Consider the following 114231-nt stretch of genomic DNA (forward strand, 5'->3'; position numbering starts at 1 on the left):
ACCGGCCATGACGATCGGGAGGCTTTCAGCGCGCCGCCACAAGCACTGTACGGCTTCGCGTCTGCGCGCACGCACGATCTTGACGTAGTGCGTGGCCGTATTCCGCGACACATGCCCGGCGACGACCCGTCGGATTCCCCGGCTTGAACATCACCAGAATGAAAGGTGTCATCCATTGGTCCGCAAAAATGCAGACAGCCACCCGCAAGGTGTTAACAATTGGTCCGCAAAAAGCAGAAAGCCACGACCACAAGGTGTTAACAATTGGTCCGCAAAAAACGAACCGAGACCACGCGCTTAAAGTGTAATGAATTGGTCCGCAGAATCCGCGCCGCTTTAACGTTAAGTCGCTAGCGGCCCCAACCCGTCCGTACCGCTCATCTGGAGGCGTGACCAATGGATAACGTGCGTCCCGCACTGCCCGTCAGACAGGCTGGGCGGCCCAGAACTGGGCCATGGCCGCCTGGCGCGCGGCTGCCTCGGTGCGCACATACCGTGTGGTGGTGGCCAGGGATCGATGCCCCAGGTTCTGCTGCACGACCTGGACGGGGACGCCAGCGGCGAGCGCATGGGACGCGTGCGTGTGGCGCAGCCAGTGGGTGCTGGCGCGCCGCAAGGACCGCGCCGCCGGCGGATCCATGGCGGCGACGGTCTCGGCGCACTGCCGGAAGAACGCCTTGAGTTGGCGATGGAAGGTGCTGGGTCCGATCGGCGCGGCTGGATCGACAGTCAGCCGATTGGCCCACGGGGAGCGTACAGGCTGGTCGGTCGCCCCGCCCAGCAACGCGGCGCCTCCGGCCTGCCGGGGATCGCCGGGTAATCCTCGCGCCTTCAGGTAGATACTCAATTGCCGCATCAGGGTTTCCGGCAGCGGCACCTCGCGCAGGCGGCCGCCCTTACCCACCACCTGCAGCCACCAGCCGTCCGGCCCGAGGGCTCCCCCTTGCCCCGGTGGCCCCTCCTGCCGCAAATCGTCGGTGGTTGCCGCCACGAGTTCGGACAGGCGCAGGCCGGTGTCGTACAGCAATGGCAGCGCAAACTGCAGCCGCTGGTTGGCCGAGGTAGGCGGCAGCGCCGCAAGCTCGCGCACCAGGAGGGCCCACTGGTCGGCCGTGAAGCCACGCCCGGGATCGAGCCCCGGGGTCACCGCGCGGGGTGCCCGTACCGCGCGCCACGGATTGCCGCTCAGATAGCCCTGCTCGCCCAAGAAGGCAAACAGGTTGCCGAGCACCCCGAGCGCATAGGCGCACGAGGCCGGTGACAGGGGCCCGGCCAACGGCCGCCAGCGCGCGCTCCAGCGTGGCTGCGTATGCACACTGCACCAGTCGGCCGGCGGCGCCAGCAGGAAGTCGCGGTAGGTGACCGCATCCTCGATCGTGATCGAGGACAGCGCGCAGCGCCGGGCGAGCACCGCCCACAGCAGAAAGCGTTCGGCCTCCTTGCGGTACGCCCGCTGTGTCGCGCCCACCGCGCTTCCCGCCCCCTGCGCACCCACCCCACCGTCGCCCTTGCTGGCCAGCCACGCGAGGATCGCGTCGCGGTCGTTGTCCGCCGCCAGGCGACACTGGGCCCGTGGGCAGCGGTAAGTGCCGGCGCTGCCGTCGAGCGCCGCAGGCGGCATAAAGCGCTCGAGCGGCTCGCAGGGACTACAAGTGTCCGCCACCGACAGCGTCGCGGCGCCACCGGTCTCGGGTTCGACAGCAAGGTCAGGGACCTCGCCCAGCGTGTCAGCGTGCCCACGTAGGAACACGGTGATCGCGTGCGCCTTGCGCGCCCCGACACCGCGCAAGGGATGCCACCAGGGCGGCCCTAGTGCCTGTATGTGCGCCATCAGTTCGCCCAGCGTCAGGAGACCGGCACGCCGCAGCCGATCGGCCACCGCGTCGACCAGCCACGCCTCGCACCCGTCCGTCCGCGACACCGGGCGGGCGACCTGCGCCTCAAGCGTGTGGATCGCGTCGAGCTGGCGGTGGAGCAACGCCGTGCGGCGGCGCTGGCGGGTCAGCGCCGGGTCAAAGGTGGTCTCGTAGGCGCTCATTTGCTCGATTTCGCTGAATCCTTCCAGGCCTTCGGCCCGCGCAAAGTCCGCGAGGGCCGGCAGCGGCGAGGCCGCCGGTGGCGCGAGATCCAGCCGCAACAGCCGGGCGCGCGCGAAGTCGCCGCCGCGCGCGGCGGCCGCCCCGAGTTCGGCCCGGATCCAGCCGGTCATGCGGTGCACGCGCGGGCCGTCATCGAAGGCGCCCGCGTCGGCGAGGTAGCGGTCCCACATCGCGCGGGCGGACAGGCCTTGCGCTACGGCGCGCAGGAAGGCGAAGTGGCCGCGGTGCAGGCGCGGGCGCACCACGCTGTAGCGGCCCCGGGGGGCCCGTGGCGGCGAGTTCGACGCGTTGGGCAACGCAGGCGTGGCGCCAGAGGAAGCCGGAAAGGTGGCCATGGCAGCTCCAGGTATCGGAGAGCGCACGGCACAGGCGGGGCAAGGTACGCGGGCCGCAGGTGTCGGCCGATTTACGATAGCAGATAAGACGAATTATCCTGTAGTGAACATAGCCTTTCTGCCCCCGCTTTGAACGCCGCTACTTTCCGCTACGTCGAATCGTCAAGAAAATGTCCCATACGCCTTTGCTACTCGCCTCGGCGGAAAGCGGCCCCGCCCGCCGCCATGCGCAGCAAACTCGAGGCGCTTCAGGCACGTTGATAGCCGCGGGAGGACGCGGATGGCACGCTACGCGCCTCCACACTTCCACGCGCCCAAGACTCTGCACGGCGGCGATACCAGAATCACCGCGCGAAGTGCAAACTGCGACGCAAACGAGCCTTAAAGGCAGCCATCTGCGATTACATCTTCACCCTGGTGCGTAGCGGCAACGAGGGAGATCGCTATCGCAACCTCTCGATTGTCTTGATCCCGCCCGACGCACCGGGCGTGACGATTACCGCGATTGACACCATGGGAATGAAGGGGCCGGGGACGACTGGCCGCCCAATGTAGCCTGTGTTGATTTGCACTGAATCCTGACCCACCGGGGGTGCGGACGAAAACTTGGACTACCTGGAGGTAGTTCATGTACTCGTACGAAGACCGTCTTCGAGCGGTTCGGCTCTATGTGAAGCTGGGTAAGCGCCTCAACGCGACCATTCGGCAACTGGGGTATCCAACCAAGAACTCGCTTGAATCCTGGCATCGTGAATACGAACAGTGCCATGAATTGCGGTCTGGCTATGTTCGTTCGCAGCCTAGGTATTCGTTGGACCAGAAGCAGGCGGCCGTCGATCATTATCTGAGCCATGGTCGTTGCTTTGCTGCAACCTTGAGGGCGTTGGGATACCCGTGTCGGGCGACGCTTGCAGCCTGGATCGAAGAACTGCACCCTAAGCTCGGTAAGCGCATAGTCGGCAGAGTAGCTGGCAGCGTCCCGAAATCGCGGGAATTGAAACAGGTGGCAGTCATCGAGCTGTGCATCAGAGAGGAAAGTGCTCGCGCGCTTGCGCAGAAAGCCGGCGTGAGCAGGCCGACGCTGTATAACTGGAAGAACCAGCTACTCGGGCCAGAGGCTCCCGCATCCATGAAACGCCAAAGCAAGCCCGCGCCGGACCATGAGCGGGCGGAACTGGAGCAACAGGTCGAATCACTTCGACGCGACATCCGGAAACTGCAGCTCGAACACGACATCCTCAAGAAGGCGAATGAACTGATAAAAAAAGAAGTGGGCGTCGACCCGCAACTCCTGAGCAACCGGGAGAAGACGATGCTGGTTGACGCCCTGCACCAAACCTATTCGTTGCTAGAGCTGTTGGCGGCGTTGGGACTTGCTCGCAGCTCCAACTTCTATCACCGTGCGCGCCTGCTCGTCTCCGACAAGTACGCTAGCGCACGTTGCGCCATCGCGAACATCTTTGAGCTCAACTACCGCTGCTATGGCTATCGTCGGATACGCGCGGCACTGGCGAGACAGCAAGTCTTCCTCTCGGAGAGGGTCGTGCGGCGCTTGATGAAACAGGAAGGCCTTGCTCTTGCTGTCACCAAGCGCCGTCGGTACGGCTCCTATTTAGGGGAGATTAGTCCTGCACCTGAGAACCTCGTCAACCGCGATTTGCAGGCTGCTGCGCCAAATGAGAAGTGGCTCACCGACATTACCGAATTCCAGATTCCGGCAGGCAAGGTGTATCTGTCGCCTGTGATCGACTGCTTCGACGGTCTTGTCGTAAGCTGGGCTATCGGCACGCGGCCGGACGCTGAACTCGTAAATACCATGCTGGATGCGGCCATCGAATCAGTGGCCAGCAGCGATGAAAGGCCTGTGGTCCACTCCGATCGCGGCGCTCACTATCGCTGGCCCGGATGGCTCTCGCGGATGCGCGATGCCAAGCTCATTCGTTCGATGTCACGCAAAGGATGCTCGCCGGATAACGCCGCCTGTGAAGGTTTCTTCGGACGGCTAAAGACGGAATTGTTCTATCCTCGCGACTGGCGTGCTACAAGCATTGAGCAGTTCATCGAGGTAGTTGACTCTTACATCCGCTGGTACAACGCAAAACGGATCAAGGTCTGTCTGGGCTCCCTCAGCCCGATGGAATACCGGGAGAGTCTCGGAATAGCGGCATAAAACAGTCCAAGATTCTTGCCGCACCCCCAGCTGACCCGGCCGGGTCCGTTTTCCGTGCAAATTAACACAAGGAATCACATATCAAGCCGGCCGTGACGCCTGAAGACCTCCGTGCGCGGTCTTAGCGCGAGCAAAGGAGTTCTCAGCATAGCGCCGCCCGACGGAAACATTATGCGGGGGACGGGGTTTTGACCGCCGCTTCCTTGAGACAGGAGGGTGCACGCAGAACGCCGCTTCGCTACTCTTTCAAGGGACCGTCGTGCCGTCCAACCCGAGCGCGGAAATGGGTCGATCAGAAGCTACCGGCCATAACGGCGGCCAACGGGTCGGCCGAGGTCAGCCAATCTCGGTCATCCATCGCCACCCGATCCTATGGCCGCTATGGCTGGGACAATGAACCTCCCGACAAATGCATTGCTCCGCCCCTGCAGAACGGAGGTCTCGGCAACGTTCGCGCGCAGCGATGTATCAACCCGAGCGAGCGCCTCCGGCAGTAGCCGGCTGAAACGCCCTTCGCAACAGCCGTCTCGTTCTGCCCCCCCTGCACAACAACTCCGATCTGCAACCCGGCGATGTCATCTCATTCGGAAGCCGTTAGCAACGCATGCAGCATGCGTCCAATCAGCATCTGCGTGTCTTCGTCGTTCAGGTACTCTGTTCGCATGAGCGCCATCGCACGCGGCAATGCCAGGATGGTATGAAACGCCATGAAACGCGCCTTTCCGCGGTCCTGGACCCGGACCTCATCTGGAAATCGCTCCATCAGCGCATCCGTCGCCATGGACGTCCAGTATTGCTCCGGCTTTACCATGTCGAGCCGCACCAGTTCATCGTAGTGCGACGACTTCACGAACAGTTCGCGGTCGAGCTGGACCCACTTGTACAGCATGGGTATGCCGATGCCCAGCAACAGCATGATGCCGTCGAACAGCTTCATCGACGGTGGCAGCGCCTGAAGCTCATCCAGCAGCCGGCGCCGCGCCTCGGCACGGAAATCGTCAAAGATTGCGACGACGAGCGACTCCATCGTCGGGAAGTACTCGTAGATCGAACTCACAGCCACGCCGGCGCGCACCGACAGCCGCTCCAGCGACAGGGCATGGCGCCCTTCCCTCTCCAGGATCTCCCATCCCGTCCTCTTGAGCGCGTCAACCAGCATGACCGATCGCCCCTGCCGGGGGCGCTTGCGCGGCCTGGCCGGAAGCTCGATCTGCAATGTCTCGGCGGGTACGGGATTCCTGCGGGATGTCATGGTGGGCCTTGGGCGGATGGAAACACGCTGCGTCGATGCCCGATCGCGCAGGCACGCTAACTAGCGTGCCGGGTATTCGCCGGTGTATCCCCTCTCCTGTCGGACGCCATTGACGGGGCAATCCGCATTCACCACCCGCCTCCCCGAACACAGAGTTGAGGAGCCAGTTTCCGCGCATTCTCCTTTCGATTCAGTGACTTGACACCTCCTTTCCGTGCCATGAATCCGGAGATAAAAGCGCCTTTCCCGCTCCTATACTGACCTGCCGACAACCAGCGGGCACCTTCAACTCAAGGCCGCCTCGCACCCACTGTCGGCCTCCCAACTCAGCCAGCGAGCCATGTCCATGTCCCTACCGGAAGTGCCCCTACAGAAGAAAGTCGAGCTGCTGCTGAACGATCCCGCAGCGCTCGCCAACCACGATCTGCAGACGTGGCAGAGCCTGCCACGCGCTGACATCGACGCGATCCAGCGCGAAGCGCTGAAGCAACGTTTCGCTTCGCTGCGCGACCGCGTGCCGCTGCTGAAAAAGCTGGCCGACACGGAGGGCGTCACGCGGATCGACGAGCTCGACGACGTCGTGCCGCTGCTGTTCGAGCACACGGTTTTCAAGTCCTATCCGCCCTCGCTCCTCGAAAAGAGGAACTTCACGCAGATCACCAGATGGCTGGGCAAGCTGATGACGCCCGAGATGGCCGCACGCTACGCGGCCGTGGACGTGAGCCACTGCCATGGCCTTGACGATTGGTTCGCCACCCTGGACGCAGCCGTCCCGGAGATGCGGATCAGCCATACCTCCGGTACGTCGGGCACCGTCTCGTTTCTGCCTCAGGGCGCCCGCGAATGGGAAAAGGCCATCGCCATCCGCAAGCTCTACATCCTGCGCATGACGGGCCCGGATATGCCGATGCCCGAGATGCACATCCCGTATCCGTACTATCGCAACGGCTACCTGAGCCACGTGCGCGCCAACGACTTCCTGATCCGCGCCTTGCTACCGGGCGAAGGCCACTTTCACGCCGCCTACCCGGCCACGATATCGAGTGACATGCTCCATCTCGGCGCCAGGTTGCGCGCCGCGCACGCCAAGGGCACGCTGGACCGTCTGGAAATCAGCCCCGAACTGCTGGCCAGGAAGAAAGCGTTCGACACCCAGCAGGCCGAAATGCCCGCCCACCTCGCCCGCTTCTTCCAGCAGATGTCGAAGGACCTGCGCGGCAAGCGGGTCTACATCGGCGCGACCTGGAACCTGCTGCACAACATGGCGAAGGCCGGGTTGGAACAGGGCATCGAAGGCGTGTTCCATCCGGATTCCTTTATCACCACCACCGGCGGCGCCAAGGGCGTGGTGCAGCCCGAGGGCTGGCGCGAGGACGTCATGCGCTTCACGGGCGTCAGCTACCTGAACGAGACCTACGCCATGTCCGAACTCGTCAGCGGCTCCAATCCGCGCTGCGAACACGACAACTTCCACTTCACGCATACCGTGATCCCGTTTGTCCTCGATCCGGAAACGAGCCAGCCACTGCCCCGCAAGGGCCGCGTCACCGGCCGCGCCGCCTTCTTCGATCTTGGCGCCGAAGCCAAATGGGGCGGCTTCATTACCGGCGACGAAGTCACCGTCGAATGGGACAAGCCCTGCCCCTGCGGTCGTTCGAGCCGCTACGTCACCGGCACCATCCAGCGCTACAGCGACAAGAACGGTGGCGATGACAAGATCACCTGTGCCGCGACCGAAGCATCGCATCGCGAAGCCATGGACTTCCTCAACACCCTTGAACAATGAATGCGAGGACCCACAGCATGACCCACCCCATCGCGCCCATGGTCATCCGCGGCAACATCATTACCGGCAACCTGATCGAAGTCGGCGGCCGTGGCGGCGACCTGACCTTTCTGACGCCGGACGCCCACAAGTACCTCGACAAGCTGCCGCTGGGCAATCCGGCCCGCCTGGCCGATTTGTACAAACTGACGTTCGACGACATCCTCGACTACGCGGAAGCGCTCGGCGAACGACTGGACCTTGCCACCAATCCGTACCTCCAGGAAGCCTGCGAGCTGTCCTACCACACGGCCCCGGTGACGCCGACGATGATCAAAGGCACTTATATGGGCCTGCGCAACATGCTGTCGCGCGCAGCGATCACCGAGTCGGTCGAGAGCACGGTCGGCATCAAGTACCTCGAAGGCTGGGTGAAGCAGAAGCTGATCGATGGCAGCGATCTGGAAGTGCGCTGCTTCGGCGCACGCGCGCTGCATATCGTCGCAGGCAATGCGGCCGGCCTGTCGCTCCTGACCATCATCCGCAATATGGTGATGCGCAGCGACGCGATCATCAAGGCGCCGTCCAACGACCCGTTCACCGCGCTGGCAATCGCCCGCACGATGATCGACATGGCTCCCGAGCATCCACTCACGCGCCACCTGAGCGTGGCGTACTGGAAAGGCGGCGACAAGGCGTTCGAAGAGCGCCTGTACCTGCCGCAGAACCTGGAGAAGATCGTCGCGTGGGGCGGTTACGCCTCCATGAAGCACGTGACCCAGTACATCCAGCCGGGCCTGGAACTGATCTCGCTGGACCCGAAGCGCAGCGCCAGCATCATCGGGCGCGACACCTTCGGTAGCGAAGACGCCATGCGCGAAGCCGCGCTGCGGCTGGCTAGCGACATCGGCGCGCTGAACCAGAAGGGCTGCGTCTGCGCGCGCGTGGTCTATGTCCAGAGTGGCACCGACAAAGCCGGCCTGCGCAAGCTGAATACCTTCGGGCGCTACGTCTACGATGCGATGCTGCGCCTGCCCAATACGCTTTCGACCACGCCCAAACGCTACGACGCGGGGCTCAAGGCCGAGGTCGATGCGCTGCGGCTCGACGACGAGTGGTGCCAGGTCATCGGCGGCAAGGACGGCGAAGGCGCGATCATCTGCTCGCAGATCCCGGAGCCGGTCTCCTTTGCCACGCTGCTGGATGACCGCACGGCCAATCTCGTGCCAGTCGACTCGCTCGATGAAGTGATGGCGGCCGTGGACGCATACACGCAGACCGTCGGCATCTACCCGGAGAGCATCAAGGACGAGCTGAAGGACAAGCTGCCGCTGTACGGCGCGCAACGTATCGTCTCGCTGGGCTACGCGGCTGCGATGAAGTGGGCCGCGCCGCAGGACGCGATCGAGCCACTGCGCCGCATGGGCAAGTGGATCTCGAACCAGATCGCCTCGCCCGAGACGACGCCAGCGCCGTGGACGCGGCCGAACATCGAGGCATAAGCACCGCACGGGTCCTTCCGGCACGCTGCCGGCAGGACCCTTCTTCCCTTCCTTCGCTATTGATCCCGCCCCCATGACGACCTGCAAAGCCTATGGCGCCTGCGAAGCGCACGCCGCCCTCACTCCCCTGCACATCGAACGCCGCGCGCTGCGTGCCGACGACGTAGCGATCGCCATCGACTATTGCGGCATCTGCCACTCGGACGCGCACGCCGTCAACAATGACTGGGGCAGCACCGTCTATCCCTGCGTGCCCGGGCACGAGATTGTCGGCCATGTCACCGCCGTGGGCGCACAAGTCTCCCGATACAGGATCGGTGACCGCGTCGCAGTAGGCTGCATGGTCGACAGCTGCCAGGACTGCCCGCCCTGCGACGACGGCCACGAACAGCATTGCAGCAAGGGACTGACCGCCACCTACAACGGCAAGGACCGCCATACCGGGGCCATCACCCATGGCGGGTACTCGGAGAGCATTGTCGTGCGCGAGAAGTTCGTGCTGCGCGTGCCGGACGCGCTCGACATGGAATTTGCCGGCCCGCTGCTGTGCGCCGGCATCACCGTCTGGACGCCGCTGCGCCGTCACGGCGTGGGCAAGGGATCGAAAGTGGCGGTGGTCGGCCTGGGCGGCCTTGGACACATGGCCGTCAAGCTGGCCGTGGCGCTCGGCGCGGAAGTCACGATCATCACGACCTCCGCCGGCAAAGCGGACGACGCCCGCGCGCTCGGCGCCACCGATGTGCTGCTGTCGAAGGAGCCGAAGGCCATGCAGGCCGCGGCGAACCGCTTCGACTTCATCCTGGACACCATCCCGACGAAGCACAACGTCAACCCTTACCTGATGCTGCTGGGGCGTGATGGCGTGCTCGTGCTGGTGGGTGCGTTGGAACCGCTGGAGCCGATCCATGGCGCGCTGTTGGTATTGAACAACCGATCGATCTCGGGCTCGCTGATCGGCGGCCTGCCGGCGACGCAAGAGCTGCTGGACTTCTGCGCCGAACACAACGTGTTGCCGAGCTGCGAGATGGTCGATGTGCGTGACATCAATACGGCCTTCCAGCGCATGCAGGCCAACGACGTGAAGTACCGGTTCGTGATCGACATGGCGTCGTTGCGCGAGGTTGCCGTCGGCTAAGTCCGGACGCGATCCGCCGGCATCAAACAATCGCGGCGCCCCCGGGCGCCGCAATGCTTTCCGGGGCCCGAGGGCGCCGATCACTCAGGACACGTGGCGCCCCTTGCCCAGCCAGTACTTGTCGCGCACCTGGCGGCGCAGCACCTTGCCCACCACGCTGACGGGCAACGCCTCGACGAACGTGATCGACTTCGGCCCCTTGAATCGGCCGAGCTGCTCCTTGACGAACTCGATCAGGTCATGCTCGCTGACGTGCGCGCCGCTGCGCAATTGCACTTCGGCATGAACGGCCTCGCCCCACTCCTCGTTCGGCACCCCCACGGCGGCCGACATCGACACCGCCGGATGGGCGTTCAGCGCCGCCTCTACCTCGATCGCGTAGACGTTGAAGCCGCCTGTGATGATCATGTCCTTCTTGCGGTCGACCAGGTAGACATAGCCTGCCTCGTCGATATAGCCGAGGTCGCCCGACTTCCAGAAGCCGTCCTCGAACTCGGCGGCCGTCGCCTCGGGGTTCTTGTAGTAGCCGGAAATCACGCCACGGCTGCGCGCCCAGATCTCGCCGACGGTGCCCGGGGCCGCGTCGTTGCCGTCGTTGTCGACGATCCTGACCTCGACATGCGGCTGGAGCCGGCCGGCAGAGCCAAGCTGTGTTTCCGTCGCGGTAAGGTGGTCGGCCTTGCCGAGGATGGCGACGGACTGGAGGCTTTCGGTCGCGCCGTAGTACTGGACGAAGATATTGCCGAAGCGCTCCTGCGCGCGCCGCAGCTTCGCCGGGCTCATCGGCGCCCCGCCATAGGCAATGGTCTGCAGCGAGGACAGGTCATGGTTCGTAGCTTCGGGCATGTCGAGCAGACGGTAGACCAGCGTCGGCAGCAGCAGCGTCATCGTGATCTTCTCGGCCTCGATGTTCTTGCACATCAGCGCCAGGTCCGGCAGGTTCTGCGTGACGGTGCAGGCGCCGCGAAACAGCGTCGCGAGCACCCCGAAACCCGAGCCATGGCTGATCGGTGCCATGTGGAGCATGCGCGTGTCCGGGAGTTGAACCTGGTCAGCCTCCATGAACATGGTGTCGCGGCAGGCCAGCCAGTTGTCCATCGTGTAGGCGGCGCATTTGCCGGCGCCCGTCGTGCCACCCGTGAAGCGGTAGACCAGGATGTCCTTCTCCGCGTCGCTCTCGACGCCTGGATTATGGTCCGGTACGCCTTCCATCAGGTCCCAGAAATAGTGCAGGCCTTCGCGCCGTTCGGCTGGTGGATCCATGCAGACCACCGTGGCGCCCAGTTCGCGCAGCATGCCGTAGTAGCGGTCGAGCAGCGCGGTCTCGATGAACACGACCTTGGGCCGGATGTACTCGGCCTGGCGGCGATGTTCGTCGAACGAATCGCGGAAATTCGTATAGGCCGCCGCCGCGTCACCCTTGAGCGCCGTCCAGAAATGCAGCAGCGACATGTTGTCGTTCTCGAGCACGCACAGATAGATGTCGCCGCGGCGCAGTTGCAGGCGGTCGCGCATCATGTTCACGATGCGGTTGGTCACCGCATGGAACTCGCGGTAGTTGTAGCGGCGGTTGCGTTCGATATTGACCAGCGCCTCCCTGTCGCCGAAGCGCAGGACCAGGTTGCCGAACAGGCGCGCAAAGTTCGTTTTCATGCTCTGTCTCCACCATTCTTTTAAGCCCGCACCGTAAGCGATGCGCTTCGATGCGGATCGGGCATTCGCATGCAAAAAAAGGAACCCCCGCCGCGGGCCGGGATTCCCTTGCTCAGTACAACGCGTCTGGCCCAGCAAGGTCAGGCGGCCTTGGCATGCTGCATCATGGTCGTCACGAATGCATGCACCTGATGGTTAGCGTCATCGCGATGGACGGAGGTACTCCAGTCGGTGATCTGCGCGAAATGCGCCGCCACCGCATCCGGCGACAGGTCCTTGCGCGCAATGTACACCGGAGTGGTCTCTTCCATCCGGACGGCCGAGAACACGCCGCCGCTGGCGCCGAGGATGATCTTGTTCGGCGCGTCTTCGCTCACCAGGTACAGTGCACCAGGCGTCACCTGCTCCGGACCGGTCGCCTTGAGGATATCTTCCGGCAGCACATCTTCGGTCATGCGCGTGGCCGCCATCGGCGCCAGCGTATTGATGCGGATGTCGTTCTTCTTGCCTTCGAGCACCAGCATGTTCATCAGGCCGACCACAGCCATCTTGGCGGCGCCGTAGTTGGTCTGGCCGAAGTTGCCGAAAAGACCGGCGGCCGACGTGGTCATGAGTACACGACCGTAGTTCTGCTCGCGCATGGTCTCCCACACAGCCTTGGTGCAGTAGACCGAGCCCATCAGGTGCACGTCGACCACAGCGCGGAAGTCGGCCATCTCCATCTTCGAGAACGTCTTGTCGCGCAGGATGCCGGCGTTGTTGATCAGGATGTCGATGCGGCCGAACTCGGCCTTGGCCTGCTCGACCATGGCGGTGGCCTGCTCGAAGTCGGCCACGTTGGCGCCGTTGGCAATGGCCTGGCCGCCGGCCTTGCGGATCTCGTCGACCACGGCCAGCGCGGCGTCGGACGAACCGCCCTTGCCATCGCGGCTGCCGCCGAAATCATTGATCACGACCTTGGCGCCGAGGCGAGCCAGTTCCAGCGCGTGCACGCGGCCCAGGCCGTTGCCGGCACCCGTCACAATGGCCACACGGCCGTCAAAGCGAATCGTCATGGTAGTTCCCCAAAATGCTCTGAAGATAAAAGGTTTTGCGCAGTCGAAGCCGGCCACGCACGTTGTTTGCTCCCCTGCACCTCGCTGCCGGGAGAGAGGAGAAGCCACCGGTCGTTCGATAGCGGTGTTGCCACGGTACGCCCGCCCTGCCAGCCCGTTCACCTCCCCTTGTGGACGGGCGGACGGCGCAGCGGGCTTGGTGGTCAGAACAGCCGTTCCGCGCCCGGGTACAGCGGTGCTTCTTTGGCAAAGAACCGGCGCACCGCCTCGGCGTTGTAACTGCTGGCCGCGCACAATCCCTGCACCGCGGTTTCCAGTTGCGTCAGAGCATGCCGGTCGGTCTCGAACGTCCGGTTCATGATGCCCTTGGCCATGCCGAGGACGTGCGTCGGGGCATTGTCAAAGCGCCGGGCATATTCGACGGCTGCTTCACGCAGGCGGTCGGCTGGTACCACGGCCTGCACCAGGCCGATCTGCAACGCCTCATCGGCCAGGATCTCGCGCGCGGAGAACACGATTTCCTTCGCGCGCACCAGGCCGACCAGCCGGGGCAGGATGTACATCAGGCCCAGGTCGGGCGCAAAGCCGATGCGCGGAAAGTTGGACACCAGCCGCACCCTGTCGCTGGCGAAGATGAAGTCCGCCCCGAGCGCCAGCGAAAGCCCCGCACCGACGGCGAAGCCATCCACGGCGGAGATGACCGGCTTCTCCAGGTCCATCAGCTCCGAATGCCACCGGTGGGCACCGAGTAGCGCGTCGCGCACCAGAAAGGGCATCTCCCCTTCTTCCCCCCCACCATTGAGATCGGCACCAGAACAGAAATGGCCGCCCGCGCCGGTCAGCACCACGGAGCTGACTGAACGATCCTCCCGAGCCCTGCGGATGGCGGCGGCCAGCAGTTGCTTGGACTCGTCGTCGAGCGCGTTCCTGCGCTGGGGCCGGTTCAGGGTAATGACCGCCGTCTTGCCGTCCTTCTCGAACAGGATCTTGTCGTCACTCATTTCTCTCTCCTTGCGCGGGCATGCCCCGCTGGTGGCATCGGTACTGGCGGTCAGGCGGCGCTGCACCAGTCCCTGAGTACGGATTCTGTGTGTTCGCCGCGCTGCGGAACGCGCCCCGGCCGTGCTGCCGGCGTGCCGGAAAAGCGCGGCGCCGGGTTGGCCTGCAGGACACCGTCGATCTCGGTATAAATGCCACGCGCCACCATGTGCGGATGCGCCGCGGCCTCGTCAGGGTTCAGCACCGGTGCAAAGCACACATCGGTACCCTCGAGTAGCGCGCACCATGCGTCGCGCGTCTTCGTGGCGAACAGCGCGGCAAGGCGCTCATGTTGTCGTGGCCAGAGTGTTTTGTCGTGCTGGCTGGCGAACGCCGGGTCGTCGGTCAGGTCGAGCTTCTGCAGCAGCAGCTTGTGGAATCGCGGCTCGGCAGATGCGATCGTGATGAAGTTGCCGTCGGCGCAGCGGTAGGTGCGATACCAGTGAGGACCATCAAGCAGGCTGCTGCCCCGCTCATTGACGAACACCCCGGCCGATTTCAGCCCGAGGATCAGGTTCATCATGTGCGCGCTGCCGTCGACGATGGCGGCATCGATCACCTGGCCCTTGCCGGTCTCGCGCGCGCTCATGATGCCAGCCAGCAGGCCCACCATCAGATACATCATGCCGCCGCCAATGTCGCCCACGAGGCTTGGCGGTGACATCGGTGCGTCGCCAGGCTGGCCAGACCACCAGAGGGCGCCCGACAGCGCGACGTAGTTCAGGTCGTGGCCCGCGGCGTGCGCCAGCGGTCCGTCCTGACCCCAGCCGGTCATGCGGCCGTACACGAGCTTCGGGTTGCGTGCCAGGCACACATCCGGGCCCAGGCCCAGCCGCTCCATGACGCGTGGACGCATGCCCTCGATCATCGCGTCGCATCGCTCCACGAGCCGCAGTACGGTGTCGACCCCCTCCCTGGTCTTGAGGTCGACGGCAATCGAGCGCTTGCCGCGGTTCTGGATCGCGTGGCGGCCGACATCGAGATCCTCCGCGGCGGGTTGGAGCCGGTCCACAAGGACGACGTCGGCACCAAGGTCTGCCAGCATCATGCCGGTGACTGGGGCCGGCCCGAGACCGGCGATTTCGAGAATGCGCAAGTCCTTGAGCGGGCCGCTCGCTGTTGAAGCCATGCTTGTCTCCTGTTCTTGTTGTACCCGTCAGGGCTGTTAAGGCCGCGAATGCGGTCAGAGCCGGAACATCATCTTGGCGATGATTCCGCGCTGCACCTCGCTCGTGCCACCATAGATCGTCGCGGCGCGGCGCACGAACATGTCGTTGGCGACGCCGCGCGCGAGATCCTGCAGCGGATACGGTTGCGCCGGTGCCGGCTCATGCCAGTGCGCATAGGCCACGGCGCCGTAGTCGCCCAACGCCTCGACCTGCGCTTCGGTGATGCGCTGCTGCAGGTCCGTGGCCCGCAGCTTGAGCATCGAACCCAGCACGTGCGATGCGGGGTTGTGCGTCATCTCCAGCCGCGCCACGCGCTGCACCATCATGCCGATCGCCTGCAGCTCCGCATCGAGACGCGTCAGCTTCAGCGCGAACGCCGGCTGGTCGATCAGCTTGCCGTCGCCGACGTCGAGCGTCGCCGCGCAATGTCGCAGTTCGCGCATGTATCGATTGAGGTCGGGCAGGTCGGCCGTGGTCGCATGCTCGTTGTTGAGCAGGAACTTGGTGATGTTCCAGCCCGCGCCCTCTTCGCCGACCAGGTTCTCCACGGGCACGCGCACGTTGTCGAAGAACGTCTCGTTCAGGTGATGCGCGTCGTCGATGCTGCGGATCGGCCGCACGGTGATGCCGGGCGTCTTCATGTCCACCAGCAGGAAACTGATCCCCGCCTGTTTCTTGCCAGTCGTGTCCGTACGCACCAGCAGGAAGATCCAGTCCGCGTGGTGCGCGTAGCTGGTCCAGATCTTCTGGCCATTGACGACATAGTGATCACCGTCGCGGACCGCGCGCGTCTTGAGCGAGGCGAGATCGGAGCCCGCGCCCGGCTCGGAGAAGCCCTGGCACCAGAGCCGCTCGCCGTCCAGCGCCGCACGCAGGTGCTCCGCCTTCTGTGCGGGCGTCGCGAACGCGTTCAGCACCGGCCCGAGCATCTTCTGCACGAAGCCGTCCTGCGTCGGCGTGCCGGCTGCCGTGCATTCGTCGTCGAACACCAGCATCTGCTCCACCGACCAGCCGGTGCCCGCGTGCTCGACCGGCCAGTAAGGCGCGCCCCAGCCATGCGCACGAAGCAACTTCTGCCAGCGCAGGATCTGCTCGCGCGGCGAGCGCGTGCAGCGTGGCAGCCCCTTCAGGTCCGCGGGCACCTTGTCGCGCAGGAACTGGCGGACTTCCTGGCGGAACGATGCCAGTCCCGGATCTGCTTGAAAGTCCATGCTGTCTCCGTCAGTCCTTGCGGTACATGGTGACGACCGCTGCGCCGCCGATGCCGACGTTGTGCTGCAGGGCTACGCGCGCGTTCTCGACCTGGCGCTTCTCTGCCTGGCCGCGCAGCTGCTGGACCAGTTCGGTGCATTGGGCAAGGCCGGTGGCGCCGATCGGGTGCCCCTTGCACAGCAGGCCGCCCGACGGATTGACCACGTACTTGCCGCCGTAGGTGTTGTCGCCGTCGTCGATGAACTTCGCGGCGCCGCCTTCCGGGCACAGGCCGAGCGCTTCGTAGGTCAGCAGTTCGTTCTGCGCGAAGCAGTCATGCAGTTCCACCACGTTGACGTCTTCGGCGCCGATGCCGGCCATCTCGTACACCTTGTTGGCCGCTGCACGCGACATGCCGAAGCCAGCGAGGTGGCGCAGGTCGCCCGAATCAAAGGTCTCGGCACTGTCGGTGGTGAGCGCCTGGCCGGCGATCCACACGCGCGTGTCCAGGCCATGCTTCTTCGCATAGGTTTCGCTGCACAGCACCACGGCAGCGGCGCCGCAGGTCGGCGGGCACGCCATCGAGCGTGTCATGACGCCAGGCCACATCACCTTTTCGGCCATCACTTCTTCGGGAGTGACCACCGTGCGGAACACCGCCATCGGGTTGTTGAACGCATGGCGGCTGGCCTTGGCGCGAATGCTGGCGAAGGCCTCCACCGGCGTGCCAAAGCGCTTCATGTGGTCAAGGCCGGCGGCGCCGAACAGTTGCAGAGCGGGCGCCACGCCGTCGGGCACCACACTCTCGCACGCACGGTTAAACAGCTCCAGCGGGGCGGGACGGTCGGTGTAGATCGTGCCCAGCGCGCCTGGGTTCATCTGCTCGAAGCCGAAGGCCAGCACGATATCGACCATGCCGCTGGCGATGGCCTGGTTCGCCAGGAACAGGGCCGTCGAGCCGCTCGCGCAATTGTTGTGGACATTGATGACGGGAATGCCGGTCATGCCGATGTCGTACAGCACGCGCTGGCCACCGGTGGAGTCGCCGAATATGTAGCTCGCATAGGCCTGCTGCACCGATTCATAGCCCACGCCTGCGTCCGCCAGCGCCAGCCGCACGGCCTGCGCGCCCATCACCGTGTACGGATCGCTCTGGCCAGGCTTCTTGAACGGAATCATGCCCACGCCGGCAACCACGACTTTCTGCGTCATGTCCTTCTCCTTGAATGTCTTGATGTTTGAAACGAATAAAAACAGGCGGAAATCGGCGGATTTCCGTCAGAACAGGCGTTGGGTGCCCGGGAACAGCGGCGCTTCCTTCGAGAAGAAGCGCCGCACCGCCTCGGCGTTGTACTGGCTGGCCGCGCACAAGCCCTGCACGGCGGCTTCGAGCTGGAGCAGCGCGTGCCGGTCGGTCTCGAACGTGCGATTCATGATGCGTTTGGCCATGCCCAGCACGTGGGTCGGGGCGTTTGCGAAACGCTGCGCGAAATCGATGGCCGCATCGCGCAGGCGATCAGCCGGCACCACGGCCTCGGCCAGGCCGATGGCCACCGCTTCCTCGGCCAGGATCTCGCGCGCGGAGAAGACGATCTCCTTCGCACGTGTCAGGCCGACCCGGCGCGGCAGGACATACATCAGCGACAGGTCAGGGACAAACCCCACGCGGGCGAAACTCGACACGAAACGCGCGCGATCGCTGGCGATGATGAAGTCGGCGGCCAGTGCCACCGACAGGCCGGCGCCCGTCGCAACGCCGTCGACCGCGGAGATCACCGGCTTTTCCAGATCCGTCAGCTCGGCAAACCAGCCGTGGTGGTCCAGCAGCAGGTCACGCACATAGAAGCCGCGCTCGGCGTCGCCCCCGCCGTCGCCCAGATCCGCGCCGGCGCAAAAATGCCCACCGGCGCCCGTCAGCACGACCGCGGTCACCGACCGGTCTTCGCGGACATCCCTGACGATGCCGCCCATCGCCACCTTGATGGAATCGTCAAGCGCATTGCGCCTGTGTGGCCGATTCAGCGTGATGACGGCCGTCCCGCCGATCCGCTCCAGTGTCACCGTGTTCTCAGACATGCAGAATCCTCTCTCCAGCGAAGTGTCCTGACTTGCACTTGCCTGGCCATATTAGGAAGGGAGGCGGGACCTTCGCCCCTCCCTTTTTTGCCGTCGGGAGCAAGGCGCACGGGAACGCGCGCGCCATTGGACAGTGTCGGCCGGGACCCTGCATAGGGCCCCCGCCATTCAGAGAGGGGACGTCCCGTAAACGGGCTGGCTATCGTCGCTGGGCAGCTTCATCAACATCAACATGGAGGAGACGCCATGAATTTTGCCGACTACGAGCACATCGCCTTCGCACGCCGCGGGCGCGTGCTGGAAATCACCCTCAACCGCCCCGAGCAGCTCAACGCCTTCAACGGCGGCCTGCACGCCGAAATGGCGCGGGTCTTCGTCGACGCGAACAATGACCCCGAGTCCGAGGTCATCGTGCTGACCGGTGCCGGCCGTGCCTTCTCCGCCGGCGGCGACCTGCAGGCCGTGAAGGCCATCTTTGACGACCCGGACGCCTTCCGTGCGACGGCGCGCGAGGGCAAGCAGATCATCTTCACCCTGCTCGACTGCGAGAAGCCGATCATCGCCAAGATCAACGGCCCGGCGATCGGCCTAGGCTGCAGCATCGCCCTGTTCTGCGACGTGATCTTCGCTGCCGACACCGCGAAGTTCGCCGATCCTCACGTCAACGTCGGCCTGGTGGCCGGCGACGGCGGCGCCATCATCTGGCCGCAGCTGATCGGCTACGCGCGCGCCAAGGAATACCTGCTGACCGGCGATGCGCTGACCGCGACCGAAGCGGCGCGCATCGGCCTGATCAACCACGCCGTACCCGCCGCCGAACTGGACGAGCGCGTCAACCAGCTCGCCGACAGGCTGGCCAACGGCGCCTCGCAGGCGATCCGCTGGACCAAGGTCTCCGCCAATATCGGCCTCAAGCAGCTCGCGCATTCGATTATGGACACCTGCATGGGCTACGAATGGCTCGCAAGCAAGACGGGCGACCACCGCGAAGCGGTCAACGCCCTGCTGGAAAAGCGCACGCCGGCATTTACCGGCAAGTGACCGGAGCCGCGCAATGGGGAACACCATGAACAACGGAGCCGGCCAGAGCCCGCGCATCGACTTCAGCGGCAAGCGGGTGCTTGTGACCGGCGGCGCCAGCGGGATCGGCGCAGCCGTGGCGGAATTCTTTGCGGAACAAGGCGCGGTGGTCTGCGCGTCCGACCTTAATCCGGCCGTCGACATGCCCAGACGCAAGATGCTGCGCGGCGACGTATCGTCCGAGGCGGACGTGCAGCGCATCACGGCCGAGGCGGTTGCGCATATGGGCGGCATCGACGTGCTCGTCAACAACGCGGGCATCCTGGAGGCTGCCAGCCGCACCGACCGACAGCCGGCGGCGACGTGGCAGCGGACCATCGACGTCAACCTCACCGGCACTTGGCTGATGTGCAAGGCGGTCGGCGTGCAGATGCTCGACCAGGGCGGCGGAGCGATCGTCAATATCGCTTCGATCTACGGCCTCGGCGGTGGCCCCGGCATTGCTGCTTATACGGCGTCCAAGGCCGGTGTGGTGATGCTGACGCGCTCGCTGGCCTGCGAGTGGGCGCAGAAAGGTATCCGTGTCAACGGCGTGGCGCCGGCCATCATCCGCACGCCGCCGCTCGATGCCATGACCCGCGCCGGCCGACTCGACACCACCTCGCTGGAGCGCCGCACGCCGATGGGCCGACTGGGATATCCCGTCGAAGTCGCGCAGGCAGTGGCGTTCCTGGCGTCGGACTGGGCGTCTTACGTGACAGGCGTCACGCTGCCCGTTGACGGCGGCTGGACATCGTTCGGCGCGGACGGCAACGCTTCAAGGGGGTAAGGCCTGCAAACGGCTCAGGCGTCAGCACGGCCCTGAGCCGTTCCCGATGGCAGGCTACGTCGTCAGGCCACCGTCGACAAGATAGTGCGCCCCCGTCACGAACGACGCCTTGTCCGAGCAGAGCCACAGCACGAGTTCCGCAACCTCCTCAGGCTCCGCGAGTCGACGCAGCGCGGTAGCCGCTACCAGTACATCCGCGGCGCCAGCCGCGGAGCCGGCCGCAATCTCGTCCGCCATGGCGGTTCGGATGTAGCCTGGACAGACGGCATTGATGCGGATCCCGTACTTGCCATACTCCTTTGCCGCCGAACGAGTCAGGCCGATCACGCCGTGCTTGGAGGCGGAATACGCGGCACTGTAAGGGGCACCCTTCACCCCGGCCACCGATGCGGTATTGACGATCACGCCACCATGCGCCTTCATCGCCCTCAGTTCGTGCACCATGCAGTGAAACACGCCTGTGAGGTTGACGCCGAGGACCGCATGCCAGTTGTCCAGGCCCTGGTCTTCGGTCCGGGCAATGCGGCCTGAGATACTCGCGTTGTTGAACGCCATGTCGAGCCTCCCGAAGCGATGCAGGGCGGCGTGGACCATCGCCGCGCAGTCCGCTTCCCGGCTGACATCCACGTGCTGGAAGATGGCCTGCCCACCCGACTTGCCGATCTCGGCGACAACCTCCTGCCCCGCGGCTTCCGACCAGTCCGCGACAACAACATGCGCACCGGCCGCGGCAAGCCGCCGCGCGGCCGCACGGCCGATCCCGGCCGCGGCTCCGGTCACGATTGCGACCTTGCCCCGAAATTCAGACATATGAGAATCCCGAAATGAAACTGCCCACCCCCGCGACACGTGGCGCGGAAAGCGGGCAGCGCTCCACCACAGCCGTCAAGCCGATTCCGTCCGCAACGCACTGCCCGCGGCACGCCTTGCCGCTGCGCCCTTGATCATCAGCGCCACGGCGGACACCAGCACGAATCCCATCACCACGGTAAAGACCGCGCCGAGGCTGAAGCCATCACGCAGCATCAGAGCGCCGGCCATCGGACCGGCGATGCCGCCGAACCGGCCAACGCCGTGCATCCACGCGATCCCCGTCGAGCGGCCGCTCGCCGGGTAGAACGCCGCCGCGACGGCACCCATCGACATCAGCGCGCCACTCAGGCCGACGCCGCCGATAAAGACGCATGTGGCCACCCAGGTCAGGTCGCCCTTCTGTTGCCCGACGAGCCACATGCCCAGCCCGCCCAGCACGAAGGCACCGGCGACGACCTTGTTCCTGTCGATACGATCCATCAGCCAGCCGAACAGGAAGGTGCCGAAAATGCCGCCAACGGTCATCAGCACGGTGATCAGCGTCGAATGCTGCAACGAGGCGCCCATGTCCTGCACCAGCGTCGGCAGCCAGCCCAGCAGCAGGTAGTACGCAAAGGTGCCGAAGAAATAGGCGGCCCACAGCATGGTCGTACCCATACGCAGTGGCCGGGAAAGCACCACGGCCACGCCTGCCTTGCCGGCTTCCGGCGTTGCCGTCAGCACGAAGCGGACGTCGTCGGCGATCTTCGCCTCAGGCGCAATGCGTCGCAGCACCGCGGCGATCGCCGGGGCCGGATAGGCTTGCTGGACCATGAACTGCAGCGGTTGCGGCATGGTGACCAACATGAACAGCGCCAGGACGACCGGCACCACGCCACCGATCAGGAAGACGGCGGTCCAGCCATACGTCGGCACGACGGCCGCGGCGGCGATTCCGCACGATGACGCCCCGATCAGCGCACCGCAGGCGATCGTGTTGACCAGGAAAGCACTCATGCGCGAGGGCGCATATTCGTAGATCAGTGTGACCGCCCCTGGTACCGCCGCGCCCACGCCGACGCCCGTGAAGAAGCGCCAGGCCCCCAGCGATACGAGCGAGTCGGCCGTCATGGTGCCGAGGCTGCACAGCCCGAACAGCAGCATCGAGCCGACCATGACCGTCTTCGGGCTGGTGCGGTTGAACAATGGCCCGGCGATCAGCGCACCGAGCGCCAGCCCCAGCACCCCCACGCTCAGCACAGGCCCGAATGCCGCGCGGGTGGTACCCCATTCGCGCAGCAGCACCGGCACGACAAAGCCGATGGCCACGCTGTCATAGGCATCGATGGCGATGAGGAGGAAACAGGTGACCAGAATCAGCCACTGGTATCGCGAGAACCTGTGCTCATTGACGAACTGCTGCACGTCGAGCGTGCGTGAAGGACTTGTCATTGTGTCTCCATAGGTTTTTGTCATGCGTTTCGTGCGCCGAAGCTGGCGCCGACCCATGGCACAGCAGTCGCGTGCCCGGGTCTGTGCCCTGGATGCAATGGACGATACGCACTGGTTCCGTGACCCTCACCCCTATTTTTGGGGGGGCATGACGAGGTGGGAGAGCGCAGAGGGTGATGCGTTCCCGAAGCGCCCCCTCACGCTCACGACGCGGGCCTGGGCGCCGGCAGTTTCCAGGTGCCCTGCAGGATCTCGGCCTGCGGCAGGTAGTAGCGGACCATATAGTTCCAGCCGGGCACGGTCGGCAGGCAGTTGACCGTGTCCGCGCCGCACCCGCCAAAGCGGATCGAGACGGAGCCATCGGCGGCCGGCTTCGCCGTCAGGCTGTTGATCGAATAGGCGTTCTGCGGATTGCGCTGGAAATAGCCGGCCGCGTTGTACACGCTGATCGACCAGAACGCGCCGACCGGCACGGCGGGAAGATCGAGACGATAGGCTGTCGTGCCGTCATTGCGCTCCGGGCTGACGATCTGGTAGAAGGCATCCTTTTCCGGAATGCCACCCCAGGCGATGGCACTGCCGACCAGATGGCGGACCGGATCGACCTGATCGTGCTTGCCGAACATCCTGTGGGAATCCGGGATGTTGGTGCCCAGCGCGATCAGCGCGGTGCGAATCGCATCCTGGCTCGTCTTGTCCCAGTTGGGCACCTCGAAGCGCCCGGGTCCGCCGGCCTGGCCGACCCGAATGGCGTCCTGCAACACCCACGCCTGCTTCGCATCGTCGGGCTTGCCGGGATCGATCAACGTCCGTACGCCGAGCATCACGTATCGGGTGCCGATGGCCTGCCTGGTGAAGGTGTAGCTGCCGGCACGATAGTGCACGCCGATGACGTGGCTCTCCTCGTCCAGCACCGCGAGCGACATGTAGCGGGAGCCGGCATCGGGCATGGTCACGGTGACTGGTCCGGCGTCGAGGTCGAACACGGCCGTCGAATACAGCGTGTCGCGATTGGGACGGACCACGGTCTGGCTGTCGACCGGAACCAGATCGCGCCAGTGCGAGAACTTCCCGAACCCGCCGCGTTTGACCGTGAACCCGAAGTAGCGGTCCGATTCGGCACGCGGGAAGTTGTCGACCGTCACGAGAACGGGGGCACCGGCCACAGCCTGAGCATGTGCCGTGGACAGGGTGGCGGCCAGCATGGCAAAGGCCGCGTTGCGCAGGATCTTGACTGTCATGGTTGTCTCCTCATCTGTTTTCAGTCGGTCAATGGGCAATGCAAAGCGGCCCGCAGGGGCCGCATGAATCTGGCGAACTACGACAGCCGGATGATCGGTGGCGGCACGTACTTGCCGGCAGCCTCGGGGTCCTTCGGCCCGTAGAAGCGCAGCATCAACCGGTACGACTGACCGGCCGGCGTCGGCAGCCAGTTGCCGTCGGGCGCGTTCTCGGGCTTCTTCGGCCCGAAGTACAGCGTGAGTGAACCGTCCTTGCCGTATTGCAGCCGCGACTGGTTGTTGAGCAGGAAGCGGTTCATGGGGTTCGGCAGCACGCGGAAGTACCGCGAGTCCACAGCCAGGACGGACCAGAAGTAGCGCGCCTCTGCCGCGGGAAGCTGGTCTTTCGGAAATGTCAGCGAATACGTATGGCTGCTATCGAGCGGCGCGCCTGCGCCGTCAACCGCGCCCCGGTAGTAGTTGGCCTCGTCAAACGTGTTGACCCAGATGCCGCCGTAGTTGAACAGCGTGCGGCTGAGATAGTCGCTACCGTAGGTGCCCGACACGGCGGCACGCGCCCAGCCGTTGCGCACCGTGCCCAGGCCGATGGTCCGGTTGGCGCGCCCCAGGTCGGCGAATGCGCGCTGGCGGATCACGGCGTCGACACGGCTGCGCTCGGCCGGATCGCCGATCGCAGCGGCAATGGCACGCACCTTCGCCTGCAAGGCCTCCATGCCGGGATTCAGATCTGGTTCGCTGTCCATGGCCGCGGTGGCAGCCTCGAATGCCTCCGCGCCAGGAAGCTGCTGCAGGTCGAACACTGGCGTCTGTGGCATCCGGGGCAAGCGGGGGGAGCCGGTCGTGCGCATCGTGAACCGGTGCTGGAGCGCCTGCGCCTGAGTCCAGTCGGCGCCCAGCTCCACGCGCGACAGCATCCGCGTGTAGCGTGCCGGCAAGTCCACGCGCGTTACGTTCGCGGGCAGCGCGACCGTGGCGCCGCGCAGGCACATGGCGAAGTCGCCATCGGGCCGCCGTGGAAAGGTCCGCTCATTGATATTGGCCAGCGTCTCGCCCCAGCCGTTCAGGAACTGCACCGTGTAGTAGCGGCCGGTGATCTTCGGCACGGAGACAATGGTGCAACTGCTTTCGTCCACGGCCACCCACGCCTCCGAATAGGCGACATCGAGGTTCGGATTCGGCCAGTCCACCGCGCCCGGCTTGCGATGCACGAGCTGGTTCCATTGCATGCCCGCGCGAAAATCCAGTTGCTGCTGGCGCAGCACCAGCAGGCGACTGAGGAGGTAGATGTAGGCGTCACTGATGTCCTGGTCGGACGTCGATGCCGGTTGGACTGCGACTGGCGTGCCAGGCGTGTTCGGAAGCTGGTGCTGGCAGGCGCCAATCAGCAGCGACGCCGCAACGGCGCCGAACGTCAGTGGCAAGCGGGGCAAGGGCATGCTTTACTCCTTTCGGTTCTCGCACTTGTATCGTCGCCACCGGCATCGGCGTCAGGGTGTCGATGCGGAGGCAACGCGGCCATTCCCTCGGCAAGTCCCGAGAGTTTTCTATTTAGGCCTCGATCGGCGCACGCCTGCCCCTCTCTCATTGGGAGGGGAACCGGACACCGAGCGGTTACGACTTACGACACGCGGCGCTCGTTGTCCTTCCAGTACTTCTCCCGTACATGCCGGCGCAGCACCTTGCCAACCACGCTGACCGGAAGCGCCTCGACGAAGACGATGGACTTGGGCACCTTGAAGCGGCCCACCCTGCCCTTGACGTGTTCGATCAGTTCTCCGGCCGTCACCTGCGCGTCGGCCTTGAGCACTACCTCCGCGTGCAGCGCCTCGCCCCATTCTGCGTGCGGGACCCCGATCACCGCCGAGTTGGACACCGCCGGATGCGAATTCAGCGCGGCTTCCACTTCAATCGCGTAGACGTTGAAGCCGCCTGTGATGATCATGTCCTTCTTGCGGTCGACCAGGTACAGGAAGCCTTCGTCGTCGATATAGCCGAGGTCGCCCGACTTCCAGAAGTCGTTCGTGAACTCCGCGGCCGTGCCTTCTGGATCGTTGTAGTAGCCCGAGATGGTGCCGCGGCAGCGCAACCAGATTTCGCCAGTCTGGCCCTGCCGCAGTTCGTTGCCCTCGTCGTCGACGATCATGATCTCGACGCCAGGCACGATGCGGCCTGCGGAACCGAGTTGCTTGTCCGTGGCGCTCAGGTGATCCGCCTTGCTCAGGACACCCACGGCGTGTAGGATTTCGGTTGCGCCGTAGATCTGCATGAAGATATTGCCGAAGCGCTCCTGCGCCTGTCGAAGCTTGGCCGGGCTCATCGGCGAGGCGCCGTAGGCCAGTGTGCGCAGCGACGACAGGTCAGCCTGCATGGCCTCGGGCATTTCCAGCATGCGATAGATCATCGTCGGCACGAGCAGCGTGTTGGTGATTTTCTCGGCCTCGACGTTGCGGCAAAGCTGCGCCAGGTCTGGAATGTTCTGCGTCACGGTACAACCGCCGCGGAACAGCGTGGGCAGCAAGGCCAGACCGGAGCCGTGGCTGATCGGCGCCATGTGCAGGAAGCGCGTGTCGGCCTCATAGACCTGCTCGCTTTCCATGTACATGGAGTCGCGCATGGCCAGCCAGTTGTCCATCGTGTACGCGGCGCATTTGCCTTTGCCGGTGGTGCCGCCCGTGAAGCGGTACGACAGGACGTCATTGCGCATATCGCTCTCGACGTCCGGATTTGCTTCGGACACGCCTTCCAGAAGGTCCCAGAAGTACAGCAGCCCGTCGCGCGGGGCCGCCGGCGGGTCCATGCAGACCACCGTCACACCCTGTCCGCGCAGCATGTCGAAGTAGCGGTCGAGCAGTGCGTTCTCGATGAAGACGACTTTGAGACCAATGAACTCGACCTGCCAGCGATGCTCGTCGAGCGCGTCGCGGTAGTTGGTATAGGCGATGGCTGCCTCGCCCTTCAGCGCCGTCCAGGCATGCAGCAGCGCAATATTGTCGTTCTCCAGGATGCACAGGCCCACGTCGCCGCGACGCAGCGCCAGTCGCTCGCGCATCATGTTGGCGATGCGGCTGGTCAGCGCATGCAGTTCGCGAAACGTATAGCGACGCTGGCGTTCGATATTGACCAGCGCCTCGCGGTCGCCGAAACGCACGGCAAGGTTGCCCATCGTGCGCGCGAAATTCATTCTCATCTGTTGCCTCATGCCCGATATACAGGGTCCACGTCTGCCCTTCATGGCGTGCGCCCGCGCGCATGGCAGGCGAATCGACTGTGCTGGTGTGACGACTAACGAAACGGGGGATGCTGTCATGCCGCATCCCCCGCTTCGCTTGCTTCTGCTCTGATGCAGCTTCCAGGCACTATCCGGATGTTGTCGCCGGCGCTCGTGCCCAAGGCATCATATTCTCCGTGCCGTGATTGGCGTGCGCTCAGGCCAGGCCGAAGATTCCAACGTGCTCGGTCGATTCCTCGACACGCCACAGCCCGCCACCGTTGCCCTGCAGCGCAATGCGGGCCCCTTCGACCTGGCGCTTGCCGCAGTTGCCACGCAGTTGCTCGACCAGCTCGAAGATCTGGCCAATGCCGGTCGCGCCGATCGGATGGCCTTTCGACTCCAGGCCGCCCGACGGGTTGACCGGCAGCTTGCCGCCGATGGTCGTTTCGCCGCGCTCGGCCATCTCGCCGCTTGCGCCCGGCTCGCACAGGCCCAGCGATTCCATCGCCAGCAGCTCGCCAATCGCCGTTGCATCATGGATTTCCGCTACGTTGACATCCTTCGGCGAGATACCGGCCTGCTCGAAAGCCGCCTTGCCGGCCAGGTGCGTGCAGCCGCGATCGAATTCGTCGGCAGCGCGCGCCGACGCCGAGCGCACCACGCTTGCCAGCACCTTGACGGCACGCTTGCGGTCGAAGCCGTATTTCTTCAGTGCCGATTCCGTGCAGACGATCGTGGCCGCCGCACCATCGGAGATGGGCGAGCACATCGGCAGCGTGATCGGATAGGTGATCGGCGGCGCGGCCAGCACCTCTTCGATGCTGATCGCGTTGCGATATTGCGAGCGCTCGTTGTGCACCGAATGGCCATGATTCTTTGACGACACGGCCGCCAGCTGACGCTGCGTGATGCCGAAGCGCTCCATCAGGCCACCGCGGCCCAGGGCCGCATACACGTCCATGAACGGGCTGTAGGGCTTCTCGGACTGCGAACCCTGCGGCGGCACGATGCTCTTGCCCATTGCGGCCAGGTAGCTCTTGTTCTCTTCAAAGGTCTCGATGTCCCAGGCCGACTCGAAGGCCGAGAACATCTTGGCCTTGTCGCTGTAGAACATCTTTTCGGCGCCCACCGCGATGGCCACGTCAGCGGCACCGGCGCGCAGTTGCGTAACGGCCAGGTTGAACGCGTGGCTCGACGACGCGCAGGCACCTTCGAGGTTGAAGATCGGAATGCTGTCGAAGCCCAGCGGCAGCAACGCCACCTGGCCACGAATCATGTGCTGGCCATCGAAATGGCCCTGCGTGCAATTGCCATAGAACGCGGCCTGCACCCATTTGCGGTCGCAGGCGGCGTCCTTCAACGCGTCCTCGACGGCCCAGGCCGTGAGTTGCTTGACAGTCTTGTCGGTGTGGCGGCCGAACGGCGTCATGCCGACGCCAACGATGTAGATGTTTTCCATGTGTTCCTGCTCCAGTGCAATCGTCGATCAGTAGCCCTTGAACTCCGGCGTGCGCTTCTCGGCGAACGCGCGCAGGCCTTCCGAAATGTCATATGAACGCTGGTGATTGCGCAGTTCCAGCAGCTCGTGGCGCAACGCGTCGGCCTGCGGCTTGTCGGCGGCCTCGTCGGCCACCTTCTTCATCTTGCGCAGCACCAGCGGGCTCTTGGTGGACAGCTTGTCGCCGATGGCCTGCACGCGGTCCACCAGTTCTTCGTCGGCCACCACTTCGGCCACAAGGCCGTACTGCTTCATGTCGGCGGCCGGCAGCGACTCGCCCGTGTAGAGCAGGTACTTGGCGATGTTCAGCGGAATCCTGCGCGGCAGCACGGCTGCGCCGCCGCCGCCGGGGAACACGCCGAAATTGGAGTGGGCATCGCCAAAGCGTGCGCTCTGCGCGGCGATCACGACATCACAGGCCAGCACGGTTTCCAGGCCGCCGGCAATCGCCAGACCGTTCACGGCAGCGATGGTCGGCTTGGGGAAGGCGCGCAGCGTGTCGAAGAAGGCGACGAGCGTGTCGAGCAGGTCCGGCTCGCCGGGCCCCGGCGTACCGGAGGCCTTCAGGTCGGCGCCGGCGCAGAAGGCCGGGCCCGTGGCAGTTACCGCCACCACGCGCACCGCGTCGTCCTGCCGCCAGGCACGCAGTTGCGCGGCCATGGACAGTGCCATGTCCTGGCTGATGGCGTTGCGGGCCTGCGGGCGCATCAGGGTGATCCAGCCGACCCGGCCCTTCACTTCAAACGAAACGGCTTCGCTCATGTCTTCTCCTTGATCCAGTATCCAAATGCCAACAGCGTGTCTGGCTGGATGCCAAGGTACGTCAGGGCGAAATCGGCCTGCCCCTCCCCTTGCGGACGTGGACCACGCGCGCGTGTCATCGACGCGCGCTTTGTGCCGGATATCGCACGTCGCCTCGGCACGCGGCCGGTAGTACCGCTACTTTTCAAACAGGGAGATGCAACGCCATAATGTGCAGGCACGCCGCCCCCTCGGCCGGCACATCCGTGCCAGCGCCAAGGCAAATCCATCCACGCAAGCATCCGCGATGAATCCCGACAACCTCCTGGTGGCGACAAAGTTTTCTCCGCCGCGCATCAGCCCGCGCCACATTCCGCGTGAGCATCTGCTGGCCCGCCTGCGCGACACGAAGTACTGTGCGGCCACGCTCATCACCGGTGGCGCCGGCTTCGGCAAGACCATCCTGCTGGCGCAATGGCGGCAGGAACTGATGAAGACGGGCATCGACGTCGCGTGGCTGTCGCTGAGCCATGACGACAGGCAGTTTCCAAGCTTCTGCACCTACCTGCTCGGGGCGTTCCAGCGCCTGGGCATGCACGCGGATGACGTCGTACCGGACCCTGCCGGCAGCGAGCAGTCGATGGAGGCGCTGGTGGCCGTTGCGACAAGCGCGATGGAGGAGATCGACCGCGAGCTCTACCTGCTCATCGACGACTACCAGCACGTGGAAGCGCCGGCCGCGCACCGGCTGATGCAGAAGCTGCTGGACCATTGCCCGGCCAACCTGCATATCGTGCTCGCGTCGCGCACCATGCCGCCGCTCAGCCTCGGCCGCCTGCGCATGCGGGGCCAGATCTCGGAGATCGACTTCGCCGAACTTCCGTTCGACCTGGAAGAGACCCGTGCCTTCTTCGACCAGAACCTCAGCACACTGAAGCTGACCGCCGACGAAGTGCGCCTGATCCACGACCTCACCAGCGGCTGGCCGGCGAGCCTGCAGCCGGTCGCGACCATGCTGCGCATCCGGCCCGCCAAGCGCGCCAACCTGCGCTCGCTGCTGTGGAAGTCGGCCGACCTGCAGTCCTACCTGGCCGAAGACGTGGTGGCCTACCTGCCGCCTGACCTGACGTCGTTCATGGAAAAGCTGTCGGTGTTCCGGCGTTTCAATGCCGGACTCGCGCAAGCGGTCACCGACAATCCCGACGCCGCCGACCTGATCAAGCGCGCCGAGGACGAGAACCTGCTGATCTATCGCGTGGAGACCGACGACCCCGCGCCGTGGTACCGCTTCCATCCGCTGTTCGGCGAGTTCCTCGCCCAGCGCCTGGCCCAGCCAGGCCAGGACGCCGTGGCCGACGTCCATCGCCGCGCCAGCCGCTGGTTTGCCGCGAATGAACTGCTGGTCGAGTCGGTGCGGCACGCCAGCCTCGGCGGCGACCTCGAATTCGCGGCCGACGCCATGGAGCAGGCCGCCACCAAATCGACCTGGAGCATGTCCTATATCGGACCGCTGCTGCACATGCTCGATCGCCTGCCGCCGGAGACACTGTTCTCGCATCCGCGCCTGTTCTTCCTCGGCTGCCTGGCCCATGCGTTCACCGGGCGCGCGGACAAGGCCGAACGCTGGCTCGAACAGATACGCCGTACCGACGCCGCGAAAATCCCGGCTCTGTCGTCCAAGTTCCCCATCATCGATTCATCCGTCGCCGTGCAGCGCGACGACATGCAGCGCGTCATCGAAGTGCTGGAGCCCCTTTGCAATGCGCCGATGGAGAACGCGTCGCTGCGCTATGTGTGCCTGGCGGGGCTGGTGGTCGCCTATCTCGCCGTCGGCCGACTCGACGACGCGCGCACGCTGTTCGACCAGAATCCGATTCCCCCCGAAGACCGCGAGAACGACATGGCCATGGTCTTCGAGAACCAGCGCGCGCAGACCTGCCTCGTCGAAGGCGACATGCGGGAAGCGGAGCGCCTGGGCGCGGGCATCCTGGCCCGCGCGGAGGCCACGTTCGGCCGTGCCTCGCTGCCCGCGAACCTGTGCGCCGCGACGGTCGCCTTTGCCTGCTACGAGCTGGACCGCATCGACGAAGCGCGCGACGTGTTGGCGAACCGCGCCGGTATCTCGCAATCGTCGTGGCCGGACGTGATGATGCAATCCTCGCTCTGCCGCGCGCGCCTCGATTTCCTGCAGGACGCGCCGGAAACCGCCCTCGCCTTCCTGGAGGCGCAGGCATCCCACTTCCATCTTCTCGGCTTGGACCGAGCCCTCGCCTACATGCTCGCCGAGCAGGTCAATATCCTGCTGATCATCGGCGAACACCGCCGCGCGGCAGAGCTGGCCGTGCGGCTGGAAGCGCTGCGCAAGGTCCATGCGCAGGCGACCGGTGCGCTCGCCCAGATCCCCGCGATCGCGGCACTGGTGCGCGCGCAACTGGCGCTGGCGGACTCCAACCCGCGGGTGGCGCTGGACGCCCTGGCCGAAGTGCGCGAGTTTTGCGAGAAGCACGGGCGCGCCCGGCACGTGGTCCGTCTCGAACTGCTGGCCGCCGTAGCGCATGACCGCCTGCAACAGGACGCCGAGGCGGTACGTAGCCTGACGTCGGCGGTGACCCGCGCCGCGAAGCTCGGGCTCGTGCGCACACTGCTCGACATGAAGGACCAGATAGCCGGCCCGCTGGCCCGCATGCAGAAAGATGACAGCCTGCCGCCGCCCGTGTCGCGCTACCTCGCCGACATCCTGGCGAGGATGACGCCGGGCACCGCCAGGCCGGACACGGCGCCCGCCAGCCCGGCTGCAAGCGCCGGCGCCCGCATCGCCCCGGACGCCGAGCGCGGCCCCCTGACGCCGCGCGAGCTGGAGATCCTCTCGCTGATCGCGGAAGCCATGTCGAACAAGCGGATCGCGCTGACGCTCAACATCACCTTCGGCACGGTGAAGTGGAACGTGAAGAACATCCTGGCCAAGCTGGGTGTGTCCAGCCGCTATGACGCGATTGCGCTGGCGCGGCAGCGGGGGTTGCTGAAGTAGTCTGGCAGAACCGAAAAAAGGCCAGCTCTTGGCTGGCTCCAGGCTGCTGACAAAGTCAGCGAGCCGCATGATGTCCCCCTCTCCCCCGACCCCTCTCCCATGTATGGGAGAGGGGAGAAACCGCTGCGGTAGAGGAAGGTTTGTCAGCAATCTTCCTTTCGTCTGCGATGTTTCGCGCTCAGCGCGCCGCGAGACTGCGCGAGATGATCACCTTCTGGATATGGCTGGTGCCCTCGTAGATCTTGGTCACGCGAGCATCGCGGTAGTAGCGTTCGACCGGGAAGTCGGTCAGGTAGCCATAGCCGCCGTGGATCTGGATCGCATCCGAGCACACCTTCTCGGCGATCTCGCTGGCGTACAGCTTGGCGATCGATGCTTCCTTTGCGCACGGCACCCCGGCGGCTTGAAGGCGGGCGGCGTGCAGCGTGTACTGGGTTGCCACGTCCACCCTGGTAGCCATGTCGGCCAGGTCAAAGGCCACGCCCTGCAGGTTGATGATCGGCGCGCCATACGCCTCGCGCTCCTTGGCGTATTGCACGGCCGCTTCCAGTGCGGCACGCGCCACGCCGCAGGCCACGGCGGCGATGCCGATGCGGCCTTCGGACAGCATGCTCATCACGCGCTTGTAGCCGGCGCCCTCTTCGCCGATCAGGTCTTCCGCCGCCACGCGATGGTCGTCAAGCTGGATCGCGGCGACCTGCGCCGAGCGCTGGCCCAGCTTCTCCTCGACACGGGTGACGGTATAGCCGGGCGCGCGTGGATCGACGATAAACAGGCTCGGCCCCTTCTTGCCTTCGGGGGTTTCGGTGATGGCCGCAATGCAAATGCCGGCGCCGGCTTCATTGCCGTTCGAGATGAATTGCTTGCTGCCGTTCAGCACATAGTGGTCGCCTTCGCGGCGCGCCGTGGTGCGGAAGGCGCCGGTATCCGAGCCCGCCTGCGGCTCGGTCAGCAGGCCGGCCACGATGGTCTCGCCCGATGCCATGCCGGGCAGGTACTTGCGTTTCTGTGCGTCGGAGCCCGCATGGGCCACCACGCCGGCCAACCCGTTGTGGACGTGCATGATGGTCGCAAAGCCTGCATCGGCGGCCGCGAATTCGATGACCGCGAGGCAGTACTCCACGAAGGTCGCGCCAGAGCCGCCGTATTCCTCGGGCACGTGCATGCCGAGGAAGCCCAGCTCGCCAACCGCCTTCAGTTCGCTGCGCGGCCACGCGCCCGTTCGGTCGCGCTCGGCGGCGGTGGCGGCCACCACCTCCTGGGCAACCTTGCGGGCGGCGTCGCGGATCATGACTTCCTGCTCGCTCAGGAGCACGGACGATGTATCGCTCATTTTCTCTACCTCTTCTCGGATTCGTTCAGGCAATCGGCCAATCAGACCAATCAGGCCATTCAGGCAAACACGCGTACGATGGACTCCGCCACGCAGGCGGGCTTGTCGGCGCCTTCCATCTCGACGCTCATTTCATAGGTCAGCTGCGCACCGTTGTTGTCGAGCTGCTCGAAGCTTGCCAGCCGGAAGTGCGCGCGCAGGCGGCCGTTGACCGGCACGGGGCTGAGGAAGCGCACCTTGTTCAGGCCGTAGTTGACGCCCATCCTGACGTTCTGGATCGCGAACGCCTTCTGCGAAAAAATCGGCAACAGGCTAAGCGTCAGGAAGCCGTGCGCGATGGGCGCGCCAAAGGGGCCCTCGGCCGCGCGCTCCGGATCAACGTGGATCCATTGGTGGTCACCGGTCGCGTCGGCGAAAGTATTGATGCGCTGCTGGTCGATCAGGACCCAGTCGCTGGTGCCGACTACCTCTCCCACCAGGGATTGCAGTTGGGCGATGGTTTCGTAGGTCTTCATGTTGTCTCGCTCGTCATGAGTGGGGGAAAGGTGGTGGCGTGGCACTTCGCCGCTTCGTATCAGGCCGCGCCGGCGCGAAGCTGCGCTTGCAGGGCCGTCGCACAGGCCGCTTCGTGGCTGTCACTGCTGCCCAGTAGCAGGTCCGCCACCACGGCGCGCTTGTAGTAATGGCCGACCGCGTACTCCTCGGTCATGCCGATGCCGCCATGCAGCTGGATGCCCTGGCCGCAGACGAACTTCGCGGCCCGGCCGATCAGCATCTTGGTGGCCGACAGCGTCTTGTGCCGTGCCGCGGCATCGTCATTGGCCAGCGATGCCAGCGCCGCATGCAGCATGGAGCGCGCCACCTCCAGCTCGGCGGCCATCTCGGCCATGCGGTGCTGCAGGGCCTGGAAGGACCCGATCGGCACGCCGAACTGCTGGCGGGTCCTGAGGTAGTCGGCGGTGAGCTCGATGGTCTTTTCCATCACGCCGATCAGTTCCGCGCACAGAACGACGGTGCCGCTTGCCAGGCCGGCACGCAGCGCAGGGAGTCCCTGCCCCGGCTCGCCCAGCACGGCTTGCGCCGATACCCGCACGCCATCGAACGCCAGTTCCTCGACCCAGCTGCCGTCGTGCAGCGGCAAAGCCCGCCGGTTCAGGCCCGGCGTGTCGGCCTCGACCTGCAACAGCGTGATGCCCTGCGTGCCCGGCACGACGGCGGAAACGATGAATGCGTGCGCGTCGACAGCACCCAGCACGAGCGACTTCGTGCCGTGCAGCACATAGCCGTCACCATCGCGCGCGGCGCGCAGCGACACCGGCTCCGGCATGCCGCGCGATGCCGGTTCGCTGTAGGCCAGCGCGATGCGCAGCGAGCCGGCGGCGAGCTGCGGCAGCTGGGCCGCCTTTTGCGCCTCCGTGCCGCCGGCCAGCAGGGTCTGCGCCGCCATGACGGCACAGCCGAGATAGGGCTCGACAACCAGTCCTCGCCCCATTTCCTGGGCGATGATCGCGGTATCGAGCAGCGTGCCGCCCAGGCCGCCATACGTCTCCGGCAGCGCGGCCATCAGCCAGCCGTTCTCCGCGAACAGGCGCCAGTTGCCGTCGCTGCCGCTACCGCCCGCCTTTAGCAGCGCGGTGCGCGCCTCGAAGGTGTACGCCTTGTCGATGAAGCGGCGCACGCTGTCCTGCAGCAGTTGTTGTTCCGAAGTCAGATCGAAGTTCATGCCATGTCCTTTGCGACGGACCCAGCGTCATCATCGCTGTCCTGCCAGTCGCTTAAATTTCGCTGCTGTCGCTCGCGCCGGGTTCTTCCGGAGGCCTCCGCGTACAGGCTTGCACGACCATCTTAGGGAGACAGGCCGGCTTTCCTCCCCTCCCTTTTTTGCGGGGGGGGGCGGTGCATCGGCGGCTACCCGCCAGGCACAGGGCGACGGCGACGCAGCCGCAAGCGCCCCAGCGCATCCAGTTCGCCTTGGTCCCGCGTCTTGAAGAAGCCGTCCGGCGTGAGGCTGTCGGCAGTCTTCTCGCTTGCCTTGTAGTAGCCCATCATCTGGCCCGGGCTCTTGACCAGGACCTCCCCATTCCCGGCAATCCGGCATTCCACGCCCGGGTTGCACAAGCCGACATAGCCCTCGCAACCCTGCCCAGGAAGCGTCAGGTGCGAATAGCCGAAGTTCTCCGGCAGGCCGTAGCCGACGATCAGCGTCAGCCCGGCCGCGCGGTACCACGCCTGCACTTCGCGCGGCACCGGCTCGCCGGCCACGAAGGCAACCCTGGCCTGGTCTAGCCCGATGCGGCGGCGCTGCAGCCGCCGCAGGCCACGCGACAAGCCGGGCACGGCGAGCAGCCAGCGATGCAGGCGCGGCGGCACGTAGCGGCTGAACGGCAGCCCGCACAACGCCCAGGCGCGCGGTATGACATGGAAGAGGGTCGGCCTGGCGCGGCTCAGGTCCTGCAGGATGGTGTCGGGCCGGTCGTAGAAGAACACGCGGTAGCCGAAGCACAGCGACGCGCATTCCACGACCAGCCTGCCGGCGCACTGCGACAGCGGCAGGTAGGCGAGCAAGCGGTCGGCGGACGTGCGCCGATGCTGCTGCGGCAGCAGGTCGTTGAGGGCGCGCGGCACCTCGCACAGGGTGCGGAAGCGGTGCATCACCCCTTTCAGGCGACCGGTGCTGCCCGGTACGTAGACGATCGTGGCGAGTGCGGCCGGGTCCGGCAACTTGACGGTCCGCAGCCGCGGCGTGGCCGCGACGATCGTGTACCACGTCTTGCCCCGCCCCGGACCCGCCTGGGGCAAGCGGATGACCGGTATGTCCTGCGGCACCGCCGCTTCGGCTTCACGCCAGCGCGCGGCGTTCCCTGAAGGCCGGCCGACGAACACCAGGCGCGCCTCGCTGTGGCCCAGAACGTAGGCCACGCCGCTCCGGTCGGTGTCCGCGGACACGGTCACGCTGACATGGCCGGCGATCCAGATCGCCAGGTCCGCGATGATCCAGTGGGCGCTGTTCTCCCCGAGGATGGCGATCGCCGACCGGGGCGGCAGGTCCAGCGCCAGCAGGTGCGAGGCCATGCGCCTGGCCTCGTCCGCGACCTCGCACCAGCGGTAGTCGAGTACCGTGCCGTCCGGCTGGGGCTGTGTCAGGTACACCGCGAACGGTGACTCTTGCTCGCGTCGCAGCAGGCAATGCACGGGTGTCGGCAGGGATTGCGGATCAGGCATGGCGGCGGTTCTTTTTCGACGGTCGATGGCGCAATGGCGGCGCGGCCCACGCGGGCCTGCATGCCGCAGGGTTTCGCTGACCCGAGGTTAGCGACGGCGGCGGGGACCGCGCCCCTCTCACGTCGGGAGGGATGCCGTGGCCCCCGCGCTCACCCGCTACCCCTGGCAGCCCCTTCCCCTCTCCTCAGGAGAGGGGAAGGGCAAAAAAACGAGGCCCTACACTGCTCCGGCCAGATCACAGAAAGAAGATCACGGAGACAGCGATGAAAATGGACTTCGCCCGCGTCATGGGGCAGATAGCCGTGCAGTTTGCCGACCAGGAGGCCTTGGTCAATATCGAGCGCGGACGGCGCTACACCTTCCGCGAACTTCACCGGTTGACCAACCGCATCGCCAACATGATGCATACCCGCCTTGGCCTGCGCCGCGGCGATGTCGCCCTGTGCATCCTCGAGAACGACAATCTCTCGCTGATGCACGCGTGGACGGCCTTCAAGAGTGATGTCGCGTTCGCCCACACCAACATCCGCGACGCTTTCGACGAACACCGCTGGCAGGTCGAGTTCATCCGACCCAGGGTTGCCTTTATCGAGACCGCGCTGCTGGACCGCTATGGCGACATGCTGCGCGAGCGAGGCGTGGTCGTGGTGTGCATGGATGCGCCACAGGTGCTGCGCGAAGGTATGCACCACTTCTGGGACCTGCTCGACGGTGTCGGCGACGTCGAGCCCGGCATCCAGTCCGATACCGGCACGGACCTGTTGATCTACCGTTTCACCGGCGGCACCACGGGACGGAGCAAGTGCGCGCAGTACACCATCGACAACTGGCTCGCGGCACGCGACACCATGTACGCGGACCCCGAGCAGAGCGTGGCGCTGAACCACCGCACGCGCTATCTGCACATCGCGCCGGTCAGCCATGGCTCGGGCCTGTCCTTTCTGCCGACGCTGTTTCGCGGCGGTTGCACCCTGACGCAGAACGCCGCCGATCTGAAGGCCTGGTGCCGCAACGTCGAAGCGGAGAAGGTGACCACCACGCTGATGGTCCCGACGCTGGTGAACGTCCTGCTCGAACTGCCCGAAGCCACGCAGCATGACCTGAGCAGTCTTCGTACGCTCTACTATGGCGCCGCGCCCATGAGTCCCGCCAAGCTGGGACAGGCGCAACAGCGCTTTGGCAATATCTTCTTCCAGCTCTATGGCGCAACCGAATGCGCGCAGGCGGTCTGCACCCTGACGCAGTCCGATCACCTGACCGCCGTCGAGACGGGCCGGCTCGCTTCGGCTGGCCGACCGACCATCGGCATCGAGATGCGCATCGTGGACGAAGCGGGCAACGACGTCCCGCCCGGCGCCACCGGCGAGATCTGGCTGCGCGGCCGCGGCACGATCAGCGGCTACCACGGCAACCTGGAAGGCACGGCATCGGAGTTCACCGACGGCTTTTGGAAGTCAGGCGACCTGGGGTATATCGACGACGCCGGCTACGTGTTCATCGTCGACCGCAAGAAGGACATGATTATCAGCGGCGGGTTCAACGTGTACGCCGTGGAGGTGGAGGCATCACTGAACGCCCATCCCGCCGTTTCCATGTCGGCCGTCGTCGGGATTCCGCACGATAAATGGGGCGAGGCGGTGCATGCGGAAGTCGTGCTGAAGCCCGGCTCCACGGTCAACGCCGACGCGTTGATCGAACACGTCAAGGACCGGCTCGGGCGTTTCAAGGCGCCCAAGACCATCGCCATGGTCGAGGCGCTGCCGGTCAGCGCGGTCGGCAAGGTGCTGCGCCGGCGCGTGCGGGAGAAATACTGGACGGACCAGCCCCGGCGGGTGTCCTGACAAGCCACTGGCATCTGGCGGCACCCGCTTCGGGGGAGGTGCCGTGCCCGCCGGCCAGCCAGCCAGCGAAGACCGTCTTCGCGCTTGATCTCCGCGTTGCTTGACGCTCCGGCTTCTTGCCGGAGTCTTTTTTGCCTATCTTTCCAGGCCCGTGCCACCCGGTTCCCGCAGCACCCACGTCACTCGTCTGAACTACTTCCACTACCAGCCCGTCACCACGCGCTGGCTGGACAGCGACGCCAATGGCCAGGTCAACAGCGTGGTGCACTACGGCTACGTCTCCTGCACGCCGGTCAGCCCAGGCTGCGCGCAATGATCAGCTTCTGGATATGACTCGTACCCTCGTAGATGCGGGTCACGCGCACGTCGCGCAGGTAGCGCTCCACCGGGAAATCCGTGAGGTAGCCATAGCCGCCATGGATCTGCAATGCGTCCGAGCAGACGTCTTCGGCCATATCGCTCGCGTACATCTTGGCCATCGCCGCCTCACGCGTGCAATCGACGCCGGCATCGGCCAGACGCGCAGCGTGCAGGCAGTACTGGAATGCGGTCTCGACGCGGGTCGCCATATCGGCCAGGTCGAATGCCACACCTTGCAGCTGGTTGATCGGCGCACCGTAGGCCTCGCGCTCGGCGGCATAGGTAGTCGCGGCCTCCAGTGCTCCGCGCGCTGCGCCGGCGGCAATGAAGGCAATGCCGATGCGGCCGTCGGACAACGAACTCATCACCGTGCGATAGCCCTGCCCTTCCGCGCCCAAAAGGTCGCCCACTGGAGCGCGGTAGTTTTCCAGCGCGATCTGCGCGGTATGCGCGGTGTGCTGGCCAAGCTTTTCCTCGATGCGGGTCACCACGTACCCGGGCTGCTTCGGATCGACAAGGATCGTGCTCGCGCCCTTCTTGCCGGCCGTCTTGTCCGTCAGTACGAATGCGATGCCGACACCGGCTTCGTTGCCGTTCGAGATGAACTGCTTCGCGCCATTTAGCACATAGTGATCACCATCGCGCACGGCGGCGGCCCGCAGTGCAGCCGTGTCGGACCCCGCATGCGGCTCGCTCAGCAGGAAGGCGCCGATCGACTCCCCGCTCGCCATAGCGGGCAGGTAGCGCTGCTTCTGCGCCTCGGTAGCGTGTGCGGCGATGGTCGCGGCGACGAAGTTGTGCACGTGCACGATGGTGGCCAGTCCGGCATCCACCGAGGCGAACTGATGCTGCGCCAGGCAAAATTCCAGCAGGCCAGCACCGGTGCCGCCATAAGCCTCGGGCACCAGCATTCCCATGAAGCCGAGTTCGCCAAGGACTTTCAGTTCGTCGCGCGGCCACGCGGATGCGCGGTCACGGGCCGCGGCCGTGGGGGCGATCAGTTCGGCGGCCAGCCGGCGCGCCGAATCGTTGATCAGGATCTGTTGCTCGGTAAGAAGTGCGGTATTGATGTCTGCCATGGCGGTGATGGTTTGAAGTCCAGTCGTACAGTGGCGGTGCGCGGTGATACGGCCGCGCATTCCGCAGGAAATACAGGGTCCGGCGGGCTCGGTGCGGGACGCTTGCCCGGCGCGGCATAGAGCGCCGGAAGCGCCCTTTCCCCTCCTGTGAATGGAGGGGGGTGGCATACACGCGCCCACGGCACGGCGGCCGCCTCGCGAAGGTCCAGCGCACAGCGGGCGAGTTCCAGCAGCAGGCCGTGCCGGTCATGGATCAAGGCGTGCGCCGCGTGCCGTTTGACCCGCTCTAGCCGTTCGAGCCGCTCCAGCAGCAGGTCGCGCCATTGCCGCAACGCCAGAAGCGCCGGCGATGCGCCATCGGCGTCGGCCTCCGCGGCCAGGTACTCAGCGATGCCGGCGTCCTGCGTCATGCCACCCTCCGTGCTGTTGCTGTTGCTGTTGCTGTTGCTGTCGCTGTTGCTGTTGCCGCACACGGCTCAGGCGGACATTACGGGGCGCCTGGCGCGGTACCACGCCACACTGTCCGCATCGACCTGAACCTCGAGCTCGCCGAGCGCATCCAGGTAGTTCAGGTGGGCCATGGCTTCGCCTGTGGCGAGTGCGTACTGCAGCGCGTCGCAGCCCTTCACGGGAGTGGCGAACAGCACGGCGAACAGGTCGACAACGCGCCGTGGTTCGCGCAGTGCCTCGCGCAACCGCGCGACGCCCCGCCACAGGGCCTGTTCCAGACGGTCGATGCGCGCGTGGAGCCCCTCGAACGGTTCATTGTGTGCTGGCAGCACCAGCGCCTCAGCCGGCACCCTGCCCCGGATGCGCGCGAGCGATGCCTGCCAGCCCGCAAGCGGATTGGCATCCGGCTCCATCGGGTGCACCGATACATTGGACGAGATGCGCGGCAGGACCTGGTCGCCGGCAATCATCACACGCAGGTCGCGTGAATACAGGCACGCATGCTCGGGCGTATGACCCTCCCCGATCACCACCTGCCAGTCGTGAGTGCCGATGCGCAAGATTGCGCCATCTTCTATCCGGCGAAAGCTGCCCGGCAGACGCGAGACCACCTTGCCCGCACGGCCAAAGCGGTTCCGGTAGCCGGCAAGCGCCGCTTCGCCCCAGCCGGCGCGCCGATAGAACGCAAGGCCTTCAGGCGGCGCTTCCTGTCCGACTTCCGCGACCATGGCGAGGCTGTGCAGGTATTCCAGCCGTGTCATCCACAGGCGGCACCCGAACCGCTCGGCAAGCCAACCGGCCATGCCGACGTGGTCCGGATGCTGGTGCGTGACAAACACGCGCGTGACCGGTCGCCCGCCGAGGGGGCCGGCCAGCAGCGTTTCCCACGCTTGTGCGGTTTCCGGCGACAGCATGCCGGTATCGACGATCGCCCAGCCGTCGCCGTCCTCGATGGCCCAGACATTGATGTGCTTCAGCACATTGGGCAGTGACAGGCGCATCCACAGCACGCCGGGCGCGATCTCGATGGCCTGGCCGGGCCCCGGTGCGTCGCCGCATGGATAGTGCAGCCTGGTGACCGGCTGACCGAAGTGCTCGGAATCAGGGCGATACATGTGGGGACTTCCGCAGTAGAACCATCTCGGCGACCAGCGGGGCCGAATGGGTTCGGGGTGAACATTGCCGGTGGCCTTCACGTAGTGCGCAGCCACCCTCCTTCTGTGCTTACGATGAAAGGTAGCCGGCGGGCCGGTCGCCATGCCCCTCCCTTTCAGACAGGGGTGGAAGTCTCGTGCCTGATCATGCCCGCCGCATTCGGGGCGTCTGTTGTTGTGTTCCGCTAACACACTGGTGAAATCCCTCAGCCCTGCGCACTTGGGACGCGCCATTCTGTGGGCATCGCGGTGCATGGCGACATCGGGGCGACACACCTGGCCTCGCGTCCGCCGCCACCCACCCCTCCCCCCCCTTTTTGATAGGCGAAGGGCAACCGCGCCGTCTCTACTGTCAAAGCGCGCCGGTGGCCTGACTGACGGGCAGCGCCAATTGGCGTATCGCACGGCCGGCCCTAGACAGGCACAAGCCTGCGTCGACAAGACAGAGACCAAAGGAAAAAAGGAGACTTCCGAGCATGAAGACATCGCTTATCGCCCTGGCAGCGCTCAGCGCAGCGGCAGGGGCGGCGAATGCCCAGACGAGCGTGACGCTGTATGGGGTGATTGACACGGGTATCGAGTACATCAACCGGGTCGCCTCCGCGCCGAGCGCCCTGTCGCCGACGAACGCCCTAAGCGGCGTTGCTCCCGTTGGCTCGCGGGTCGCCATGAATGGCAACGGCGGCCTGTCGGCCTCACGCTGGGGCCTGCGCGGCGTGGAGAACCTCGGCGGCGGCCTGACGGCATCTTTCGTGCTGGAAAGCCAGTTCACGCCCGATACGGGCGCATTCGCAGGCAATACCGGTATCTTTAACCGGCAGGCGTTCGTCGCACTGGCCAACCAGTACGGCAAGATCGGCTTCGGCAAGCAGTACTCGAGCCTCGCTGAGGGCATGCTGAACTTTTCCCCGACCCGCGCCGCGCCGGCCTACGAGCCGGGCGTGTGGTGGCTGGGCGTGAACTACCGGCCTGCCAACACCATCAAGTACACGGGCAGCTTCGGGGCGCTTTCCGTCGCAGCCCACTACTCTTTCGGGACGGGGACCGCGCTGACGTCGCTCAGCGGCGGCGGCCTTCTTTACGGCGGCGGCCTCGGTGAAACGCCGGGGGCCTGGAAAGACAACACGGCCTGGGGCGCTTCGGCGATGTATCTGGGCGAGAACATCGGGGTTGGTGTCGGCTACGACGAGTGGCACCCCGCTGTCTCCATGGGCAGCCCCGGCAAGGTACGCAAGCTTGCCGCGGCCGGCAGCTATACCACGGGTCCGCTGAAGTTCACCGCCGGCTATCGCTGGGGCGACCAGACCTACGCGAACGGCAACACCGGCATGCGCGACGATTACTGGTTCGGCGGCGTGACCTACCGCTTCACTCCGGCGTTCGACGTCCAGCTCGCCTACTTCTACACGAACATCAAGCAGCTGGCCCTGACCAACACTTCCGCCCCCACCAACCCGGCGAACCCACAGCAAGTGAGCCTGGTGGCGGACTACGCTTTCAGCAAGCGGACCGACATCTACCTCACCACAGCTTGGGCGCACAATGGCAGCCTTGCCAACGACGGCCCGTTCACCGGCTACCTGTTCAACTATGCCTCGGCGCCAGGCCAGAAGAACATGATCGGCGTGATGGCTGGTGTCCGTCATATCTTCTGAGTCCCACGACATGACACGGTCGCCGCCGGTATGCTGCGGCGACAGTGTTCCGATAGCATTTCAGATCTCAATGATCCTGCAAAAAGCCATGGTACTCAACCGTATGTCACGTACTGCACAGCCTTCGGTCCGCAACCGGCGCACCTTCCCCTCGAACTCCACGCGCCTGGCCGTCGAGTGCGGCTTCGGCGCCAGCATTATCGCGGTAGTCCATTTGTAGATCGTGGACATCACGGTATCTGTTGGACAGACCGCTTTGGTGAAGACTTCGGCCTTTCGGAACCGAGGCTAGAACGGCGGCTAAGGGTCGGTCAGCGACCGCTGGCCGACGCGCACACTGGATCTCCCTCCAACTGGAAGGAGATCGTCATGAAGACGTCGAATGGTCACGCCGGCGGCCGCACGCCGTGGAACAAAGGCAAGCTTACCGGACAGAAGCCACCGTTGAAGCTTCCTGAAATCTGGGCAATCCGTACTAGGTTGCAAATGGCATCGAACATTCGCGAGCTTGCTATGTTCAATCTCGCGATTGATAGCAAACTGCGCGCTTGCGACCTAACCCGGTTGCTCGTTCGAGACATCTGTCAGGGTAGCCACGTCGGGTCGAGAGCGGTGGTCACGCAACAGAAGACGCAACGGCCGGTGCGATTCGAAATCACGGAGCAGACTCGTCAGAGTGTAGAAGCCTGGATCAAGGCCCGCGAACTGACTCTCGCCGACTATCTGTTCCCAAGTCGACTGCATGCGTCGCCGCATATTTCTACGCGCCAATATGCGCGCATGGTCCACAGATGGATCGCCTCCATCGGACTCGACGATACGGCGTACGGCACCCACACGCTGCGCCGCACAAAGGCTTCATTGATTTATCGTCGAACGAAAAACCTTCGGGCAGTGCAATTGTTGCTCGGCCATACCAAACTCGAGAGCACTGTTCGCTACCTCGGCATAGAGGTAGATGACGTCCTCGAAATGGCAGAACAAACGGAGGTGTAAGGGCGATTAGCCGGCGAGCCGATGGCCAATGATTTCGGCGTCTCCACGCCGACGACCTTTGCCGCATTCAGCGTCGCCCTGGTGGTGTCGGCATTGCTGGGACCCGCCCCCCGCATGAGCTATGGTTCGATTGCTTTCGAACGACCGCACTGAGACGGTTCCCTGCCACTCGAAGCGAAGTCGCTGACTGGCGGAGATGGGTCGGCTACGGAAGTCCGGCCCGGCAGTGACGCCTGGTGGCCGCCAGACTTCCGGATTCGGCCAATCAAAGCCGCTGGCTCCTCCTGCCGTAGGCGGCCGAGCCACAAACGAGAGCGGACTTCGGCGACGGCGTCGACAAGTAAGTGTTGCGCTTCTATATGCGTCCCCATGATCGCACTAATTCCGCTGCAGCCTCGAAACAAGAAACTAGATCTGGATCGAACTGCCCCCCAGACTCGTCACGAATTCGCCGCATTGCCTCTCGCCCGTCGAGGCCATCTTTGTAGGGACGTGCACTGACCAGTGCATCGTAGGTGTCGGCTAACGTGACCAAGCGCGCTACAAGTGGGATCTCGCTGCCCTTGATGCCTAGAGGGTAGCCGCCGCCGTCCCAACGTTCATGGTGGTGAAGAACGGCCATTCTAATCATGCTCAGATGCGCCGAAAGCGGCTCATTTTCACGTTCCGCGCATCGCACAATCGCGCTGCCTATTGCCGAGTGAAGTTTGACTACCTCATATTCTGCAAGGTCAAGTCTTTCGCACTTATGAAGAATTTCCGGCGGAATGCAAAATTTACCGATATCGTGATATCTGGCACCTGCCACAATCGATATTGAATCCGGCCCAGTACATATCGCTGCATGAACGCCAGCGTGCTCCATACAATGCAGCATGGCCTTGACGAGTCGCGCGGTTCGACAGCCATGGCGGACGATCTCAATATCGTCCATACGGTATGTCTTGATGTCGAGGTCTTCACCAAGATTCCTGTGAAGGCTGGCCGAGAAAGACCTGGTTTGATTGAAGAGGATTCGATGAGCGGCATCCACGACCTACCTCCCTTATCAAGCCAACAAGGATGCACCCGATCCGCTTACGCTGTTGTTGTGGAAGCGGATCCGACACACTGCTATTGCTGATAGTAGGAGAGCGAGGTGATCGCGCATTCGCAGCGGAGTGGCTGATCTGGCATGTCTTCACGAAAAGCATATGAAAATTTCGAAGACGAGAATGTTAGAAAACTTACTTCGCTATCCCATAGATCTTTGATTGAATGATCTTCAGTCCTCAAGAGTTCATATGCCAGCACGTCCAACGCCCTGGCTAGAAACAAAAATTCCGAGGAGGCTGCCATGTCAGCAAAGGGCGTTCAAGGCGCGCTATTCGCCTTCTGCTCGATCGTCGTCGCGACGACGGCAGCGCTCGGCGCGGAGCGCGCCGAAGATCGCCCACCGCGAGGCGCCTACATGGCCAGTCAATGCAAGGATGCTCGTGCATGCCCGTTATTCGATGATGTATATGCCACTACTCCGCCTTTCCGGCATGCCCTCTCCTTAAGCCTGCGGCATGGAAGATTGCAAGTGCCAGATTGGGTGAAAGCTAAGCTGGAGCACAATCGCAATGGCCCTGCGGATGACGTCGCTGGCAGTCTAATGGATACCGCGTCGCCAATGCTGCCTCTGCGGATCGATGGACGCTCGTATCTGCTCGGCAGGATGATGGACCCTGCCAATGCCCAGCATCGCATCGTCGCGCTGTACGACACAACGCGCGGTTCAATTACCGTCCGCTACTTCGATGAGAAAGGGAAGACCGCACTGTTTGGGGACACCACCGAGATCCTGGTCAAGGTAATCACCGACTACGTCAATCCGGATTCTCCGTTTTCCCGGTCCGCTAACCGCACCGATGTCTCCTTGCCCATCCCCGTAAGCAGCAAGCAGTAACGCGTTGGAGTTACACCGAAGCGGATTGCGATTGAGCTTCCCGTTTTCGCGGTGCGATGAAGCTGTTGCTAGCGCGTCAAAAGGGAGGAGAAGCGCGATGACGACTGTTCGCGAAAGAGCGGTAAAGAACACCAGGCGCTCGTCTGGGGCCGGGCGGCTTCCAAGACCCTGCTGTCTGGTGCTCGGTGTTGCCGTCGCGGGCTTGACCGCGGAAGCGGAAGCACAGACATGCGCGACGATCGGTACGGGCCAGGTTTCCGCCACGAATGTTTGCACTGTGGGCGCGCCGTCCATCACCAGTACTGTGGCAAATCCGGTTGACGTGACCGCCAGCGGCGCCGGTGCCAATGTCACTGCCAACAGCGTCACGCTGGGTCTGTCAGTGGCCAACGCCATTGGCGCAAACGCCGACTCCGGCGCCCGAATCAACTTCAATGGCGGCGCGATCAACACCACATCGAATACAGCCGCGCTTGCAAATGGTCAGATCGGACTACGCGCAAGCGGAAGCGGAAGCTCGATCTTCGCGGATGCCGTAGTGATCAACATGCGCCCTGCTGCGGGGGTCTCCTTGACCGCCGTCCGGGCAGAGGCTGGTGGCGCGATCACGCTGACGAATAGCACTGTCAATATCGGGGGCGTTGGCAGTGGCAGAAACTTTAATCATGGATTGATGGCAAGCGGAGCCGGCAGCAGCATCTTTGCCACCGGTGTGAATGTTACCGCTGCATCGACGTTCTCCGACGCAGCACGCGCTGAACTGGGCGGCACGGTGACACTGATAAGCAGTACGCTTGCTGCAACGGGCGCAGGAAATGCCACAAACGGACCATCGGCCGCTGCCGCCGCGGTGTCGGGAGGAACGTTGGCGATCAGTGGGGCAAGCACCAGTCTGAGCGGGGGCGTCAACAATCAGTCTCACGGACTCTACGTCTCCGATGCCGGCTCATCGGCGACTGTATCGGACGCGATCATCACGGCAATAGGCGGCAGTGGCTCGACCGGTGTTTTCGTGGAGAACGCGGGCAGCGCCACCATCTCGGATAGCTCGATTAGTTCTGCGACTTACCGCGGCGTTTGGGCAAACGGCAGAGCGACCGTCAGTCTGACGAATTCCACGGTCACTACGCTCATCGCCAATGCAGTCGCCGCCGGCGATGGCGCCAGCGTGACCATCAACGGCGGCACCTTGGTAGGCAGCGGCCAGGTACCCACGCTCGCGGTCAGCGGCGTGAACTCGACGGTGACCACCAACAATGTCGCGATCCGCAGCAACGGCAACGCGAACGCGCCTGGGGTATATGTCGGGGGCGACGGCCTGGCGACAATCAATGGCGGCACGGTCGAGACGTTCGGCACGACCGAGCGCGCCCAGCGGGTCAAAGGCATCGCGGCCAATACCCCGAATGCGCGACTGGTCACCAACGATCTCATTATCCACACGCATGGGGGCGAAGCCATTGGTGTGGCTGCAGATGATGGAGGAAGTGTCTTCATAAATCGAACGTCGGTGGTGACCGATGGACGCAACGCTATCGGTGTCTATGCCGGTGTGGACCCCACCAAACCAGGCCAGGCCATCGTCGTCGCCAATGCATCAAGAATTGAGACCTTCGGTGAAATTGCTCACGGTGCCCAGGCACAAGCCCAAACATCGCTTGCCATCCCCGCAACGGTCACGCTAGGCGAAAACACGACTGTGCTCACCCATGACACTGGCGCGGTTGGCTTGCGTGCCATCCTTAAGGGGAAAGTCGAAGCCCTGCAAGGCAGCACGGTGACGACGGAAGGCGCGGCAGCGCATGGCATGTTCGCACTCGGCGAGCAGAGCTTAGTTCTGCTGAATAACGCTACCGTGACCACCGGGGGAATCTCGGCGCATGGTGGCCTCGCTCAGGATGGCGGACGGATCAGCGGAACGAGTGCTACTGTTACCGCGACAAACGCCAATGCCGCCGCCCTTTTCGTCGCCGGCGATCTCGCTCCTACGGCGGCAGATTTCACATCGTCTACGCTGACCAATCGCAGTGGGCCCACCATCGCGTTGGCTGGTTCGGCGACGGTCACGCTGGCCAACTCAAGGGTATCAGGCAGTGGTGAATGGCTAAGGGTTGGCACGGCCGCTGATTTCCCGAGCCTGCCGGGAGCGGAGGACCCCGTTGGCAGGCCAGAGTCCGTGGCGCCCGGAGATGATCCCTCGACACCTCCAGCCCTGCTGTCGATTTCGGCAACGGGTACATCGTCGCTTGTCAAGAAGCCGCTTGCTTTACCCGGACTCGCTACCGTCGATGCGTCTGGCTCCACGTTGAGCGGCTCCGCCTTAACAGTCTCAGGCAGCACATCGAATGTCACCTTGCGCAATGGCTCCGAGTGGGACATGACAGGAAGTTCGAACCTCACGAACCTTACCAATGATGCGAGTCGAATTCTTTTCTCCTCACCGCTTGCCGGCGCGTTCAAGACGCTTACGGTGAGCAACTACACCGGTACCAATGGCGCATTGATCGGACTCAACACCGTGCTTGCGGCAGACAATTCACCTTCGGACAAGCTCGTCATGGATGGTGGAGTGGCCAGTGGCCTGACGGGCCTACGAATCACCAATGCGGGGGGCGCGGGAGCGGTGACGCAGGCAAACGGCATCATGGTGGTGGACGCCGTGAACGGTGCAACGACTACAGCAGGCTCTTTTGCGCTATCGGGCCGGGCCGTGGCCGGCCCATATGAGTATCGGCTATTCCGCGGCAGCGTAGATGGTTCGAATTCTGATGCGTGGTACTTGCGTTCGGAGCAAGCCGCACCGCCCACGCCTCCGGTTCCGCCAGCCCCGAATCCCAATGTCATCGTTCCGCTGTTTCGGCCAGAGGTAGGTGCATACCTAGCCAACCTGCGGCTCGCCGCCGGTTTCCTTGTGCACAGCCTTCATGATCGACTCGGCGAGCCACAATGGACGGAACAGCAGACGTTCGAGAACGACGATCAGCGCCGCGGCTCCGGCTGGGTACGCCTAGTGGGCAAGGACATCGGCTCCCGCACGAGTAGTGGCACCTTCGACGTGCAAAGCACGGCATGGATGCTGCAGTTGGGCACCGACGTGGCGCAGTGGTCAGTCTTTCGCGGAGACGACCGACTGCACGTGGGCGGCATGCTCGGCTATAACTGGGGATCGAGCACTGGCCGAGCCACCGGAAATCCCTTCAAAGCGGACAGCGACGTGCAAGGCGTGAACATCGGCGTCTATGGGACATGGTTTCAGAACGATAAATCGCGCCTCGGCTGGTACGCCGACCTGTGGGCGCAGTTCGGCTGGTTCACGAATCACGTCAATGGAGAGCTTCTGCCCTCCGCCAGCTATAGCTCGAAGGTTCTTGCGCTATCGGCGGAGGCAGGCTACGCATGGCTACCCAGTTTCACACGTGACTGGGTGATAGAACCGCAGGGGCAGATCATTTATGTTCACGGGTACCAGGGGACGTTCAACGAACCGACCGGCACGCAAGTGGGCGGTGCCGATTCGGATGGCGTCATCACCCGCCTGGGTGTGCGAATGCATCGCACCTGGATCGATGGCAAGGGCTACCGCTACCAGCCATACGTCACCTTGAACTGGTGGCATGACTCCGTGAATAACCAAATCGCGCTCAACAGCGTTGCCATGGGCGACCTGTATCCGAGCAACCGATACGAAGTGAAACTCGGCTTCGATTTGCAGGGAGGTCGCGGCTGGACAGGATGGAGCAACGTTGGCTGGCAATGGGGCTCCCAGTCCTATCACGCGCTTATTGGGCGGGTCGGTGTCAAGTACACATGGTGACGAAATTTTCCTCCGGTCGAAATGGCAATCGAGTTCTAGACGACGTCGCTCCCCCCGAGGCGAGCATCGGATCGCTGATAAAGACGCATCGAGAAATAGAGTGGCCAGCGATGGTGACTTGCAGCGAGGGCTATTCTTCGTTGGCCGCTTTACCTCCAAGAGAAGTCATAACTTTGAAGGGCCGCGAATGGCTGAGTAGGGTCGGTTCCTGCCCGCTGACCTCGGCAGGGCGGATCTCCGGATCGCCATACGCGCAGGCGCCTGATGCCAATCGAGCGTCCGCCAAGTCCGCGCATGTTTCTCCGCCTGAAGCGCTGCAGCCTCTGCATTTCTCGTGGGTAGGCCTCGTCGTTGCAGCAAACGGGCCATGCGCTTGCCGATATGGTTCTCAAGGCGACCAAGCAGTGTAGCGCGGCCGCACTTTCTTCAAACTGCTCTGCCAGAACAAGGAAGAAGCGCTGGCCTGCGACCTCGCCTAGGTAGGCCGCTTGAAGGGCTTCATTGTTCAGGCTCATTTTTCGCCGAGCTTGTCACTTTTGATGATTCTTGCCGCTGCTTTCGTGTCGGCGCTACAGCCTTTCTCCAGCACCGGCCGGGTTTCGGCCGCCTCGACCAACTCGTGTCTTGCAGCCTGCAAATCAGCTTGAAATGTGGCATCCGCATGGAGGCGTGCGACCACGCCTGCGGCGATCGATTGTCCTGCCTGGATATCGCTTTGCCAATGCACGCCGCAAACCGACCGACTCTGTGCAAAATCCCGGCCTCGATCGAGGAGCAAGTCCGTACGGGCGGGAGCCAGTTCGACCAACAGGAGAGCCCATGTCCACCCAATGGCCGCGTGGCCGGACGGATAGGAGCCTTCCTTGGCCAAGGCGCCCTCTTCATCTGGCGTGCAGCTCGCCTCCTTGTTCGCGACGAAGGGCCGGACACGCCCCCAGTGGTTTTTAGCAGCATAAGTGGCAAGACCAGCGTCAATCATGCTCCTTCGCAGCAGCAGATATAGCCGCGGCGTGGCCTTCTCACTGACTGAAGCGCCCAGGGCGCACACAAACGCCCCCGCTGCGGCCGGAAAGCGCAAGTTGCTGTCAGCGATCGCCTGGTCCCAACGCGGTGCGCCTTTGAAGTTCCGGCCCGACCGGTACGCCTCCTCGTCTGCCGCTAGTGCTACCGATCCTGAGGCAGGCGGCGGGGGCAAGAGCGCGAGGCTGTCAGGCAATGCGTCACGAGACAAATAGCCGGCCGGGATACCCGGACGAAATTCCGGAACAGGACTAGCACTATGCGTGGCCGCTGGGCCCGAACAGGCCACAAGCACAATGGCGGGCAAAACAGAAATCAGGCGAATGCAATTCATGAATGTCAGCCGATACAGATGTCGAGTCGGACCGCTCCAATGCCTGGAGTCGGCTCTCCCCCGCTTGTATATCGGATCGCCCTGCATTGAATCCCCTCTCTTTTCGAGAGGGTTCCCTGCCACGATCGGAGAGCTCCAATTCGTGAAATGCATGCTACTCTTTCGACTCGGACGAGTGAGACGGCACAGTGCAAACAAGCGGGTGACTGCGCCGCGAGTTGGCGCAGTCGCCGCAAATAATTTGATATTCCTAGCGAGGAATTTTTCATGAGACGAATGCTTGCCGCGATCATTGCCGCCTTGACGCTGGTGCCTGTAGCGCAGGCTCAGCCTGCACGGCTCGGCGATCAGGAAATCACGGACACGTATATCTATCTGCTTTCCCGTCTGTTGGTCCTGCGGCAACAGCAACTCGACTTTAAGGGTGGTTTTCAGTGGAACAAGTTGATCCACCGGGAGCCCGGCGATGTCCAGTGGCCGAATCCCAATCTCGATGTCGCCTATTCCGAGGCCTGGGTTGCCGTAGATGAAAAGAGTTGCCTGCTTGTCTCTGTGCCGAAGATCACGGGCCGCTACTACACGGTGCAGTTCCTCAACGGCTGGGGTGAAACCGCGGCCAACATCAATGAGCGCGTATTCCCGCGACATCCGAGCGGGGATTTCGCTGTCTGCCTGAAAGGAAGCGCAGTGAAGCTCCCACGCGGAACGCAGCGCGTGGATGTGCCGGTAAAGACCATGCGCGTGTTATCGCGCGTTGAGCTTGGTGCCGACTGGAAAAAGGCCGTGGCGCTGCAAAGGCAGTTCAAGCTCCGCCCCACGGGTAAGCCGGTGCTCCCCACGGTGCCGGAAATCCCGATGTTCGATATGGATAATTTGCCTGGCGCCGAGGCCTTCGATTCCGCCGAACTCGCGCTCGAAAGCGAGGCCGACATCAATCCGGGCATGCAAGCATTGCAGAAGAATGCGCGCGCTATTGCCATGGCGGTCAAGGAACCGGCCGAGCGCCAGCGCGTTGACCAGGTGATCCGCACCAAGGCATTTGCCGATATCAAGAAAGCGCTGCCCAATCTCGGTCACGGCACCGTGAGGAATAACTGGGCGCTGCCTTCGACCTCCGGCGTCTATGGCGATGACTGGCTGGTACGTACGCTGATCAACTATGGCGGCATCTGGGCCAACACGCCCGAAGAGGTCATCTATTTTAAAGCCTTTGTTGACGCCGTCGGCGCGCCGCTGTCGGGGGACCATGCCTATACGCTGCATTTCACCAAGGACCAGTTGCCCGCGCGGTACGCGACCTACTTCTGGTCGGTAATCGCGGTCGATTCGGTTAACAGGCAGGTGCTACCCAATCCGCTGAAACGCTACCTGATCAACAAGGAATCGAAGCTGCAGTACGGCTCGGATGGCTCGCTGACCTTGTATTTTGCCGATGCGTTGCCGAAGGATGCACCAGAAGGCAACTGGCTGCCGACGCCCAAGGGACAACGCTACAGTCTGACCTTCCGTTACTATCGCCCGCAGGGTGCGGTCGCAGAGAAGGCGTACTTTCCGCCGCCGCTCATGAAAAACTAGGACGCCGCACCGCTGTCCGGATGGGAAATGCCCGCAGACTTCAACGTTCACCCGGGAGGCATGACGTATGAAATCCAGGAAGTCCTTCTCGACCTGCCATCTGGCCCTGATGACTGTCCTTGCTATCGGAAGTACAGCCTATGCGCAGATTCCGGAAAGCAAGCCGACTCCATCCTCTGGCATTGCGGGTACGCCTGCGGGTACCGTGATGAGTAAGGAGTACGTGGCAACGGTTGGACGGATGGCCTACATCTGGGGCTGGCCACTGGTCAACAACCTGAATCGCTCCCTCGCCATGAAGGACTTGCCCGAGCCGGGCCGTATCGGGGGCATCGTCCCGGTGTCGCCGCCGGGCTATGTGTCCATGCTCACCGACTACATCGACGCCGCAGAGAGATTCGTCACTTGCCCGAACCAGGACACTGTATATGGCGCGGGCTTCCAGCGACTGAACAGCAAGCCAGTCATCGTGCAGGTGCCCGACTTCGGCAAGCGCTTTTGGGTCTACCAACTCTCGGACGCGCGAACAAATTCCTTTGGCAAGCTGGGTAGGCAGTACGGCACCAAGCCAGGCCTCTACCTGCTGGTGGGGCCCGACTGGAAGGGAGAGGTGCCCAAAGGTGTACAGGCAGTTATTCGTTCGCCCACCGATCTGGCGACGGTATTGCCGCGCATCTTTCAAGACGACACGCCGCAGGACAAACACGCGATTCAGGCGGCCCTGAGCCAGGTAATGGTCTATCCGTTATTGGAGTACACCGGCAAGATGAAGACGAAAGACTGGAGCACCACGCCATCCTTTCCTGCGCCACCGGGCCAAGGCGCGGGAGAGACCAAGTGGGTCGTGCCAGAGAAGTTCTGGGACGAACTGCCCGTCGTAATGAGTGAGGTACCACCGCTGCCAGGTGAGGAGGCCGTGTACTCGACCATCCGGTCGGTATTGGATGCGGCCGCTAGGAATCCGGACCTTAAGACAGTGCTCGTGGAGACGGCCGTGGCCGCTGAAGAAGGGCTCATCAAGCCGCTCTTCGAGTTCCGCAACAACGGGCGGCCCATTGGCAACGGCTGGAACTCACCATCGAATGGCGCGCGTTGGGGGTACGACTACCTTTCACGCGCCGCCACGGCGCGCTCCAACATGTATGACAACGCGCCGGAGGAAACCCGCTACATCTACACCGACGTTGACAAGACAGGCCAGCGACTTCATGGCAGCAAGCGCTACAGCGTGACCTTCGCCGCCGGGCAAACGCCACCGGTCAACGGCTTCTGGTCACTCACGGTCTACAACAAGGAGCACCTGTTCGAGCCCAATGCCCTCAACCGCTTCTCTTTAGGCACCAAGAGCAAGGATTTGAAGAAAAATGCCGATGGATCATTGACGCTGTACTTCCAGCACCAGTCGCCAGGCAAGGACAAGGAGAGCAACTGGGTTCCGACGCCGGTCGACGAGTTCTCTTTGTATATCCGCGCTTATTGGCCCAAGGCGAACATCCTGGAAGGGCGCTGGGTGCCGCCGCCGGCAGAACAGATGAACTAGCGCAGCCGTTGCACCGGAGCGGGAGCAGGCTCGGGGGCGATCTCCTGGACGGTCACAGGTAAGATCGCTGCCCGACTGAAGCGATTCTGTGCAATGGCTTCACGGGTGTCCGGCTCCCCTCGATTTATTGTTGGCATCAAGGCATAGCTGCCGGCAGTTCTCGGTAGTTCGGTGTGGGCAACCCAAGGCCGACAAAGATCTGCGGATACTTTCACGTATCAACACTCTTTCAGTGGCTAGCCGACGAATGACTGCTTGTTCTTGGGTACAGCCAAAGAGCATCCCGCGATTAAATGGCAGTTCAGGGTCGGTAACGGTCTAAGGGAGAACTGAAGTACGGGCTGCACTTCATACCGTGAAGCCTGTGGAATGTGCAACCATAGGCTGAAGAGTTATCAGCCCAAGACCTCCATTGCCGCACAACTCATGCGCTGTACGTTGTTGGAACGATAGTTCAATCTCGCGTATTACTTTCAAACTCCCGTAGTTCCCGGAGTTGCGATTCAACGTTCGCAAGGATGCTCTGCTGCTCAGTCTGCGAACGAGTTCTCAAATAGGCAAGCGCTACCAACGTAAGCGGATGTACGTTAAGAGCATCGGCAATGGAGTCGATCTTGTCGAGTGTCGGGCTTTTCAGTCCCCGCTCCAGGCTGCTGACATACGTCCGACTGGAGACCACATCTAGCGCCTCTTGCGGAACTTTACGAAATCGCCTCACAGTGCGCAGCGCACTACCAAAATTCTGTCTCAGCGTCATGGGAAGAGCAGCGCAAATCCCACAATCTCGCTTCGATGAACACTATAGGGCTACAATCTATAGTGTTCAATACGTGATGGTCACCGGATGACGGCTACTTTGGCGAGGGTGCTCTAGGAAGCCCCCTTAAAAAAGTGGCCTATTCGTTTTAAGGCATATGTTTCTGATTCAGGATGAAAATCGGTTGCCGCTTCCGTCGGCGTTGGCCGGCGACGGTGCAGGTGTGTGGGCAGTAATGGAGCAATGGACCCCCGGCGACTTACTGGTTCTCCGAGTGTCGAAGAAACGAGCTCGGGGCTTACCACGAATCGTTTGGATGGATCTCAACCGCGGCGCCGTCTCCTTACAACAGTTCCTTGATGGCACAGAGGTGTTGCGCGGCGCCGCAGTGGTAAGCACCGGTGGCGCCCGTCAGTGTGAGAACTGGTATTTGGATCCGTTGCGGGAGATACGAGTCGGCGTAAGTGAATACAGCGAAGCCCACGAGGCATTCTTAACCGCCACCTATTTCACGACAACGGCCGGCCGAGAATTTTCAGTACCGCACGGCTTTGCAACGCGCTATGCGCGGGGTCGGCGCGTCTGGCAGGCCCCGCAAACCTAGTGCGCGAATGCGATGACTGATACGCGATTTCATGATGCGATGAACTGGTCAATGTCGCCCGAGAGCCACTATGGGTGGGGCAACCGCTACTTTATTGACACAGAATTCAGCGACTTTCAGGACCCTGAATTGCTCAGCATCGCTCTCGTTGGGGAGAGCGGGATTGAGTTCTACGGTGAGCGCACGGATTTTAATCCGGAGTGCTGTAGTGACTTCGTTCGAGCGATTGTGCTCCCGCAATTCGGTCAAATCGACGGCAGGGCGATGGCTGTAAGCAGCCTAAGACAGGAACTGCGTGAGTGGGTTGCAGCCATCCCGCCCAAATTCAAGCCTGTGATCTGCTACGACCATGCCGTGGACCTCGTCATGCTGCAATTTCTACTCGATGGTCAGTTGCCCCATCATTGGGCGTTCGAGAGTATCCGCGGGCGGCTCAACGCAGCACGCCGGGCGGCATACTTTCGAAAAAACGGCGGCGAACATCACGCGCTGCATGACGCCCGGGCAAATGCCTACGCCTGCGCTTTCTAGTATCTTTGAGGATACTTATACGGTGCAGCCCAAGTCTCAGCTACCCGAAACGCAAAGTAATGCGTGTAGTGACAAAAAAGTCTGAGAACCAAGCCAGACAAAGCAAACCAAGCTTTCCAGGCCAAGGTTCTCAGATTTTAATGTCACGATTTCTCGGACTTTTTTGTTCAGTCACAGCGGCATTCCCATGCCGCCTCACTGCAATCAAAGGAACCTGAACAGGTTCATTTGCTGGATCTGCATGAACGATTGCTGCGCGCCCTGCAGTGCAGTCTGGCGCTGGTAGTACTCGGTGATGGCCGAGGCGTAGTCCAGTTCGGTCAGGTCGGACAGCGACTTGGCGCTGCTCAGGTCGCGGTTCTCGCCGATGGTGTCCAGCGCGTCGAGTTCGTTCATGCGCGAACCGACCGACGAACGCACGGTCAGCACGTTGTCCAGCGAGTTGTTGTTCTGGCGCAGGCCCGTGGCGATCACGTTCTGCAGGTTGGCCTGGGCCGCGGCCTGCGACGTGCCCGAGTTGATCGGCTGGCGCAGCGCGGTGATCACGTCCTTCAGGTTGGCGAACATGTCGGCGCCCGCCTGCTGGGCCGGTTGCACGGTGAACGAATCGGCGTCGGCCGGGGTGCCCTTGATCGAGAACGACACGCCTGCCACGTTGATGGCGCCGCCGTCGACGTAGTCCGTCGCGGTGCCCACCGGGTTGCCGGTGGTCTGGTCGTTGATCACGTACTGCTTGTTGCCGGAAACCGCGTCGGTCTGGAACGTCACCTTCAGCGAATGGCCGTACAGCGGGTTGGTCGGGTCAGTTACCGAGATCGCGCTGAACACGCCCGTGCCAGCGTTGGCGGTGTTGCCCTTGATCACGTAGCCGGCGTTGGCGGTCACCGACTGGAAGACCTCGGCGCCGTTGTTGCCCGCTTCCATCTGGCGGGCCACGTCCACCTGCAGCAGCTGGTGTCCGGTGTCGCCCAGGTAGGTGATGTTGCCCGCGGCGTTGGCCGCGAACGGTGCCGAGCCGGACTTCAGGCCCGCGAACAGGTAGTTGCCGTTGCCGTCGTCGGCGTTTGCCAGGCCCACGAGCTGGTCGTACTGGCCTTGCAGGGCCGTTGCCAGCGATGCGCGGTCGTTGTCGCTCAGCGTGCCGTTACCGGCGTTCACCAGCAGCGTCTTGATGTTCTGCAGCGTGGTAGTCACCGTCGACAGCGTGTTTTCGGTCAGGCCCAGCGATGCGTTGGCCTGCTCGCGCGACTTGGTGTACTGGCCGTTCACGGCGAGCGACTGCGACACGCCCAGCGCGCGCGTGGCGGCGACGGGGTCGTCCGACGGCGTCAGCACGCGACGGCCCGTGGCGAGCTGCTGCTGCACGTGCAGCAGGCTCGACTGCTGGTTGTTCATCGAGTTCAGGCCCTGGTGATACAGGGTGGAGGTTGCTACGCGCATGGCGTGATTCCTTCTTGTCCGGTGGTATCAGGGGGTCTGCAATCAGGCGATGCTGACCAGCGTGTCGAAGATCGTGCTGGCCGCCTGGATGACCTTGGCATTGGCCTGGTACAACTGCTGGAACTTCAGCAGGTTCACGGTTTCCTCGTCCATGTTCACGCCCGACACCGATTGCTGGGCCGTGTAGATCTGGTTCGTGATGCTGTCCTGCGACGTCGATGCGATATCGGTCGACTTGGCCTTGCTGCCCACGTCGTTGACCAGCTGCGCGTACGCGTCGTTGAAGCTCGACGTGCCGTTGATGGTCTTGGCGGTCTGCAGCTTGGCCAGCTTGAGCATGTTGCCGTTGTCCGACACCGCGCCCGTGTTGTTCGACAGCGTGAACGTATCGCCATTCTGCGGCGTCCCGTTGAAGCTGAACGTCATGCCGCCGATCGTGAAGTCCACGCCGTTGGCCGTGGTCGTCGGGGCCGGCTGCGGTGCCAGCGGCGTGCCGGCTGCGTCCGAGAACACATACGCCGACGTTGCCGAGTTGTACTTCACCGTCAGCGGGCCGGTCAGCAGCGTGAACGGCGACGACACGTTGGACATCGAAGCCTTGACCGTACCGGTGTTCTGCGTGCTGGCATCGGCGCGAGCCGGCGACGATGCCGCGATCTTGGCAGGGTCGGTGATCAGCGAGTTGAAGCCGGCGGCGGCATTGCGCGTGGGCTGGATCTCGAACGAATCGTTGGCGTTCATCGCCACGTTGACGCTGACCGTGAAGCCATCGGCCGTCAGCGACATCGGGAACGTGGCCGAACCGGCCGCCTGGGAACCCACAACCTTGTTGTCCGACTGGCGAATCAGGTTGTAGTTGGTGCCGTCGAACTTCAGCGTGTAGTCGCTGGTGGTCAGGCTGCCGGCGTTGTCGATGGTTGCGGTGGCAATGGCGGCCGAGGTGTTCTTGTCGTTCTTGAACACGGTAGCCGTACCCAGCGCGAATACGTCGCCGCCGATTGCGCCGTTCAGGTCGATACCGAGCTTGTGCTGGGCGTTGACGGTCTGGCCGATGGCCAGCGACAGGCGGCCAATGGCGTTCTGCGCCGTATCGAGGGATTCCGAGCGGAAGCGCAGCAGGCCACCGATCGAACCGCCGGTCAGCGTGCTTTCCTCGGCTTCGATCGAGTTGCCGTTCGGCAGCGTGTAGGCGATGGTGGTACGGCTCGGATCGGCCGACGATGGCACGGCCTTGATGTCGTACGAATCGGAGCCCATCACCAGCGGCTGGCCGTTGCCGACGAACACGTTGTACGTGCCGCCGTCCTGCACCACCACCTTGGCGCCAACCAGTTCGGTCAGCTTGCTCACTGCCTGGTCGCGCTGGTCCAGCAGGTCGTTCGGCGCGTGGCCGCCCGACGCGGCGGTCATGCGCGAGATTTCCTTGTTCAGGCTGGCGATCTGCTTGGTGTAGTCGTTGACTTGCGTCACCGTCGACGTCAGCTGCGTGTTGATGCCGTCCTGCAGTTGCTTGAAGTAGTCGCTCGACGACTTGATCTGGCCCGCCAGCGCCTGCGTGGCGGAGATCATGCCCTGGCGCGTGGCCGGGTCAGCCGGCGTATCGGACACAGCCTGCACGGCCGCGAAGAACTTCTGCATCAACGGTGCCAGGCCGCCCTTCTCGTCGGCCAGCAGGTTGTCGACCTGGCGAATCTGGTCCGCGTACGTCGACAGGTCGAAGCTTGCCGACGTGGCACCGCGCAACTGGCCGGTCAGGAAGCCGTCGTACACGCGCTGCACGGTGATGGTGTTCGAGCCCTGGCCGTAGAAGCCTGCGCCGGTAGCCTGGCCGCCAGCCGACGCGATGATCGTGTTCTGGCGCGTATAGCCAACGGTGGCCGCGTTGCTGAAGTTGTGGCCGACCGTGGTAAGCCCGTTCTGGGCAACGTTCAGGCCCGAAAGACCAATATTAAACAGAGACATGTTCGTCTGACTCCGGATCGAATGGCTGGCCAGCGGCAAACGGCCGACGGCGGTGGATGTGTTGGTTATCGGCGTGAAGGGGGCACGACTTTAGCGCCGCAATGGCCACGAATGCATCCAGATTGTGAGCATGCACTTTCATGAAAAGCCTCATCACAAAGCCGAACAGCGCGACGGTTGGCGGTCGCGCGTGGGGTGAAATCTGTAGGGTGTTCTCCCCTCTCCCGCGACGCGGCAGAGGGGAGAACACCAAATCAAACGGCAAAAACTATGCCGACACCTTCTTCATGATCCGTACCAGCTTCTCGCCATACGCCGGATCCGTGGCATACCCTGCCCGCTGCAGCCCGTGGGCGGCTTCCTCGGCGTTCGAGGCGCTCACCACGCCGGCGTAGCGCGGGTTGTTGGTGATCAGGTTGGCGTAGTCACGGCAGGCTTCGTCATACGAGCCATAGGCCCGGAACTTCGCGCGTACCTTCTGCGGCTGGCCGTCCACGTATTCGGTGGTCAGGATCTCGGTGGTCGGGCCCTTCCAGTTGGCGCCGGCCTTGATGCCGAACACGTTGAAGGACGTCGTGCCATCGGGATTGCGGATCTCGCGGCGACCCCAGCCCGACTCCAGCGCGGCCTGGCCCACGATCAGCTTGGCAGGCACGCCCGAAGCGCGCGATGCGGCCATGGCGGGTTCGGCCAGGCGGTTGACGAAGTTGCTGATGTGCTCGGGCGAATCGTCCGGCAACTGGCCCAGCTGGTTCTGGCCATTGCCTTGCCAGTCGGCCTGATTCTGGTACTGGCGTACGCCTGCGGTCGGGTTCCATGCGCCGCCCGGCAGCGTCGTGCCCACGGGAGGTGGGCCATCGGCATCGGTAGCACCGCGGCTGTCCAGCATCTGCGCCATCTGCGCGTCACGTGCGCTGGCGCCAGTGATGCCACCGGCCGCGTTCATGCCGGCCGGCAGTTGCGTGCCCGTGGCGCGCGCCAGCTGGCGGATCATCACATCGGCCAGGCCGATGCCGCGCGACGACAGCTGCTGCGACATCTGCTGGTCCATCATCGACATGTAGAGCTTGGTCTGCTCGTTGTCGAAGAGTCCGTCCGATGGCGTGGCGTCGCGCATGCTCTTGAGCACCATCTGCGTGAACACCGCCTCGAACTGCTTGGCGGCTGCCTGCAGCGTCGTGGAGTTGTTGCCCGCGCGGGCCTGGTTCTTCAGCGCTTCGAACCCCTGGGTGTCCAGGGCGAAACGCTGCGATACATCGGCCTGCGCGCCAAGCGTGGTACCCGCCGCCATCAGATGATCTCCAGTTCGGCGCGCAGCGCGCCAGCGGCACGCATGGCTTCCAGGATGGTCTGCAGGTCGGCCGGCGTGGCGCCGAGCGCGTTCAGGCCTTTGACCACGGCGGCCAGCGATGCGCCTGCCTTCACGATCTGCAGTGATCCACCGTCGCGCTTCAGGTCGATCTGCGACACCGGCGCCACCACGGTCTGGCCCTGGCTGAACGGCGCCGGCTGGCTGATCACCGGCTGGGTGTTGATCACCACCGACAGGTTGCCGTGCGCAATCGCGCAGTCTTCCACGGTCACGGTCTGGTTCATCACGATCGACCCGGTACGGGCGTTCAGGATGACCTTGGCAGCGGCCTTGGCCGGCGTGACGTCGATGTTCTCCACGCGGGCCATGAAGCCCACGCGAGCCGTCGGCGTCTGCGGCGTGCGTACCTGCACCACGCGGCCGTCCATGGCGGCGGCAGTGCCCGGGCCAAGATTGCGGTTGATCGCTTCGACCACGCGCTCGGCGGTGCCGAAATCGGTGTCCTTCAGCTCCAGGTTCATGTAGCCGCCTTCGGGCTGGAACGACGGCACCGCGCGCTCGACGATGGCGCCGTTGGCGATGCGGCCCACGGCGAGCTGGTTGATCTGGACCTTGCTGCCGTTGGCCGACGCACCCGCGCCGCCCACCAGCATGTTGCCCTGCGCGATGGCGTACACCTGGCCGTCGGCGCCCTTGAGCGGCGTCATCAGCAGCGTGCCGCCGCGCAGGCTCTTGGCGTTACCCATCGACGAGACCACCACGTCCATCTGGCTGCCCGGCTGGGCGTAGGCCGGCAGCGAGGCGGTCACCATCACGGCGGCCACGTTCTTGAGCTGCATGTTCTTGCCGGCCGGCAGCGTGATTCCAAGCTGCGACAGCATGTTGCTCAAGCTCTGCGTGGTGAACGGCGTCTGCATGGTCTGGTCGCCGGTGTTGTCCAGGCCGACGACCAGGCCGTAGCCCACCAGCGGGTTGTCGCGCACGCCCTGGAACGTGGCCAGGTTCTTCAGGCGTTCCGCATGCGCGGCGCCCGCGCCCAGGCCCAGTACGAGCAGGAGCAGCAGGCAGGCAAAAGATACCGCGCGACCTGAGCGGGAAATGCGGCCGGGCGGGGTGCCAAAAAACGAGCCTGGCTTTTGGAAAGGCATCGGAGGCAGAAACATGGCGGGATCAGAACGGTAAGACATTGAGGAAGAAGCGCTGCAGCCAGCCCATGTTCTGCGCCTCGTCGATATACCCCTTTGCGGTGTATTCGATGCGCGCATCCGCCACCTGGGTGGACGGCACTGCGTTGTCGCCGGTAATCGTGCGCGGATTGACCACGCCAGAGAAGCGAATGAACTCCGCGCCCTGGTTGATGGCCATCTGCTTTTCGCCGGACACCACCAGGTTGCCGTTCGGCAGCACCTCCAGCACCGTGACGGTGATGGTGCCGTTGAAGGTGTTGGCAGCGGTGGCGCCGCCGCCGGCCTTCAACGAATTGGTGCCGTTCACGTCGGCGTTCTGGCTGGTGCCGAACAATCCGGCCAGCGCACGCGGCACCGCATTGAACGCCAGCGTGGTGCTGCCGGTGCGGTTGGCGTTGGTGGCGGAGTTCTTGCTCGCGTTGACGTTCTCACTGATCACGATGGTGAGAATGTCGCCAACGTTACGCGGCCGCCGATCCTCGAACAGCGGATTACCCGCGTACGAGGATGCGTAGATCGAGCCCGTTGCAGGGCCCATCGCGCGCGGCTCGGCGCGTGCGGTGGTGGGCATCTGCACCAGCGGCTCCTTGGGCATCATGGCGCAGCCGCCGCTTGCCAGCGCGGCCAGGCCGACGATGACACGAACGACGATTGCACCGATGCGATACTGCGTGGCGGCCATGATCATTCCCGTCCTTAACCCATCTGGCTCAGGCGCTGCAGCATCTGGTCGGACGTCTGCACCGCCTTGCTGTTGATTTCGTAAGCGCGCTGGGTCTGGATCATGCTGACCAGTTCTTCCACCACGTTCACGTTCGACGCTTCGACGTAGTTGTTCTGCAGCGTGCCGGCGCCGTTCAGGCCAGGCACCGAGGTGTTCGGCGCGCCCGAGGCATCGGTCTGCACGTACAGGTTCTCGCCCAGGCTTTCCAGGCCGGCCGGGTTCGGGAACGTGGCGAGCTGGATCTGGCCGACGGTGGCGGCGTTGGTCGAGCCCGGCTGCATCACGGTCACCGTGCCGTCGCGTGCCACGTTCACCGACGTGTAGTTGGCCGGCAGCGTGATGGCCGGGTTCAGCACGAAGCCGCTCGACGTCACGAGCTGGCCGTTCGGATCCACCTGGAACGAGCCGTCACGCGTGTACGAGGTGGTGCCGTCGGGCATCGTCACCTGGAAGAAGCCCTGGCCGATGATGGCCACGTCGCGCGAGTTGCCCGTCTGCGTCGGGTTGCCTTGCGTATGGATGCGTTCCGTGGCCACGGGGCGCACGCCGGTACCCAGCTGCATGCCCGACGGCAGCACGGTCTGGTCCGACGACAGCGCGCCAGGCTGGCGGATCGTCTGGTACATCAGTTCCTCGAACACCGCGCGGCTGCGCTTGAAGCCCGTGGTCGACACGTTGGCCAGGTTGTTCGAGATCACGTCCATCTGCGTCTGCTGCGCATCGAGGCCGGTCTTGGCGATCCAGAGAGAGCGAATCATGGAGTTGTCCTGGTTCGAAAATTCGTTGTGCGTGCGATCGATACCGCGCGCGTCAGTTGTTCGACAGCAGCGCGTTGGCGCGCTGGTCATTGGTATCGGCGCCCGAGATCATCTTCATCTGCATCTCGAAGCGGCGCGCGTTGGCGATCATGTCCACCATGGCCTCGACCGGGTTGACGTTACTGCCTTCGAGCGCGCCGGAGATCACGCGCACATTGGGGTCCTGCTGCAGCGCGTCCACGCCGGGACGCAGCCGGAAGTAGCCGTCGTCGCCACGTGCCAGCCCTTCGGGCGGCGGCGTGACCACGCGCAGCTTGCCAACCTGCGCCAGCCCGTTGGCGGCTTCGCCCGGACCACGCACCACGACGCTGCCGTCCGTGCCGATCGACACGGACGAGCCCGGCGGGATGGCCACGGGGCCACCGTCGCCCAGCACCGGACGTCCGTTCGACGTCTGGAGCTGGCCGTCGGCCGACACCTGCAGCGAACCCGCGCGGGTGTAGGCCTCGGAGCCGTCGGGCATCTGCACCGCCAGCCAGCCGTTGCCCTGCAGGGCCACGTCGAGATCGCGGCCGGTGTAGGTCAGCGGACCGGCCTTCATGTCGGCGCCGGGCGTGGACGCGAGCGTGTAGGCACGCGTCTGCGTTTCCTGGCCCTGCACCGGCACTGCGCGGTACAGGTTCACCTGCGCCTTGAAGGCCGGCGTGGAGGCGTTGGCCAGGTTGTTCGATACCGCGGCCTGCTGGTCGAGTATCTGTTTGGCGCCCGACAGGGCGGTGTAGATCATGCGGTCCATGGCGAATGCTCAGGGCTTGGCGCGTCGATCAGATGTTCACCAGGGTCTGCAGGACGGTGTCCTGCGCCTTGATGGTCTGGGCGTTGGCCTGGTAGTTGCGCTGTGCCACGATCAGGTTCACCAGCTGGCCGGACAGGTCGACGTTCGACTCTTCCACGGCATTCGACTTCAGCTTGCCCATCGCGCCGCCGGCCGTGCCCAGCAGTTCCTGGCCCGACGCACCGGTGGCGGACCACACGTTGTCGCCTTCGGGCTTCAGGCCTTCGACGTTGCCGAACGAAGCCATCGCGATCTGGCCCAGCGACATCGTCTTCTCGTTCGAGTACGAGCCCGTGATCGTGCCGTCTTCGTTCACCGAGAAGCCGGTCAGCGCGCCCGACGTGTAGCCGTTCTGCACGATGCTCTTCGGGTCGTTGTCGGCGCCGAACTGCGTGGAGCCCGTCAGGTTCAGCTGGGCCGTCATCGGCAGCGCGCCGTTCTGGGCCGGCAGCGTGATATTCGGCATGGTGGCGTTGGTCGGCGCAGCCAGCTTGCCGCTGGAGTCGAACGACAGCGTGACCGTCTGCAGCACGGTGCCGTTGGGGTCGGTGACGTTCATCGTCCAGTCGTTACCGCCGAATGCATTGGTCGGTGCCGGTGCAACGGGCGGGCCCGCCACCACCGACTTGCCGAAGTACGCGGTCAGCTGCTGCTTGTTGCCCAGCGAGTCGTACGCGGTCATCGACGTGCTGTAGCTGAACATCGTCGAATCGGGCTTAACGGTGGCGGTGCTGTTGAACACGCTGGTCGGCACGGCGCTGCGCGAGTCGAGCTGGAACTGGGCCGCGATGTTCGTGGTGGCTTGGGGCGGCATCTGCGCGTTGCTGATCACGATCGGCTGCGGTGCCACGCCGCCGGCGGTGGAGCCCGCCGGGTAGCCGGTGACCTGCAGGCCGGTGGCGTTCACCAGGCGGCCGTCGTCCAGGCGGTTGAGCTGGCCGTTACGCGAGTAGAACACCTGGCCGTCCGGGTTGGTCAGGCGGAAGAAGCCATTGCCGTTGCTGATGGCCACGTCGAGATTGCGGCCCGACGTCGAGACGTTGCCGTTGGTGAAAGACTGCACCACCGCGTTCACGCGCGTGCCCAGGCCGATCTTCGAGCCTGCGTACACGTCCGCGAACTGCGCGGTCGATTGCTTGAACCCAACGGTGTTCGCGTTGGCGATGTTGTTACCGATCACGTCCAGGTTGGACGCCGCGGCATTGAGGCCGCTTACCCCTTGACCAAAACCCATGATGTTTCCCCTAAGTAGGCTGTCGTTCGTGAAATGCCCGCGCGTATGCCCGGACCGGGTGTTTCGTTATCTGTCTGTCGATCAGGAAATACGGCGCACGTCGTCGACGTTGGCCTTCTTGCCGTCGCCCAGCTCCACCAGCACGCCCGTGCTGTCGCCGCTGATGGCCTGCACCTTGCCGTAGACCAGCGCGATCGGCGCGACGTCCTTGCCGTCGGCGGTGGCGGTGACCTTGAAGGTGTAGTCGCCGTTGTCCACCAGGTTGCCCTGGTCGTTCTTGCCGTCCCATGCCACGTCGTGCACGCCGGCTGTCTGGCCCTTCATGTCGATGTTGCGCACCACGTTGCCGTTCTTGTCCAGCACCTGCACGGTCACGCTGTCGGCCGTCGACGGGATGTCCACGCCGATCTTGCCTGCCACGCCGTCGGTCACGCTCACGTCGGAGCCCGGCACCATCACGGTCTTGCCGATCAGGGCGGCGGAGTCCATGGCGCGGCTGGCGGCGGTCTGCGTCAGCAGCTGCGTCATGGTTTCGTTCATGGTCTGCAGGCCGCTCACGGTGCTGATCTGCGCCAGTTGCGAGGTCAGCTGCGCGTTGTCCATCGGGTTGAGCGGGTCCTGGTTGTTCATCTGCGTGACCAGCATCGTCAGGAAGTTGCTCTGCAGGTCTGCCGCGCTGGCGCTGCCGCTTTGCAGGGCCTGGTTCACGGCGGCGTTGGAGGTGCTGCTGCCTACGTTCGAAGTTGCCATGGTGTTCGGTATGTCCGGGAAGAAGGGTTCGTCGGTATGGGTTGCCGTTACTGACCGATGGTCAGCGTCTTGAGCATCATGCTTTTGGCGGTGTTCAGCACCTCCACGTTGGCCTGGTACGAACGCGACGCCGAGATCATGTTGACCATCTCTTCCACCGGGTTCACGTTGGGCATCGTCACGTAGCCGTTGGCGTCTGCCAGCGGATGCGTGGGGTTGTGGATCATGCGTGCGGGCGCGGTGTCTTCCATCACGCCGGCCACCTGCACGCCGCCCACGTCGGTCTGGCCCGGTGTGGGGGCCATCTCGAAGATCACCTGCTTGGCGCGATACGGCTGGCCGTTCGGCGCCACGGCGCTGTCGGCATTGGCCAGGTTCGACGCGGTCACGTTCATGCGTTGCGACTGCGCGGCCATGGCCGAGCCGGCCACGTCGAAAATGTTCATGGAGCCCATGGCTTGTCCCTTGTGTCAGCGATCAGTTCTGGATCGCGGACAGCATCGTCCGGATCTTGCTGGTCATCACGGTCAAACCCGCTTCGTAGTGCACCGTGTTGTCGGCGAATGCCACGCGCTCGGTGTCCATTTCCACGGTGTTGCCGTCGATGCTCGACTGCAGCGGAATGCGGTATTGCAGGTCGCGGTCGCTCGTGCTCATGGCAGGCGCCTGCGCGGGCAGGTGACGCGAGGACGTGGTGGACAGCGAGACGCCGTCGCGCTGCTGGTTGCCGCGCTCCACCGACTGCGACAGCGTGCTGGCGAAGTCGAAGTCGCGGGCCTTGTAGCCCGGCGTATCAGCGTGGGCGATGTTCGAGGCAATCACCGATTGCCGCTGGGTCCGCAGGCCCAGTGCTTCCTGCTGGAAGCGAAATGCCGCATCGAGTCTGTCCATCGTGTCTGCCTTTCCTGCTATGGCTTCATTTCGGGGAGAGAGCTGCCGTAGACCTGGGTATACGTTCCATATACCGCCCGGCCGGGCTTCTTCAGGGTTGCCATCTTAGGGGCCGGGTTGTCACGCCAATCGCGCGAATAAGCACGAGAAACCCTTGCATTTCCGGTTCGGTTTCTCGCGCGACGCTGCCTACAATGGCTTCCACTGACTGGCCCGGGCGACCCGCTTTCCGGCGTGCCCAGGCAGGCCCCACAAGGCTTGCAGGTCAGCGTGCGGCATGGCTTTCGTTCACGGGGAGCGCACGGTCCGCACGGTGTGCAGATGTCCAACTGTTGTGCGACGGCAGCGTGCGCCGACCGGGTATACGGGTATACAGAAACAACACCCGCCCGCGAGGTACGCGCCGCCGTCTCGTCCTTGCTGGGATGACCCTATGAATTTCCATCGCCAGGCCGCCGCGCTGATGGCGCTGGCCAGCATTGCGCTGGCTGGCCCCGCCGCGGCCGCCGCACAGGTCTCGCCGGTGACGCCCCCGGGCGCCAACCAGGCCCAGGCCCAGAATCCATTTGCCAACGATGACCCCGCACGCGTGGCCGTCGAACAATTCCTGCTGCGCCAGTCCAACGGGCTGCCGGGCAAGGTCAGCGTGCAGGTGGTGCCGCCGTCGGGCGGCCGCGCGCCCGAATGTCTGAATCCCGAACCGTTCCTGCCCACCGGCGCGGCGCCGTATGGCCGCGTGAACGTGGGGCTGCGCTGTGGCGGCGACCGTCCCTGGACGCGCTACATGCAGGCCCGCGTATCGGTGCTGACCGACTACTACGTGGCCGCCCGCGCCATGTCGCCCGGCGAAACCATCACCGCGGCCGACCTGGAAATGCGCCAGGGCGACCTGGGGTCGCTGCCGCGCGCCGTGGTGACGGATCCGTCTCAGGTGGATGGTTCGGTGATAGCCAACCGCATCGCCGCCGGGTCGCCGATGCGCACCGACCTGATCAAGAAGCAGATCGCCGTGAAATCGGGCCAGACCGTCAATGTGACGGTTGAAGGCGACTCGTTCCAGTTGAGCAGCGAAGGCAAGGTGCTGACCGACGCCGCCACGGGCAATTCCGTGCAGGTGCGGCTGCGCAACGGGCAGGTGGTCAGCGGCATCGTGCGCAGTGGCGACACGGTAGCGCTGCAGTAAGCCCGCAAGCACCTGATAAGTCACTTTTTTTCGTTGTTTTGCAGTATCCGGAAGTTAGTCATCACACGGGCTGGGATCCCCGGAACAGCAGCAGGCAGGCAGCCGTACCCACCGGCACAGGCGGACCGTGCGAGAATGCGGGCCACTTGTGCCGGAATCGACCGGAAAACCATGTGAAACGCCTAAAGTTTCCCGTGGCCTGGTCGATAAACCAGACGAACCCAGCAAGGATTTCACCGTGAAGATCAACAACTCCACTCCGTCCCGGCCCGCCGACACTGCGGCTACCGAAGGCAACGCCCGTGCGGGCGCCAACGGTGCCTCGTCGATGGATCCTTCCGCCCTGACCGGTGTGCGCGTCAGCCCGTTGGCCGCGCAGGTTCGCGACATCCAGTCGCGCCTGCTGCAGGACAGCGACAGCGATATCGACGCCGCCAAGGTGGCAGAAGTCCGTCAGGCCATTGCGGAAGGCCGGATCAAGATCGATCCAAGCAAGATCGCCGATGGCCTGCTCGCGTCACTGCACGAGCTGAGCCAGGGCGGAAGCCAATCCTGAACCTGAAATGAGCCAAGCAGCCCTGATCCAGTCCCTTTCGGTTGAAGCCAGCGCCATTGCCGCCTTTGGACGCGCCCTTGCTGAGGAGCGCGAAGCCATCAAGCGGCAGGATTTCCAGGCGCTGAGCGACCTGCTCAACAAGAAGATGGAACTGGCCCAGGCGCTGACCCGCGCCTCGGCGACGCGCGAGGCGCAGATGATTGCGCTGGGCCTGCGTGTGGGCGACGGCGGCCTGCTGGTGGGCCGCCAGGTGGAACCGAACGTGGCCGAAGCATGGCGCAAGGTGGTGTTCTTTGCCCACAAGGCCAAGGACGCCAACACGCTCAACGGCGAGATCGTCAACGCCCACCTGGAATTCACGCAGGAAGCCATCCAGGTACTGCGCCAGGGCGGCATGGTCCCGAACGAGATGTACGGCCGCGACGGCAAGGCCCAGGCGGCCGCCGGCGGCGTCAGCCTGGCCGCTGGCTGAACCGGGCGCGGCAGCCTGCCGCGTCAGAGCCGGCCTACGTCAGGCTCGGCCATTGCCCGATCGCGCGCGACGGGCATCCTCCCTACATTGACATTGAGCCACCCGCCGCACGCGCGGCGGTGTGACGTCCGGTAACCACAACAATGCCCGGAGGTAACGCCATGTCATTCGCGCTCTATGTGATCGGTCTCTTGCTGCTGGTTGGCGGCATCGCGTGGGGCATGTCGGTGGCGGGCCTGGCGCCCGTCTACATCGGCATCGCCTGCGTGATCGTGCTCGGCATCGGCATCATGTCGGCCGTGTCGCGCACCCGCACCAAGGACCCCTCCTGATCGCCACGGGGGCGCGCCACCGTGGCATCGAATCCACCTAGCAATCACATCGCGCCGGGCCTGGCCCGGCAGCCTCTTTCGCCCAATCCGCCAGATGTAAACATTGCGGAACATGGGGCCCGCTCTATACACTCGAAGCGTTCAGATCTCCGCACGGTGATCGCCGCCATGTTCGAGGCACTGCGAAAAACAACCAACGCGCTGTTCGACCCCGACCGACGATTCCGGCAGGCCCGCATCTTCCACGCCACGCGCGTGGCGCTGGCCTTGCTGGTGTCGATAGCGCTGACCACCGGCATCAACATCCCCCACGGCGAATGGGCCACCATTACCGTGCTGGTGGTGATCGGCGGGCTGCAGCATCACGGCAATATCCGACGGCGGGCCGCCGAGCGCGGCGCCGGCACGGTGATTGGCGCGCTGATCGGTCTGTTCCTGATCATCCAGGAGAACTATTTCGGCATCCCGATGCTGACCTGGGGCCTGATGGCCGTGATCTGCGGCTATTGCGCCTACCACGCGGTGGGCAAGGGCGGCTACATCGCGCTGCTGGCCGCGGTGACCGTGGTGATCACGGCGGGCCATGGCGAGCAGAACGTCTATGACGCGCTGTGGCGCACCGTCGACGTGCTGATCGGCACCGCCATCGCGCTGGTGTTCTCGTTTGCCTTCCCGGCCTATGCATCGTATTCCTGGCGCTTCAAGCTGGCCGGCCTGCTGCGCGGCTGTGCGGCGGTGCACGCCAAGATCGAGCGCGGCCAGCGCGACGAGAAGGAACGCCAGCAGGACATGATGAAGCTGTCGAACCTGCTGGTGCAGATGCGCAGCCTGATCCCGTCGGTGGCCAAGGAAACCAATGTGGCCGCCACCGACCTGGAAGAGGTGCAGCACAGCGCCCGCGTCTGCATCAGCGCGCTGGAAATGCTGGCCGCCATCGATCCCGATGCCACGGACGACGACGGCAGCGAGCGCAACATCCGCGACCTGCTGCTGGAAATGGCATCGGCGCTCGAAGCCGCCGACGAAACGATGGTGCACCAGCACGCGTCGCTCCCCTCTCCGCACCCCGACGACCCATCGATCGGCCACAGCTCGCATGCATTCCTGACGCTGCAACTGTCGGCGGAGCTGGCGCACCTGCGCGACCACCTGTCCCAAATGGCGGCGAAGACGAAGTTTCCGTACGGGGTGCGGTGAGGGGTTGATGCCGGTATCCCCGGTTTTTGCTCCCCTCTCCCGCACGGCGGGAGAGGGGCGGGGGGTGAGGGCCGGGAGTCTCTGCTTGCCGACAGGTCGCAATTTGAACCGCCGCACCCTCACCCCCAACCCCTCTCCCACGATGTGGGAGAGGGGAGCAAAACTTGGAAGAGACGAGGGACAGAACCTCCATGCAATTCCTCGATGCCCGCATCCGGCTGGTGCTTCGACATCCGGGCCGGTTCCTGCTCGATGCGCTGAGCCACTTCCGCGCCAACCAGGGCCTGTTGCTGGCCGGCGCGGTGGCCTATTACGCGCTGCTGTCGATCGTGCCGTTGCTGATCCTGATGCTGATCGGGTTGTCGCAGGTGGTCGACCCCATCGAACTGCTCGAAACCCTTGAGCGTTACCTGGAATGGCTGCTGCCGGGGCAGGCCCACGGACTGGTCACCGAACTGGCGCGCTTTCTGAATAATCGCGGCGTGATCGGCTGGGTGCTGGCCATCACGATGATCTTCTTCAGTTCGCTAGCGTTCACGGTGCTGGAAAACGCGATGTCGGTGATCTTCGTCCACCGCGTGGCCATCCGCCGGCGGCACTTCCTAGTGTCCGCAATCCTGCCCTACTGCTACATCCTGGTCCTGAGCGTGGGGCTGCTGGTGGTGACTGTGGTGGCGGGCGGCCTGCAGACCATCGCCGCCCGGTACCTGGAAGTGCTGGGACACGACTGGTCGCTCGACCGGCTGTCGGGCTGGCTGCTATACCTGTTGGGGTTCCTGGGGGAAATCCTGCTGCTGACGTCGATCTACCTGGTCATGCCGGTTGGCCGGCTGTCGGTGCGGCACGCGTTGATCGGCGCCATGTTCGCCGCCGTGCTCTGGGAGATCTCGCGCCACCTGCTGGTCTGGTACTTCTCGACGCTCTCCCAGGTAGGCCGGGTCTACGGGTCATTGACCACGGCCATCATCGTGCTGCTGAGCCTGGAGATCGGCGCCACGCTGCTGCTGTTCGGCGCGCAGATTATTGCGGATTTCGAGCGCGGCGGAGAAGCGCCCCGCTCCGCCACAGGCGAACGGGCCTTCCATACCTGAGCTGGCGCCGCGAGGAAACCAAAAAAGATATGTAATAGGCACATGACATCGGCGTGACTACGCCAACCGTTTCCGAACTCTTCTATAAGACATAAGAATCGAGAATTTTGCAGGATCCCGAATCCGGCCTAAATTAGTGATCTTGAGCGCTATTGCCTGACGAAGCCCGAAAGATGCAGTCAGCGGCGCTGGATGCTGCTGCATACAGCGCACAAATTTCACATGAAGGATCACACCTCCGCCATGCAAAATCAGGCAAAATTCGAAGCTTGCCTCGAACCGCGACCCGGGCGGGGCATTTCCTAACCCGAATTTGATGCGAGATAAGCGATGAGCAACCAGCAGCCCACCATCATCTACACCCTAACCGACGAAGCTCCGCTGCTGGCCACCAGTGCCTTCCTGCCCATCATTCGCACGTTCACCGGCCCGGCCGGCGTGAACGTGGAAACCAGCGACATCTCGGTGGCTGGCCGTATCCTGGGCGAATTCCCCGAATTCCTGACCGAAGAACAGCGCGTGCCGGACAACCTGGCCGAGCTGGGCAAGCTGACGCAGAACCCGGACACCAACATCATCAAGCTGCCGAACATCAGCGCGTCGGTGTTCCAGCTGGTCAGCGCCATCAAGGAACTGCAGTCGAAGGGCTACCGGATTCCCGACTACCCGGAAGATCCGAAGAACGACGAGGAAAAGGCCATCCAGAAGCGTTACTCGAAGTGCCTGGGCAGCGCCGTGAACCCGGTCCTGCGCGAAGGCAATTCGGACCGCCGCGCGCCGGCCGCCGTCAAGAACTACGCTCGCAAGCACCCGCACAGCATGGGTGACTGGAGCATGGCCTCGCGCACGCACGTGGCCCACATGAAGCACGGCGACTTCTACCACGGCGAAAAGTCGATCACGCTGCAAGGCGCCCGCGAAGTGCGCATGGAACTGGTGACCAAGAGCGGCAAGACCGTGGTGCTGAAGCCGAAGGTCGCGCTGCAGGACGGCGAGATCATCGACAGCATGTTCATGAGCAAGAAGGCCCTGCTGGACTTCTATGAAGACCAGATGGAAGACGCGCGCAAGACCGGCGTCATGCTGAGCCTGCACGTCAAGGCCACGATGATGAAGGTGTCGCACCCGATCGTGTTCGGCCACGCCGTCAAGGTCTTCTACAAGGACGCCTTTGCCAAGCACGCAAAGCTGTTCGACGAACTGGGCGTGAACGTCAACAACGGCCTGGTGGACCTGTACACCAAGATCGAGACGCTGCCCGAGTCGAAGAAGGAAGAAGTCATCCGCGACATGCACGCCTGCCACGAACATCGCCCGGAACTGGCGATGGTGGATTCGGCCAAGGGCATCTCGAACCTGCACGCGCCGAACGACGTGATCGTCGACGCCTCGATGCCGGCCATGATCCGCATCGGCGGCAAGATGTGGGGTGCCGATGGCCGCACCAAGGACACCAAGTGCCTGATTCCGGAATCGACGTTCGCCCGCATCTATCAGGAAATCATCAACTTCTGCAAGACCAACGGCGCGTTTGACCCGGTGACGATGGGCACGGTGCCGAACGTGGGCCTGATGGCGCAGAAGGCCGAAGAATACGGTTCGCACGACAAGACCTTCGAGATTCCCGAAGACGGCGAAGCCCGCATCGTCGATAACGCCACCGGCGAAGTGCTGGCGGCGCTGACGCAGCAGGTGGAGCAAGGCGACATCTGGCGCATGTGCCAGGTCAAGGACGCACCGATCCGCGACTGGGTGAAGCTGGCCGTCACGCGCGCCCGCAACTCGGGCATGCCGGCCGTGTTCTGGCTGGACCCGTACCGTCCGCACGAAGCCGAGCTGATCAAGAAGGTGGAAACGTACCTGCAGGACTACGACACCAAGGGTCTCGAAATCCAGATCATGTCGCAGGTTCGCGCCATGCGTTACACGCTGGAGCGCGTGATCCGCGGCCTGGACACCATCTCGGTGACCGGCAACATCCTGCGCGACTACCTGACCGACCTGTTCCCGATCATGGAACTGGGCACCAGCGCCAAGATGCTGTCGATCGTGCCGCTGATGGCCGGTGGCGGCATGTACGAAACGGGCGCCGGCGGTTCGGCACCGAAGCACGTGCAGCAGCTGGTTGAAGAAAACCACCTGCGCTGGGATTCGCTGGGCGAGTTCCTGGCCCTGGCCGTGTCGCTGGAAGAGCTGGGCATCAAGTCCGGCAACGCCCGCGCCAAGATCCTGGCCAAGACGCTCGACGCCGCGACCGGCAAGCTGCTGGACAACGCCAAGAGCCCGTCGCCGAAGACCGGCCAGCTCGACAACCGTGGCAGCCAGTTCTACCTGGCCATGTACTGGGCCCAGGAACTGGCCGCGCAAAGCAGCGACGCCGAACTGGCAAAGGTCTTCACGCCGCTGGCCAAGACGCTGACGGAAAACGAGAAGACCATCATCGGCGAACTGTCGGACGTGCAAGGCAAGCCGGTGGACATCGGCGGTTACTACCAGCCGGACACCGCCAAGCTGGAAGCCGTGATGCGCCCGAGCAAGACGCTGAACGCGGCACTGGACTCGGTGAAGGCCTGATAGCACCCTGCCCCATGCCTGAAGCGAACTGCATGCGGTCCGCCTCAGGCAAAGGCACCATGAAAAACGCCCCGGGGCATCGCTGCCCCGGGGCGTTTTTATTTTCTACCGGACGTTTCAGCCGCTGAACGTCATCGTCATGCCGGCCGGTCCGATCGCCCGGATATCGAGCTCCGACGCCGATCCGTCCCACCACACGCTGCGTGGCGTCGTGGCAATGCCAAAGCCGTCGTTCCCACCCTGGAAGAACAGGTCCGTGGCATCGCCCAGGTTGGCAGGATTGTTTTCCAGATCATGCCGTCCGTCCGCCTGTATCAGTGCGCACTCGTAATGCTTCACCGCCGTCATCTGCTCGTTCGAATTGTCCCCAAGCTCATCGATATGCCAGATGGCCAGTCCCGACCCGGGTAGCCCGGCATCGCGCCCGCTCTGATGCCGGTTCTCGACGATGTAGTACTCGGTCGACCCATTGCGCAGGAAGAAGAATTCGTTGGTACCGGCGGCGGCCACCAGCGGCTGCCCTGGCTCGATCCTTTGCATCGACCTCGCCCAGCCGGCCTTGAACTTCAGATACGCACCCACATGCGCGGGGTTCTTCTCGGTGGCATACATGCCCATGCACATCAGGCAGAAGTGCCCCACCCCGGCGGATTCGTTGCCATAATCATAGAGGTCGGGGAAGTCGCAGACCATGTGGCCGTTCTCGTGGCAGAACGTACCCAGCGTCAGGCCTTCGCCCATGTGCGTGATCTGGTAGTCGTTGGCCATGCGGTCGGGCGCCAGCTGGACAGGCGTCTGCAGGAAATGGGAATGCGGCCAGAGACCCTTGCACCAGCTATTGACCAGCCCGCCCGCGTAAAACACATTCACGGCCCGCACGAACTGCTGCCCATCCACGGTAAGCGCCGAGAAGTCGAAGCCGTTGGCCTGGTGGAACTCCAGCGCTTCCTTGATCAACTCGCGCGTCCGCTCCGGAAACGGTATCTCTTCCTTGGTGTAGTAGTCCTTGGGATGCCTGGCGGTGTAATACGGGGCCACGATATTGCGGTAGCGCAGCTTGCCGCCCGATATCTCGCTAAAGTAATCGAAGACCGACCCGTTGTTGCCAAACCCGCTATAGCCCACCTGATTGCAGAAGCGATCCACCTCCTCGACCGCAATCGTTGCGGGCTCATCGGGGAACTGGATCAACAAGCACAGCCCAAGGTAATCGCCGACGCTCTCCTGCTTGGGTGGCGCAAGCATCGGCTGGTTGCCCGACGCAATGAATCGCTCGCGCTGCAGCCGAACCGAACGCCGCCGCTGCTGCCAACGGGCGTTGCCCGGCGTCAGCCCGGGCGCCTCGATGGCCTTGGCTCTTGCAGCCGCCATCGAAATCCGCACACCGCGCCCGATACCAAGCTTTGTGGGGTCCACGATGCGCGGCCGGCCGCCGGTGGGCACCAGCTCGTCACCATCCTTCGTCACATCGGCATATTGAAAGAACCCCGTGACGGGGTCCCTGACCAGCGTGTACCCGTTCAGCGCCTCGAACACCGCGTAGTGCTGGTCACCCCATCCACGGACAAACAGCTCGCTACCGTCCGGCTGACGAAATGTGAATGGCTTTCCACTGAATGGCACCGACATGATCGTCTCCCTGCACTGCCACGGCACCCATCCCGCAGGCTGGAGCCGTTGCATTAGCTGAGCATATATCGACTAGATCGGTTTTCTCACTTCTCATACTTCTGGATGAGATGGCCGCCTTCAGCGCTGATCGTGCGAATGCACCTGCAGTGCCTCCAGGAAGCGCGACACCATGTTGTACGCCGCCACTGTGGCCGTCAGTTCGATCAGGTGTCGATGCGAGAAGCGCTGGCGCACGGCGTCGAACACCGATGCTTCCACCTGGATATTGCGCGTCATGGCGTCGGTATAGGCCAGCACCGCGCGTTCCGTGTCGTCGAACAGCTTGCTGTCCTGCCACGTCGCCAGTTCGTCGAGTTGTGCCTGCGTCACGCCTTCGCGCAGCGCGATCGGTGCGTGCTGGTCGGCTTCGTACGGTGCGCCGTTCAGGATGGCCACGCGCATGATCACCAGTTCGCGCAGCGCGCCCGGCAGCGTCGATTTCTGACGGATGGCGGTCAGGTAGGTCAGCCAGCCTTCGGCCACGGGCGGCGCGTGCAGCAGCATCTGGTAGAGATGCAGCACGCCGCCGCGCTCGGCGGTGATGCGGTCCACCAGCGGACGCACTGCCGCGTCGGAAAGGTCGGCATAGGGAATGTTTGCCATCGCGATTCTGTCTCCTGTATTTCTGTAGGCCGGCTTATTCCGAGACGATGATCTTGCGCTTGACCAGTTCGGCCATCACGTCCGAATCCTTCTTAACGCGCGCGGAAAACGCCTCGGGGCTGTTGTTGACGATATCGAATGCATTCTCGGCGAAGCGCTTCGACACCTCGGGATCATGCATGACCTCGCGCGTCGCCGCCAGAAGCTTCTCACGCACGTCCGCCGGCAGGCCCTTCGGTGCCACCAGGCCGATCCAGGTCGGATACTCGAAGCCCGGAATCGTTTCGCTCATGGTCGGCACATCGGGCAGCATGGCCGAGCGCTTGGGCGAACTCACGGCCAGCGCGCGAATCTTGCCGGCCTGGATATGCGGCAGCATCACCGACAGCCCGGCAAACGCATACTGGATATGCCCGCCGAGCAGGTCGGTCAGCAGCGGCGCGGCACCCTTGTACGGAATATGGGTGGTCGAAAGCTGCCGGGCGATGTTGAGTTGCGCACTGTTGACGTGACCGGCCGATGCGGTGCCCGCCGATCCGTACGACGTCTCGGGATGGGTCTTCAGGTAGGCCACCAGTTGATCGAGATTCTTCACCGGCATGTCACTGCGCACCACCAGCACCTGCGGCGTGGTCACCAGCAGGCTCAGGTAGTCGAACGAGGTGAACGTGTCGAAGCGCAGGTTCTTCACTGTGTAGTGGTTCACGGCCTGCGAATCGAGCGCCAGCATCAGCGTGTAGCCATCCGGCTTGGCACGTGCCAGATCGCCGGCGCCCAGCGATCCGCTTGCGCCCGGCTTGTTCTCGATCACCACGGTCTGGCCCAATTGCTTGCCCAGCGCGTTGGAGATGGTGCGCGCAGTCTGGTCGACGGCGCCGCCTGGCGCGAATGGCACGATCAGGCGGATCGGCTGGTTCGGATACGCCTGCTGCGCGGCGGCAGGCGCGCTGCCAAGCAGCGCCGCTGCCAGCGTCACGGCCGTCGCCATCATATGCGCGGCCACGCCGCGCAAACCCCGGGTCATGCGTTTCATTGTTGTCTCCTGTTGTTATCGCCTGGTGTCCGGCGGACTCTGCGGTCCGTCCGTGCAAATCGAATGCGGCGGAAGCCGCTCAGCGCGTCGCAGCGACTAGCCCGCCGTCGACCACGATCTCGGTGCCGGTCACGTAGCGGCTTTCGTCCGCTGCCAGGAACAGCACTGCGTGCGCGGTATCCCATCCGTCGCCCATGCGCTTCATCGGCACCTGGTTGTTGCGATGGGCGATGAAGCCGTCGGTATCGCCCTTGGCGTACTTGGCGGCCAGCCCTTCGATCAGCGGCGTATGCATCAGCCCAGGCACCACGCAGTTCAGCCGGATGTTGTCGGGCGCGTGGATCACGGCCGTGGTGTGCGTGAAATGCAGGAGCCCAGCCTTGGCGGCGGCATAGGCCACCTGCGGCTTGCCCACGTAGCGCAGGCCCGCCACCGATGCCACATTGATCACTGATCCGCCGCCCTGCCGCTGCATGATGGGCAGTACATGCTTGCAGCCCAGGAACGCACTCTTGAGGTTGACCTGCATCTGCGCGTCCCAGACGGCCTCGTCCATGTCGACCGGGCCGCCCGGCTGGGACAGCCCAACGTTGTTCACCAGGATGTCGATCCGGCCATGGCGTGCCATGCACGCCTCCACGGCCTGCTGTACCTGCTCGGATTTGGTGCTGTCGCACGCCACGACGTCGGCCCCGAAGCCTTCTGCCCGGATCAGCTCACGGGTTTCCTCGGCATGCCCGAGATGCAGGTCCGTTCCGAACACGCTGGCACCCTGACGCGCCATCAGTACCGCCGTGGCGCGGCCGTTGCCCCAACCGCTTGCCACCGCGCCGCAGCCCATCACCAGCGCTACCTTGCCATTCAGATCCAGCATCCCGCGTCTCCGTCCTGATTATTGAGTGTGAAATTTGCCGAGCCATTCTAGGCAGGCTACATTTATTGCGGAAATTCCGATTTTCGATAAATTGATAGGTTGCCGGAATGAATGTCACACCGCGCCAGTTGCGCATCTTCCTTGCGCTGGCCCAATCGCTGAACTTCAGCCGCACGGCCGAGCAGTTCTTTGTCACGCAGCCATCGCTGAGCAAGACGGTGAAGGATCTGGAGGACGAACTCGGCGTGGCGCTGTTCGAGCGCTCCACGCGCAGCGTGCGGCTGACGCCCGCTGGCGAACAGCTCGTGCCGATGGCACGCCGTGTAGTGGGCGAATTCGATACCGGCCTGCAACGGATGCAAAGCCGCGCCGAGCAGGAAGCGCACCGGCTATCGGTGGCCGCGTTGCCGTCGCTGGCCAATGTGTTGCTGCCCGGCGTCTGCGCCGCGCTGGAACGGCGCTACGCGCAGCCGCAGATCACCGTGCATGACTGCGCGGACCAGGCTGCGGTGCGCCGCGTGGTCAACTATCAGGTGGATTTTGCGCTGGCGTCGGCGTCGCCTTCGAACCCCGAATTGCATTACGAGGAAATCCTGCGCGATCGCTTCGTGCTGCTGGCGCCGGCCGCCTGGCGGCACCGGCTGGATGCACGCGCCCGGATGGAAGACCTGAACGACCTGCCGCTGATCAGCATGACCGATGCCAGCACGGCCATGAAGTACATGAGCGCGGCATTCCTGCAGCGTGGCGTGGTATTCCGCCCCAAGCTGCAGCTCGACCAGATCGGCACGATTGCCGGCTTCGTCAAGCAGGGCCTGGGGATTGCGGTGCTGCCTTACCTGGGCATCATGCCGCTGCTGTCGCTCAAGGGCATGTATGTGGCGGAGATCGTGGACGGCCCCGTGCGCTCGGTGGGCATCGTCAGCCGCAAGGCGTCCGCCGCGTCGGGCATCGCCACGCAGGCCATGGCCGAAGTGCGCGCGATAGCGGACCGGCTGATCGCGCAGCAGCCCGAATGGATCTGGCCGGCCGGCGCCGTCTGAGGCGCCACCTATCTGAAAGTCGACAGCCAGTACGCGCGTATCTGCTGTACCACCGGCTCCGGCAGGGCCACGTAGTTCTCGGCCGACACGTCGGCCTGCCCTTCCATCAGCGCCCACTGGAAGAACGCCAGCGCATCGCGCGTGGCGGCCGGCGTACCGGGGCCGCGTGGCATCAGCACGAACACCGTGCCCGTGATGGGCCACACCGTCTGTCCCGGCGGGTTGGTCAGCACCTGGTAGAAGTCCTGCTGCGGATCCCATTCCGCGGCCGCAGCGGCCGCGCTGAACGACTCGCGCGACGGCTGCACGTATTGCCCGTCGCGGTTGCGCACCGATGCATAGGGCAGCTTGCGTTGCAGCGCATACGTCAGCTCCACATAGCCGAGCGCGCCTTTCACGTTGCGGATGTAGACCGCCACCCCGTCGTTGCCGCTGGCGCCCACACCCATCGGCCATTTCACGGTGGTGCCCGCACCCACCACACCCTGCCATTCCGGGCTGACCTTCGAGAGGAAATCGGTCCAGTTGAACGTGGTGCCCGAGCTGTCGCTGCGATGGACCACCGTGATGTTCATGTCCGGCAACGGTACGCCGGGATTGATCGCGACGATGGCCGGGTCATTCCACTTGCTAATACGGCCCTGGAAGATCGCCGCGAGCAACGGGCCGGTCAAGCGCAACTGGCCAGGCTGCACGCCCGGCAGATTCAACACCGGCACCACGCCGCCCACCACGATCGGAAACTGCGCCAGTCCCGCGCGCTGCAATTCTTCGGGCTTGAGCGGCATGTCGGTGGCGCCGAACGTCACGTTGGCCGCCTTGATCTGCCGAATGCCATTGCCCGATCCCACGGGCTGATAGTTGACCTGCTGCCCCGTCTTTGCGTAGTACGTGGCGGCCCATTTGGACATCAGCGGATAGACGAACGTGGACCCGGCACCAGTGACATCGCCGGCGCTGGCAATGCCCGGCCATGCACCACAGACCAGCATCATCGTCATGAACGCGCGCACCGCGCACTGGAAAGCCCTGGGCAGAGGCGACGAGTCCATGATCGTTCTTCCTTATTTTTAGCGTGCGACACGCGCGACGCTCAAGGACTCACACTAGCAGATGGTGTGCGAAGCGAAAGGACTTTCCGCCGCTTGCGGGCGGGCGCGCTACCGGTGTGATGCAAGCGCGCGAAACTGTCAAAAAAGCTTCATGTATGGCGCGACGAGTCACGCCAGCGTGGCCCACGCATCGCGCGAGATCCGGTACAGCACGTGCCGGGCGAGCCGGTCTCCCGGTGGAAGTGCCGGATGATTGAAATCGTCGGCGGGGTCGTGCCGCATGCCGAGCCGCTGCATCACGCGTTCAGACCGCTGATTGCACGCCGCCGTGAACGAGACGATCTCGTCGAGTTGCAGAACATCGAAACCGTAGGCCAGCGAAGCGCGGGCGGACTCGGTGGCAAGGCCGTGTCCCCAATGGTCATGGGCCAGCCGCCAGCCCACCTCCACACACGGTCCGAATGGCGGATGCCATGCCGGGATGCTTAGCCCGGTGAAGCCGATGAAGCTGTCAACGGTTGCGGCAGTGTCCCGCAGCGCCAGCGCCCACAGCCCAAACCCATGCTGCGCGTGATGCGCCATGATGCGGTCGAACAAGGCATCGCTTTGGGCGTCAGTCAGCGTGGAAGGAAAGCAGGCCATCACCCGCGCATCGGCGTTCATGGCGCGAAACGGCACGCGGTCCGCCTCGCACCAGGCGCGCAGCAGCAGCCGCGCCGTGGGCGCGGGCTGCTTGTCGCTCATCGCGAATGCACCTTGAACGCGTCGCCCTGCATGCCCGCGCGATCCACGGCCGCGATGCGGTTACGGCCGTTGTCCTTAGCGTGGTAGAGCTGCGCGTCGATCAGGTTCAGGAAGGCCGTGGCATCGGCGCGGTCGCTCGGCACCATCGTGCCCACGCCAAAGCTCGCCGTCACGCGCTGGTCGTACGGCGAGCGCAGATGAGGAATGGCCGCTGCCGCGATCAGCTCGCGGCAGCGTTCGGCAATCTTCACGGCCGTGTCGGCGTCGGTATTGCCCAGCACCATCGCGAACTCCTCGCCGCCGAAGCGGCCCAGGAAGTGATCGCCATCCAGCGCTTCACCCAGTACCGCCGCAATCTGCTTCAGGCACGCGTCGCCCTGCACGTGGCCGTAGTAGTCGTTGAAGGACTTGAAGAAATCAATGTCCATGATGATCAGCGACAGCGGCGTACCGGCCACGGCGGCCGCGTCCCACTGGGTCTGCAGCACGGCGTCGAAGCGGCGGCGGTTGCCCACGCCGGTCAGGCCATCGGTGTACGACAAGCGCTCCAGTTCGTGCTGCAGCTGCGCCAGCATCTCCTCGGTGCGCTTGCGTTCACTGATATCGAACATGAAGCCGATCAGCGATTCCACCTCGCCCTTGGCGTTGCGCGCCACGTGCACCACATCGCGCAGCCAGACGTAGCCGCCATCGCGCGTCAGGGCGCGGTAGTCCGCCTCGTGGTCGGTACCGGCCTGCGACTGCGCCACGCAGAAGTTCACCACCTGCTCGCGATCGTCGGGATGCATGCGCTCGGCCCAGTCGTTCACGGTCTTCCACGTCGACGGCGGCCACCCCAGCAACTTCTCGATCTGCGGGCCAATATAGGCAAACTCCATGGTCGCCCAGTCGATCTTCCACGGAATGGCCTTGGTCGATTCCAGCAGCGTGCGGTAGACCGCGTGATCGTCCTCGCCCGGCGCGTGTCCCGGCGGCGCCAGCGATTCCTCGTGCCGCAGGAACGCGGCCTTGAGCGGGCTGTTGGCGGGATCGTGGCGGTCGTCCTGATTGGTCATGGCGTGAGGGATAGTTGCCCGGTCTGGGAGATGGCTATGATGGCATGAACCCAATGACGAATGGAGACAACCATGCTGGAACTGCGCCCGACGTGTGAACACTGCAACATCGCCCTGCCGCCCGCCTCCACGCGGGCCCGGATCTGCAGTTTCGAATGCACGTTCTGCGCGGACTGCGTCGACGACGTGCTCGGCAATGTCTGTCCGAACTGCGGCGGCGGCTTTGTGGCCCGCCCCATCCGCCCGTCGCGCGACTGGAAGAACGGCAACACGGTGGGCAAGTACCCGGCGTCCACCACCGTCAAGCACCGTGCGGTGGACGCCGCCGCCCATGCAGCGTTTGCGGCACCCATCCGCGCCGTGCCGCCGCAAGACCGTTAGTACCGGCCCCGGCTTGACACTCCTGGCGCTTTGGCGCAGCATAAATGGAACGATGTTCTGTCCTATAGAACTTCGGAATTCATAAAGACGCAGGAGACTCCATGACACGCCGCACCTTCCTGGGTGCCATCACGCTGGCCGCTGCCAGCGCGATGGTGGCCCCCACCGCCCTGGCCGCCGATACGTTCCCATCCAAGCCGATCACCGTGATCGTGCCGTACGCCGTGGGCGGGTCCGCCGACCTGATCACCCGCCTGGTCACCACGGGCATGAGCGCCAATGGCACCGCCACGGTGGTGGACAACCGCACTGGCGGGGGCGGCGTGATCGGCTGGAGCACCGCCGCGCGGGCCAACCCCGACGGCTACACGCTGCTGACGATGGAGATGTCGTACGCGATCGCGGCCACGCTGCAGCCCAAGCTGCTGCCGTTCGATCCCAAGACCGCCTTCAAGCATATTGCCGTGGTGGCGTCGGTGCCGCACGTACTGGTGGTGAATCCGAACGTGCCGGCCAAGACCGTGCAGGAGTTCGTCGCGCTGGCCAAGGCCAATCCGGGCAAGTACTACTACGGCTCGGGCGGCAATGGCACCAATACCCACCTTGGTGGGGCACTGTTCAACAGCGTGGCCGGCGTCAGCCTGGTTCACGTGCCGTATCGCGGCGCCGGCGCGGCGTTGCAGGACGTGATGGGCGGCCAGATCCAGGCGCTGGTCACGTCGTTGCCCACCGCGCTGCAGTACATCAAGAGCGGCAAGCTGCGTGCGCTGATGCTGGCCAATGACGTGCGCTCGCCGGTGCTGCCGGACGTGCCCGCCGCGCCCGAGGTGGGCATGCCCAAGATGGTGATGAAGTACTGGGTCGCTTTCTCCGCCCCGGCCAACACGCCGCAACCGGTGATCGACCGCCTGAACAAGGACATCGTCGCGGCCGTGAACACGCCGCAGGTGAAGCAGCAACTGCAGGCGCAAGGCCTGGACCCCGAAGGCAGCACGCCCGCGCAGGCCGCCAAGCTGGTCGACGACGAGACCAAACGCTGGGCCGGCGTGATCAAGGCCGCCAACATCAAGGCAGACTGACAGCCATGTGGAACGTCAATTTCACGGCACCGCAGATCATCGAGGCACGCGTACTGACCCGCATGCCCGACGCGCTGCGGCTACCCCAGCGCAGCGCCTGGGCTGACGCGAACAAACCCGGGCAGATTGCCGACAGCTTCCTGGAAGGTCCCACCTTCGACGCGCACGGCAATCTCTACCTGACCGATATCCCGCACGGGCGGCTGTTTCGCGTCGATGCGGACTTGAATTGGGAAGCGGTTGGCGAGACAGGCGGCTGGCCCAACGGCATCGCGCTGCATCGCGACGGCAGCCTGTGGATTGCCGACTATCGCGGCGGCATCCTGCGCATGCAGCCTGACAGCGGCGACATCGAGGTCGTGCTCGGCCATCGCAATTCCGAGAGCTTCAAGGGCGTCAACGACCTGACGTTCGATGCTCAGGGCAACCTGTACTTCACGGACCAGGGCCAGACCGGCCTGCACGATCCGTCCGGCCGCGTCTACCGGCTGCGCGCATCGGGCCAGCTCGACCTGTTGCTGTCCAACGTGCCGAGCCCGAACGGCATCGTCATCGATCCGTCCGGCCGCTTTCTGTTCGTGGCGGCCACGCGCGGCAACGCCGTGTGGCGCATGCCGTTGCTGCCCGATGGATCGGTATCGAAGGCCGGCGCGTTCCAGACGTTCTTCGGCAACAGCGGCCCCGACGGCCTGGCGATGGACGTCGACGGCCGTCTTGTGGTGGCGCACGCCAGCCTGGGCGGCGCCTTCGTCATCGACGCGCACGGCTGGTGCACGCACTTCGTGCGTAGCCCGATGGGCGGCACGGTCACCAACGTCGCCTTCCGGCCCGGCACCAACAAGCTGGTGATGACCGAATCGGCCAGCGGTACGGTGCTGGAAGCCGAACTGCCCGGCGTTGGCGCGCCGTTGTTTGGAGACGGCGCGGCGGCTTAACGCGGGCTCGGGCTGGCTGGCCTCAGAACTCCACCATTGCGAAGTCTTCCTTGCCCACGTCGCACTCGGGGCAGCGCCAGTCGTCAGGAATGTCTTCCCAGCGCGTGCCGGGCGCGATGCCGTCTTCGGGCAGGCCGGCGGCTTCGTCGTAGACCCAGCCGCAGATGATGCAGACCCACTGCTTGAATTCCTGCTCGACGGCCGGTGCTGCCGGTGCGGCATCCGCTGCACTCGCGGCCTTGGCCTCGGCGGCGGGCGGGCCATCGAGGCTGAACACCAGCGGTGCGGCCGTGCCTTCGGTGGCGCGCGCCAGATGCGACTGCAGGCGTTCGAGCAACGCCTGCGCCTCGTCGATCGACAGGTCCACCCAATACGGATCGCCAGCGGCGTCGTTCAGGCGTTGCGGGGGAAACTGGATCTCGACGGAAGTGCCTTTCGTGTACATGCGGGGGCTTGGGTATAAGAAAACAAACAGGCCCCAGATGGGGCCTGTTCGCATGACTTCAAGGTTTGCGCGGTGCGTTACGGCTTGCCGCCCGACCACTGCGCGCCGCTGCCAGCACTGCCGGCCACGGAATACAGCGCGCCAGGTGCATTACGCGTCTTCTGGAAGTCCTCCAGCGACTGTCCGCGCATGGCCGCATAGATGTGCAGGTTCGACACCCCGCTGACCGCGCCGAGCTTTTCCAGCAGGAAGAAGATCACACCGTAGTGGATCATGCCGCGCCAGTCACGCCGCGTGATCAGGTCGCGCTCTTCGTCGGTCAGCCCGGCCTCATCGTATGTCGTCACCGGGTCGGCACGGAAGCGTTCGCGGAACGCCGGGTCCACCAGCTGATGCAGGTAGCTGTTGATCCGGTATGCGCGCACGCTGCGCTCCAGCGTGAACGGGTACGTGCCTTCCAGTTCGTCGATGCCCTTGAGCTGATGGCCGATCAGCTCGCGCTGCTGCGCGGCCCGTGCGGCCACCACGGCTTCGTCCTCCTGCGCCACGTTCTCGTAGACGGCCACGGCGATGCCGGTCATCGATGGCAGGTAGTAGTCGCGATGCAGGCAGCGCACGTCGCCCATCGCGCCGCGCATCACCATCCACATCACCACCTCGGCGCTCTCGAAGCCGCCGCGCCGCGCGAATTCCGCATGCGTGATGTCCAGCAACTGCTGCGGGTCACGCTCGAACAAGTCCAGGAACTCGTGGTCCCAGGCCGTGTTGTTGAAGCCCGCGCGCTCGCCATGCACCTGGTGCGACAGCCCGCCCGTGGCAACGATGGCCACCTTGATGTCCTCGGGGTAGCTTTCCACGGCGCGCCGGATGGCCTGGCCCAGCTTGTAGCAGCGCCGTGCGGAAGGCGCCGGAAACTGCAGCACGCCCACTTGCAGCGGCAGGATCTTGACCGGCCATTCGCCCTCGTGCGGCAGCATCACCGACATCGGCGAAAAGCAGCCGTGATCGAGCGCCTTGTCCTGGAAGAACGACATGTCGAACTCGTCGGCCACCAGCGATGCGCCCACATGCCGGGCGAGCGCCGTATCGCCGTAGGCCGGCGGCAGGTTGCGCGGGCCGCCGCCTTCATCGGCCGCTTGGTACTTCTCGCCGATGCCGAGTGCGAACGCCGAGTAGTGATCGAAGAAGAACGACGTGACGTGATCGTTGTAGATCACCAGCAGCACGTCGGGCTTCTTGTCCTGCAGCCACTGGCTCACCGGCGCATACGCCGCGAAAATCGGAGCCCATGCGGGGTCCTGCTGCTTGCCGGCGTCCAGCGCAAAGCCGATGGTGGGCGTATGGGATGAGGCGATTGCGCCGATGATGGTGGCCATAATTCAGGTGCGTCAGTTGCGTCAGGCGGTGACCGCGGCGGGCTGGGCCCGGCGCGTCGATACGATGGAAATGGCTGCCACGGTGGCGGGAATGGCCAGGATGGCGATCACCGCGCTGAAACTCCAGCCCATCGACAGCAGCACACCGCCCGCCATCGATCCCGTGATACTACCGAAGCGGCCGATGCCGAGCATCCAGCTCACGCCGGTGGCACGCACCAGCGTCGGGTAGCACTGCGGCGCGAACGCGTTCAGGCCGGTCTGCGCACCGCTCATGCAGAAGCCCGCCAGCAGCACATAGGCCGCAAACGTCGACGACATCACGCTGCCCGAGGCCAGCAGCAGGATGAACACCGCGCCGCCCACATACGCCGCGCCAATCACGCGATTTGGCGCCATGCGGTCCATGCAGTATCCCACCACCAGTGCGCCCACGGTGCCGCCCAACTGGAACAGCGCGGTCAGGTTGGCAGCGCGTTCGATCGGCAGGCCGGCATCCTTGATCAGCGTCGGCAGCCATCCGCTCAGCAGGTAGATCACCAGCAGGCCCATGAAATACGTAACCCACAGCGCCAGCGTCATGCCACGGTAGCCCGGCGACAACAGCGTGCGTACCGGCTGCTTGCCCGGCACGGGCGGCTCGCTGATCGTGAACGTCGTGCCAGGGGCAATGTCGCTGCCGATCACGCGGCGCAGCGTGCGTGCGATACGGTCGGGCGATGCATTGCGCGCCACCAGGAAGCGTGCCGACTCAGGAATCAGCCAGAGGTACAGCGGCAGGCAGATCAGCGGAATCAGGCCGCCGACGATCAGCACGGCACGCCAGCCATGATCGGGCAGGATGGCAGCGGCACCAAAGCCCACCAGCGCGGAGCCCAGGTTGAAGCCCGTGAACATCGTGGCCAGCAGCATGCTGCGCGAGCGCTCCGGCACGTATTCGGAGAGCAGCGTGGTGGTGCTCGGCATCGCGGCGCCCAGGCCCAGGCCGGTCAGGAAGCGCAGCAGCGAAAGCTGCGTGGTGTTCTCGGCAAACGCGCACAGCAGATTGAACACGCCGAACAGGAAGACCGATCCGATCAGCAGCTTCTTGCGGCCAAAGCGGTCGGACATCGGGCCTACCAACAGCGCGCCAATCGCCAGGCCGATCGGTGCGGCGCTCATCACCACGCCAAACGCGGCCTTGGAGATGCCCCACTCCTTGGTGATGCCCGGGGCCAGAAAGCCCATGATGGCAACGTCGATGCCATCGGTGGCCACGATCATGAAACACAGCACCAGCAGCAGCCACTGGTAGCCGGACATCTTTCGGTCGTTGATATGGGCTCGGATATCGAGCCGTTGGGTGGTCATGGTGCCGTCTCCTGGCAGTTCCGCCGTGCAGTCCGCAGCGGGATCTAGTTATCAATAAGCTAATCGCCGCAGGCGCGGCCCAGCCGTGCACCCCCTGTACACGGCAACGGCAGTCTACGTTTGGGTAGCGTTTGCAGTATTGCTTTGTGGCGCGGCCCGCGTTGCCTTTTACTTATCGGACGAGGCTTCCATGGACGCGCTGGCCTGGCGCAGCGCGGCAATCAGCGCATCGGCCCCGGGCGACAGCCGTGCGCCGGCGCGGGTGGTGATGCCGATGCTGCGCGTGGTGTCCGGCAGCGGCAGGTTCAGCTCGACCAGCCAGCCCGCATCGATCTCGTGCCTGAGCTGGTGGGCCGACAGCGCGGTGACAAGATCGCCCTGCAGCAGCATGCCGCGCACCAGCGCCAGGTCGCCGGTTTCCACCAACGGCTGGGGCAACGGCAGGTCGCGTGACGCAAACACGCCATCGAGCGCCTGGCGCGAGGGCGAGGCGGCGCGCGACAACACCCACGGATAGGGTTCCAGGTCGGCCAGCGCCAGGCGCTTGCGGCCGGCCAGCGGATGCGACGCCCGCGCGATCAGCGCGATGCGGTCGGCAAACAGCACCTCGGTGGCCAGCCCTTGCGACGGATGCGGCCGCAATGCGCCCAGGATGAAGTCGATGCGCCCGCTCAGCAGGCCGGCCGTCAGTTCCTCGTACGGGCTTTCCAGCGTCCGGAACCGCAGCCGGGGATGGCGATGGTGGACATCGGCAATAGCCATTGGCAGCAGCAGCGTGCGGCCCAGTGGCAGCGCCCCGATGGTGACGGCGCCTTCCAGCACGCCTTGCAGCGCAGCAATATCGGCGCGGATATGGCGCAGATCGGCCAGCGCCCGTTCGAACAGCACCACCCAGCGGCTGCCCGGATCAGTGGGCACCATGCCGCGCGCGGTGCGCGTGAACACGGGATGGCCCAGCGCGTCTTCGAGTCGGGCGATGGCCTGGCTCACGGCCGATTGCGATACGCCCACCGACGCCGCCACGCTGGGCATGTGGTGCACTTCGGCCAGCATCACCGCCACCTCAAGCCGCCGCTCGTTGTGCAGCGCCTCCAGGCTGGCCACGGCCACGCCGGGCCGCGTGCGCAGCCGCACGGCGTCCTCGCGCACCTCGCGCAATGCCGCCTCGATATGGCGCGCCCGCTCCAGCACAATCTCGCCGGCGCGCGTCAGCAGCATGCCGCGTCCCTTGCGTTCGAACAGCGCCACGCCGAGCGTCTGCTCCAATGCCGCCACGGACCGGGCGATGGCCGACGAGGCGCGGTGCAGCGATTCGGACGAGCGGCGCACGCCGCCGGCCGCGGCCACGCCGGCGAATACGTGCAGGTGATGCAGGCTGACTGTCTCCATGTCGCGATTGTCGTCTGGCAAGGGCCTCGCCGCCTACGGGCGATAAGCAGATTAGAACAATTGTCCCGCGACATCGCAACCAAGGACTTGTACCAGACGCGGATACTGCGGGCACCTGACGTACCCCAACCCTGCCCGCCCATCGCCATGACGCCAAGCCTTGATTCCGACCTGCGCGCCATCCCCTGCACCCTCATGCGGGGCGGCACGTCGCGCGGGCCGTTTTTCCTGGCGAGCGATCTGCCGGCCGACACGCCCACGCGCGACCGCGTGCTGCTGGCCGCCATGGGCAGCCCCGATCCGCGCCAGATCGACGGACTCGGCGGCGCGCATCCGCTGACCAGCAAGGCTGGCATCGTGGCGCGCGGCACGCCGGGCCAGGCCGATCTCGACTTCACGTTCGCGCAACTGCAGCCCAACGCCGACACCGTGGACACCACGCCGAACTGCGGCAACATGCTGGCCGCCGTGCTGCCGTTTGCCATCGCACGCGGGCTGGTGACGCCGCAGGGCGATGTCACCCGCGCCCGCGTGCTGACGCGCAACACCGGCATGCTGTGCGACATCACGATGCAGACGCCGAACGGCGTGCCCCGCTTCAGGGGCGATGCGCGCATCGACGGCGTGCCCGGCACCGCCGCGCCAATCGTGATCGACTTCCTGGACACCGCCGGGTCGGTGTGCCACGCGATGCTGCCAACCGGCAACGCCACCGACGCACTGACCATCGTCGACCCCATGAGCGGCAAGCCGCTGACCATCGCCGCCACGCTGATCGACAACGGCATGCCGATGGTGCTGATGCGCGCGGCCGACCTTGACCGCACCGCGCGAGAAAGCGTGGCCGACCTCAACGCCGACACGGCGCTGAAGCAGCGCATCGAAGCGCTGCGGCTGGTGGCAGGCGAACTCATGGGCCTTGGCAACGTGGCGCAGAAGAGCTACCCGAAGATGTGCCTGATCGCTGCGCCAGCGGCGGGCGGCAGCGTCGCCACGCGATGCTTCATCCCGCGCGTGTGCCACGACGCCATCGGCGTGCTGGCGGCCATCACGGTCGGCACGGCATGCGTGCTGCCTGGCACCGTCGCGACGGGTGTGGCCGTCGTCGATGCCGGGCCGGTGCACGCGATCAGCGTCGAACATCCGACCGGCGCTTTCTCCGTCGAACTCGAAACCGATCCGGCCCACCCCGGCTCCATTCTTCGCAGCGCGCTGATCCGTACGGCGCGTCCCATCATGCGCGGCGAGGTACTGGTTCCGGCCAGCGCTTGGCCCCTCTGAGCAATGTTCATGATCATCGATTGCCACGGGCACTTCACCACCGCCCCGAAATCCCTGGAAGCTTGGCGCCAACGCCAGATCGCCAGCCTGGAAGACCCCGCGCTGACGCCGTCCGCCAGCGACCTGCACATTAGCGACGACGAACTGCGCGACGCCGTGGAGGGCAACCAGCTACGCCTGATGCGCGAGCGCGGTGCCGACCTGACGATCTTCTCGCCGCGCGCCTCGTTCATGGCGCACCACATCGGCAACTTCGAAACCAGCGCCACCTGGGCCGCCATCTGCAACACGCTCTGCCATCGCGTGAGCGAGCTGTATCCCGACCACTTCGTCGGCGCCGCCATGCTGCCGCAGTCGCCCGGCGTGGACATCCGCACCTGCGTCGACGAACTGGAGCGCTGCGTGCGCGACTATGGCTTTGTCGGCGTGAACCTGAATCCCGATCCGTCCGGCGGCCACTGGACGTCACCGCCGCTGTCTGACCCGTACTGGTTCCCGATCTACGAGAAGATGGTCGAGCTTGACGTGCCGGCCATGATTCACGTCAGCACAAGCTGCAATGCCTGCTTCCACACCACCGGCGCGCACTACCTCAACGCGGACACCACCGCGTTCATGCAGGTGCTGACCAGCGACCTGTTCCGCCGCTTTCCGACGCTGAAGTTCGTGATTCCGCACGGCGGTGGCGCCGTGCCCTATCACTGGGGCCGTTTCCGCGGGCTGGCTCAGGAACTGAAGTTGCCGCCGCTGCAGGAACACCTGCTGAACAACGTGTTCTTCGATACCTGCGTCTATCACCAGCCCGGCATCGACCTGCTCACGCGCGTGATCCCGGTGCGCAACGTGCTGTTTGCCTCGGAAATGATCGGCGCCGTGCGCGGCATCGATCCCGAGACTGGCCACTACTACGACGACACGCGCCGCTACATCGAACACGCGGCACTGAGCGATGCCGACCGGCACCAGATCTTCGAAGGCAACGCGCGACGCGTGTACCCGCGCCTCGACGCGCGGCTGCGCGCACGCGGCAAGTAGCACTGGCAGTGACCCAAGAAAAACATCAACGGAGGAGAAAACGATGAAACTGCGCCACCTGGCGTTATCGATAGCGCTTGGCCTGCCCGCCATCGCGCAGGCCCAGTCCGTGACGCTCTACGGCGTCATCGACACGGGCATCGAGTACCTGAACCACGTTGGCACCGCCAACAACTCGGTCGTGAAGATGGCCAATCTCAGCGGCACCGTGCCCTCGCGCTGGGGCCTGCGCGGCACCGAGGACCTGGGCGGCGGTCTGAAGGCCAACTTCGTGCTGGAATCGGGCTTCGCGCCCGACAGCGGCGTCACCAACCAGGGCGGCCGCCTGTTCGGCCGGCAGGCCTGGGTGGGCCTGAGCGGCAACTGGGGCCAGGTGAGCCTGGGCCGCCAGTACACGATGATGTTCTGGGCGATGCTCGATTCCGACATCCTCGGCCCCAACGCCTACGGCTCCAGCTCGCTCGACAACTACCTGCCCAATGCCCGCGCCGACAACGCCATCGGCTACAAGGGCAAGTTCGGCGGCTTCACCGTCGGCGCGACGTACAGCTTCGGCCGCGACTCGGTCAACGCCGGCCCGAGCCCATCGGGCACCAACTGCGCGGGCGAGAATCCCGCCGACAAATCCGCCTGCCGCGAATGGTCGGCCATGCTCGGCTACGAGACCAACTGGTGGGGTGTGCTGGGCGCCTACGATTCGCTGCGCGGTGGCCCGGGCGCCTTCGGCGGCCTGACGTCAAGCCAGCTCAAGGACGACCGCGCCACACTAGGCGGCTACATGCTGGTAGGCCACGCCAAGATCGGCGCCGGCTGGCTGGCCCGCCGCAACGGCGCGCTGACCACGCCGCGCAGCAACATGTACTACGCGGGCGTCGCCTACGACATCACCCCGCAGGTCACGCTGTCCGGCGAGGCGTTCTACCTCGACTATCGCCATAGCTCGGACCGTGCATGGCTGGGTGCGGTGCGCGCGAGCTATGCGTTCTCGAAACGCACGTCGGTGTACACCACGGTGGGGTATATCGATAACAGCGGCAAGCTGGCGCTTTCGGTTGATAGCGCGTCGACGGGTGCGAGTCCGGTGGCTGGGGCTAGCCAGTTGGGCGCGATGGTTGGGGTCAAGCACATCTTCTGACCCTGTCGCGACTCACAGGGTGCTTCAGCTTCCCACGCACCGTCAGTGCTGACGGTGTGTGGGTTTTTTTCTTGCTCCCCTCTCCCCCAACCCCTCTCCCACGCTGTGGGAGAGGGGAGCAAAATGCAGGCTCCTACGACAAATCAGGCCGCTGTACCCCCTCCGGCAAACCCAGGCACGCCACCCGAAACACATTCCCCTCCGGGTCCTGCAGCACAACCTGCCACTGCCCGTAGTAAGTCGCAAACGGCCCCTTGACGGCAGCACCGCCAAGCGTGGTCGCCTGCAACGCAGCCGCATCGACCGAATCAGGTACATCCACCATGAACGTGGCATACGCCACCACGGGCACCGCCCCCTCACCCACAGGCTGGCGATCCACGAACCCCAGCAACTCATACGCCCGCGCCGCATTGAATCCAAACTGGAATGCCGACGTCTCCAACGCACGATAGATTGGCGATCGGCTGTGCTCGGCTTCCGGCAGGTCCAGCAATTGTCGATAGAACGCGAACTGCGCCTCGATATCGCGGCAGAGCAGATTGAACCACAGCTTCATGCGGAAGCCCCCTGCACATAGGTCTTGCGGTACATCTCCGTCAGGTGTTCGCCGGCCGTGCACGGCGCGAAGCGCGGCACCTCGCCATCGGCCACCGTGCCGGGCACGGGCTCGATGCGCGCCAGGTAGTCGGGCTCATAGAAGAACGGGATCGAGTAGCGCGGTGCGCCACCGGAGTGAACATTGCGCACGCGATGCGGATTCGAGTGGTAGCGGCCATTGGTCCAGCGCGGCACCATGTCGCCGAGGTTGACGACGAAGCAGCCCGGCATCGGCGTGGCCGCTACCCATTCACCATCGGGCATCTGCACTTCGAGTCCGCCATGCGCGTCCTGCGCCAGGATCGTTACCGCGCCCCAGTCCGTATGCGCACCCGCGCCGAAGGTCCGGTCGTCGGCATCAGCCGGATGCGCGGGATAGCGGATCATGCGCAGCGTCACCATCGGGCTTTCGCTCGTGTGGTCGAAGTAGTGCTCGGGTAGATCGAGCGACAACGCCATCAGTTGCATCAGGCGCCGCGACAGCACCAGCATGGCGTCGATATACGCCTGGCATTGCGCCGATGCCTGCGGCAGTTCGGCGGGCCACTGATTGTGGCCGTAGGTCTGGTATCCCGCCCGCACATAGGGATGGTCATTGGGATAGGCCATGCCGCAGTAGAAGCTCTCCTTCAGGTCCGGACGCGCGTCGGCATCGAGACGTTGATCGCCAAGATTCTCGAAGCCGCGCATCGTGGGCGAATTGCCCATGGCCAGCGCATGTCGCGTGGCGGAAGGCAGGTCGAGCAGTGCCTGCGTCAGCGCGAACTGCCGCGCCACCATCTCCGCCGCCACACCGTGATTACGCACGTAGAAGAAGCCTGACGACATCGCCGCCGCGCGAAATACGCTGGCGACCTCGGCGCTGCGAGGCGCGCCTGGCACGAGGGCATCGACCAGATTGATAACCGGAATGGACATGTGCGCTCCCGTCAAGCCTTGAGCTTGCGATCGGCCGCCGAAGGCAGGAACTGGTCGGTCCAGATGTCGGCCACGGTCATCCCCGACTTGATGCCGAAGGCACCCACCGTCTCGTCCACCGTGGCCTGCAGGCGCGCCTGCGTGGCCGCGCCCCATCCATCGCGCCGCGTGTCGGGCGTGCGCATCGCACCGTCGACGATCAGCTTCAGCCGCTCGAACTCCAGGCCCTGGTCGGCCAGCGGCTCACGCGTCTTGACCGCTGTGGCACCGGCCTTCGGATCGGCCATGGCCTCGATCCAGCCGCGCGTCGATGCCTTGACGAATGCCTTCATCGCTTCGGGCTGTTCCGCCATGCTCTTGCGGTTAGCCACCAGCCCGTTGCCGTACGACTTCATGCCGTAGTCGGAAAAGCGGAACACGGTGAGCTTCTCAGGCCCCATACCCCGCGCCTTCAGGTTGAGCAGGCCGGTGAAGTAGAAGTAGGCCGCCGCGTCGAAATCGCCCTTTACGAAGCGCGTGTCGCCAATGTCGGGCGTCACGCTTTCCCATTTGACCGTCGACGGATCGAAGCCCTGCGCCTTGGCGAACACCGGAAACAGCTTGCGCGATGCGTTGAACGGCTGGCCCAGGATCGACTTGCCGGCCAGGTTGCCCGGCTTCACGATGCCGCCGCCCTTGCGCACGATCACCGCATTGGGGTTCAGGTCGTACTGGATGGCCACCGCCTTGAGCGACGACGCCGGATTGGCAGCATTGAATTCGATCATCGCGGCCAGGTCCGCCGATGCGCAATCGTATGCGCCGCCAGCCACCAGGCTGATGGCTGACGCGGAGCCGTTGCCGGTGTCGATCACGACGTCGAGCCCAGCATCCTTGTAGTAGCCGCGCTGCAGCGCCAGCAGAAAACCCGCACCGGAGGCTTCGACCTTCCAGCCGAGATTGAACTTGAATTTCTGCAGCGAGCCGGTGGCACGAACGAAGGCCGGCGCGGCAAGCAGGGACGAAAAGGCGGTGGCGCCAGTGGCGCGCAAGAAGGAACGGCGGCGCATGGAGAGCTCCGGAAACAGATGTAGGGGCACGATGGCGAGCAATTTCCGGGCGGCAGGTGCCGCTGAACGCTTCTACTCTCCGAACGTTGGTCCTGCAGATTCCATGCCACCTGTTTTCACGGATTCGGCGCGGTGCACGCACCGGTTTGCGGCACGGCCGCCGCCACCATGCGCCAGGACGGCGCAACCTCTTGCCGCGCACGCCGATCCGGATTAACGTGTGCCGCCATGACCACCTCATCCCACTCCACGTCGGCCCCGCGTGTGGCCGTCATCGGCGCCGGCATCGTCGGCAGTTGCATCGCGCTGACGCTGCAGAAGCGCGGTGCCGATGTCACCCTGTTCGACCGCGAGGGCGCCGCCAGTGGCTGCAGCTTTGGCAATTCCGGCGCGATCAGCGAGTGTTCGATAGCGCCGCTGGCCATGCCGGGTGTGCTGGCGTCCGTGCCAAAAATGCTGCTGGACCCCGACAGCCCGTTGCGCCTGCCGCTGAACTACCTGCCCGCCGCCGCACCGTGGCTGACGCGCTTCGTGCTGTCCGCCACGCCCGAGCGCGTGGATCGTGCGGCAGCAGCGCTGGCCGCACTGCACGCCGGCGCCATCGACAAGCATGAAGCGCTGACACGCGAAGTGGGTGTTCCCGAGCTGTTCATGCGGCGCGGACACCTGCACCTCTACCCCGACGCCGCCGCGCTGGCCGCCGACGACGCGGTATGGCGGCTGCGCGAACGCTTCGGTATCCGCTTCGAACGGCTCGACCGCGCCGGTATCGACGCGCTGGAGCCAGGCGTCGCACCGCGCTACCAGGCGGCGGCGTTCCTGGCCGACCACGGCACGATAGTGAATCCCGCGCGCTACACACGGGCCATTGCCGATGCCTTCGTCGCGCGTGGCGGCCGGTTTGTGCGCGATGACATCCATGGCCTGCAGCGCGATGGCAACGCATGGACCCTGCGCGGCGCGCAGGGCCAGCACGCTGCCGATCACATCGTGATGGCCGCCGGCGCGTGGTCGCGCAACCTGCTCGATCCGCTTGGCGTGCCCGTGCCACTCGAAAGCCAGCGCGGCTACCACGTGCAGTTCACCGGCGTTGCCAACGTCGTGTCGCGCACCGTGGTGCTGGCCGACCGCAAGGTCTTTATCACGCCAATGGAAGGCGGGCTGCGCGTGGGCGGCACTGTCGAGATCGCCGGCCTGAAACGGCCGCCCGATCCGCGCCGCTCGGCCATCCTGGAGCGCATTGCCCGAGAGACGTTTGCGGACCTCGACGGCAAGCCCTTCACCACCTGGATGGGCCATCGGCCGTGCATGCCCGACTCCGTGCCGCTGGTGGGCGCCGCCGACGGCCATCGCGGGCTGTGGCTGGCCATCGGCCACGGCCACTTGGGGCTAACCGACTCCATCAACACCGCCGAACGTATCGCCGACGACCTGCTTGCCGCCTGAGCGCTCGGGGAAGCTCTCAGGGAAATCGCTAGATTCCGCCGCGAAAAATTAGTTATACAGTGCAACAAATCCGGCGGCGGTGCCGGCAAGGAATGCTATGAAAATCGCGATCGCCGGCGGCGGCATTGGCGGGCTCACGCTCGCGCTGCTCTGTCACCAACAGGGGCTCGACGTAGAGGTCTGGGAGGCGAGCGAGCCGCTGCGCCCGCTTGGCGTCGGCATCAACCTGCTGCCCCACGCGGTGCGCGAACTCTCGGCGTTGGGCCTGCAGGACGACCTGGCGCGCATTGCCATCGAGACGTCGTCGCTGTCTTACTTCAACAAGTTCGGCCAGCAGATCTGGCATGAGCCACGTGGCCGCGCCGCCGGTTACGACTGGCCGCAGTTTTCCGTGCACCGTGGCGAATTCCAGATGCTGCTGTACGACACCGTGCGCGCAAGGCTGGGCGTGGATCGCGTGCACACAGGCCATGCGCTGGAGTCGATCGTCGATACCGGAGGTGCCGACGCACCCGCACGCTTCACGTTGCGACGCCGTGCCGACAACGCCGTCGTCGAAGCCCAGGCCGATGTGCTGGTGGGCGCAGACGGCATCCACTCGGCGGTGCGGCGGCACTTCTATCCTACCGGCGACGCCCCACGCTTCTCGCGCCGCCTGCTGTGGCGTGCCACCACCGACGTCGCGCCGTACCTCGATGGCCGGTCGATGTTCATGGCGGGCCACCAGGACCAGAAGTTCGTGGCCTATCCGATCTCCGAGCCGCTGCGCGAGCAAGGGCGCTCGCGCATCAACTGGATCGCCGAGCTGCGCGTGCCCGACGACTATCCCGATACGCCGCCGCGCAGCGACTGGAACCGCCAGGTCGACAAGTCGGTGTTTCGCGCGGCTTTCGCCGACTGGCGCTGGTCATGGATCGACATTCCCGCGCTGATCGACGGCGCGGAGGCCATCTACGAATTCCCGATGGTGGACAAGGACCCGCTGCCGCGCTGGACGTTCGGCCGCGTCACGCTGCTGGGCGATGCGGCCCACCCGATGTATCCGATCGGCTCGAATGGCAGCGCGCAAGCCATCGTCGATGCGCGGTACCTGATGGACTGCCTGCGCGACGCCCTGAGCGGCACCGGCGACCTCGACTACGCACTGCGCGAGTACGAGGCCGAACGCCTGCCGCGCACGGCCGGCATCGTGCTGCGCAATCGCATGAACGGCCCCGAGCAGGTCATGCAACTGGCCGAGGTGCGCGCGCCGCAAGGCTTTGCATGCATCGACGACGTGATCCCGCGCGCCGAACTCGAAGCCATCTCGCAGCGCTACAAGACGCTGGCCGGTTTCGGGCAGCAGCAGTTGCAGGCCGGCAAGTCCTGAGTCACCCGATCACACCATCGAACCATCACACCATAAGAACGGAGACAACCATGCCCCCATCCCGCTTTCGCATGTCGCTTGCCAGTATCGCCCTGGCTACGCTGGCACTGGCCAGTGGCGCAGCGCTGGCCGATGTGACCGTCGGCGTCAGCATCGCGTCGACCGGGCCGTCGGCATCGCTCGGCATTCCGCAGAAGAACACCATGCCGTTCCTGCCCGAGACCATCGCGGGCGAGAAGATCCACTACATCGTGGTGGACGATGCATCGGACCCGACGCAAGCGACCAAGATCGCACGGCGTTTTGCTTCCGAGGACAAGGTCGACATCATCCTGGGCTCGTCGGCCGTGGCGCCGTCGATTGCCATTGCCGAGGTGGCCGATGAAAGCCAGACCGTGCAACTGGCGTTCTCGCCCATCGAACTGAAGCCGGGCCGGGGCGCGTGGACGTACCGGCTGGCGCAGCCCGTGCGGCTCATGGCCGATGCCGTGGCCGGCGCCGCCAAGGCGAAGGGCGTCAAGACCGTGGCATTCATCGGCTTTGCCGACGCGTACGGCGAAACCTGGCTCAAGGAATTCACTGCGGCGGCACAGGCCAACGGCATCCGCGTGATCGCCGCCGAGCGCTATGCACGCTCCGACACTAGCGTCACCGCCCAGGCGCTGAAGCTGATGGCCGCGCGCGCCGATGCGGTGCTGATCGCGGGCGCCGGCACGGGCGCCGCGTTGCCGCACACCACGCTGCGCGAGCGCGGCTACACCGGGCCGATCTACCAGACGCACGGCGCGGCCACGCGCGACCTGATCCGCATCGGCGGCAAGGCCGTCAACGGCGCCATCCTGCCGGCCGGCCCGGTAATCGTGGCCGAGCAACTGCCGGCCAACAGCGCGGTCAAGAAGCCGGGGCTGGACTACGTGACGCGCTACGAGAAACAATACGGCGCGGAGACCCGCACGCAGTTCGGCGCTCACCCGTATGATGCCGGCCTGGTGCTGCAGCGCATCGTGCCGGTGGCGCTGAAGAAGGCCAAGCCCGGTACGCCGGAATTCCGCAAGGCGCTCAAGGATGCGCTGGAGAGCGAGCGCGATATCGTGGTATCGCACGGCGTGCTCAACTACACGGCCGAGGACCATTTCGGCTTCGACCAGCGCGGGCGCGTGCTGCTGACCATCGACAACGGCAACTGGAAGCTTTTGAAATGACGCAAGGCATTGCGACGCCCACGCTCGAACATATCGGCGATTTCAGCCTGCAGGTGGCGCCGCCTACCGAGGTCGGTGCCACGCCGCTGGGGCAGCGGCGTGTGATTCCGATCCTGTCGGGCACGGTGCGCGGGCCGCGCCTGAACGGCCATATCCTGCCCGGCGGCGCCGACTTCCAGCTCATTCGCCACAGCGACGGCGACGATGTGACCACGGCCGATATCGAGGCGCGCTACGTGCTGGAAACCGACGACGGCGCACGGATCTACATCGTCAACGCCGGCGTGCGCAGCGGCAGTGCCCCGGTGATCGCACGGCTCAACCGTGGAGAGACCGTCGATCCGTCCGAGATCTATTTCCGCACTGCGCCGCGCTTCGAGACCGCCGCACCGCGTTACCGCTGGCTGATGCAGCACCTGTTCGTGGCATCGGGCGCGCGCTATCCGGATCGCGTGGAACTGCGCTACTTCCTGGTGCGCTGAACATGGCAACCCGCAAGCCGCGCGACACGCTCGCGCCCGATCCCAACGGCAGCCACTTCGAGCCGCACCTGCCGAACATCGACTATGGCGTGCTCGACTCGCTGATCGGATACGCCATCCGCCGTGCGCAGATCCGCGTCTACGAAGACTTCGTGGCATCGCTGGCCGCGTGGAACATCACGCCGCCACGCTTCTCGGCGCTGCAGATCATCGACCGCAATCCGGACCTGAAGCTGACCGACCTGGCGCAGATCCTGGGCATTGCACGGTCGGGCGCGGTGCTGCTGGTGGATGCGCTGGAGGAAATGGGGCTGGTGCGCCGCGTGCCATCGCCAACGGATCGGCGCGCGTTTGGGCTGGCGTTGACGGCCGTTGGGGTGAAGACGCTGAAGGAAGCGACGGCGGCCGTGTGCGCGCATGATGCGCGGATTGCGACGGGACTTTCGACGGAGGAACAGCGGGTGTTGAAGGGGTTACTGGATCGGTTGGCGCGGTAGCGCCGAGGTCGGCTACCTGTTTTGCTCCTCTCTCCCTCTACTGGTTTTCTCCCCTCTCCCGCTCTGCGGGAGAGGGGAGAAAAAACAGCGGGGAGCAAAAAAAGCTTCAGCGGTAGCTGACCGTCACCTCATTACTGCGACCCTGCACCATAGGCGCTAGCCCACCCTGCCCCGGAATGCGGTAAGCGAACACAAACCCCTTCGTAGCATCATCACCGACAAACGCGTCTGTCTTGCCCTCGGCGCCGGGCAGCAGCACGCAGCGATCGGCGTTGCACAGGTAGGCTTGCAGGTCGATGGGTGGCGGGCGCGTGAAGCTGTAGCGCCAACGCACCGACGTGATCCGGCCCATGGCCTGCGGCATCGTGGCCAAGGGCACCACGGGTGGCGACAGCGTGCGCTGGCCCCGGTTGGAAATCTGCGGCCCGGCCGACGAGGCCGTCCACGCAAAGCGCGAACCGGAGATCTCGTAGGTGGCCTTGGTAAAGACAGGCGCGTAGGTTTGCGCGTGGGCCGCCGCCGACCCCATCGCGCACAGCACGGCCAGGATCAGGGCGTGCCGCATCACAGCATCCCGCGCAGTTGGGTGCGCAGGCGCCCAATGGCCTGGCTGCGGATCTGGCACACGCGCGACTCGGTCACTTCCAGCACCGCGCCAATTTCACGCAGGTTCAGCTCCTGGTCGTAGCACAGCGACAGCACGAGCTTTTCGCGCTCGGGCAGCTTGTCGATGGCGCAGATCAGTGCCTCGCGCATGCCGGACTCCATCAGCACCGTCAGCGGGTTGGCGTCGTCGGTCACGCCGAGGTGGCGGTCCAGGAAGTCTTCCTCGCCCGAACGCTCGAAGTCCTCGTAGTGCAGCAGCTGGCAGCCGTAGACCTCGTTGAGCAACTCCTGGTATTCCTCGAGCGCCATCTCGAGTTCCTTGGCTACCTCGGAATCGATCGGCGTGCGGCCCAGCTTCTGTTCGAGCTGGCGCTGCGTGCGTTCGATCTTGCGCGTGAACTGGCGCAGGCTGCGCGACTGCCAGTCGTTGGCCCGCACCTCGTCCAGCATCGCGCCACGAATGCGCTGGCTGGCATAGGTCTCGAACCGTGCGCCATGGTTGTCCTCATAGCGCTTTGCGGCGTCGAGCAGGCCGATCATGCCGGCCTGTATCAGGTCGTCGATCTGTACGCTGGCGGGCAGCTTGGCGGCCAGTTGCAGCGCGATACGCCGCACCAATGGCGCGTGTGACTTGACCACGTCCGCCTGCTCGAGCTTTCCCTGAATCGTATACATGGTGGAATTCTCGTTAAAAGCTATCTGTTTGCGCCAGCGCCGGAGAGGCTGAAATATCGGCAACTGGCAGGCTGAGTGTTTCCGGTCTTGTCGGGACTTCTTGTTCTTGCGTCATGCGGCAACGGCCGGGGCCGTTGCCGTGGGCGATGCTTCGTGGCGCAGCGGCCATCCACCGATACTGCCGGCGATCTGCCGCAATGCACCGGTGGCCGCGGCGGCGGGGTACGCCTCCACCACACACCGCCCAAGCTGGAGCGCACGCGCCACCAGCGGATCCATCGGCAGGTACCCTGCCAGGCTGGCCTCCACGCCCAGGTACTGGCTCGCGGTGCGGGCCAGGTTGCGCGCGAGGGCCATGACCGTCCCCTCCGCGGCCGCCATGTTGACGACCAGCTGGAAGTGACGGCATGCGTATTCGTGATGCAGCCGCTTGATGCACGCATACGCGGCGGTAATCGACGTGGCCTCGGGGCGCATGACGATCACGAAGTTGTGCGACATGCCGGCCAGCGGCGACAACGCGCCCGTGATGTCGCGGCGCGTGTCCACCAGCATCGAGCGCACGTCGGGCAGGCGCGCCGACAGGACGCGCTCGTCGGGACGCACGCCGGCAGGCATCTGCCCGGCCTGCATCGCCACGATGCCGCTGGCGGCGCGCGTGCCGGCCGCCGTGGCCAGCGGCACGCGGCCATCCAGCACATCGGCCAGCGTGGCGACGGGCGCGGCACCGGAGAGCCGCATGGCGCGCGCACCGTAGAAGTCCTCGTCCACGAGCACCACGCGCTCGCCCTGCATCGCCAGGGCATTGGCCAGGCCCAGCGCCACCGTGGTGGTGCCGACGCCCTGCTCCGCACCCACCACCGCGATACGTCGCGTGATGCGTGGTGCCAGCAGGCGGCGCAGGCTTTCGGCCTGATCGGAGCCCATCATGTTCAAGGCTTACTCCCCGGCGGCCGCGAGTTGCGGCATGGCGTCCATGGCGGCCATCGCGTGCATCGCGGACGCGGCCGGCTCGGAAGCGGTTTCCATCGTCGCGGGTGCCAGCGGCATGCCACGGCCCGGATAGTTTTCCAGCACGTCGAGCAGCGCCAGCAGACGGCCGATGCCCTCGTTGAGCACGGCGCCAGCCACGGGCGCGTTCACGCGTGCCGAGGCACGGCCGGCCAGGCGCGACAGGAAGGCCGGCGCGGTCGGCGTGGGCGTGTGTTGCAGGCGCAGCGCGGTCAAGCCCAGTTGCTGCGACACCATGGCGGTGCAATCCGACGCGTCGGCATCGCCGGCCTGGGCGAAATGCTCCATCGCGTGGCGCAGCGTGCGGAACTGTTCCTCGGCCGCCAGCGTCCACTGCGACCAGCGGACCACCTGTGCGGCGTCATCGGCCAGTGCCGGATCGCACAGCATGTATTCCACCGACAGCGTGTCGCCGGTTTCGTGATCGATCATGCGCGACACCACCAGGCACGCTTCGATGCCGGCTTCGGCGGCGTTGCCACGGCCACGCGCGGCGGTACGCACCTGGCCTTCGGGAATGCGGACCAGGCAATGCGCGAGCCAGTGTGCGGCGGCGCGGTCGCGGCAGGTCACGTCGCCCACCGCGTGGAACGTCAGCGTGTCGGCTACGGCATCGAGCTTGTTGGCCAGGCCGTCGGCGATCACACGCGTGGTCTTGCGGGTGCCGGCGATCCAGCGCTCGCCCTGCTGTTGCCAGCGGGCCAGCGTGGCCGTGGTCGGCAGCGAGCTGTTCAGGTTGACTACGGTGCGGGCCGCGGCCAGTGTGGTGCGTACCGTGGCGGCTTCGGCGTCGGCCTCGGCTTCAGCCAGTGACTGGCGCGCACGGCCGGCCGTGACCACCGTGCTGGCCAGCGGCATGCCGTCGCGGTCGGCCAGCCACAGCGTGTGCTGCATCATCTGCGGCGCACGGCGGCCCTGCACGGTCTGCGCCACGTTCTGCGTGACGGCCAGTACGTAGCGGTCGCAGGCGCGGCTGGCGTCGCGGCACAGGGCCAGGCGAACCTGCTGCACCACCGGGCGCAGCGCCGAGACACCGGCAGCGCGGTGCTGCCAGAGCTGGCGCGCCACATCGAAGCCATACTGGGCGGCGTTCAGTTCTTCCACGCACAGACCCACGGCGTTGGCGCTATCGGTCAGCGAGCGCAGCATGTCGTCCGCACCGCTGCGTTCGGCCTGGCGCGGTGCGGCGGCCTCGGCCGTACTGGCCTGGCGGCGCGCCACGTCGGCGTCATTGAACAGCGAACCACGGCGCGGCGTCAGGAACGCGCGCTCCACCAGGGCGCTGGCCTGCGCCAGTTCCAGGTGTTCGGGAACGCGCTGACCGGTGGATGCATAGAACACCGGCAGGCGGTGGCGGATCACCACGTCGAGCACCGAACCCAGGTGGGTGGCTTCGTCGAGCTTGCTGATGATGCAGCCGTCAATTCCACCCGCAGCGCCGGCGGCGTCGTTGCGATAGGCGTGCACCACTTCATTGAGCGTATCGCCGTGCGCGGCGCCGTTGAGCACCAGCACGCGCTGCATCGGGGCCTGCACGCCGGCCAGCATCGAAATCTGGTCGGACAGGCTGCGGTCGCGCTGGCTCATGCCCACCGTGTCGATGATCACGAGGTGCTTGTCCTTCATGGCCGACAGCGCAAAGCGCAGGTCGGCGGCGTCCTTCACCGCGTGCACGGGCACGCCGAGAATGTCGCCATAGATGCGCAGTTGTTCATGCGCACCGATCCGGAAACGGTCGGTCGTCAGCAACGCCAAGCTTTGCGGGCCATTGCGCAGCACGAAGCGTGCGGCCAGCTTGGCCGTGGTGGTGGTCTTGCCCACACCGGTCGGGCCGATCAGGGCCAGGACGCCACCCTGGGCGAACAGCGTGTCCTCATCGGCCAGCACCGGCACCTTCTGGGCCAGCTCCTGGCGGATCCAGGCCATGGCGGCCGGACGGTCGGTGCCGACAGGCAGGCGCGCCAGCAGCGTGCGCGACAACTGGCCCGAGAAGCCCGCGTTGACCATCCACTCGAACAGCGATTCACGCAGCGGGTCGCCAGCGGCCACACCGTTGGCGCCGTTGGACAGGCCCGCGAACTGGCGCTCCAGCATCGAGCGCATCGACGCCAGCTCGCCGCGCAGGTCGCCCAGTCCGGCCTCGCCTTGCGGTGCGTGCATGGCAGGCATTGCCGGCATCATGGGCGTGGTCGGCATGGCGGCGATCGAGGCGTAGGCATCGGAGGCCACCGACGTGGCAGGCATGGCCGGATACAGGTCGTGCAGCGACTGCAGCATCGGCATCGGTGCCGACAGCGGCATGGCGGGCGTCTCGTACAGTTGCGCGCCGGCGCTCACGGCGCCCAGGTCGGTGTCGCGCATCGCCACGATTTCCACGCCGCCTTCGATGCTGCGGTTCGAGAGCACCACGGCGTCGGGGCCCATGGCCTCACGCACCTTGCGCATCGCTTCGCGGCCGTTGGCCGCTACAAACTTTGCCACGCTCATTGTTCAGTCCTCAGGCTGCGCCGCCGATCATGGCGGTGATGCGAATATTGCGGTTGTCCGGTACTTCAGCGTGCGACAGCACCTTCAGTTGCGGCAGCGTGCGGCGCAGGAAGCGCGCCATCAGCGGCCGCAGCGGCGGCGGCACCAGCAGCACCGGGTCCAGGCCCATCTGCTCCTGGCGCATCACGGCGCCCTGCGCCTGCTGCAGCAGCGCATCGGCCAGGCCCGGCTCGATACCGCCGCCGTTGGCCAGCGCCTGCGTCAGCACGCGCTCCAGGCCGGCGTCCAGGCCAATCACCTGCATGTCTGCGTTGTTCGGGAACAGCTGCTGCGTGATGGCGCGGCCCAGTGCCACGCGCACCAGCGTGGTCAGCTCGGCCGGATCGTTGATCTTCGGCGCGTTGTCGGCCACCACGTCCAGCACCGTGCGCATGTCGCGAATCGCCACGCCTTCGTCCAGCAGGTTCTGCAGCAGCTTCTGCAGGCCGGTCAGCGAGATCGTCTTCGGCACCAGGTCCTCGGTCAGCTTCGGGGCTTCCTTGGCGATGCGGTCCAGCAGCGCCTGCACTTCCTGGCGGCCCAGCAGTTCCGATGCGTGCATCTGGATCAGGTGGTTCAGGTGCGTGGCCACCACGGTGCTGGCATCCACCACCGTGTAGCCGTAGGCCTGGGCCTGTTCCTTGAGCGCGGCGTCGATCCACACGGCGGCCAGGCCGAAGGCCGGATCGCGCGTGGCCGCGCCGGGCAGCGTGCCCGTGACCTGGCCCGGGTTGATGGCCATCCACTGGCCCGGGTTGGCTTCGCCGCTGCCGACTTCCACGCCCTTGAGCGTGATGCGGTATGCGTTGGGCTTCAGTTCCAGGTTGTCGCGGATATGCACCACGGGCACCAGGAATCCGATGTCCTGGGCGATCTTCTTGCGGATGCTTTTGATGCGGCCCAGCAGTTCGCCGTTCTGCGCGCGGTCCACCAGCGTAATCAGGCGGTAGCCCACTTCCATGCCCAGCGGGTCCACCATCGTGACGTCTTCCCACGTGGCTTCAGCCACTTCGGCCTGCACGGCCGGCGAGCGTTCTTCGGCGGCCTTGGTCTCGCTGGCGGTGGCTGCGCGGCGCATGCGGTAGCGGCCGAACCAGGCCAGCGCGCCGGCCAGTACCAGGAAGGCGAAGTGCGGCATGCCCGGGATCAGGCCCATCGTGCCGATGATGCCGGCCGTGATGAACATCACGCGCGGGTCCGAGAAGAGCTGGCCGGTCAGCTGCTGGCCAACGTCCTGCTCGTTCGACACGCGCGACACGATCACACCGGCCGCCGTGGAGATCACCAGCGCCGGGATCTGGGCCACCAGGCCGTCACCGATCGTCAGCAGCGTGTAGTTGTGTACGGCGGTGCCGAAGTCCAGGTCATGCTGCACCATGCCCACCACCATGCCTGCGGCGACGTTGATGAACATGATCAGCAGGCCGGCGATGGCGTCGCCGCGCACGAACTTCGACGCACCGTCCATCGCACCGTAGAAGTCGGACTCCTGCGACACCTCGGCGCGGCGCTTGCGGGCGCCGTCTTCGTTGATCAGGCCGGCGTTCAGGTCGGCATCGATGGCCATCTGCTTGCCGGGCATTGCGTCCAGCATGAAGCGCGCGCCAACTTCGGCGATACGGCCCGCACCCTTGGTGATCACCATGAAGTTAATCACGACCAGGATCGCGAACACCACGATACCCACCGCGAAGTTGCCGCCCACCAGGAAGTGGCCGAACGCCTCGATCACCTTGCCCGCCGCGTCGGGGCCGGTATGGCCTTCGAGCAGCACCACACGGGTGGATGCCACGTTCAGCGACAGGCGCAGCAGCGTGGAGAACAGCAGCACGGCCGGGAACGCGGCAAAGTCCAGCGGGCGCTGGGTGTACATGCCCACCAGCAGCACCATGATGGACAGCGCGATGTTGAACGTGAACAGCAGGTCCAGGATGAACGCCGGCAGCGGCAGGATCATCATGCCGAGGATCATGACGATCAGCAGCGGGCCAGCCAGCGCCTTCATCTGGGCGCCACCCCGCAATGCGGGCATGTTGAATAGGTTGGTCAGGGCGTTCATGCGCGGCTTTCCGGTACGGCAAGATCATCCGGCACCAGCAGTTCGGTCGGCGAATCGGGCTGCGGACCGTAGCTGTAGTGCCAGTTCTTCAATTGATAAACCCAGGCCAGGATCTCGGCCACGGCGGTATACAGTCCCGCCGGGATCTCGTGTCCCAGTTCCACGTGACGGTGCAGCGCCCGCGCCAGCGGCGGGGCGGACAACACCGGCACGCGATGTTCTTGTGCCAGTTCGCGGATGCGAGCGGCCACGTCATCGGCGCCCTTGGCCACCACGCGCGGCGCATTCCAGCGCGCACCTTCGTCGTAGCGCAGTGCCACGGCAAAGTGGGTGGGGTTGGTCACCACCACGTCTGCCTTGGGCACTTCGGACATCATGCGGCGCCGCGCGATGGCCCGCTGCTGCTGGCGGATACGGGCCTTGATGTGCGGATCGCCATCGGTTTCCTTCATCTCCTGCTTGACCTCTTCCTTGGTCATGCGGAGCTTCTTGTAGAACGTGTACAGCTGCCACGGCGCGTCGATGGCCGCCACCAGCAGCAGCGACCCGGCCACCATGCCGCACACGTACAGGACCATGTCCATCATGTGCAGCAGGGCCTCGTGAACCGGCGCGTTCATCAGCGCGATGGCCTCGGGCAATTCGCGCCAGACCATCCAGGCGCCCACGCCGCCCACCAGCAGCGACTTGGCGATGGCCTTGATCAGCTCCACCACCGAGTGCGACGAGAACATGCGGCCCAGACCCTGCACCGGCGACAGCCGCGAGAAATCGGGCGAGAACCCCTTGGTCGAGAAATTCCAGCCGCCCAGTGCCAGCGGCGCCACCAGCGCCGCCACGCCGAACATCAGCAGCAGCGGGGCAAACGCCAGCAGGCTGTCCCAGATGGCCATGCCGAACTGCGACAACATGCGATTGGTATCGAAGGCCGTAGCCCGCTCGAACGACAGCGACGTCTGCATGACCGCGTTCAGCTTGCGACCCAGCGCGCCGCCCATGAACCACAGGCCGAACACGCCCGTCATGAGCATCACGAACGTGCCAAGCTCGCGCGAACGCACCACCTGCCCCTCCTCGCGCGCCTTTTCAACGCGTCGGGGTGAGGCGGGTTCGGTTTTCTCGAGATCGCTTTCCTCGGACATGAATGCTCCATTGCAAAGCGCGCGGGCGGCACTTCGTCACCGAGGATTATCAAATCCCGGGCGTCAGGGCATTGGGAGGAAAAGGCGGGGAAACAGGTGCCTGTTTCAGGAATGAAGGGGGCAGCGGGAATAACGGCCCGGGGGCTGGCGATCTTTAGGGGCGGATCGCCAAATTGTGCCGATCTGGCCCGGTTCGGCCGCGATCGGACGGCATGATGTCACGTTTGGGGCGTGGATTCCAGTGGAGCTTGCCATCTGGTGGTTGGCTCCCCTCTCCCGCCTTGCGGGAGAGGGGAGCCAACCAGGGCGGGAGAGAAAGTAAGCAGGGCGAGAGAGAGCAAACCAGGAGCAGTCGGGCAAGCTTCAGCCCACCACCTCCTCATGATCCGTCGACATCGCCAGTTCCCGCCAGGCAACCAGTTCAGCCTCCACAGCGCGGTGCTTGGTCTCGATACGCGCCACGGCGTCCGAGCCCAGCGGCAGGCGTACTGGCGGCTTGGGGCTGTCGGCCAGACGCAGGATGGCGCCGGCCAGCTTGCGGGGATCGCCGGGCTGGGCGTGGTTGGCGCCCTTGGCGAACACGCGCATCTGGCCCACCGTCTCGGCGTAGTCGTCGATGATCGACTTCGTCGAGACCAGCGAGTTGTCGTTCAGGAAGTCCGTGCGGAAGAAGCCTGGCTCGACGACCGTGACGTGGATGCCCAGCGGCGCCAGTTCCTGCGACATGGCTTCGGTCAGTCCTTCCACCGCGAACTTCGACGCCCCGTAGACGCCCCAGCCGTAGTACGCCGAGTAGCCGCCCAGCGACGAGATGTTGATCACATGGCCGCTGCGCTGCTTGCGCATCTGCGGCAACACCGCGCGGGACACCGCCAGCAGGCCAAACACATTGGTGTCGAAGTTAGCCTTTGCTTCGGCTACGGCGGTTTCCTCGACGGCGCCAAGGATGCCGAAGCCGGCGTTGTTGACGAGCACGTCGATGCGGCCAAACCGCTCCACACCCTGACGCACCGCCTCGACGGCGTCTTCCTCGCGGGTCACGTCGACCTTCACGGCCAGCAGGTTCGGCTGCTCGCCGAACGCCTCGATGACCTGTTGCGGATTACGTGCCGTGGCGATCACGCGGTCACCGCGCTGCAGTGCTGCCTTCACGATCAACGTACCGAAACCGCGCGACGCGCCGGTAACAAACCAAACCTTGCCTTGGCGCTCGTTGGATTGATTGGACTTGATGGACTGGGACATGACTGACTCCTGGATATTGTCTCGGGTTAGCGTTCCGGAGCCGTTTTGCCTTGTTGGGCTTGGCATCGGCGCCGTTGAGACCCATGGTAGGCAGCCAGTCGTTCACAAACAATGGTGATGTTGATTGATCCAATACCAACCATTGGTTGTGAATCAATTTATCCCAGCCGATCAGGCTCGATCTCGATGCCCAGTTGCCCGGCCATCTCCACCACCAGCGCCTGCAGCCGCGCCACCTTTTCTTCCAGTTCGCGATGGCTGATGCGCAGCGCCTCGAACTCGCCCGGCGATGCCGAGGTCTCGACGCTGCCACGGGCCGCCGGCGCGAAATCCGCCACGCTGACCTCGCCGCACAGCAGGTGCATCCAGCGGTGCTCGCGCTCACCGGGCGCACGCGGCAGCTTGACCACCAGCGCCGGCGTGCGCTCGACCAGTTCGTCCAGGAACGCCTCGACCGACGAGATATCGGCAAACGCATGCAGGCGCGCGGCGTTCAGGCGCAATTCGGCGGCCGTCTGCGGGCCGCGCAGCATCAGCGTGGACAGCAGCGCGGCCGACTGGCTGGGCACCGCCAGCACCTTGGCCAGGTTCTGCTCGAAGCGCGGCACGCGGCTGCTGCTGCCCTCGAACACCAGGCTGACCGACTTCAGGCCGTCGATGGCGGTCAGGATCTCGTCCTCGGTCACGCTCATCACCGGCGAGCGGGCGGTCTTCTGGTTGCATCCGGACGCCAGCGCGTTGAGCGACAGCGGATAAGTGTCCGGCACCGTGAACTGCTTTTCCAGCAGCACGGCCACCACGCGCGCCTCGATCGGCGTGAGCGTGCGCAAGGTGGGACGCGAAGGGGTAGCGGGGGTTTGGTCCATGGATGACATCGGCGGCTCGGCTGGCTTGGGAGGCGCCCATTGAAGCGCAACGGCGGTGGCGATGCAACTGCGGCGTCAGCCAATTGTGTCGCAATGTATCGCGCCGACGCGCGGAGACAGTCGAATACCCGTCGGGGCGCCCCGCGACACAAGGCCGATACGCGTGCGATGGAAGCTGGCGCCATCGCAATGCCTGCACCCCGGCACCCAGGAGGATCATCATGAAGCTGTATGCCAACGAGGTTTCGTCGGCCACATCGCGCGTGCGCATCGCGCTGGCCATCAAGGGACTGGCGGTGGACATCCACCCCGTGACGATCTTCGGCGAGGCCGCCGAGTCACGCCAGCCCGCCTACCGCGCAATCAACCCGCAGGGCCTGGTGCCGGCGCTGGAAACCGATACCGGCGAACTGATCACGCAGTCGCTGGCCATCATCGAATACCTGGACGAACGCTTCCGCACGCCGCCGCTGTTGCCTGCCGATCCCGAGGACCGGGCGTTCTCGCGCGCCATCGCGCTATCCATCGCCAGCGAGATCCACGCGCTGCTGCCGCCGCGCGTGGCGGCGCGACTATCGCTGATTCCGGGTATGGACGCGGACGGCGTCACGTCGTGGGTCCGCCATTGGGTCGATGTGGGGCTCGGGGCCGTGGAAGATCGCCTGGCCGCGCGCCGCACCGGCACGTATGTGGTGGGCAATACGCCGAGCGTGGGCGATATCTACCTGTTTCCGCAGGCCATCAGTGCGGCCCGCATGGGATTCGACGTGCCACAGCGCTGGCCGACCATCGCCAGCATCGTCGCGCAACTGCAGGACATTCCGGCATTCGCCCAGAACGCGCCGGCGCCGCGCACGTAACGCGCGCGGCAGCCGCGGCGTTCAGTCGAACACCACCAGCGGCACGCCGGGGTGGACCGGCGACGGCAGCACAGCGGCGGGCATGCCGTACACGGTGGCCAGGTTCGACGGCGTCAGAACGTCAACTGGGCTGCCCAGCGCCACCGTGCGGCCGTCGGCCAGCAGCAGCAGGCGGTCGCACCAGCGCGCGGCCAGATTCACGTCGTGCAACACCACCAGCACCGCCAGACGGTCGGTACGGCACAGCGTGCGCACCGCGCCCAACAGCAGCAACTGGTGGCGCGGGTCCAGGCTGGAGATCGGTTCGTCCAGCAGTAGCACACGGTAGCTGTCTGCCGTGCGGCATGCCAGCACCTGCACCAGCGCGCGCGCAAACTGCACGCGTTGCTGCTCGCCGCCCGATAGCCCCTGGTACGAGCGCGCGGCCAGGTGCGCCACATCGGCGATTTCGAGCCCACGGGTCACCAGCGATGCCAGCGCCTGGGTGCCGAGTTCCGGAAACGGATAGGCGCCCATCGCCACCACTTCGGTGACGGCCAGATCGAACCCGAGGCCGGGCGTCTGCGGCAGCACGGCGCGTTGCCGGGCCAGATCGCTGACGCGCCAGTCGTGCATCGGACGGTTGCCTAACGTGATCGCCGAGTTGTCGCAGTCGAGCTCGCCGGCCAGCGTGCCGAGCAGCGTGCTCTTGCCGGCGCCATTGGCACCCAGCACGCCCAGCACTTCGCCGGGCGGCAACGCCAGATCGATGCCGGACAGCACCTGGCGCCGGCCACGACTGCAGGTAAGGTTGCGAGCAACAAGCATCTCAGTTTCCATTGCGCTGGCGAGTCAGCATCCAGAGCAGGAACGGCCCACCCACCAGGCTCGTGACAATGCCGATCGGCAGTTCCGCCGGAATCACCACGGTCCGGGCCAGCCAGTCGCCCAGCGTCAGCGCAATGGCCCCGCCGGCCAGTGTATTCGGCAGCAGCCAGCGATGATCGGCACCGAGCGGCATGCGCACCAGGTGCGGCACCACGAGTCCCACGAAAGAAATCGTGCCGGTCATGGCCACCACGGGCCCCACCAACAGCGCGCATAGCACGATCAGTCGGCGGCGCAACCGCTTCAGGTCGAAGCCGATGTGCTGCGCCTCGCGTTCGCCCAGCAGCAGCGCATTCATCGCGCGCCAGTCGCGCAGCAGCAGCGCGCACAGCACCACCACCAGCGGCACCAGCCACGCCAGCATCGACCACGTGGCACCGGCCAGGCTGCCCATGTTCCAGAATGTCAGGTTGCGCAACTGCACGTCGCTGGCCTGATAGGTAAAGAAGCCCACGATGGCCGCGCAGATCGCATTGATGGCGATGCCGGCCAGCAGCAGGTTGGCCACGCCGGGCCGCCGCGACCCCAGCCCGTAGGCACAGGCCGTGGCAATCAGGCTGCCCACGAACGCCGCCGGCGCGATGGTGCCCAGTCCCTGCGCACCCAGCACGATGGCGGCCACCGCGCCTGCGGCGCCACCCAACGAAATGCCGATCAAACCGGGTTCGGCCAGAGGATTGCGGAACAGCGCCTGCATCACGGCGCCCGACAACGCGAGCGCCGCCCCGACCGTAATAGCCAGCACGATGCGCGGCAGGCGCACTTCGATCAGCACATTGCGCCAGACCGCGTCCTCGCCTTCCGCCCCGGTCGACCACAACAACGGCAACAGCTTGCCGTGCGGAATCGACAACGCCCCGCTGGCCGCCGCCCACAGCGCGGTGAACACCAGCGTGGCGCACAAGCCGGCCAGCACGGCCGCGCGTTGCCCCTGCATCATCGCGTTGCCACCCGCCGTCCGGTCAGGCCGTTCTGCAGCAGGCGCAATGCCTCGGGCAGACGCGGGCCAAAGCTCAGCAACAGCAGGTCATCCATCACCACGACGCGCTTGCCGCGCGCCGCCGGCGTGGCGCTCAGGCCAGGCTGCGCCAGAAATGCGTCGACGCTACCGCTGGCCGTGACCGACATCGACGTGGTGACTATCACGTCAGGCCGCAGCGCGGCGGCCGCTTCCGCCGAAAACGGCTTGAAGCCCTGCTGCCCCGCCATCACGTTTGTCGCGCCTACGAGCTTGAGCATTGCATCGCCGGCCGTATCCTCGCCCACGGCCTGCATCTTGCCGGTATGGCTGCTGACCATCAGCACCCGCACCGGTTGCGCCGACGGCTTGATGTCACGCAGTTCGGCGTGCAGCCGATCTACCAAAGCCTGGCCCTGCGCCGTCA

At 64.8% G+C, this 114231-nt stretch carries 100 protein-coding genes (1 of these 100 cut by a window edge); 38 read left to right on the top strand and 62 right to left on the bottom strand.

All coding sequences use genetic code 11. The features are described from left to right. Nucleotides 1-424 precede the first annotated feature (424 nt). Nucleotides 425-2434 (bottom strand): tyrosine-type recombinase/integrase, encoded by a 2010-nt coding sequence (locus tag MFF62_RS07760; RefSeq protein WP_238261841.1) that lies wholly within the window; start codon nucleotides 2432-2434, stop codon nucleotides 425-427. 628 nt (nucleotides 2435-3062) lie between these two features. Here MFF62_RS07760 and MFF62_RS07765 point away from each other — a divergent pair. Next, nucleotides 3063-4604: an IS3 family transposase gene (locus MFF62_RS07765; RefSeq protein ID WP_238261843.1), complete on the top strand. Its 1542-nt coding sequence runs from the start codon at nucleotides 3063-3065 to the stop codon at nucleotides 4602-4604. Nucleotides 4605-5184: 580 nt separating this feature from the next. On the opposite strand, the gene MFF62_RS07770 is transcribed toward MFF62_RS07765, so the two are convergent. After that, nucleotides 5185-5763, bottom strand: a complete 579-nt coding sequence (locus MFF62_RS07770) for a TetR/AcrR family transcriptional regulator (protein WP_238261845.1) — start codon at nucleotides 5761-5763, stop codon at nucleotides 5185-5187. Nucleotides 5764-6196: 433 nt separating this feature from the next. Between MFF62_RS07770 and MFF62_RS07775 the strand changes: the two genes are divergently transcribed. The 3 genes from MFF62_RS07775 (at nucleotide 6197) to MFF62_RS07785 (ending at nucleotide 10258) form a co-directional block, all read left to right on the top strand. Beyond that, nucleotides 6197-7642 carry a phenylacetate--CoA ligase family protein gene (locus MFF62_RS07775; protein ID WP_238261847.1) on the top strand — a complete coding sequence of 482 codons (1446 nt, stop codon included), beginning with the start codon at nucleotides 6197-6199 and terminating at the stop codon, nucleotides 7640-7642. A 17-nt stretch (nucleotides 7643-7659) separates the two neighbouring features. Continuing rightward, nucleotides 7660-9123, top strand: coding sequence for an acyl-CoA reductase (locus MFF62_RS07780; RefSeq protein WP_238261849.1), 1464 nt, complete (start codon nucleotides 7660-7662; stop codon nucleotides 9121-9123). 73 nt (nucleotides 9124-9196) lie between these two features. After that, entirely contained in the window at nucleotides 9197-10258 is a 1062-nt protein-coding gene (locus tag MFF62_RS07785; protein WP_238261851.1) for an NAD(P)-dependent alcohol dehydrogenase, read from the top strand. A gap of 84 nt (nucleotides 10259-10342) precedes the next feature. Here the strand turns inward: MFF62_RS07785 and MFF62_RS07790 are convergent, their stop codons facing one another. The 7 genes from MFF62_RS07790 to MFF62_RS07820 form a co-directional block, all read right to left on the bottom strand. Then, nucleotides 10343-11911: a class I adenylate-forming enzyme family protein gene (locus MFF62_RS07790; RefSeq protein ID WP_238261853.1), complete on the bottom strand. Its 1569-nt coding sequence runs from the start codon at nucleotides 11909-11911 to the stop codon at nucleotides 10343-10345. A 140-nt stretch (nucleotides 11912-12051) separates the two neighbouring features. Then, the gene (locus tag MFF62_RS07795) at nucleotides 12052-12966 is read right to left on the bottom strand and encodes an SDR family NAD(P)-dependent oxidoreductase (protein WP_238261855.1); all 915 of its coding nucleotides are present in this window, start codon (nucleotides 12964-12966) and stop codon (nucleotides 12052-12054) included. Nucleotides 12967-13169: 203 nt separating this feature from the next. After that, nucleotides 13170-13967, bottom strand: coding sequence for an enoyl-CoA hydratase/isomerase family protein (locus MFF62_RS07800; RefSeq protein ID WP_238261857.1), 798 nt, complete (start codon nucleotides 13965-13967; stop codon nucleotides 13170-13172). A 50-nt stretch (nucleotides 13968-14017) separates the two neighbouring features. Further along, nucleotides 14018-15133, bottom strand: coding sequence for a CaiB/BaiF CoA transferase family protein (locus MFF62_RS07805; RefSeq protein ID WP_238261859.1), 1116 nt, complete (start codon nucleotides 15131-15133; stop codon nucleotides 14018-14020). Between the two features lie 54 nt (nucleotides 15134-15187). Further along, nucleotides 15188-16384 (bottom strand): acyl-CoA dehydrogenase family protein, encoded by a 1197-nt coding sequence (locus MFF62_RS07810; RefSeq protein WP_238261860.1) that lies wholly within the window; start codon nucleotides 16382-16384, stop codon nucleotides 15188-15190. 10 nt (nucleotides 16385-16394) lie between these two features. Beyond that, nucleotides 16395-17576, bottom strand: a complete 1182-nt coding sequence (locus MFF62_RS07815; RefSeq protein ID WP_238261861.1) for a lipid-transfer protein — start codon at nucleotides 17574-17576, stop codon at nucleotides 16395-16397. Nucleotides 17577-17642: 66 nt separating this feature from the next. Beyond that, entirely contained in the window at nucleotides 17643-18440 is a 798-nt protein-coding gene (locus tag MFF62_RS07820; protein ID WP_238261862.1) for an enoyl-CoA hydratase/isomerase family protein, read from the bottom strand. Nucleotides 18441-18686: 246 nt separating this feature from the next. Here MFF62_RS07820 and MFF62_RS07825 point away from each other — a divergent pair, with 246 nt between their 5' ends. Further along, nucleotides 18687-19481 carry an enoyl-CoA hydratase/isomerase family protein gene (locus MFF62_RS07825; protein WP_238261863.1) on the top strand — a complete coding sequence of 265 codons (795 nt, stop codon included), beginning with the start codon at nucleotides 18687-18689 and terminating at the stop codon, nucleotides 19479-19481. A gap of 25 nt (nucleotides 19482-19506) precedes the next feature. Continuing rightward, entirely contained in the window at nucleotides 19507-20289 is a 783-nt protein-coding gene (locus MFF62_RS07830) for an SDR family NAD(P)-dependent oxidoreductase (protein ID WP_238261864.1), read from the top strand. Nucleotides 20290-20343: 54 nt separating this feature from the next. Here the strand turns inward: MFF62_RS07830 and MFF62_RS07835 are convergent, their stop codons facing one another. From MFF62_RS07835 to MFF62_RS07865, 7 genes are all read right to left on the bottom strand, one after another. After that, on the bottom strand, nucleotides 20344-21099 hold the full coding sequence (locus tag MFF62_RS07835; RefSeq protein ID WP_238261865.1) for an SDR family NAD(P)-dependent oxidoreductase: 756 nt from the start codon (nucleotides 21097-21099) through the stop codon (nucleotides 20344-20346). A 75-nt stretch (nucleotides 21100-21174) separates the two neighbouring features. Continuing rightward, a complete protein-coding gene (locus MFF62_RS07840; RefSeq protein WP_238261866.1) occupies nucleotides 21175-22533 on the bottom strand; it encodes an MFS transporter in 1359 nt (452 codons plus the stop codon). Nucleotides 22534-22736: 203 nt separating this feature from the next. Continuing rightward, the gene (locus MFF62_RS07845) at nucleotides 22737-23774 is read right to left on the bottom strand and encodes a DUF1254 domain-containing protein (RefSeq protein WP_238261867.1); all 1038 of its coding nucleotides are present in this window, start codon (nucleotides 23772-23774) and stop codon (nucleotides 22737-22739) included. A gap of 77 nt (nucleotides 23775-23851) precedes the next feature. Further along, nucleotides 23852-25210, bottom strand: coding sequence for a DUF1214 domain-containing protein (locus MFF62_RS07850; protein WP_238261868.1), 1359 nt, complete (start codon nucleotides 25208-25210; stop codon nucleotides 23852-23854). 182 nt (nucleotides 25211-25392) lie between these two features. Then, nucleotides 25393-26961: an AMP-binding protein gene (locus MFF62_RS07855; RefSeq protein WP_238261869.1), complete on the bottom strand. Its 1569-nt coding sequence runs from the start codon at nucleotides 26959-26961 to the stop codon at nucleotides 25393-25395. Nucleotides 26962-27199: 238 nt separating this feature from the next. Further along, a complete protein-coding gene (locus MFF62_RS07860; RefSeq protein WP_238261870.1) occupies nucleotides 27200-28444 on the bottom strand; it encodes a thiolase family protein in 1245 nt (414 codons plus the stop codon). Between the two features lie 27 nt (nucleotides 28445-28471). After that, entirely contained in the window at nucleotides 28472-29245 is a 774-nt protein-coding gene (locus MFF62_RS07865; protein WP_238261871.1) for an enoyl-CoA hydratase/isomerase family protein, read from the bottom strand. 286 nt (nucleotides 29246-29531) lie between these two features. Between MFF62_RS07865 and MFF62_RS30760 the strand changes: the two genes are divergently transcribed. Then, nucleotides 29532-32252, top strand: a complete 2721-nt coding sequence (locus MFF62_RS30760; protein WP_283205321.1) for a winged helix-turn-helix domain-containing protein — start codon at nucleotides 29532-29534, stop codon at nucleotides 32250-32252. 178 nt (nucleotides 32253-32430) lie between these two features. Here the strand turns inward: MFF62_RS30760 and MFF62_RS07880 are convergent, their stop codons facing one another. The 4 genes from MFF62_RS07880 to MFF62_RS07895 all read right to left on the bottom strand — a co-directional run bounded on the left by MFF62_RS07880 (nucleotide 32431) and on the right by MFF62_RS07895 (nucleotide 36807). After that, nucleotides 32431-33567 (bottom strand): acyl-CoA dehydrogenase family protein, encoded by a 1137-nt coding sequence (locus MFF62_RS07880; RefSeq protein WP_238262170.1) that lies wholly within the window; start codon nucleotides 33565-33567, stop codon nucleotides 32431-32433. A gap of 77 nt (nucleotides 33568-33644) precedes the next feature. Beyond that, the gene (locus MFF62_RS07885; RefSeq protein WP_238261872.1) at nucleotides 33645-34100 is read right to left on the bottom strand and encodes a MaoC family dehydratase; all 456 of its coding nucleotides are present in this window, start codon (nucleotides 34098-34100) and stop codon (nucleotides 33645-33647) included. Between the two features lie 59 nt (nucleotides 34101-34159). After that, a complete protein-coding gene (locus MFF62_RS07890; protein ID WP_238261873.1) occupies nucleotides 34160-35308 on the bottom strand; it encodes an acyl-CoA dehydrogenase family protein in 1149 nt (382 codons plus the stop codon). Between the two features lie 185 nt (nucleotides 35309-35493). Next, on the bottom strand, nucleotides 35494-36807 hold the full coding sequence (locus MFF62_RS07895) for an AMP-binding protein (protein WP_238261874.1): 1314 nt from the start codon (nucleotides 36805-36807) through the stop codon (nucleotides 35494-35496). A gap of 263 nt (nucleotides 36808-37070) precedes the next feature. On the opposite strand from MFF62_RS07895, the gene MFF62_RS07900 reads away from it, so the two are divergent. After that, the gene (locus MFF62_RS07900; RefSeq protein ID WP_238261875.1) at nucleotides 37071-38648 is read left to right on the top strand and encodes a class I adenylate-forming enzyme family protein; all 1578 of its coding nucleotides are present in this window, start codon (nucleotides 37071-37073) and stop codon (nucleotides 38646-38648) included. A 151-nt stretch (nucleotides 38649-38799) separates the two neighbouring features. Further along, on the top strand, nucleotides 38800-38964 hold the full coding sequence (locus MFF62_RS07905; protein ID WP_238261876.1) for a hypothetical protein: 165 nt from the start codon (nucleotides 38800-38802) through the stop codon (nucleotides 38962-38964). Here MFF62_RS07905 and MFF62_RS07910 read toward each other — a convergent pair. From MFF62_RS07910 to MFF62_RS07920, 3 genes are all read right to left on the bottom strand, one after another. Continuing rightward, nucleotides 38942-40087 carry an acyl-CoA dehydrogenase family protein gene (locus MFF62_RS07910; RefSeq protein ID WP_238261877.1) on the bottom strand — a complete coding sequence of 382 codons (1146 nt, stop codon included), beginning with the start codon at nucleotides 40085-40087 and terminating at the stop codon, nucleotides 38942-38944. The genes MFF62_RS07905 and MFF62_RS07910 overlap by 23 nt on opposite strands. Continuing rightward, nucleotides 40042-40497, bottom strand: a complete 456-nt coding sequence (locus tag MFF62_RS07915; RefSeq protein ID WP_238261879.1) for a hypothetical protein — start codon at nucleotides 40495-40497, stop codon at nucleotides 40042-40044. The genes MFF62_RS07910 and MFF62_RS07915 overlap by 46 nt, the downstream gene beginning before the upstream one ends. A 66-nt stretch (nucleotides 40498-40563) precedes the next feature. Further along, complete coding sequence (locus MFF62_RS07920) at nucleotides 40564-41652, bottom strand: MBL fold metallo-hydrolase (protein ID WP_238261881.1); 1089 nt, start codon at nucleotides 41650-41652, stop codon at nucleotides 40564-40566. Nucleotides 41653-42167: 515 nt separating this feature from the next. On the opposite strand from MFF62_RS07920, the gene MFF62_RS07925 reads away from it, so the two are divergent. The 3 genes from MFF62_RS07925 to MFF62_RS30765 all read left to right on the top strand — a co-directional run bounded on the left by MFF62_RS07925 (nucleotide 42168) and on the right by MFF62_RS30765 (nucleotide 44495). After that, a complete protein-coding gene (locus MFF62_RS07925; protein ID WP_238261883.1) occupies nucleotides 42168-43346 on the top strand; it encodes a porin in 1179 nt (392 codons plus the stop codon). A gap of 369 nt (nucleotides 43347-43715) precedes the next feature. Beyond that, nucleotides 43716-44342 carry a tyrosine-type recombinase/integrase gene (locus MFF62_RS07930; protein WP_238261885.1) on the top strand — a complete coding sequence of 209 codons (627 nt, stop codon included), beginning with the start codon at nucleotides 43716-43718 and terminating at the stop codon, nucleotides 44340-44342. A gap of 21 nt (nucleotides 44343-44363) precedes the next feature. Then, nucleotides 44364-44495 carry a hypothetical protein gene (locus MFF62_RS30765; protein ID WP_283205322.1) on the top strand — a complete coding sequence of 44 codons (132 nt, stop codon included), beginning with the start codon at nucleotides 44364-44366 and terminating at the stop codon, nucleotides 44493-44495. Between the two features lie 202 nt (nucleotides 44496-44697). Here MFF62_RS30765 and MFF62_RS07935 read toward each other — a convergent pair whose 3' ends face one another. After that, nucleotides 44698-45375: an HD-GYP domain-containing protein gene (locus MFF62_RS07935; RefSeq protein ID WP_238261887.1), complete on the bottom strand. Its 678-nt coding sequence runs from the start codon at nucleotides 45373-45375 to the stop codon at nucleotides 44698-44700. A 303-nt stretch (nucleotides 45376-45678) separates the two neighbouring features. Between MFF62_RS07935 and MFF62_RS07940 the strand changes: the two genes are divergently transcribed. Together MFF62_RS07940 and MFF62_RS07945 are read left to right on the top strand one after the other, a co-directional pair. Next, nucleotides 45679-46272: a hypothetical protein gene (locus MFF62_RS07940; protein WP_238261889.1), complete on the top strand. Its 594-nt coding sequence runs from the start codon at nucleotides 45679-45681 to the stop codon at nucleotides 46270-46272. 97 nt (nucleotides 46273-46369) lie between these two features. Beyond that, nucleotides 46370-50086 (top strand): autotransporter outer membrane beta-barrel domain-containing protein, encoded by a 3717-nt coding sequence (locus MFF62_RS07945; RefSeq protein ID WP_238261891.1) that lies wholly within the window; start codon nucleotides 46370-46372, stop codon nucleotides 50084-50086. 511 nt (nucleotides 50087-50597) lie between these two features. On the opposite strand, the gene MFF62_RS07950 is transcribed toward MFF62_RS07945, so the two are convergent. After that, a complete protein-coding gene (locus MFF62_RS07950) occupies nucleotides 50598-51065 on the bottom strand; it encodes an acid phosphatase (RefSeq protein ID WP_238261892.1) in 468 nt (155 codons plus the stop codon). 642 nt (nucleotides 51066-51707) lie between these two features. Between MFF62_RS07950 and MFF62_RS07955 the strand changes: the two genes are divergently transcribed. Then, complete coding sequence (locus tag MFF62_RS07955) at nucleotides 51708-53015, top strand: DUF1214 domain-containing protein (protein ID WP_238261894.1); 1308 nt, start codon at nucleotides 51708-51710, stop codon at nucleotides 53013-53015. 67 nt (nucleotides 53016-53082) lie between these two features. After that, entirely contained in the window at nucleotides 53083-54555 is a 1473-nt protein-coding gene (locus tag MFF62_RS07960; protein WP_238261896.1) for a DUF1254 domain-containing protein, read from the top strand. 454 nt (nucleotides 54556-55009) lie between these two features. Here MFF62_RS07960 and MFF62_RS07965 read toward each other — a convergent pair whose 3' ends face one another. Next, complete coding sequence (locus MFF62_RS07965; RefSeq protein ID WP_238261898.1) at nucleotides 55010-55312, bottom strand: helix-turn-helix domain-containing protein; 303 nt, start codon at nucleotides 55310-55312, stop codon at nucleotides 55010-55012. Between the two features lie 316 nt (nucleotides 55313-55628). On the opposite strand from MFF62_RS07965, the gene MFF62_RS07970 reads away from it, so the two are divergent. Together MFF62_RS07970 and MFF62_RS07975 are read left to right on the top strand one after the other, a co-directional pair. Next, nucleotides 55629-55916, top strand: a complete 288-nt coding sequence (locus MFF62_RS07970; protein WP_238261900.1) for a hypothetical protein — start codon at nucleotides 55629-55631, stop codon at nucleotides 55914-55916. A gap of 12 nt (nucleotides 55917-55928) precedes the next feature. After that, a complete protein-coding gene (locus MFF62_RS07975) occupies nucleotides 55929-56447 on the top strand; it encodes a 3'-5' exonuclease family protein (protein WP_238261901.1) in 519 nt (172 codons plus the stop codon). A gap of 204 nt (nucleotides 56448-56651) precedes the next feature. On the opposite strand, the gene flgL is transcribed toward MFF62_RS07975, so the two are convergent. The 11 genes from flgL to flgB form a co-directional block, all read right to left on the bottom strand. After that, nucleotides 56652-57887 (bottom strand): flagellar hook-associated protein FlgL, encoded by a 1236-nt coding sequence (flgL, locus tag MFF62_RS07980; protein ID WP_238261903.1) that lies wholly within the window; start codon nucleotides 57885-57887, stop codon nucleotides 56652-56654. Between the two features lie 42 nt (nucleotides 57888-57929). Further along, nucleotides 57930-59849, bottom strand: coding sequence for a flagellar hook-associated protein FlgK (gene flgK, locus MFF62_RS07985; RefSeq protein ID WP_238261904.1), 1920 nt, complete (start codon nucleotides 59847-59849; stop codon nucleotides 57930-57932). A gap of 268 nt (nucleotides 59850-60117) precedes the next feature. Continuing rightward, entirely contained in the window at nucleotides 60118-61140 is a 1023-nt protein-coding gene (gene flgJ / locus MFF62_RS07990) for a flagellar assembly peptidoglycan hydrolase FlgJ (RefSeq protein WP_238261907.1), read from the bottom strand. Then, the gene (locus MFF62_RS07995) at nucleotides 61140-62324 is read right to left on the bottom strand and encodes a flagellar basal body P-ring protein FlgI (protein ID WP_238261908.1); all 1185 of its coding nucleotides are present in this window, start codon (nucleotides 62322-62324) and stop codon (nucleotides 61140-61142) included. The genes flgJ and MFF62_RS07995 overlap by 1 nt, the downstream gene beginning before the upstream one ends. 7 nt (nucleotides 62325-62331) lie before the next feature. Further along, nucleotides 62332-63036, bottom strand: a complete 705-nt coding sequence (gene flgH, locus MFF62_RS08000; RefSeq protein ID WP_238261911.1) for a flagellar basal body L-ring protein FlgH — start codon at nucleotides 63034-63036, stop codon at nucleotides 62332-62334. An 8-nt stretch (nucleotides 63037-63044) separates the two neighbouring features. Then, on the bottom strand, nucleotides 63045-63830 hold the full coding sequence (gene flgG, locus MFF62_RS08005; protein ID WP_238261913.1) for a flagellar basal-body rod protein FlgG: 786 nt from the start codon (nucleotides 63828-63830) through the stop codon (nucleotides 63045-63047). Between the two features lie 52 nt (nucleotides 63831-63882). Then, a complete protein-coding gene (flgF, locus tag MFF62_RS08010) occupies nucleotides 63883-64626 on the bottom strand; it encodes a flagellar basal-body rod protein FlgF (RefSeq protein WP_238261915.1) in 744 nt (247 codons plus the stop codon). Nucleotides 64627-64654: 28 nt separating this feature from the next. Beyond that, a complete protein-coding gene (gene flgE, locus MFF62_RS08015) occupies nucleotides 64655-65899 on the bottom strand; it encodes a flagellar hook protein FlgE (protein WP_238261917.1) in 1245 nt (414 codons plus the stop codon). A gap of 81 nt (nucleotides 65900-65980) precedes the next feature. Continuing rightward, nucleotides 65981-66649: a flagellar hook assembly protein FlgD gene (locus MFF62_RS08020; RefSeq protein ID WP_238261919.1), complete on the bottom strand. Its 669-nt coding sequence runs from the start codon at nucleotides 66647-66649 to the stop codon at nucleotides 65981-65983. A 47-nt stretch (nucleotides 66650-66696) separates the two neighbouring features. Then, nucleotides 66697-67104, bottom strand: a complete 408-nt coding sequence (flgC, locus tag MFF62_RS08025; protein WP_238261921.1) for a flagellar basal body rod protein FlgC — start codon at nucleotides 67102-67104, stop codon at nucleotides 66697-66699. A 22-nt stretch (nucleotides 67105-67126) separates the two neighbouring features. Beyond that, on the bottom strand, nucleotides 67127-67540 hold the full coding sequence (gene flgB, locus MFF62_RS08030; RefSeq protein ID WP_238261923.1) for a flagellar basal body rod protein FlgB: 414 nt from the start codon (nucleotides 67538-67540) through the stop codon (nucleotides 67127-67129). Between the two features lie 433 nt (nucleotides 67541-67973). Between flgB and flgA the strand changes: the two genes are divergently transcribed. From flgA to MFF62_RS08065, 7 genes are all read left to right on the top strand, one after another. Next, nucleotides 67974-68723 (top strand): flagellar basal body P-ring formation chaperone FlgA, encoded by a 750-nt coding sequence (flgA, locus tag MFF62_RS08035; RefSeq protein ID WP_238261925.1) that lies wholly within the window; start codon nucleotides 67974-67976, stop codon nucleotides 68721-68723. Between the two features lie 238 nt (nucleotides 68724-68961). Beyond that, nucleotides 68962-69279, top strand: a complete 318-nt coding sequence (gene flgM, locus MFF62_RS08040) for a flagellar biosynthesis anti-sigma factor FlgM (protein WP_238261927.1) — start codon at nucleotides 68962-68964, stop codon at nucleotides 69277-69279. Between the two features lie 7 nt (nucleotides 69280-69286). Beyond that, nucleotides 69287-69751: a flagellar protein FlgN gene (locus tag MFF62_RS08045; RefSeq protein ID WP_238261929.1), complete on the top strand. Its 465-nt coding sequence runs from the start codon at nucleotides 69287-69289 to the stop codon at nucleotides 69749-69751. 161 nt (nucleotides 69752-69912) lie between these two features. Beyond that, entirely contained in the window at nucleotides 69913-70083 is a 171-nt protein-coding gene (locus tag MFF62_RS08050) for a hypothetical protein (protein WP_238261930.1), read from the top strand. A 168-nt stretch (nucleotides 70084-70251) separates the two neighbouring features. After that, the gene (locus MFF62_RS08055; RefSeq protein WP_238261932.1) at nucleotides 70252-71280 is read left to right on the top strand and encodes an FUSC family protein; all 1029 of its coding nucleotides are present in this window, start codon (nucleotides 70252-70254) and stop codon (nucleotides 71278-71280) included. A 191-nt stretch (nucleotides 71281-71471) separates the two neighbouring features. After that, nucleotides 71472-72371 carry a YihY/virulence factor BrkB family protein gene (locus MFF62_RS08060; protein ID WP_238261934.1) on the top strand — a complete coding sequence of 300 codons (900 nt, stop codon included), beginning with the start codon at nucleotides 71472-71474 and terminating at the stop codon, nucleotides 72369-72371. A gap of 330 nt (nucleotides 72372-72701) precedes the next feature. After that, nucleotides 72702-74945, top strand: a complete 2244-nt coding sequence (locus tag MFF62_RS08065; RefSeq protein ID WP_238261936.1) for an NADP-dependent isocitrate dehydrogenase — start codon at nucleotides 72702-72704, stop codon at nucleotides 74943-74945. 117 nt (nucleotides 74946-75062) lie between these two features. On the opposite strand, the gene MFF62_RS08070 is transcribed toward MFF62_RS08065, so the two are convergent. The 4 genes from MFF62_RS08070 to MFF62_RS08085 all read right to left on the bottom strand — a co-directional run bounded on the left by MFF62_RS08070 (nucleotide 75063) and on the right by MFF62_RS08085 (nucleotide 79126). Beyond that, entirely contained in the window at nucleotides 75063-76574 is a 1512-nt protein-coding gene (locus MFF62_RS08070) for a M6 family metalloprotease domain-containing protein (protein WP_238261938.1), read from the bottom strand. A gap of 120 nt (nucleotides 76575-76694) precedes the next feature. Then, nucleotides 76695-77219 carry a carboxymuconolactone decarboxylase family protein gene (locus MFF62_RS08075; protein ID WP_238261939.1) on the bottom strand — a complete coding sequence of 175 codons (525 nt, stop codon included), beginning with the start codon at nucleotides 77217-77219 and terminating at the stop codon, nucleotides 76695-76697. A 34-nt stretch (nucleotides 77220-77253) separates the two neighbouring features. Further along, a complete protein-coding gene (locus tag MFF62_RS08080) occupies nucleotides 77254-78252 on the bottom strand; it encodes a Bug family tripartite tricarboxylate transporter substrate binding protein (RefSeq protein ID WP_238261940.1) in 999 nt (332 codons plus the stop codon). 79 nt (nucleotides 78253-78331) lie between these two features. Beyond that, complete coding sequence (locus MFF62_RS08085; RefSeq protein WP_238261942.1) at nucleotides 78332-79126, bottom strand: SDR family NAD(P)-dependent oxidoreductase; 795 nt, start codon at nucleotides 79124-79126, stop codon at nucleotides 78332-78334. 107 nt (nucleotides 79127-79233) lie between these two features. Between MFF62_RS08085 and MFF62_RS08090 the strand changes: the two genes are divergently transcribed. Continuing rightward, nucleotides 79234-80169 (top strand): LysR family transcriptional regulator, encoded by a 936-nt coding sequence (locus MFF62_RS08090; protein WP_238261943.1) that lies wholly within the window; start codon nucleotides 79234-79236, stop codon nucleotides 80167-80169. 8 nt (nucleotides 80170-80177) lie between these two features. Here the strand turns inward: MFF62_RS08090 and pstS are convergent, their stop codons facing one another. The 3 genes from pstS to MFF62_RS08105 all read right to left on the bottom strand — a co-directional run bounded on the left by pstS (nucleotide 80178) and on the right by MFF62_RS08105 (nucleotide 83020). Further along, nucleotides 80178-81221 (bottom strand): phosphate ABC transporter substrate-binding protein PstS, encoded by a 1044-nt coding sequence (gene pstS / locus MFF62_RS08095; protein ID WP_283205323.1) that lies wholly within the window; start codon nucleotides 81219-81221, stop codon nucleotides 80178-80180. A 168-nt stretch (nucleotides 81222-81389) separates the two neighbouring features. After that, entirely contained in the window at nucleotides 81390-81965 is a 576-nt protein-coding gene (locus MFF62_RS08100) for a GNAT family N-acetyltransferase (protein ID WP_238261945.1), read from the bottom strand. Beyond that, nucleotides 81962-83020, bottom strand: coding sequence for a sensor domain-containing diguanylate cyclase (locus tag MFF62_RS08105; protein ID WP_238261947.1), 1059 nt, complete (start codon nucleotides 83018-83020; stop codon nucleotides 81962-81964). Before MFF62_RS08105 ends, MFF62_RS08100 begins: the two co-directional genes overlap by 4 nt. A 72-nt stretch (nucleotides 83021-83092) precedes the next feature. Here MFF62_RS08105 and MFF62_RS08110 point away from each other — a divergent pair, with 72 nt between their 5' ends. The 3 genes from MFF62_RS08110 (at nucleotide 83093) to MFF62_RS08120 (ending at nucleotide 85415) form a co-directional block, all read left to right on the top strand. Beyond that, entirely contained in the window at nucleotides 83093-83401 is a 309-nt protein-coding gene (locus MFF62_RS08110; RefSeq protein WP_238261949.1) for a DUF1272 domain-containing protein, read from the top strand. A gap of 101 nt (nucleotides 83402-83502) precedes the next feature. Further along, entirely contained in the window at nucleotides 83503-84480 is a 978-nt protein-coding gene (locus tag MFF62_RS08115) for a Bug family tripartite tricarboxylate transporter substrate binding protein (protein WP_238261950.1), read from the top strand. Nucleotides 84481-84485: 5 nt separating this feature from the next. Further along, nucleotides 84486-85415, top strand: coding sequence for an SMP-30/gluconolactonase/LRE family protein (locus tag MFF62_RS08120; RefSeq protein ID WP_238261952.1), 930 nt, complete (start codon nucleotides 84486-84488; stop codon nucleotides 85413-85415). Between the two features lie 22 nt (nucleotides 85416-85437). Here MFF62_RS08120 and MFF62_RS30770 read toward each other — a convergent pair whose 3' ends face one another. The 4 genes from MFF62_RS30770 to MFF62_RS08140 form a co-directional block, all read right to left on the bottom strand. Next, nucleotides 85438-85860 carry a rubredoxin gene (locus tag MFF62_RS30770; protein WP_283205324.1) on the bottom strand — a complete coding sequence of 141 codons (423 nt, stop codon included), beginning with the start codon at nucleotides 85858-85860 and terminating at the stop codon, nucleotides 85438-85440. Between the two features lie 77 nt (nucleotides 85861-85937). Next, nucleotides 85938-87236, bottom strand: a complete 1299-nt coding sequence (locus tag MFF62_RS08130) for a gallate dioxygenase (RefSeq protein WP_238261954.1) — start codon at nucleotides 87234-87236, stop codon at nucleotides 85938-85940. 21 nt (nucleotides 87237-87257) lie between these two features. Beyond that, the gene (locus MFF62_RS08135) at nucleotides 87258-88586 is read right to left on the bottom strand and encodes an MFS transporter (protein WP_238261957.1); all 1329 of its coding nucleotides are present in this window, start codon (nucleotides 88584-88586) and stop codon (nucleotides 87258-87260) included. Between the two features lie 168 nt (nucleotides 88587-88754). Continuing rightward, nucleotides 88755-89975, bottom strand: a complete 1221-nt coding sequence (locus MFF62_RS08140) for a LysR family transcriptional regulator (RefSeq protein ID WP_238262175.1) — start codon at nucleotides 89973-89975, stop codon at nucleotides 88755-88757. Between the two features lie 147 nt (nucleotides 89976-90122). Between MFF62_RS08140 and MFF62_RS08145 the strand changes: the two genes are divergently transcribed. From MFF62_RS08145 to MFF62_RS08155, 3 genes are read left to right on the top strand one after another with little or no spacing between them, the layout of a single operon-like run. Beyond that, on the top strand, nucleotides 90123-91256 hold the full coding sequence (locus MFF62_RS08145) for a 4-oxalomesaconate tautomerase (protein WP_238261958.1): 1134 nt from the start codon (nucleotides 90123-90125) through the stop codon (nucleotides 91254-91256). A 9-nt stretch (nucleotides 91257-91265) separates the two neighbouring features. After that, entirely contained in the window at nucleotides 91266-92291 is a 1026-nt protein-coding gene (locus tag MFF62_RS08150) for an amidohydrolase family protein (protein ID WP_238261960.1), read from the top strand. Nucleotides 92292-92334: 43 nt separating this feature from the next. Further along, nucleotides 92335-93426, top strand: a complete 1092-nt coding sequence (locus MFF62_RS08155) for a porin (RefSeq protein WP_238261962.1) — start codon at nucleotides 92335-92337, stop codon at nucleotides 93424-93426. A 133-nt stretch (nucleotides 93427-93559) separates the two neighbouring features. Here the strand turns inward: MFF62_RS08155 and MFF62_RS08160 are convergent, their stop codons facing one another. Genes MFF62_RS08160 through MFF62_RS08170 form a run of 3 tightly spaced genes read right to left on the bottom strand, consistent with a single transcriptional unit; the run spans nucleotide 93560 to nucleotide 95993 of the window. Continuing rightward, nucleotides 93560-93985 (bottom strand): VOC family protein, encoded by a 426-nt coding sequence (locus MFF62_RS08160; protein WP_238261964.1) that lies wholly within the window; start codon nucleotides 93983-93985, stop codon nucleotides 93560-93562. Further along, the gene (locus MFF62_RS08165) at nucleotides 93982-94944 is read right to left on the bottom strand and encodes an isopenicillin N synthase family dioxygenase (protein WP_238261966.1); all 963 of its coding nucleotides are present in this window, start codon (nucleotides 94942-94944) and stop codon (nucleotides 93982-93984) included. Before MFF62_RS08165 ends, MFF62_RS08160 begins: the two co-directional genes overlap by 4 nt. A gap of 11 nt (nucleotides 94945-94955) precedes the next feature. Next, entirely contained in the window at nucleotides 94956-95993 is a 1038-nt protein-coding gene (locus tag MFF62_RS08170; RefSeq protein ID WP_238261968.1) for an ABC transporter substrate-binding protein, read from the bottom strand. A 228-nt stretch (nucleotides 95994-96221) separates the two neighbouring features. Here MFF62_RS08170 and MFF62_RS08175 point away from each other — a divergent pair, with 228 nt between their 5' ends. From MFF62_RS08175 to MFF62_RS08195, 5 genes are all read left to right on the top strand, one after another. Further along, complete coding sequence (locus tag MFF62_RS08175; RefSeq protein WP_238261970.1) at nucleotides 96222-97439, top strand: NAD(P)/FAD-dependent oxidoreductase; 1218 nt, start codon at nucleotides 96222-96224, stop codon at nucleotides 97437-97439. A gap of 97 nt (nucleotides 97440-97536) precedes the next feature. Next, a complete protein-coding gene (locus MFF62_RS08180; RefSeq protein WP_238261972.1) occupies nucleotides 97537-98808 on the top strand; it encodes a flavin-dependent oxidoreductase in 1272 nt (423 codons plus the stop codon). 50 nt (nucleotides 98809-98858) lie between these two features. After that, complete coding sequence (locus tag MFF62_RS08185; protein ID WP_404990694.1) at nucleotides 98859-100010, top strand: ABC transporter substrate-binding protein; 1152 nt, start codon at nucleotides 98859-98861, stop codon at nucleotides 100008-100010. Further along, the gene (locus tag MFF62_RS08190) at nucleotides 100007-100492 is read left to right on the top strand and encodes a DUF3237 domain-containing protein (protein WP_238261974.1); all 486 of its coding nucleotides are present in this window, start codon (nucleotides 100007-100009) and stop codon (nucleotides 100490-100492) included. The genes MFF62_RS08185 and MFF62_RS08190 overlap by 4 nt, the downstream gene beginning before the upstream one ends. Before the next feature lie 2 nt (nucleotides 100493-100494). After that, complete coding sequence (locus MFF62_RS08195; protein WP_238261976.1) at nucleotides 100495-100989, top strand: MarR family winged helix-turn-helix transcriptional regulator; 495 nt, start codon at nucleotides 100495-100497, stop codon at nucleotides 100987-100989. Between the two features lie 106 nt (nucleotides 100990-101095). On the opposite strand, the gene MFF62_RS08200 is transcribed toward MFF62_RS08195, so the two are convergent. The 8 genes from MFF62_RS08200 to MFF62_RS08235 form a co-directional block, all read right to left on the bottom strand. Further along, a complete protein-coding gene (locus tag MFF62_RS08200) occupies nucleotides 101096-101554 on the bottom strand; it encodes a flagellar protein FlhE (RefSeq protein WP_404990695.1) in 459 nt (152 codons plus the stop codon). Beyond that, nucleotides 101554-102270 (bottom strand): RNA polymerase sigma factor FliA, encoded by a 717-nt coding sequence (locus MFF62_RS08205; RefSeq protein WP_238261979.1) that lies wholly within the window; start codon nucleotides 102268-102270, stop codon nucleotides 101554-101556. The genes MFF62_RS08200 and MFF62_RS08205 overlap by 1 nt, the downstream gene beginning before the upstream one ends. 111 nt (nucleotides 102271-102381) lie before the next feature. Next, nucleotides 102382-103197, bottom strand: a complete 816-nt coding sequence (locus MFF62_RS08210) for a MinD/ParA family ATP-binding protein (protein ID WP_238262181.1) — start codon at nucleotides 103195-103197, stop codon at nucleotides 102382-102384. Between the two features lie 12 nt (nucleotides 103198-103209). Beyond that, a complete protein-coding gene (gene flhF, locus MFF62_RS08215; RefSeq protein ID WP_238261981.1) occupies nucleotides 103210-105768 on the bottom strand; it encodes a flagellar biosynthesis GTPase FlhF in 2559 nt (852 codons plus the stop codon). A 10-nt stretch (nucleotides 105769-105778) separates the two neighbouring features. Continuing rightward, the gene (flhA, locus tag MFF62_RS08220; protein WP_238261983.1) at nucleotides 105779-107866 is read right to left on the bottom strand and encodes a flagellar biosynthesis protein FlhA; all 2088 of its coding nucleotides are present in this window, start codon (nucleotides 107864-107866) and stop codon (nucleotides 105779-105781) included. Continuing rightward, on the bottom strand, nucleotides 107863-109008 hold the full coding sequence (flhB, locus tag MFF62_RS08225; RefSeq protein ID WP_238261985.1) for a flagellar biosynthesis protein FlhB: 1146 nt from the start codon (nucleotides 109006-109008) through the stop codon (nucleotides 107863-107865). Before flhB ends, flhA begins: the two co-directional genes overlap by 4 nt. 363 nt (nucleotides 109009-109371) lie before the next feature. Next, nucleotides 109372-110253 (bottom strand): oxidoreductase, encoded by an 882-nt coding sequence (locus MFF62_RS08230; protein ID WP_238261987.1) that lies wholly within the window; start codon nucleotides 110251-110253, stop codon nucleotides 109372-109374. A 158-nt stretch (nucleotides 110254-110411) separates the two neighbouring features. After that, nucleotides 110412-111119: a YceH family protein gene (locus MFF62_RS08235; RefSeq protein ID WP_238261988.1), complete on the bottom strand. Its 708-nt coding sequence runs from the start codon at nucleotides 111117-111119 to the stop codon at nucleotides 110412-110414. A 221-nt stretch (nucleotides 111120-111340) separates the two neighbouring features. On the opposite strand from MFF62_RS08235, the gene maiA reads away from it, so the two are divergent. Beyond that, nucleotides 111341-111979, top strand: coding sequence for a maleylacetoacetate isomerase (maiA, locus tag MFF62_RS08240; RefSeq protein WP_238261990.1), 639 nt, complete (start codon nucleotides 111341-111343; stop codon nucleotides 111977-111979). Nucleotides 111980-112000: 21 nt separating this feature from the next. On the opposite strand, the gene MFF62_RS08245 is transcribed toward maiA, so the two are convergent. The 3 genes in view from MFF62_RS08245 to MFF62_RS08255 are tightly spaced (at most 1 nt apart) and all read right to left on the bottom strand, a layout consistent with a single transcriptional unit that may run on beyond the window. Continuing rightward, on the bottom strand, nucleotides 112001-112786 hold the full coding sequence (locus MFF62_RS08245; protein ID WP_238261993.1) for a heme ABC transporter ATP-binding protein: 786 nt from the start codon (nucleotides 112784-112786) through the stop codon (nucleotides 112001-112003). 1 nt (nucleotide 112787) lies between these two features. Then, the gene (locus MFF62_RS08250) at nucleotides 112788-113786 is read right to left on the bottom strand and encodes a FecCD family ABC transporter permease (protein ID WP_238261995.1); all 999 of its coding nucleotides are present in this window, start codon (nucleotides 113784-113786) and stop codon (nucleotides 112788-112790) included. After that, nucleotides 113783-114231, bottom strand: the 3' portion of a protein-coding gene (locus tag MFF62_RS08255) for a heme/hemin ABC transporter substrate-binding protein (protein WP_238261997.1). Its footprint extends 391 nt past the window's final position; the window shows 449 of its 840 coding nt (coding positions 392-840); the start codon falls outside the window, past its right edge — the gene reads right to left on this strand; the stop codon is at nucleotides 113783-113785. Before MFF62_RS08255 ends, MFF62_RS08250 begins: the two co-directional genes overlap by 4 nt.

Source organism: Cupriavidus pauculus, assembly GCF_022179805.1.
In the GTDB taxonomy this organism is placed as follows: domain Bacteria; phylum Pseudomonadota; class Gammaproteobacteria; order Burkholderiales; family Burkholderiaceae; genus Cupriavidus; species Cupriavidus pauculus_E.

What these genes read in the sequence shown, in the direction of transcription:
- MFF62_RS08090 (WP_238261943.1), top strand. Translation starts at nt 79,234, where the DNA reads ATGAATGTCACACCGCGCCAGTTGCGCATCTTCCTTGCGCTGGCCCAA.
- flgA (WP_238261925.1), top strand. Translation starts at nt 67,974, where the DNA reads ATGAATTTCCATCGCCAGGCCGCCGCGCTGATGGCGCTGGCCAGCATT.
- MFF62_RS30760 (WP_283205321.1), top strand. Translation starts at nt 29,532, where the DNA reads ATGAATCCCGACAACCTCCTGGTGGCGACAAAGTTTTCTCCGCCGCGC.
- MFF62_RS08055 (WP_238261932.1), top strand. Translation starts at nt 70,252, where the DNA reads ATGTTCGAGGCACTGCGAAAAACAACCAACGCGCTGTTCGACCCCGAC.
- flhF (WP_238261981.1), bottom strand. Translation starts at nt 105,768, where the DNA reads ATGAGCGTGGCAAAGTTTGTAGCGGCCAACGGCCGCGAAGCGATGCGC.
- MFF62_RS07825 (WP_238261863.1), top strand. Translation starts at nt 18,687, where the DNA reads ATGAATTTTGCCGACTACGAGCACATCGCCTTCGCACGCCGCGGGCGC.
- MFF62_RS08050 (WP_238261930.1), top strand. Translation starts at nt 69,913, where the DNA reads ATGTCATTCGCGCTCTATGTGATCGGTCTCTTGCTGCTGGTTGGCGGC.
- flgF (WP_238261915.1), bottom strand. Translation starts at nt 64,626, where the DNA reads ATGGACCGCATGATCTACACCGCCCTGTCGGGCGCCAAACAGATACTC.
- MFF62_RS08170 (WP_238261968.1), bottom strand. Translation starts at nt 95,993, where the DNA reads ATGCGCCGCCGTTCCTTCTTGCGCGCCACTGGCGCCACCGCCTTTTCG.
- pstS (WP_283205323.1), bottom strand. Translation starts at nt 81,221, where the DNA reads ATGGACTCGTCGCCTCTGCCCAGGGCTTTCCAGTGCGCGGTGCGCGCG.
- MFF62_RS07885 (WP_238261872.1), bottom strand. Translation starts at nt 34,100, where the DNA reads ATGAAGACCTACGAAACCATCGCCCAACTGCAATCCCTGGTGGGAGAG.
- MFF62_RS07890 (WP_238261873.1), bottom strand. Translation starts at nt 35,308, where the DNA reads ATGAACTTCGATCTGACTTCGGAACAACAACTGCTGCAGGACAGCGTG.
- MFF62_RS08075 (WP_238261939.1), bottom strand. Translation starts at nt 77,219, where the DNA reads ATGGCAAACATTCCCTATGCCGACCTTTCCGACGCGGCAGTGCGTCCG.
- MFF62_RS07795 (WP_238261855.1), bottom strand. Translation starts at nt 12,966, where the DNA reads ATGACGATTCGCTTTGACGGCCGTGTGGCCATTGTGACGGGTGCCGGC.
- MFF62_RS08160 (WP_238261964.1), bottom strand. Translation starts at nt 93,985, where the DNA reads ATGAAGCTGTGGTTCAATCTGCTCTGCCGCGATATCGAGGCGCAGTTC.
- MFF62_RS08235 (WP_238261988.1), bottom strand. Translation starts at nt 111,119, where the DNA reads ATGGACCAAACCCCCGCTACCCCTTCGCGTCCCACCTTGCGCACGCTC.
- MFF62_RS07845 (WP_238261867.1), bottom strand. Translation starts at nt 23,774, where the DNA reads ATGACAGTCAAGATCCTGCGCAACGCGGCCTTTGCCATGCTGGCCGCC.
- MFF62_RS08180 (WP_238261972.1), top strand. Translation starts at nt 97,537, where the DNA reads ATGAAAATCGCGATCGCCGGCGGCGGCATTGGCGGGCTCACGCTCGCG.
- flhB (WP_238261985.1), bottom strand. Translation starts at nt 109,008, where the DNA reads ATGTCCGAGGAAAGCGATCTCGAGAAAACCGAACCCGCCTCACCCCGA.
- MFF62_RS07785 (WP_238261851.1), top strand. Translation starts at nt 9,197, where the DNA reads ATGACGACCTGCAAAGCCTATGGCGCCTGCGAAGCGCACGCCGCCCTC.
- MFF62_RS07910 (WP_238261877.1), bottom strand. Translation starts at nt 40,087, where the DNA reads ATGGCAGACATCAATACCGCACTTCTTACCGAGCAACAGATCCTGATC.
- MFF62_RS08230 (WP_238261987.1), bottom strand. Translation starts at nt 110,253, where the DNA reads ATGTCCCAGTCCATCAAGTCCAATCAATCCAACGAGCGCCAAGGCAAG.
- MFF62_RS07925 (WP_238261883.1), top strand. Translation starts at nt 42,168, where the DNA reads ATGAAGACATCGCTTATCGCCCTGGCAGCGCTCAGCGCAGCGGCAGGG.
- MFF62_RS08130 (WP_238261954.1), bottom strand. Translation starts at nt 87,236, where the DNA reads ATGGCCACCATCATCGGCGCAATCGCCTCATCCCATACGCCCACCATC.
- MFF62_RS07995 (WP_238261908.1), bottom strand. Translation starts at nt 62,324, where the DNA reads ATGTTTCTGCCTCCGATGCCTTTCCAAAAGCCAGGCTCGTTTTTTGGC.
- MFF62_RS07765 (WP_238261843.1), top strand. Translation starts at nt 3,063, where the DNA reads ATGTACTCGTACGAAGACCGTCTTCGAGCGGTTCGGCTCTATGTGAAG.
- MFF62_RS07760 (WP_238261841.1), bottom strand. Translation starts at nt 2,434, where the DNA reads ATGGCCACCTTTCCGGCTTCCTCTGGCGCCACGCCTGCGTTGCCCAAC.
- MFF62_RS07945 (WP_238261891.1), top strand. Translation starts at nt 46,370, where the DNA reads ATGACGACTGTTCGCGAAAGAGCGGTAAAGAACACCAGGCGCTCGTCT.
- MFF62_RS07770 (WP_238261845.1), bottom strand. Translation starts at nt 5,763, where the DNA reads ATGCTGGTTGACGCGCTCAAGAGGACGGGATGGGAGATCCTGGAGAGG.
- MFF62_RS07800 (WP_238261857.1), bottom strand. Translation starts at nt 13,967, where the DNA reads ATGAGTGACGACAAGATCCTGTTCGAGAAGGACGGCAAGACGGCGGTC.
- MFF62_RS07790 (WP_238261853.1), bottom strand. Translation starts at nt 11,911, where the DNA reads ATGAAAACGAACTTTGCGCGCCTGTTCGGCAACCTGGTCCTGCGCTTC.
- MFF62_RS07965 (WP_238261898.1), bottom strand. Translation starts at nt 55,312, where the DNA reads ATGACGCTGAGACAGAATTTTGGTAGTGCGCTGCGCACTGTGAGGCGA.
- maiA (WP_238261990.1), top strand. Translation starts at nt 111,341, where the DNA reads ATGAAGCTGTATGCCAACGAGGTTTCGTCGGCCACATCGCGCGTGCGC.
- MFF62_RS07950 (WP_238261892.1), bottom strand. Translation starts at nt 51,065, where the DNA reads ATGATTGACGCTGGTCTTGCCACTTATGCTGCTAAAAACCACTGGGGG.
- MFF62_RS08060 (WP_238261934.1), top strand. Translation starts at nt 71,472, where the DNA reads ATGCAATTCCTCGATGCCCGCATCCGGCTGGTGCTTCGACATCCGGGC.
- MFF62_RS08145 (WP_238261958.1), top strand. Translation starts at nt 90,123, where the DNA reads ATGACGCCAAGCCTTGATTCCGACCTGCGCGCCATCCCCTGCACCCTC.
- MFF62_RS08250 (WP_238261995.1), bottom strand. Translation starts at nt 113,786, where the DNA reads ATGATGCAGGGGCAACGCGCGGCCGTGCTGGCCGGCTTGTGCGCCACG.
- MFF62_RS07960 (WP_238261896.1), top strand. Translation starts at nt 53,083, where the DNA reads ATGAAATCCAGGAAGTCCTTCTCGACCTGCCATCTGGCCCTGATGACT.
- MFF62_RS07840 (WP_238261866.1), bottom strand. Translation starts at nt 22,533, where the DNA reads ATGACAAGTCCTTCACGCACGCTCGACGTGCAGCAGTTCGTCAATGAG.
- MFF62_RS08150 (WP_238261960.1), top strand. Translation starts at nt 91,266, where the DNA reads ATGATCATCGATTGCCACGGGCACTTCACCACCGCCCCGAAATCCCTG.
- MFF62_RS08070 (WP_238261938.1), bottom strand. Translation starts at nt 76,574, where the DNA reads ATGTCGGTGCCATTCAGTGGAAAGCCATTCACATTTCGTCAGCCGGAC.
- MFF62_RS07975 (WP_238261901.1), top strand. Translation starts at nt 55,929, where the DNA reads ATGACTGATACGCGATTTCATGATGCGATGAACTGGTCAATGTCGCCC.
- flgK (WP_238261904.1), bottom strand. Translation starts at nt 59,849, where the DNA reads ATGTCTCTGTTTAATATTGGTCTTTCGGGCCTGAACGTTGCCCAGAAC.
- MFF62_RS08135 (WP_238261957.1), bottom strand. Translation starts at nt 88,586, where the DNA reads ATGACCACCCAACGGCTCGATATCCGAGCCCATATCAACGACCGAAAG.
- MFF62_RS08175 (WP_238261970.1), top strand. Translation starts at nt 96,222, where the DNA reads ATGACCACCTCATCCCACTCCACGTCGGCCCCGCGTGTGGCCGTCATC.
- MFF62_RS08245 (WP_238261993.1), bottom strand. Translation starts at nt 112,786, where the DNA reads ATGCTTGTTGCTCGCAACCTTACCTGCAGTCGTGGCCGGCGCCAGGTG.
- flgH (WP_238261911.1), bottom strand. Translation starts at nt 63,036, where the DNA reads ATGATCATGGCCGCCACGCAGTATCGCATCGGTGCAATCGTCGTTCGT.
- MFF62_RS07860 (WP_238261870.1), bottom strand. Translation starts at nt 28,444, where the DNA reads ATGGAAAACATCTACATCGTTGGCGTCGGCATGACGCCGTTCGGCCGC.
- flgL (WP_238261903.1), bottom strand. Translation starts at nt 57,887, where the DNA reads ATGCGCGTAGCAACCTCCACCCTGTATCACCAGGGCCTGAACTCGATG.
- flgC (WP_238261921.1), bottom strand. Translation starts at nt 67,104, where the DNA reads ATGGGCTCCATGAACATTTTCGACGTGGCCGGCTCGGCCATGGCCGCG.
- MFF62_RS08080 (WP_238261940.1), bottom strand. Translation starts at nt 78,252, where the DNA reads ATGAAACGCATGACCCGGGGTTTGCGCGGCGTGGCCGCGCATATGATG.
- MFF62_RS07815 (WP_238261861.1), bottom strand. Translation starts at nt 17,576, where the DNA reads ATGACGCAGAAAGTCGTGGTTGCCGGCGTGGGCATGATTCCGTTCAAG.
- flgE (WP_238261917.1), bottom strand. Translation starts at nt 65,899, where the DNA reads ATGGGTTTTGGTCAAGGGGTAAGCGGCCTCAATGCCGCGGCGTCCAAC.
- MFF62_RS07810 (WP_238261860.1), bottom strand. Translation starts at nt 16,384, where the DNA reads ATGGACTTTCAAGCAGATCCGGGACTGGCATCGTTCCGCCAGGAAGTC.
- MFF62_RS30765 (WP_283205322.1), top strand. Translation starts at nt 44,364, where the DNA reads ATGGCCAATGATTTCGGCGTCTCCACGCCGACGACCTTTGCCGCATTC.
- MFF62_RS08020 (WP_238261919.1), bottom strand. Translation starts at nt 66,649, where the DNA reads ATGGCAACTTCGAACGTAGGCAGCAGCACCTCCAACGCCGCCGTGAAC.
- MFF62_RS08165 (WP_238261966.1), bottom strand. Translation starts at nt 94,944, where the DNA reads ATGTCCATTCCGGTTATCAATCTGGTCGATGCCCTCGTGCCAGGCGCG.
- MFF62_RS08205 (WP_238261979.1), bottom strand. Translation starts at nt 102,270, where the DNA reads ATGTATACGATTCAGGGAAAGCTCGAGCAGGCGGACGTGGTCAAGTCA.
- MFF62_RS08110 (WP_238261949.1), top strand. Translation starts at nt 83,093, where the DNA reads ATGCTGGAACTGCGCCCGACGTGTGAACACTGCAACATCGCCCTGCCG.
- MFF62_RS08190 (WP_238261974.1), top strand. Translation starts at nt 100,007, where the DNA reads ATGACGCAAGGCATTGCGACGCCCACGCTCGAACATATCGGCGATTTC.
- flgB (WP_238261923.1), bottom strand. Translation starts at nt 67,540, where the DNA reads ATGGACAGACTCGATGCGGCATTTCGCTTCCAGCAGGAAGCACTGGGC.
- MFF62_RS08115 (WP_238261950.1), top strand. Translation starts at nt 83,503, where the DNA reads ATGACACGCCGCACCTTCCTGGGTGCCATCACGCTGGCCGCTGCCAGC.
- MFF62_RS07780 (WP_238261849.1), top strand. Translation starts at nt 7,660, where the DNA reads ATGACCCACCCCATCGCGCCCATGGTCATCCGCGGCAACATCATTACC.
- MFF62_RS07970 (WP_238261900.1), top strand. Translation starts at nt 55,629, where the DNA reads ATGGATCTCAACCGCGGCGCCGTCTCCTTACAACAGTTCCTTGATGGC.
- MFF62_RS08195 (WP_238261976.1), top strand. Translation starts at nt 100,495, where the DNA reads ATGGCAACCCGCAAGCCGCGCGACACGCTCGCGCCCGATCCCAACGGC.
- MFF62_RS08140 (WP_238262175.1), bottom strand. Translation starts at nt 89,975, where the DNA reads ATGGAGACAGTCAGCCTGCATCACCTGCACGTATTCGCCGGCGTGGCC.
- MFF62_RS07835 (WP_238261865.1), bottom strand. Translation starts at nt 21,099, where the DNA reads ATGTCTGAATTTCGGGGCAAGGTCGCAATCGTGACCGGAGCCGCGGCC.
- flgJ (WP_238261907.1), bottom strand. Translation starts at nt 61,140, where the DNA reads ATGGCGGCGGGTACCACGCTTGGCGCGCAGGCCGATGTATCGCAGCGT.
- flgG (WP_238261913.1), bottom strand. Translation starts at nt 63,830, where the DNA reads ATGATTCGCTCTCTCTGGATCGCCAAGACCGGCCTCGATGCGCAGCAG.
- MFF62_RS07940 (WP_238261889.1), top strand. Translation starts at nt 45,679, where the DNA reads ATGTCAGCAAAGGGCGTTCAAGGCGCGCTATTCGCCTTCTGCTCGATC.
- MFF62_RS07920 (WP_238261881.1), bottom strand. Translation starts at nt 41,652, where the DNA reads ATGTATCGCCCTGATTCCGAGCACTTCGGTCAGCCGGTCACCAGGCTG.
- MFF62_RS08120 (WP_238261952.1), top strand. Translation starts at nt 84,486, where the DNA reads ATGTGGAACGTCAATTTCACGGCACCGCAGATCATCGAGGCACGCGTA.
- MFF62_RS08100 (WP_238261945.1), bottom strand. Translation starts at nt 81,965, where the DNA reads ATGAGCGACAAGCAGCCCGCGCCCACGGCGCGGCTGCTGCTGCGCGCC.
- MFF62_RS30770 (WP_283205324.1), bottom strand. Translation starts at nt 85,860, where the DNA reads ATGTACACGAAAGGCACTTCCGTCGAGATCCAGTTTCCCCCGCAACGC.
- MFF62_RS07930 (WP_238261885.1), top strand. Translation starts at nt 43,716, where the DNA reads ATGAAGACGTCGAATGGTCACGCCGGCGGCCGCACGCCGTGGAACAAA.
- MFF62_RS07855 (WP_238261869.1), bottom strand. Translation starts at nt 26,961, where the DNA reads ATGAGAATGAATTTCGCGCGCACGATGGGCAACCTTGCCGTGCGTTTC.
- MFF62_RS07900 (WP_238261875.1), top strand. Translation starts at nt 37,071, where the DNA reads ATGAAAATGGACTTCGCCCGCGTCATGGGGCAGATAGCCGTGCAGTTT.
- MFF62_RS07955 (WP_238261894.1), top strand. Translation starts at nt 51,708, where the DNA reads ATGAGACGAATGCTTGCCGCGATCATTGCCGCCTTGACGCTGGTGCCT.
- flhA (WP_238261983.1), bottom strand. Translation starts at nt 107,866, where the DNA reads ATGAACGCCCTGACCAACCTATTCAACATGCCCGCATTGCGGGGTGGC.
- MFF62_RS07805 (WP_238261859.1), bottom strand. Translation starts at nt 15,133, where the DNA reads ATGGCTTCAACAGCGAGCGGCCCGCTCAAGGACTTGCGCATTCTCGAA.
- MFF62_RS08185 (WP_404990694.1), top strand. Translation starts at nt 98,859, where the DNA reads ATGCCCCCATCCCGCTTTCGCATGTCGCTTGCCAGTATCGCCCTGGCT.
- MFF62_RS07915 (WP_238261879.1), bottom strand. Translation starts at nt 40,497, where the DNA reads ATGACGCAGGACGCCGGCATCGCTGAGTACCTGGCCGCGGAGGCCGAC.
- MFF62_RS07830 (WP_238261864.1), top strand. Translation starts at nt 19,507, where the DNA reads ATGAACAACGGAGCCGGCCAGAGCCCGCGCATCGACTTCAGCGGCAAG.
- MFF62_RS07775 (WP_238261847.1), top strand. Translation starts at nt 6,197, where the DNA reads ATGTCCATGTCCCTACCGGAAGTGCCCCTACAGAAGAAAGTCGAGCTG.
- MFF62_RS07865 (WP_238261871.1), bottom strand. Translation starts at nt 29,245, where the DNA reads ATGAGCGAAGCCGTTTCGTTTGAAGTGAAGGGCCGGGTCGGCTGGATC.
- MFF62_RS08105 (WP_238261947.1), bottom strand. Translation starts at nt 83,020, where the DNA reads ATGACCAATCAGGACGACCGCCACGATCCCGCCAACAGCCCGCTCAAG.
- MFF62_RS08065 (WP_238261936.1), top strand. Translation starts at nt 72,702, where the DNA reads ATGAGCAACCAGCAGCCCACCATCATCTACACCCTAACCGACGAAGCT.
- MFF62_RS07850 (WP_238261868.1), bottom strand. Translation starts at nt 25,210, where the DNA reads ATGCCCTTGCCCCGCTTGCCACTGACGTTCGGCGCCGTTGCGGCGTCG.
- MFF62_RS08210 (WP_238262181.1), bottom strand. Translation starts at nt 103,197, where the DNA reads ATGGGCTCCGATCAGGCCGAAAGCCTGCGCCGCCTGCTGGCACCACGC.
- MFF62_RS08200 (WP_404990695.1), bottom strand. Translation starts at nt 101,554, where the DNA reads ATGCGGCACGCCCTGATCCTGGCCGTGCTGTGCGCGATGGGGTCGGCG.
- MFF62_RS08045 (WP_238261929.1), top strand. Translation starts at nt 69,287, where the DNA reads ATGAGCCAAGCAGCCCTGATCCAGTCCCTTTCGGTTGAAGCCAGCGCC.
- MFF62_RS07820 (WP_238261862.1), bottom strand. Translation starts at nt 18,440, where the DNA reads ATGTCTGAGAACACGGTGACACTGGAGCGGATCGGCGGGACGGCCGTC.
- MFF62_RS08155 (WP_238261962.1), top strand. Translation starts at nt 92,335, where the DNA reads ATGAAACTGCGCCACCTGGCGTTATCGATAGCGCTTGGCCTGCCCGCC.
- MFF62_RS08085 (WP_238261942.1), bottom strand. Translation starts at nt 79,126, where the DNA reads ATGCTGGATCTGAATGGCAAGGTAGCGCTGGTGATGGGCTGCGGCGCG.
- MFF62_RS07895 (WP_238261874.1), bottom strand. Translation starts at nt 36,807, where the DNA reads ATGCCTGATCCGCAATCCCTGCCGACACCCGTGCATTGCCTGCTGCGA.